Below are 86,928 nucleotides of genomic sequence, written 5' to 3'. Positions count from 1 at the left end.
AGGACGAGAAAAGATTAAGGATTACGATATTCTTAGTTTATTAAAATACTAATTAATAAGGGGGACTTCCCCTTGATATGGAGAGTTGGCAGAGCGGTAATGCATCGGACTCGAAATCCGACGACCCGGTAATACCGGCGGGCAGGTTCGACTCCTGTACTCTCCTTAAACTGAATTTCAAGAAAAAAACGTAGTTACAAATTAAACGTTCAAATAAGAACATAATTTGATAACTGCGTTTTTATATTAATTTAAGGTTCGAAATGCATTATTAACTTGTAACTATTTCATAATGATTACAAATGGTAAAAGCAATAGATTTTCTTTAATTTAATGCTATACTATCAATATAATAATCGCGAAGAAAAGAGTGGTGATTATGAGAAATAAACGATTTATAATCGTTGGAATGATATTGTTTTTAATCTTGATGTTTATTCAATTAGGAAGCCTAACTAAAAAAACTCTTGCTGATACCAGCAACGAGTCTAAGAGAATTGGTTTATCATTGGATTGTTCAAGAACATATTATTCTACTTCTACAATCAAAAAATATATAGATTTATTAAAGAAAGATCATGGTACATATCTTCAACTACACTTAAACGATAATGAAAGATATGGTGTTGAAAGTTCAACGTTAGGCCAAACAACAAAGAATGCAACACTTAAAAATGGTGTTTACTACAATAACAAAACACACCTAGCATTTTTAAGTAAAAATCAATTATTAGATGTAATTCAATACGGTTACACTCATGGAATTGAAGTAATTCCTGAAATCGACTTACCAGGTCACGCTAAATCTATTTTTAAACTTCTTTCATACACTTCTGAAGGAAAGAAATTAGTGAAAGAATTAGAAAATAAAGATGGCTACAATGAAATGTACTACAACAAACAAGCAACAATCGATTTTTCTAAGAGGTTATTAAGTGAATACGTAGGGATGCTTCCTAGCGGATACCACATTATTGTCGGTGCAGATGAAATAACTATTAGCGATAAAAGCGATCAAGAAGCTGTTGTGAAGTATATTAATGCAATTGATGATTATGTAAATGCCAATCATTTAAAACTTGAAATGTGGAATGATAGTTTTCACAAGGCTGTTTTGAACAAGTATCACAAAGATATTTTAATTAATTACTGGAGTTTAACCGGTGAAGTTAGTTCAAGCAAAGATAGAAAAGATAATATCAGAATGAGAGCAACGCTCCCAGAATTAAATAAAGCCGGTTTTAAGACGATTAATTACAATAGTTATTATTTATACATGATTACTGACCCAACATCATTTACCAGTGAATCTAAGAAGATTTGGACTTCTGAGTTCAAAAAATGGAAAATGAATATGTGGAACGATGAATCAACAAAGGATATTACAAAGAGTGCTAACAATATTGGTGCTGCTATCTCTATCTGGGGTGAATATCCTAACCAATATACTGGTGATCAAACATACAATAAGACTTATTATTATGTCGATACGTTTTTAAAAGCCCAAGATAAATTTACTAAGTAAGTTCCTTATATCGATAAAATATGGTATATTTTAAATAACATCTATTTTATGGAGAGTTAATAATGCTTAAATTAAAGATTAATGCAAAACAAGGTAATCAACAAATTAAATTATCTGATGGAACATATGGTCAACTAACGGGGGTTAGAATTCCTACTGGTGGTTTTGGACAAGAAGTTATCCAATGGACATTCTTATCAGTTGATCAAATCCACGAAGGGTTTGTTTATGCTGGCCCATTCTATGATGGACTAGTAATTAACTCCTTGAATGCAAAGGATCAATATGAAGTAAAAATGGTTAATAAGTAAAGCGTACTTTTGAAGTGCGCTTTTTTTACTATAATCTTTGAGCAGTGAAAAGTTTCATAGTACAATTATAATAATATATATTTTGAAAGAGTGGATTATGATTATGAATGTTGGAATTGATAAGATGAGCTTTTATTCATCAGACATGTATCTTGATATGGTGGATTTAGCACATGCTAGAAATGAAGACCCTAATAAATTTTTAATTGGAATTGGTCAAAAGAAAATGGCGGTTATTCCTAAAACACAAGATGTAGTTACCATGGCTGCAAATGCTTGTTTGAAAATAATTGATGATAATGATCGAGAAAAAATCGATTTAATTATTTTCGGGACTGAAACTGGAATTGATAATTCAAAATCTGCAGCAATTTATTTGCAAAATATGTTGGGGTTAAGCAGAAGTGGTAGAGCGTTTGAAATTAAGCAAGCTTGTTATGGGGCTACTGCAGGATTACAAATGGCCAAAGAATATGTAGAAAATAATCCTGAGAAAAAAGCACTAGTTATCGGTGCAGATATTGCAAGATACGGCATTAATACTCCAGGTGAAGTAACCCAAGGTGGTGGTGCAATTGCGATGGTTATATCTGCTAATCCTTCAATTGCTGAATTTGAAGGATCAAGTACATTTTATTCTGATGATGTAATGGATTTTTGGAGACCATTATATAGAACTGAAGCAGTTGTGGATGGTCATTATTCAAATGATGTTTATGTGGACTTCTTTAAAAAGACATGGGATGAATACAAGCAAATCACTGGCAAAACTATAGAAGATTTTGCTGCAATGACTTTCCATTTACCATATGTAAAAATGGGGATTAAAGCATTAAGAGCGATTATTGATGAAGCTAGTGAAGAACATCAAGATAAACTAAAAACAGAATTTGGTTTTGGAAAAGTATATAATGAAAACATCGGGAACCTTTATACTGGTTCATTGTATTTAAACTTCTTGTCATTAATAAATAATTCTGATCAGTTAAATGTTGGAGATAGAATTGGATTATTCAGTTACGGTTCTGGAGCTCAAGGTGAATTCTTTGCGATGAAATTATGTAAAGAATTTAAAAACAATGAATTGATAAGTCAAATTGATTCTGATATCGCAAACAGAAAACAAGTATCCGTTTCTGAATATGAAAGTATCTTTAATGATTGGGTACCAATTAAGGACCAAGAACTTAGTTTTGATACAAGCAATGATGATGCAACATTTACACTTAAGGGTGTTAAGAACCATCAAAGAATTTATGATAGAAAGTAGGAATAAACATGAGATTATATTTGGCAGGTCCATTTTTTGATGACGAACAGATTGAAAGAATCGAAAGAGTTGAAAAAGCACTAGATGCAAACAAAACAGTAACAGATTACTTTAGTCCAAGAAATTCAAATGTGAATGATGGTGCCGAAATTGGTAGTAGTCAATGGTCTAAAGATGTATTTCAACTAGATGTCGATGAAATAAAAAAAGCTGATGCCGTCATCGCAATTATCGACTTTGTAGACGATAATGTTGATAGCGGTACAGCTTTTGAAATTGGATATGCTTATGCAATTGGTAAACCGGTTGTTTTATTCCACGAAAAGGATGCAATTGTTAATTTAATGCTTTCAAATGGTTCTAAGTCATACTTAACAAAGGTTAGTGATGTTGAATCCTTTGACTTTGAAAAGATGCCAGAATATCACTATGAAGGCGAAGTATTTTAAAATACACTATCTCTGAATAAACCAACGACCTTACCAATGATATAAACTTGATCTAAAATGATAGGATCTAAATTATCATTTTCTGGTTGAAGACGATAGTGATCTGATTCTTTAAAGAATCTTTTACAAGTTGCTTCATTTTCTGATGTCATGGCGATAACAATGTCACCGTTGTTAGCAGTTGATTGTTTTCTAACGATGACCTTATCACCATTTAAAATTCCAATGTTTATCATACTTTCACCTTGAATGGTAAGCATGAAGATTTCATCAGAATTGTCGTATTGTTCAGGCATAGAGAAAAATTCGGAAGTATCTTCCACGGCTAAAATTGGTTCCCCGGCAGCAACAGTTCCTAAAACTGGGATTTGTCCAGGATGAGTATTTACTCCCAATTTTTTTAGTCCGTCTTCAGTAATTTCTAGTGCTCTAGGTTTAGCAGGATTTTTAACAATAAATCCTTTCTTTTCCAGACGGCTTAAATGTCCATGCACAGTAGAAGTTGAAGAAAGATCAACGGCTTCTCCAATTTCTCTAACGGTTGGAGGATAACCTTGACTATTGATTCTTTTCCAGATAAATTCTAAAATAGCTAATTGTTTAGAAGATTTTTCTTCTTTTGAAAAAGTCAAATCGATACCCCGTTTCTTATATGTATTTTCAATGTTTTAAATATAGCATATTAAACAAATAAAAACAAATGTTCGTAAAGGAGAGGATAAAATGTCAGAAGCAGAAGATCCAATTTTAAAGAAACTTATTCCTAGAATTAACGAATTAGCTCATAAAGCTAAAAATGAAGGATTAAGTAAAGAAGAAGAGGCCGAAAGAGCCGATCTTAGAAAACAATATCTAAAAAGATTTAAAGAAAACATGAGAAGCCAAATTGAAATGGTTCAAATCTTTAATAAAGAGGGTAAAGAAGTTACCCCAGAAAAAGTTAAAGAAGTTCAAAGAAAGAAAGGGCTTCGTGACGACTAAAAAACTTTTGAATTTAATTATTAATTTGTGTAAAATTAATAATAGAAATAAATGGAGGGAGGAAGAATTATGTCACCATTCTTTTGGATTATTCTAATTATTTTAGCTTTAATCGTAGGTCTATTTGGTGGATTCTTCATGGCACGTAAGTACATGGAAAAATATCTTAAAGATAATCCCCCAATTAACAAGGATCAATTAAGAGCAATGATGTTGCAAATGGGTCAAAAGCCATCAGCTAAGAAATTAAATCAAATGATGAATAGTATGAAGGCTAACGCCAAGTAATAAAAAAAGACATAATCAAATGATTATGTCTTTTTTATTACTTTTTAGAAGGGTCAACGTATTTGAATTCGGGATCAATTTCTTGATCTAACTTATCAAAGGCTTGTTGCATTTGATCTTCAATTGCTTTTTGACCTTCTTCATTTAGCTTAATACCTTTATCTAGATAGATTGGATCACCAAAATTAATGATAGCTCTCTTTCTAGAAAATAGACTCTTAAATGTAAGTGGACCTTGATATACGGCTGGCAACAATGGCTTCTTAGATAATTTAGCGATTAATGTTGCGCCACCTTTTAAGTCTTGTGAATGTCTTGTTCCAGAAGGGAAGATAATTAGAGACTTATTTGAATTTTGTAGAATTTTAACTGGTTCTTTAATTACAGATGGTCCTGGGTTTTCACGATCAACACTTAAAACGTTTGCGTGTACTAATACAAATTTAAGAATTGGATTTTTAAATAATTCCTTTTTAGCCATAAAGGCAAATTCTTTTGGACTAGCAGCTAATGCAAAATACAACGGATCAAACCAGGTACGATGAGGTGCAACTAGTATGTAGTTTCCCTCAGGGATACGTTGTTTGTTTTTGAATGTTGGTGTTCCATTTATTGGGTATAAAATTATTCTAGATAAAATCTTTAAGAAAGAATACATTATTTAACTCCTCTCGTACTTTATTATTTAATAGTATTCTATTATTATAAGTGTATGCAAGGAAAAAATGGGGGATGAATATAAATGAACAACCTTTTGAAAGAAAATGAAAGAATTGATCAGTTATACAGTAATGACATTAAAGTCATTCAAAACCCCGAAGTGTTCTCATTTTCACTTGATGCGGTATTATTATCTGATTTTGCTAAACTACCTAAAAAGGATTCTTCCGTTACTGTTGATTTATGTAGCGGAAACGGTGCAGTTGGATTATTTATGTCACATAAGACCCGTGGAAAGATTTGGGAAATTGAACTGCAACCAAGATTGGCTGACATGGCAAAGAGAAGTGTTGAGCTTAATAATCTAGAGAGTAAAATAGAAGTTATTAATGATGATTTAGATAATTCTACGGATTATCTAGCAAAGGATTCAGTTGATGTGATTACATGTAATCCACCATATTTTCCTAATTTAGATAATAGCAAGAAAAATCCTAATAAATATTTAGCAATCGCAAGACACGAAATTACTACCAATTTAGACAAAATTAACACTGTGTGTTCTGATTTATTGAAAACAAACGGAAAAGTATTTTTCGTATATAGGCCAGACAGGTTATTAGAGTTACTAGATTCAATGAAGTCGCATGACATAATGCCAAAAGTAATTCAATTTATTCATCCTAGAAAGCAAAAAGATGCTAACATGGTTTTGATTGAAGGAATAAAATCTGGTAAAAATGGTGGCACCAAAATTCTTCCACCAATAACTGTTTATCAAGATGAGTCTAACGAGTATACAGAATATGTTAGGAATGTTTTATATGGAAAATAGATATTTTATGTATGTTCTCAAGTGTGGAGACAATTCTTTGTATGGTGGATATACTAATGATTTAAAGCATCGTCTTGAGCAACATCAATCAGGTAAAGGTGCTAAGTATACTAAAAATCACTTGCCTGTTGAGATGATTTATCATGAAGAATTTGATAATAAACATGATGCGTTAAGTGCTGAATATCACTTTAAGCATCAAAGTAGAAAAAAGAAGATAGACTATTTAAAAAGTCATGGTGTCGATATTAATAAAGAACACCTGTTATAGTTTTTATGACTAAGTAAATATAAATAGGAGGTTTCATAATGAAAATAATTGCATATGGTATTAGAAACGACGAGTTACCTTTTCTAAAGGAATGGGAAAACAACAATCCAGATGTTGAAGTTAAAGTTGAAACTGAATTGCTTGATTCAACTACAGTTTTAAAAGCTGAAGGTTTTGATGGGGTTGTCGCATATCAACAAAAACCATACACAAAGGAAATTCTAGATAAACTGGGTGAATTTAATATCCACTATTTATCTCTTAGAAATGTTGGAACTGATAACATTGATGTTGAGGCAGTATCAAAAAATGACATTACAGTCACTAATGTTCCTGCTTATTCACCAAATGCTATTGCGGAGTTAGCAATTACACAAATTATGAGATTACTTCGAAACACCAAAAGATTTGAAAGCAAACAAAGATCTGGTGATTTAAGATGGGCTCCTGAAATTGGGGAAGAACTTCATACAAAGACTGTTGGGATTTTTGGAACAGGTAGAATTGGTAGAGTTCTTTTAGATATTTGTAGAGGGTTTGGTGCCAAGGTAATTGCTTATGACCCATTTAGAAATCCAGAACTAGAAAAGCAAGGAGTTTATGTTGATACTCCAGATGATCTGTTTAAGAAATCTGATATCATTTCTCTTCATGTTCCGGCCGTTAAAGAAAACGAACACATGGTAAATGAAAAAACTTTATCGGAAATGAAAGATGGTTCATACATTATTAACGCGGCAAGAGGGACTTTGATTGATACAGATGCATTAATCAAAGCTCTAGATTCAGGTAAAATTGCAGGGGTAGCATTAGACACATACGAAGGTGAAGTGGGAGTGTTTAATGAAGACTTTAAAGATTTTTCAGCTGTTCCTGACGAAAGATTAAAGAATCTGATGGGAAGAGACAATGTTTTAGTTAGTCCACATATTGCATTTTATACAAAGACAGCTGTTCAAAATATGGTTGAATTTGCTATGGATGCAAATAGAGATTTAATTAAAACTGGAAATTCTGACAAAGTAGTCAAATTTTAGCTTGATTATTTACCGGTGCTGATATACAATAATATTCGGTGTTTATCACCAATTCACACTCAATATGACTGCTTAGTAAGTGCCATTATTATGGTTTCTAAGTGGGATGATTATTGGGGAGGAAAAAAACTTTTTTTGGAGGGCTATTATAATGGCTGTTATTTCTATGAAACAATTACTAGAAGCTGGTGTTCATTTCGGACACCAAACTCGTCGTTGGAACCCTAAGATGAAGAAATTTATCTTTACCCAACGTAACGGAATTTACATTATCGACTTACAAAAGACTGTTAAGATGATCGATAATGCTTACAACTTCATGAAGGATGAAGCTGCTAAAGGTGCTACTGTTCTTTTTGTTGGTACTAAGAAGCAAGCTCAAGATTCAATCCAAGAAGAAGCTGTTCGTTCAGGTCAATACTACGTTAACCACCGTTGGTTAGGTGGAACTTTAACTAACTGGGACACTATCCAAAGTCGTATTAAGTACCTAAAGGATCTTAAGAAGATGGCTGAAGATGGTACTTTCGAACGTCTACCTAAGAAAGAAGTTGCTCTTCTAAAGAAGAAGACTGACAAGCTTGAAAAATTCCTTGGTGGTATCGAAGATATGCCTAAGGTTCCAGATGTTATGTTTATCGTTGACCCTCGTAAAGAACAAATCGCTGTTCATGAAGCTCACAAATTAAACATTCCTATCGTTGCTATGGTTGATACTAACTCAGATCCTGATGATGTTGATGTTATCATTCCATCAAACGATGATGCTATCCGTGCCGTTCGTCTAATTACTGCAAAAATGGCTGACGCTATTATTGAAGGTAACCAAGGTGAAGAAAATGTTAGCGAAAGCACATTTGAAGACACTAAAGATGAAAACGAAAGTGAAGACAAGTAATATTTTAAATATTAATATTGTTTAAACACTTAGGCTGACTCATGTTTGGACCGATAAGGCCTGGGAATGAGTCGGCCTTTTTTAATGATATAAATTAAGGAGGCCATAACAATGGCAAAGATTACTGCTGCTCAAGTAAAAGAACTACGTGAAAAAACAAGTGTAGGTATGATGGATGCTAAGAAAGCTTTAGTTGCTTCTGATGGTGACGAAAAGAAAGCTATCGAATACTTACGTGAAAAGGGTATTGCTAAAGCTGAAAAGAAGAGTGACCGTGTTGCTGCTGCCGGTTTAACTCGTGTTGTTACACACGGAAACGATGCTGCTATCGTTGAAGTTAATGCTGAAACTGATTTCGTTTCAGGTAACGATGACTTTAAGAATCTTATTGATTTAATCTCAGCTAAAATTGTTGAAGCAAAACCTGCTGATGTAGAAGCTGCTTTAGCTCTTGATGTTGATGGTGAAACAATCAACGATAAGATTATTAACACTACTCAAATTACTGGTGAAAAGATCACTCTTCGTCGTTTTGTTGTTCTAAGCAAAGCTGATGACGAAAGCTTTGGTCACTACCTACACAACCAAGGTCTAATTGGTGCACTTGTTCAAATCCAAGGTGTAGATGAAACTGTTGCTAAGCATGTTGCTATGCACATTGCTGCTACAAAACCAGAATACCTAGACAGAAACGAAGTTCCTCAAGACAGACTAGAAGCTGAAAGAGAAAACTTGAAGAAGGAAGCTCTACAAGAAGGCAAGCCTGAAAATATCGTTGAAAAAATGGTTGAAGGTCGTCTAAACAAGTTCCTTTCAGAAATCAGTTTAGCTGATCAAGAATTCGTTATGGACTCAGACAAGACTGTTGGCGAATTTGTTAAAGAAAACGGTGGTTCACTAAAAGCTTTCGTACGTTACGAAGTTGGTGAAGGTATCGAAAAACAAGAAACAAACTTTGTTGACGAAGTTAATAGTCAAATTAAATAATAAATATGAAGAAGGACACTATTTTGTGTCCTTTTTTTATGTGTTTTTATCCAAATATTTATTGCAATAATCTGTTTTTAGGGTGCATATTATGCTAAAATTAAGTTAATGAACTTGTAATGGAGGAAATTCGATGTCTGATTTAAAATATAAACGTATCGTCCTAAAGCTTAGTGGTGAAGCCCTAGCTGGTGACGAAGGGTTCGGAATCAACCCACCTGTGATAAAGAAAATCGCTCAAGAAATAAAAAATGTTTATGAATTAGGAATTCAAATCGCTATCGTTGTCGGTGGTGGTAACATGTGGCGTGGAGTTGCTGGTTCAAAAATGGGCATGGAACGAACTCAAGCAGATTACATTGGAATGCTAGCCACAGTTATGAATGGATTAGCATTGCAAGAAAACCTTGAATCATTGGGGGTTCCAACAAGAGTACAAACTTCAATCGAAATGAGACAAATTGCTGAACCATACATTAGAAGAAAAGCAGTAAGACACTTAGAAAAGAATAGAGTTGTTATTTTCTCTGGTGGAACTGGTAACCCATTCTTCTCAACAGATACAACTGCTGCATTAAGAGCTGCTGAAGTTCATGCTGACGCAATCTTGATGGCTAAGAATGGTGTAGATGGAATCTACTCAGCTGATCCTAATCAAGATCCAGATGCTGTTAAATTTGATGAATTAACTCAAATGGATATTATTAATAAGAATCTTAAAGTTATGGATACAACAGCTAGTTCATTATCTATGGATAATGATATTCCACTTGTTGTCTTTAACTTAAATGAATCCGGCAACATTGAAAAAGTTGTTAAGGGTGAAAAAATCGGTACTACAGTTAAGGGGAAATAAACATGGCTACTCAAAACGAAATTCTTGATAATGCAAAAGAAAAAATGCAAAAATCAATTGCATCTTTAAAACACGAATTATCTTCAATTAGAGCCGGTAGAGCAAATGCCAGTCTATTGAATGGTGTTAATGTTGAATACTATGGAGCACCAACTCCATTAAACCAAATCGCTTCAATCACAGTTCCTGAAGCAAGAGTTATTATGGTTAGTCCTTATGATAAATCTGCTTTAGATGATATCGAAAAGGGAATTCTAGAAGCTGATATTGGTATTAACCCAGCTAATGATGGAGACAACATTCGTTTGATTGTTCCACAATTAACTGAAGAAAGAAGAAAAGAAGTTTCAAAGAAGGTTAAAGCCGTCGGAGAACAAGGTAAAGTTGCTATTAGAAATGTGCGAAGAGAAGCAATGGATGCCGTTAAAAAAGGTAATAAGAATGATGAGTTCACGGACGATGAAGCTCATGATTTAGAAGAAAAAGTACAAAAGCTTACTAATGATCAAATTAAAGACTTAGAAGCTGTTGTTGATAACAAAGAAAAAGAAGTTATGAACGGTTAAGAGATAGGACAGGGGGAATCACCGTGGAAGAAATGGAAGTCACACCAGGTACCGAACAATTTACAAAAATGGTATTTAAATTAAATGGAGATTTAGACGATTCAACTATTAAATCTTTGGAATATAATGGCAATACAGTTGAAGAAATTCAAGACGGAATTTTTGTTATGCCAGTTTATGTTGAAGAACAATTCAACATTTTCTTAGTTGTTTCTAAATTAATTGAAGATGACTGGATCGTCGCATTTACACAGGCTACCATTGAGAACGGTTCTGAAATAACAGATTTAAGTGATCCTATTCCAACCGGAGAAGGACTAAATATGTTAGGTGACCAAAACGCGGATGAAGCCAACCAACTATTAAAGTATTTTGAAACTTTAGTTGAAGCTAAACGTGGAGAATGGAGATTAATCCAATAAAATAACTTAACTAATTTGGGATGAGGATTTATTCTCATCCTTTATTTGTATGAATTAGGTGAAAATGATGTTTAATTTTAAAAAGAAAAGCAAGGTTATCGAATTTGATTATGAAAACATTCCTAATCACATTGCGATAATCATGGATGGTAATGGTAGATGGGCTCAAGAAAGACACCTACCTAGAATTGCTGGACATAAGCAAGGAATGAACGTAGTAAAAAAAATCACACAATCAGCTAGTGCTTTAGGCGTTAAGGTATTAACTTTATATGCTTTCTCTACTGAAAATTGGAAAAGACCAGAAAAAGAAGTTAACTATTTGATGGATCTTCCAGAAAGATTTTTTAGTACTTTTGTTCCTGATTTGGTAAAGAATAATGTAAAAGTTAACGTTATGGGATACGTTGATCAATTGCCTAAACAAACACAAACTGCTATAAAAAATGCCATTGAGGATACAAAGGACTGTACAGGAATGGTTTTAAACTTTGCTTTGAATTACGGTAGTCAAGATGAAATCGTAACCGCTGTTAAATCCATTGCAGAAAAAGTTTCTAATAACGAAATATCAATTGATAGCATCAATAAAGAAACTGTTTCAGATAATCTAATGACTGCTGATTTAGGCGAATATGCCAATCCTGACTTACTTATTCGTACCAGTGGAGAAGAAAGATTATCTAACTTTTTATTATGGCAATTAGCATATAGTGAATTCGTTTTTGACGATACTAAGTGGCCCGATTATACTGAAGATAATTTGAAAAATTGTATTTTAACTTTCCAATCTAGACATCGTCGTTTTGGTGGTTTAACAAATAAATAATTTAGGAGATAAATATGAAAACAAGAGTAATAACAGCAATCATCGCTTTAGCTTTCTTTGTGCCAATTGTATTGATTGGTGGAATTCTAATCGAAGTTGGCGCAATTGCATTGGGAATTGTAGCAATGTCAGAAGTTTTAATTATGAAGAAGAAACTATTAGTTTCTCCAGAAGCATTACTATCATTTTTAGGGGTTAGTATTCTAATAGCTCCTTCAAATTGGTTTAGTGCATTACCACATTTTTTAAGTGTTAATTTTATTTTTTACATTATCGTTATGTTATTAATGTTAAGAAACGTTATTACAAAAAATATTTTTTCATTTGATGATGCTGGAGTATTAACTATTGCAATGTTATACATTGGAATGGGATTCCATTACTTTATTGAAGCAAGAGGTGCAGGGATTGCTGTTTTATTCTATGCTTTATTTATTGTTTGGATTACCGATTCTGGAGCATACGTATTTGGTAGAAAATTAGGTAAAAACAAATTAGCTCCACATGTAAGTCCCAACAAAACTTGGGAAGGATCTATTTGTGGATCTGTACTAGCGATTATCGTTGCTACTGTTTGGATGCAATCATTTGAAATTGGTAACGTATCAATGTTGGTAGCAATAATTATCACTGCCGTGTTATCAATTGCAGGACAATTTGGTGATTTAGTAGAATCAGCATTGAAGAGATATTATCAAGTTAAGGATTCTGGTAAAATCTTGCCAGGTCATGGTGGAATCTTAGATAGATTTGATAGTTTGCTATTTGTACTACCACTTCTTCATTTGTTCGGCATTATCTAGCCTAAAGGAGTTTTAAAATGATTACGACAATACTCGCATTCATCGTTGTCTTTGGAATATTAGTTTTTGTTCATGAGTTTGGTCACTTTATTGCAGCCAAAAAATCAGGAATAATGGTAAGAGAATTTTCCATTGGAATGGGTCCTAAAATTTTCTTTTATCGTCATAACCATACAACATATACCATCAGAATTTTACCATTAGGTGGATACGTTAGAATGGCTGGATTAGCTGATAATGAAACGCAACAACTGGAACCTGGAACACCAGTTACTCTTGAATTTAATGATAAAGATGAAGTTACATTAATTAACACTAGCCAAAAGAAAAGAAATATTAACGGACTACCATTAGAAGTTTCAGACATTGATCTTCAAAAGGGTTTATGGATTGAAGGGTATCAAGACAATAATGAAGATGTAAAACGCTTTAATGTTAATCATGATGCACTAATGATTGAATCTGATGGGACAACAGTTCAAATTGCTCCTGAAGACGTTCAATTTCAAAATGCACCTGTATTAAAAAAGATGATTACTAATTTTGCAGGTATTTTTAATAATGTTTTACTTGCGATTGTAGCATTTTCATTGCTATCTTTCCTACAAGGTGGGGTTGTTAGCACACAAAATAAAGTAAACACAGCTTCTGGACACTCTGTAGCTAGAGATGCTGGAATCAAAAACGGTGATAAGATTATCAAGGTCGATAATGTTAAAACTGATAACTGGAACGAATTAAGTTCAGCTATTCAAAGCAAGCCAAATACTAACGTTGTTTTAACAGTTGAAAGAAATAATCAAACCCATATCATTAAACTAAAAACAGATTCACAAGAATCAAATGGGAAGAAATATGGTTTAATCGGGATTGAAAACACACTAGATACATCGTTTGGAGCTAAGTTATTATCTGGCTTTACTAGAACTTGGTATATGACGAAGTCACTATATTCTCAATTGGCTTATATGGTTAGCGGTCACTTTAGTTTAAATGATTTAGGTGGACCAGTTGCAATTTATGCTAATACATCTAAGGCAACTAAACTTGGGATGGCAGGGGTTGTATACTTCATTGCTTTCTTATCTATTAATTTAGCAATTATGAATTTAATACCAATTCCGGTCTTAGATGGTGGTAAAATATTAATGAACATAATTGAAGCAATTAGAAGAAAACCAACTTCTGAAAAAGTAGAAACAGTTGTTACTCTAATAGGGTTTGCAATCATTGTTGTATTAATGCTATTAGTGACAATTAATGATATCCAAAGATATTTTCTACACTAATAATGTATAAGGAGATTTTTTATGAAACAATCAAAAATGTTAATCCCAACGCTTAAAGAAGCACCTAAGGGTGCAGAAGCTATTAGTCATCAACTAATGCTTAGAGCGGGATATATCAAGCAAGTATCAGCGGGGATGTATGCATATTTACCACTTGCATACAAAGTTATTTCAAAGATTGAAAACATCATTAGAAAAGAAATGGATGCAATTGACGCAAATGAAACACTTATGCCAGCTGTATTACCTGCAAACTTATGGGAAAAATCTGGTCGATTAGCAACATATGGACCAACATTATTTCAATTAAAAAATCGTCATGACACAGACTTTATTTTAGGTCCAACTCATGAAGAAACTTATACTGAAATTATTCGTGACTCAATTAAGTCATACAAAAAGTTACCTTTGGTACTTTACCAAATTCAACCAAAATATCGTGATGAAGAAAGACCTCGTAATGGATTATTACGTGGCCGTGAATTTATTATGGAAGATGGATATTCATTCTCAATTAACGATGAAGATTTAGACCGTATCTACAATCAAATGGAAGATGCATATCGTAAAATCTTTGATCAAGTAGGTCTTGATTATCGTACTATTATTGGTGATGGTGGAGCTATGGGTGGATCAGATTCAATTGAATTCTCTGCTCCTGCAGCTGTTGGTGAAGATACAATTGTATATTCAGATGATAGTGAATACGCTGCTAACTTAGAAATGGCTAAGAGTATGTACGTACCTGATCAATCAACTGAAACTCAAAAAGATCTTGAAAAGATTAGTACTCCAAATGTTAAGTCAATTGAAGATGATGTTGAATTACTAGATACAATAGCAAGTAATGTAATCAAGAGTGTGTTATTTATTGCTGATGAAAAACCTGTTTTAGTATTAGTTCGTGGAGACCATGAAGTTAACGATGTTAAGGTTAAATCAGAATTAGGTGCTTCATTCTTTGATTTAGCAAATGATGATCAAATTAAGGAATTTACTAACACATCTCGTGGATATGTTGGACCTTTCAATTTAGATGAATCAGTTACTATTTTGGCTGACAACTATGTACAAGATATGGTTAATGCATACGCTGGTGCTAACGAAGATGGCTACCATTTTGCTAATGTAAATCCTAAGAGAGATATTGAAAATGCTAAATATGGTGATTTTAGAGAAGTTCAAGAAGGTGAAATTTCACCAGACGGTTCAGGCGTTCTTAAGTTCACTAAGGGAATCGAAATTGCTCATATTTTCAAGTTAGGAACAAGATACTCAAAAGATTTAGAAGCAAATGTTCTTGACGAAAATGGACGTCAAACACCTGTAGTTATGGGATGTTATGGAATTGGTATTAGTAGATTACTAACAGCAATTGCTGAACAACAAGCGGATGAAAATGGACTAAGCTGGCCTAAGTCAATTTCTCCTTTTGATATTCACTTAATTCCTGTAAATACAAAAGACGAAACACAAGTTAGTGTTGCTGACGAATTAGAAACAGCTCTTAAAGATGCTGGATTTGATGTGTTAACTGATGATAGAAAAGAAAGAGCAGGAGTTAAATTTGCTGATTCTGATCTAATCGGTTTACCAATCAGAGTTACTGTCGGTAAAAAAGCTAGCGAAGGTATCGTAGAAATCAAGATTAGAAAAACAGGTGAAACTGTAGAAGTAAAACAAGAAGAAGTTGTTAATACAGTTGAAATCCTACTAAAAGATTTGAAATAGAAAAGAGGTCAGTGTCCAGTACTGACCTTTTTTAGCTGATTAAGATTGGAGGGATGACGTTGGCTAATAACGAAGAATTGTTTAAAAAGTTACTAAATCAACTTCAACTGGGTGATAAGGTTGATTCTGAAGACTTTAAAGATGGACAAATTGAATCGATTGATATTCATAAAAAATCTAAAGTATGGCAATTTAATTTAATGTTACCTAAGATTCTAAATTACGATGTTTTTATCGATTTTTATAATCGTATGCAAGCAACATTTGATGAGATTGCTGAAACTAAGATTAGTTTAAAGGTAAATGATAATAGTTTTGACAATAAGACCCTAGGTCAATATTGGGAATGGGTTGTAAAGCATGCGGATTTATCAGATTCAATTAGAAATGAACTATTGAGAAATAGCGAACCTAATTTGAATGGAAATAAGGTAGAACTAGCTGCAGATAATGAAATTGTCAAAAACTTGATTGTTGACCAAGCTTTAGGAGCAATTGAAGCAAACTACCAAAACTTAGGTTTTCCCGAATTTCATATTAATGTCTTTATTGATGAAACAGCTTCTCAAGAAAGAATCAAACAATTTAAAATCGAACGTGAGAAAAAAGATGCTGAATTAGCACAACGTGCTATGAAGGCTATTCAAGAATCTTCTAGCAAACGTGAGAAGAAAGCTGCTAACGCTGTTCCTAAGGGAAAAGTTCAAATCGGTAAGAAAATTAAAGAAGATTTAGATGTAACTAAAATGATCGATATAGTGCAAGAAGAAAAAATGGTCATTGTTAACGGTCATATCTTCAAAAAGGAAATCCGCTCACTTCGTTCTGGAAGACAATTAATGATGTTAGAAATCACCGATTATTCATCATCAATTGAAGTTAAAAAGTTCTCCAATAATGAAACTGATGAAGCCAATTTTGCTGCATTACAAGAAGGAGATTGGATAAAAGTTCGTGGTGGAATTCAAGAAGATAATTATAGTCATGAACTAACCTTGAATGCATACGACATTAATCCACTTCATCATGAAGACAGAATGGATACATCTGAAGATAAGCGTGTTGAATTACATTTGCATACCAAAATGAGTCAAATGGATGCAACTAACAGTATTGAAGAATATGTAAGTAGAGCAAGCAAGTGGGGTCATCCTGCGTTAGCAATTACCGATCATACGGCTGCACAAGGTTTCCCATTTGCATATACAGCAGCGCAAAAAAATGACATTAAGATGTTGTATGGTGTTGAAGCAAACATTGTTGACGATGGGGTGCCAATTACTTTTAATGAAGATGATAGGGAATTAGCGGATGCTACATATGTTGTTTTTGATATTGAAACAACTGGATTATCAGCAATTTACGATAAAGTCATCGAAGTTTCAGCCGTTAGAATGCAACATAATAACGTATTAGATCAATTTGAAGAATTCATTGATCCTGGTTTTCATTTATCTGACTTCACTACAGAATTAACTTCTATTACTGATGATATGGTTAAAGGTTCTAAATCAGAAGAAGAAGTATTTAAGTTATTTAGAGAATTTTGTGGTGATTCAATTATCGTTGGACATAACGTTACTTTTGATGTCGGCTTTATGAATGTTGGATATCAAAGATACGGAATGGAAGAAATCCAAAATCCGATTATTGATACTTTGCCATTAGCAAGATTTTTGTATCCAAACTACAAGAGCTATCGTTTAAATACTTTAGCTAAGAAGTTTGACGTAGCATTGGAACACCATCACCGTGCGGTATATGATGCTGAAACTACTGGACATTTAAACTATATTTTCATCAAAGACGCAGAAGAAAATTATGGCATTACCAGAGTTTCACAATTAAATGAACATATGTCTGATAATGATTCCTATAAGCATGCCAGACCTTTCCATGCTATTCTAATGGCGCAAACGCAATCTGGATTGAAGAATTTATATAAGTTAATTTCAATTTCTAATGTTGAATACTTCTATCGTGTTCCACGAATCCCACGAAGTGTCTTAGAAAAATACAGAGAAGGTATTTTAATCGGTTCCGCTTGTGCTAATGGTGAAGTGTTCACTGCAATGCTGCAAAAAGGGAAAGAAGAAGCTAAGAAAAAAGCTAAGTTTTATGATTACTTGGAAGTTCAACCTAGTGCGGCATATAAGCCAATGATTGATTCTGAACTTATTCATAGCAAACAGCATCTAAGAGAATTGATGCAAAATATGATCGATATGGGACATGAAATGGATATACCAGTTGTCGCAACTGGGGATGTTCATTATCTAGATCCTGAAGATTTTATTTACAGAAAAATATTAATTCATTCTCAAGGTGGAGCAAACCCATTAAACAGAAATGAGTTACCTAAGGTACCGTTTTTAACCACAAACGAAATGTTAGATGACTTCAGTTACTTAGGTGATGATTTAAGTAAGGAGATCGTTGTAGATAATACACAAAAAATTGCCAATATGGTTGATGATGGAATTCATCCAGTGTTGGATAAACTATATCCACCTCACATGAAGGGTGCGGATGATGAAATTCGTAACTCGACAATGGATAAAGCACATGAACTATACGGAGATGATTTACCTGATTTCCTTCAAGCAAGATTAGACAGGGAATTAGATAGTATCATTGGTAACGGTTATGCAGTTATTTATCTGATTGCCAAAAGATTGGTAGATAAGAGTAATAAAGATGGATATTTAGTTGGATCTCGTGGTTCGGTTGGATCTAGTTTGGTTGCCACAATGTCTGGTATTACTGAAGTTAATCCACTGCCACCACATTATCGTTGTCCTAACTGTAAGTACTCACATTTCTTTATGAAAGGTGAATATGGTTCAGGATATGATTTACCACGCAAGGAATGTCCTGAATGTGGCACATTGATGATTGGTGATGGTCATAATATTCCGTTCGAAACTTTCTTAGGTTTTAGTGGAAATAAGGTTCCTGATATTGATTTAAACTTCTCTGGTGATTATCAACCAATTGCACATAACTACTTAAAAGTCTTGTTCGGTGAAAATAACGTATATCGTGCTGGAACCATTGGTACGGTTGCAGATAAGACGGCTTATGGTTATGTTAAAGCGTATGAAAGAGATACTCAGCAAACCATCAGATCCGCTGAAATTGATAGATTGGCCCAGGGTGATACTGGTGTTAAGAGAACAACGGGACAACATCCAGCTGGGATTATTATCGTTCCAGATGACATGGATATTTTTGACTTTACACCAATTCAATATCCTGCTGATGATCAAAATTCAGCCTGGGAAACAACCCACTTTGATTTCCATTCAATTCACGATAATATTTTGAAAATGGATGTTTTAGGGCATGATGATCCAACCATGATTAGAATGCTACAAGATTTATCAGGTATTGATCCACAATCAATACCAATGGATGATCCGGGTGTAATGGGGCTATTCTCAGGAACTGAAACAATTGGTGTAACTGAAGAACAAATTCAATCAAAAACAGGTACGCTAGGTGTTCCTGAATTTGGAACTAAGTTTGTTAGAGGGATGCTTGAACAAACTAAGCCACAGAACTATTCTCAATTACTACAAATTTCAGGATTGTCCCATGGTACCGACGTGTGGTTAGGAAATGCGGATGAGTTGATTAAAGAAGGTAAAGCAACCATCGCCAACGTTATTGGATGTCGTGATAATATCATGACCGATTTAATTAATTGGGGATTAGACTCAGAAACATCATTCCAAATTATGGAATTTGTCCGTAAGGGTAAAGGTATCAAAGACGAATGGCAAGAAAAAATGCATGAGGTTAATATTCCACAATGGTATATTGATTCATGTTTAAAGATTAAGTACATGTTCCCTAGAGCCCATGCTGCTGCGTACGTATTAATGGCGTTACGAGTTGCATATTTTAAGGTGTACTTCCCATTAGTATATTACTGTGCATATTTCTCAGTTAGAGCTGATGATTTTGATCTAGTTTCAATGTGTCGAGGTAAAGACGCTGTGAAAACTAGAATGAAAGAAATTAACGATTTAGGTAATGATGCTTCTGCAAAAGATAAGAATTTATTAACTGTTTTGGAATTAGCTAATGAAATGTTAGAAAGAGGTTTTGATTTCGAAATGGTTGATTTGAATAAATCTGATGCTGAACAATGGTTAATTGAAGACAATAAATTGATTGCTCCATTTAACGCTATTCCAGGTCTTGGATTAAACGTCGCTAAGCAAATTGTTGCTGCTAGAGCTGATAAAGAGTTTATTTCAAAGGAAGATTTGGCCAAGCGTGGAAAAGTATCTAAGAAGTTAATTGAGTTCATGACTGAAAATCATGTAATTGATAATTTACCTGATGAAAATCAATTGAGCCTATTCGATATGATGTAGTATGTATTGATTAAAATAACTATCCATGGTAAAATAACGATAGTTTATATCTGAGAAGAAAGGAGTGAGCAGAAATGCTCGCTCTTTTTATTGGATTTTTTAGGAGGCGTATCATTGAGCGAAGTTACACAAACAGTAAAAGAATTAGTAACACCAATTCTAGATAGTCATGGTTTTTATTTATATGACATCGAATTCGTACATGAAGGTAAGAGTTGGTATTTAAGAGTTTATGTTGATAAAGATGGTGGTATTAACATTGAAGACTGTGCCTTGGTATCAGATGAATTAAGTGAAAAACTAGATACCATTGAACCGGATCCAATTCCACAAGCATACTTTTTAGAAGTATCATCACCTGGAGCTGAAAGACCTCTTAAGAAACCTCAAGATTATGAAAACGCAGTTGGTGAATACATTCATGTATCACTTTATGCACCTATCAATGGTGAAAAAGTATACGAAGGTACATTGAAAGAGTTAAGTGATGAAGAACTTATTTTGACTGTTAATTTAAAGGGTCGAATTAAAGATTTAAATATACCAAGAAAATCTATTGCCAAAGCAAGACTAGCAATTAAATTTTAGCTAAGGGAGATATTAAAATGAGTAAAGAACTTTTAGGCGCATTAGATGCCCTAGAAAATGATAAGGGAATTTCTAAGGGAACTGTTATTGATGCCCTAGAAGCTGCATTAATGTCAGCTTACAAACGAAACTACAACCAAGCACAAAACGTGGAAGTAGTTTTTGATGAAAAGAAGGGTAACATTCACGTATATGCTGTAAAGACAGTCGTTGAAGAAGTAGTTGACCCACGTCTAGAATGCAGCATTGCAGATGCACTACAATTAAACCGTGGTTATGAATTAGGCGATGAAATCAAGTTTGAAGTTACACCTAAGAATTTTGGTAGAATTGCTGCTCAAACTGCTAAGCAAGTTATTATGCAAAGAGTTCGTGAAGCAGAAAGAACTATTGTTTATAACAAATACAGTAAGTACCAAGATGAATTAATCACTGGTGAAATTGAACGCCAAGATGATCGATTTGTATATGTTGACTTAGGCAAGGTTGAAGCTGTAATGCCAAAGAATGATCAAATGCCAAACGAACAATACAGACCACAAGATAGAATTAAGGTCTATGTTAACCGTGTTGAAGATGCTACCAAAGGGCCACAAATCTTTGTTAGTAGAACAGCACCTGGTTTACTAAAACGATTATTTGAAGAAGAAGTTCCTGAAATTTATGATGGCACTGTTGAAATTGTTTCAATTGCCAGAGAAGCTGGAGATCGTGCTAAAGTAGCTGTTAGATCAAACAGTGAAGATATCGATCCAGTTGGAACTACTGTTGGTCCAAGAGGTCAACGTGTACAAACAATCGTTAATGAACTTGGCGGAGAAAACATGGACATCGTTCAATGGACAGAAGATCCTGCCGAATTCATTGCTAACTCATTAAATCCATCTGAAGTAGTTGACGTTATTTTTGATGAAGAAAATGAAAGAGCATGTACAGTAATTGTTCCAGATTATCAATTATCATTAGCCATTGGTAAACGTGGTCAAAACGCTAGATTAGCTGCTAAGTTAACTGGATACAAGATTGATATTAAATCAGAATCTGAAGCAGATGGTGTAGAAGAATATGCTACAGATGATGATGAAGGAATTGATAACGACTAATTATCAGCTTAAGGAGTGATGGTTCAATGAGAACAAGAAAAATTCCAATGAGAAAAGATGTTGTCACCGGTGAAATGGCTCCCAAAAAAGATTTAGTTAGAATCGTTAAAGATAAAGAAGATAACGTTTCTATTGATGAAACTGGTAAAAAATCAGGTAGAGGAGCATATGTATCAATTGATGTAAAAGTAGCTGAAAAGGCTAAGGCTTCTAAGAAACTAAACGAAGTTTTCTCAGTTAATCTAAGCGATGACTTTTACGATGAATTAATTGCATACGTTGATCATAAACAAGCCAGAAAAGAACTTTTTGAAAATGACAAATAAAGAGCAAATTTTAAACTTTATTGGTATCGCAAAACGTGCTGGTAAGATTACCACTGGTGAAGACATATTGCTTAACGCAATAAAAAAGAATAAAATTAAATTTCTGATTATCGCTACTGACTCTGGAAAAGCCAGCTTGAAGAAATTTACAGATAAGGCTAATTCATATAACATTCCAACCAATCAAATGTTTACTAAGGTAGACATAAGCGATGCAATTGGAATTCCTCGAACCATAATCGGAATTGCGGATAATGGATTTGCCAAACGTTTGAAGGAAATGACAAATAATTGTAAAGGAACGTGATGGTATGGGTAAGAAAAGAATTTACGAATTATCTAAAGAGATAAATGTAGCTAGTAAGACAATAATTGATGAAGCAAAAAAGAAGGGATATGATGTTAAAAATCATATGTCCGGATTAACAGCGGATGAAGAAAAAGCTATTCGTGATCATTTTGCTTCAAAAAATAAGCCGGCTAAGAGTGACAAAGCCACAAACACTAAACATGCTAACAATAATTCTAAGAAACCTGCCGAAAAGCCACGTAAGACTTTAAATCAAAATAATAATGATAAGGCAAGACAATCTATGAACAATAACAATACAAATAGTACAAGAAACACTAGTAACACAAACAACACAAACAATAATTCATCTTCCGACTTTAAAAAAGGTAAGAAGAATAAGAAGAAGTTTAATAAGAAGAACAACCGTGGAAACAACAAGTTTGCAGGGATGTACACTAAGAACCAACGTATTAGACAAAACAACAAGAATAAGAAAGCTCCAGAAAGAAAAGAACGTCCATTACCAGAAACTTTAGTTTACAGTGTTGGTATGAATGCTCAAGAAATTGGAAAGCTTATTCATAGAGAACCTGCTGAAATTGTTAAGAAATTATTCCTATTAGGAATTATGGTTAACCAAAATGTATCTCTAGATAAGGATACAATTGAACTATTAGCTGAAGACTACGGTATGAAAGCTGAAGAAAAAGTTGAAGTTAACGTTTCTGATATCGATAAAATTTTTGATGAAGAAGCAGAAAATACTGATTACTTAGAAGATCGTGCACCAGTAGTTACTATCATGGGTCACGTTGACCATGGTAAGACTACGTTGCTTGATTACTTGAGAAACTCACACATCACAGCTGGTGAAGCTGGTGGAATTACACAAGCTATTGGTGCCTACCAATTAAAGAGAAATGGTAAAACTATTACATTCTTAGATACACCAGGACATGCTGCATTTACTGCAATGCGTGCTCGTGGTGCTGATATCACTGATATTACCATTTTAGTTGTTGCTGCTGATGATGGTGTTATGCCACAAACAATCGAAGCTATCGATCATGCTAAGGCTGCCAAGACACCAATTATTGTTGCAATTAACAAGATTGATAAACCGGGTGCTAACCCTAACCATGTTATTGAACAATTAGCTAGTTATGAACTTATCCCAGAAGACTGGGGTGGTGACACTATCTTCGTTCAACTATCTGCTAAGATGGGAACTAACGTGGACGAATTACTAGATATGATTCTTCTAGAATCAGACGTTATGGAACTAAAGGCTAACCCTAAGCAACATGCTGCAGGTTCTGTAATTGAAGCTAGACTTGACCGTGGTCGTGGACCAGTTGCTACTTTATTAGTTCAACAAGGAACAATGCACGTTGGTGATCCAATTGTTGTTGGTGACACTTTCGGTAGAGTTAGAACTATGACTAATGAATTAGGTGAAGACCTTGAAGTTGCAACTCCATCTACACCAATTGAAATTACTGGTTTAAATGATGTTCCTGAAGCCGGAGACCGTTTTGTTGTCTTTGATGATGAAAAAACAGCTCGTGCTGCCGGTGAAGAAAGAGCTAAAGAAGCTCAAATGGAAGAACGTAAGAAGAACAATAGTGTTACTCTAGATAACTTATTCGAATCTCTAAAAGAAGGAGAAATGAAAGAAGTAGAAGTTATCATTAAAGCTGATGTTCAAGGTTCAGTTGAAGCTTTAGCATCAAGTTTACAAAAGATTGATGTTGAAGGCGTTAGAGTTAACATCGTTCACAGTTCTGTTGGTGCGATTAATGAAAGTGATATTGCGTTAGCTCAGGCAAGTAATGCGATTATCGTTGGATTTAACGTTCGTGCAACTCCACAAGCAAAGGCACAAGCTGAAACTGATAATGTTGATATTCGTTTACATCAAGTTATCTATGATGCAATTGACGAAGTTGAATCAGCAATGAAGGGTATGCTTGCTCCTAAGTTTGAAGAACACATTACTGGTGAAGTTGAAATTAGACAACTATACAAAGCTTCTAAAGTTGGTACTATTGCCGGTGGAATGGTTACCAGTGGTGTAATCAAACGTGATAGTAAGATTAGATTGATTCGTGATAACGTTGTTATCTACAACGGTGAACTTAATAGTTTGAAGCGTTTCAAGGATGATGCTAAAGAAGTTAAACAAGGTTTCGAATGTGGATTTACAATTGAAAACTACAATGATCTTAAAGAAGGAGACGTTGTAGAAGCATACGAAATGAAGGAAGTTCCTGCTAAGTAAAGGAGTGAATGAATATGGCTCAATACAGAGTTGGAAGACTTGAACAAGAAATTCAAAAAGAAGTAAATGATATTTTACTAAAACGAGTTAGAGATCCACGTGTTCAAGGGGTAACTATTACTGGGGTAGATGTTACTGGTGATTTACAACAAGCAACCATCTATTACAGCACATTATCAGATAATGGTGATGAAGAAGAAGTTACTCAAAAAGGACTAGATAAAGCTACATCTTTAATTAGAGGTGAACTTGGTTCTCGCTTGAGTATTTATCGTACTCCTGAATTAGTTTTCAAATTAGATAGCTCCATTCAATATGGAAGTAAGATTGATCAATTAATCAATCAACTAAAGAAACAATAAAAATAATAAAAAGGCCTGCAATTGTTTGCAGGCTTTTTTTGATGGAAAAATAAAGTGTTCAATTATGCTATAATTTACGTTAAATAGTAATCAAGGAGCGAATAATTATGGATGGAATTATCCCATTATATAAAGAAAAAGGAATGACTAGTTTTGCATGTGTTAGTCAATTACGTGGCATTCTTAAAATGAAAAGAATTGGTCATAGTGGGACCTTAGATCCTAATGTTGAAGGAGTCTTACCCATTTGTTTGGGAAAAGCAACTAAATTAGTTGATTACTTAATGAATTCTGGAAAAATATATCAAGGCAGTATTACTTTAGGATTTGATACCACTACAGAAGACTTAGATGGCGAAGTGGTTAGCACTAAAGATGTTGAAAAACCGTTATCCAATGATCAGATTGATGAATTGTTGAAAAGTTTCGTATCAGAAGACTTAATACAAATTCCGCCAATGTATTCAGCCGTTAAAGTGAACGGGAAAAGACTTTATGAATACGCAAGAAATGGTGAAACGGTTGAACGACCAGAGAGACATGTTCAAATTCACTACTTTAAACAAACTAAAGCAAGCGTATATGACGAAGAAAAAAAGCAACAAACTATTTTCTTTGAAGTTGGCTGTGGAAAAGGAACATATGTAAGAACATTAGCCGTTGATTTTGGTAAGAAAATAAACATGCCTGCCGTAATGTCTAGTTTAACTAGAATTAAAAGCGGTGGCTTCAATATCGATGAGACTTTCAAACTGGACGATATTAGAGCTGCCGTAGAAAATGATAAAATTGATGAAATTGTGAAATCAATTGATTCTGCTTTATCTGATTTTAAACATTTGGAATTAAATGATACACAATGGGAAACCGTTAAAAATGGGGGCTTTTTATCACTGAATGTTATTGATACAAAAGATGATAAATGTGTGTTAACTTATAAACATGCCGTTAAGGCTATTTATTATTATGACGAAAACAAACAGGTATATAAGCCTGAAAAAATGTTTAGTAATCAATAAGTTTAGAAGGTTTAAAATATGAAAATTATCAATATACATCACCCGATAAAAGCATCATTTGAACAAAAAGAAAAAATCATACTAGCAATGGGATACTTTGATGGTATTCATAAGGGACACCAAAAGGTAATAAATCAAGCTAAAACAATTGCTGATGAAAAGGGGATGCCCTTAGGGGTTCTGACATATGACCATAAACCAGCAGTTGTATATGATCAATTATCACCACATGATAAAAGAGACATCATTCTACAAAAAAATAAATTTAAAGAGTTAGAAAAGTTAGGCGTTGATATTGTTTTTGAAGTGAACTATAGTTTTAACTTTCAAAACCAATCACCACAAGAATTCGTTGATAATTATCTAATTAGATTTAACGTTGACACAGTTGTTGCAGGAACAGACCATACATATGGTGCTAAAGACGCAACAATGGACCTATTACCTAAGTACTCATCTGGAAGATTCGATGTCGTATCAGTTGACCTAGCAGATTACCATCTGGCTAAAATTAGTTCCACTAGAATCAGAAGAAATTTAGATCAAGGACACATTGATACTGTTAATATGCTACTGGGAAGACCTTTTAGAACCAACGGAACCGTTGTCCATGGATTCGCCAGGGGGAGAGAATTAGGTTATCCAACAGCTAACATCGACCATGATGAATTACAATGGTTGCCCATAATTGGTGTTTATATTGTTGATGTTTGGATTGGTGATGAAAAACATCACGGAATGGCATCAATTGGAAGAAATGTTACTTTTGGAGACAAAAATCCAATTACAGTTGAAATAAACATTTTAGACTTTAATGACAACATTTATGGTGAAGTCTTAGAGATTGATTGGTTACATCGTCTTCGTGGCGAAGTTAAATTTGAAGGTGTTGAAAAGCTGATAGAACAGCTTAAATCCGACGAACAAATGACGAGAGAATATTTTAAAAAGTAGTGGCCGTTTTTCTTGACCAATTTTGATGTATCTGATATATTATAAATTGTGGTTAGCACTTAAAGTATTTGACTGCTAAAGGTGCTAATCGATAAGGAGTGATCTGGTATGCTAACTGAAAGAGAAAAAATGATTTTAAAAGTAATCGTTAATGATTACACTAAGTCAGGAGTTCCAGTAGGTTCGAAGGCATTATCCAGTCAACTACCAATTCATGTTAGTTCTGCGACCGTCAGAAATGAAATGGCTTTTTTAGAAGAGATTGGATTAATTACTAAAAACCATTCATCATCTGGTAGAATTCCATCAATTGAAGGTTATCGCTATTATGTTGATAATCTTTTGAATCCTAATCCCATTGATAATAACGATATGATGCTAATTCAAAATTCGTTATCAGGAAGCTTTAGGCAAATTGATGAAATCGTTAAGCAATCTGCTGACATACTATCAAACTTAACGAATTATACGGCGTTAACCTTGAAGCCGGAACAAGAAACAGTTCCTATTTTGGGCAGTTTTAGACTTGTTCCACTAGGGAATCATCAAGTAATGGCAATTTTGATTACTAGTAATGAGGAAGTCGTTAATCAAGTTTTCCATATTTCTGGAGATATTAGCGGAGATAGATTGGAAGCAATTGTGAGAATGATTAATGATAAATTAGCTGGAAACCCACTTGATGAAGTGGTTATCAAACTAAAAGAGGAAATCGTTCCAGAAATCCTTAAGTATGTTAGTGATCCAGATAATTTAGTTAAAACACTAGACGATGTTTTAGCTGAAGCTTCTACTAACCAATTTTACATTGGCGGAGAACTGAACTTATTGAGTTTTACTGATAATAATGACGTCAGTTATTTGAAGCCAATTTATTCTTTACTTAATGATAAAGATGATGCATCCAAGTTCATTAAGAGCTCTGACAATTCTGTATCAGTTAAAATTGGTCCGGAATTGAGTAATGAGTTGTTGAAGGATTACAGTATCATCACTGGTTCTTATGATGTAGGACCATATGGTAAAGGTGTTATAGCTGTTTTAGGTCCTACCAGGATGCCATATTCAAGAGTGATTGGTATTGTGGATGGATTTAGAAATGAGTTATCAAAAAAACTGAGAAATTATTATGATAAATATAATCAGTAAAAGGAGGCATTCACTTGGCAAGTAAGAAGGATGATGAAAAAGACCTAAAAGAAGCTACTGATAAAAAAGAAAAAGTAGCTAATGATAAGGGCACTAAGAAAGAAAAAGCGAAAAAGGACGCTAAAAATCCTTTAGAAGAAAAAGTTAAAGAACTTCAAGCACAAGTTGATGATTTCTCTGACAAGTACCTTCGCGCTGAAGCAGAAATGCAAAATATGCAAACACGCTTTAAAAGGGAAAGAGCAGATATTTATAAATATGATGGTCAAAAATTAGCCACTAGTGTTTTACCAGTAATGGATAATTTAGATCGAGCTCTTCAAGTTGAAGTTTCAGATGAAAACGGAAAACAATTAAAGCAAGGTGTTGAACTTGTTTTAAAACATTTTAATAAGGCTTTATCCGAAAACGGAATTGAAGAAATTGATGTTTTAAATAAGAAGTTTGATCCAAATGAATGTCAAGCTGTACAAACTGTTCCAGCAGATGATGAACATCCTGCTGACACAGTTGTTGAAATTTTACAAAAAGGCTACAAATTAGCTGATAGAGTTATCAGACCATGTATGGTTGTTGTAGCACAATAATAAATTTGATAATAAGGGGATAATAAATTATGGCAAGTAATAAAATTATCGGTATCGATTTAGGTACCACTAACTCAGCTGTTGCTGTACTAGAAGGTAAAGAACCAAAAATCATTACTAATCCTGAAGGTGCAAGAACTACACCATCTGTAGTTGCATTTAAAGATGGCGAACCACAAGTTGGTGAAGTAGCTAAGCGCCAAATGATCACTAATCCAAACACAATCGCTTCAATTAAGAGTCACATGGGTGAAGAAGGTTACACTGTTGATGTTGATGGTAAGAAATATACACCACAACAAATTTCAGCTATGATCCTACAATACATCAAGGGATTTGCTGAAGATTATCTTGGAGATACAGTTAGTGAAGCAGTTATTACTGTTCCTGCATACTTCAATGATTCACAAAGACAAGCTACTAAAGATGCTGGTAAGATTGCCGGTCTTGATGTAAAACGTATCATTAACGAACCAACTGCTGCTGCATTAGCATATGGTCTAGACAAACAAGACAAAGACGAAAAGGTTTTAGTATATGACCTTGGTGGTGGTACTTTTGATGTTTCTGTTCTTGAATTAGGTGATGGTGTATTCCAAGTACTTTCAACTAATGGTGATACTCACCTTGGTGGTGATGATTTCGATAAGAGAATCATGGACTACTTAGTTGAACAATTTAAGAACGAAAACGGAATTGACTTATCACAAGACAAGATGGCTTTACAACGTCTAAAGGACGCTGCTGAAAAAGCTAAGAAAGACCTATCAGGTGTTTCAGAAACTGAAATCAGTCTTCCATTTATCGCTTCTGGTGACAATGGTCCACTTCACTTAGAAACAAGCCTATCACGTGCTAAGTTTAATGAATTAACTTCTGACTTAGTTGATAAGACTAAAGTTGCTTTTGACAATGCCCTAAAAGATGCCGGATTAAGCACTTCAGACATTGATGAAGTTATCCTAAATGGTGGTTCAACTCGTATTCCAGCTGTTCAAGAAGCTGTTAAGAACTGGACTGGAAAAGAACCAAACCACTCAATCAATCCTGATGAAGCCGTTGCACTTGGTGCTGCCGTTCAAGGTGGTGTGCTAACTGGTGATGTTAAGGATGTTGTTCTATTGGATGTTACTCCACTATCATTAGGTATTGAAACTATGGGTGGTGTATTCACTAAGTTAATCGATAGAAATACAACTATTCCAACTTCAAAATCACAAGTATTCTCAACTGCTGCTGATAACCAACCAGCTGTTGACATCCATGTTCTTCAAGGTGAACGTCCAATGGCTGCTGATAACAAGACATTAGGTCAATTCCAATTGACTGATATTCCTGCAGCACCTCGTGGAATTCCTCAAATCGAAGTTAAGTTTGATATTGATAAGAATGGTATCGTAAATGTTTCTGCTAAGGATAAAGGTACTGGTAAGGAACAAAAGATTACCATCAAAGATTCAAACGGTCTTTCAGATGATGAAATCCAACGTATGATGGATGAAGCAAAGAAGAATGAAGAAGAAGACAAGAAACGTAAAGAAGAAGTAGATCTAAAGAACGAAGTAGATCAATTAATCTTCCAAACTGATAAGACTCTAAAGGATGTTGAAGGTAAGGTTTCTGAAGATGAAATCAAGAAGGCTAAAGAAGCTGAAGATGCATTGAAGAAAGCTAAAGACGACAACAACTTAGAAGAAATGAAGGCTAAGAAAGACGACTTGAGCCAACAAGTACAAGCACTTGCTGTTAAGTTATACCAACAAGAACAAGCTCAAGGCGGCGACCAAGCTGCATCAGCTGACTCATCAGATGCTAAGGGTAAAGACGACAACACAGTTGACGGCGATTTCCATGAAGTTAACGATGACGACAAAAAATAATAAATAATTATTCAATAAAAGGTCAAAGTCTGACTGATGGGCTTTGGCCTTTTATTGCAAAAATATTAATGGGGGATAACAATGGCTGATAAAGATTATTATTCAATATTAGGAATATCAAAAGATGCCAGTCAAGACGAAATCAAACGAGCATATCGTAAAATGTCTAAAAAGTATCATCCCGACATCAATAAAGAACCTGGTGCCGAAAAAAAATTTAAAGAAATAAACGAAGCATATGAAGTGCTAAGTGATGATCAAAAACGTCAAAACTACGACCAATTCGGTTCAGCAGAAGGTCCTGCTGGAGGATTTGGTGGCGGTGCTGGTGGTTTCGGTGGCGCCGGTGGATTCTCAGGATTTGGTGGCGGTGGATTCGATGATATCTTTAGTCAATTCTTCGGTGGTGGCGCCGGTGGAAGAGCACAAAGAGATCCTAATGCACCTGTAAAGGGAAGAGACTTACAATACCAAATGACGATTAATTTCGAAGATGCAGTATTTGGTAAGACTACTACTATCACATATGATAGAGAAGCTAAATGTGATAAGTGTGAAGGTTCTGGGGCTAAACCAGGAACCCATCCAGAAACTTGTCATGAATGTAACGGTAGTGGATATGTAACTGGTGTTCAAGATACTCCATTTGGAAGAATGCAAACTCAACATCCATGTCCTACTTGTGGCGGAACTGGTAAAGAAATTAAAGAAAAATGTGACAAGTGTCATGGTTCAGGTCACATGCACGAAAGCCACAAGGTAGAAGTTAAAATTCCTGCTGGTGTGGATGACGGACAACAAATGAGATTACAAGGACAAGGTGAAGCTGGTGAAAACGGTGGACCTTACGGTGATTTATTCATTGTCTTTAGGGTAAAAGAAAGTCGTGAATTCGAACGTCAAGGTGATGATTTATACTATGACCAAGACATTTCATTTACTCAAGCTACACTAGGAAGTACGATTAAGGTAAAAACAGTCTATGGCGATGTTGAAATGAAGGTTCCGGCTGGAACTCAATCTAATACAACATTTAGACTTAGAGGAAAAGGGATGCCTAGAATTAACAGTGGTTCAAAGGGAGATCAATTAGTTACTGTTAAGGTAGTTACACCTAAGAACCTTAATAAACAACAAAAGATAGCGCTTAAAGCATTTGCTGAAGCTTCTGGAGAAAAAGACTACAAAGATGGTGGTTTTTTCGAAAAAATGAAGGACGCTATGAACGGTAAGAAGTAAATAAAAAGAGTCGTTAAAGCGACTCTTTTTTTGTTTGCTATTAATATTATTTAGTTTGTACAAACCGTGTGCGGTTGTTATAATTATATTAATATATTACGTTGAAAGTAGGAATAAACATGGATTTAGAAAAAATGAAGGAACATCAAAAATACATTCGTAACTTTTCGATTGTTGCTCATATTGATCATGGTAAATCTACTTTAGCTGATCGAATTTTGGAAATGACAGATACTGTCGCTAAAAGAGACATGCAAAATCAATTGTTGGATGATATGGAACTTGAAAGAGAACGTGGAATCACAATCAAATTAAATGCAGTTGAACTAAAATATCATGCTAAAGACGGTCATGATTATGAATTTCACTTAATCGATACACCTGGACATGTCGATTTTTCATATGAAGTTTCAAGAAGTTTGGCAGCTTGTGAGGGTGCTGTATTAGTTGTTGATGCAGCCCAAGGTGTTGAAGCTCAAACCTTAGCTAATGTTTACTTAGCAATTGATGACGATTTGGAAATTGTTCCAGTAATTAATAAGATTGATCTACCTTCTGCTAGACCAGATATGGTTAAAAAAGAAGTAGAAGACATCATTGGAATTGATGCAGATAACGCTGTGCTAGCTAGTGCTAAAAAGGGAATTGGAATTGAAGATTTATTAGAAAGAATTGTCGAAGAAGTTCCAGCACCTACTGGTGATTTAGATGCGCCACTAAAGGCATTAGTATTTGACTCAGTCTATGATGACTATCGTGGAGTTGTTCTTAGTGTTCGCTTAGAAGATGGGGTCGTTAAGCCCGGCGATAAAATCAGATTAATGAACAGTGGAAGTGAATATGAAGTAACCGAAGTCGGTGTTAACTCTCCACATCCAGTTCAAAGAGAATATTTAATGGCAGGGGATGTTGGATACATTACCGCAAGTATCAAGGATATTAACCAAACTAGGGTTGGGGATACTGTAACTAATGCTAATAATCCTGCAGAAGAAGCTTTGCCTGGTTATCGTGAAATGGAACCAATGGTCTATTCTGGATTGTATCCTACTGATAACGCCAAATTCACAGATTTAAGAGAATCTCTAGAAAAACTAAAGCTTAATGATGCAGCGTTAGAATTTGAACCAGAATCTTCACAAGCGCTAGGATTTGGATTTAGATGTGGATTCTTAGGAATGTTGCACATGGATGTTGTTCAAGAAAGATTAGAAAGAGAATTTAATCTAGATCTTATTACAACAGCTCCATCAGTTACTTACCATGTGTTCACAACAGATGGTAATCGTAAAGATGTGGAAAACCCATCAGAAATGCCTGATGCATCCGAAATTAAGTCAGTTGAAGAACCATATGTTAATGCAACCGTAATGGTGCCAAATGACTATGTTGGAGCGGTAATGGAACTTTGCCAATCAAGACGTGGTCAGTTTGATACAATGGAATATATTGATGATTATAGAGTTAATATCATGTATTCAATTCCACTATCAGAAATCATTTTTGATTTCTTTGATAAGTTGAAATCAACTACCAGAGGGTATGCGTCACTTGATTATGAATTAGGTGACTACAAGCCATCTGATTTAGTTAAGATTGATATCTTGTTAAATGGTGAAAAGGTTGATGCATTGAGTTTTATTTCACATCGACAATTCTCAGCAAGTCGTGCCAGAATTATTGTTGAAAAGCTTAAAAAGATTATCCCTAGACAAAACTTTGAAATTCCAGTTCAAGCTGCTATTGGAGCTAAAGTTATTGCTAGAACTAATATTAAAGCTTATCGAAAAGATGTTACTGCGCACCTATATGGTGGGGATAGAACTAGAAGAATGAAACTACTTGAAAAGCAAAAGGCTGGTAAGAAGCGTATGAAGGCAGTTGGTAAAGTTGATATTCCACAAGCTGCATTTATGGCGGTTCTACAAACAGATGAAGAAGAAACTGATAAAAAGTAGTTGACATTTCTTATTAATCTAAGTATTATTTAATAAAAATATAGAGTCTTTAATTTAGTCCCGTGAGGCTGAAAAGATTGAACGAATTTAATTAAAATTTGTAAAGGTCTATTTATCTCGGGATAAATAGACCTTTTTTGCTAAATTAAAGCTCTTAAGTTTTTGGGAGGAAGAATTATGGATAAAAAGCAAGATGTTATTTTAGATGTTAATGACAAACCGGGATTCTGGCTATGGATTGGTTTATCATTACAACACATGTTCTCAATGTTTGGGAGTACAGTAATTGTGCCATTACTAGTTGGATTGAGTCCAAGTATTGCACTATTTACATCAGGTGTAGGAACATTAATTCATATCTTAGTGACACAAAAGAAAATTCCCGCATACATGGGATCTAGTTTTGCTTTCATTGTTCCAATGAAATATTTGATGCAAGTGACAGGTTATCCTGGAATCGCTCAAGGAGTGATCGCTGTTGGGGTTATTTACCTAATTGTCGCTCTATTGATCAGCATGATTGGTTCAGAATGGATTGATAAGTTATTGCCAGCCGTAGTGGTAGGACCAGTTGTTATTGTAATTGGTTTATCATTAGCAGGAAGTGCTGCCAACGATGCAATGTTAAATAATGGTAACTATGACTACAAATACGTTATCGTTTCGCTTGTAACATTATTATTAGCAATATTCTTTAATATGTATGTAAAAGGCTTCCTTGGCTTTATGCCAATCTTATTAGCAATCATCTGCGGTTATGTAATTTCAATCGCAATGGGACTAGTAAATCTATCTACTATTGCAAATGCACCATGGTTTGCAATGCCTAAATTTGAAATTCCATTTGTTTCATACAACGTTAAGTTTGAATGGGGAGCAATTATTGCAATCGCACCAATTGCCTTTGTGACAATTACTGAACATTTGGGTCACTTAATGGTCTTAGATGAATTAACTGGTAGAAATTATTTTAAAAACCCTGGTCTAAACAGAACTTTAACAGGGGACGGATTAGCATCAGTCTTCGCTGGATTATTTGGTGGACCAGCCGTTACAAGTTATGGTGAAAACATTGGAGTTATGGCGATTACAAAGATTCATAGTGTTTATGTTTTAATCGGAGCTGCAATCTTCGCCGTATTATTCTCATTTATTAATAAGTTAAACGTACTAATAATGCAAATGCCACTACCTGTAATTGGTGGTATTAGTTTCTTGCTATTCGGTACTATTGCTTCTAGTGGGATTAAGATCATGATTGAAAACCAAATTGATTTAGCTAAGAAGAGAAACTTAATGATCATATCAACTATCTTAGTAATCGGTGTTGGTGGATTCATGTTAAAAATCGGAACATTACCTTTAAACGGATTAGCTGTTTCAGTAATCTTAGGAGTAATATTGAATTTAGTATTACCTAAAAATGAATAAATATTAATAAAATACCAATTAAAAATGAAGTTATTAATGATATAATTTAGCTATATCATTCAAAGTAATCGCTATATTACTTTGCACCAATTGACCGAATTTTTAATCGGTATTTTTTTATTTTCAATATTTATAACAAACAAAAAGATAAGTGAGATGTAATAACAATGAGAGAACCATATTTATCTGTGATTGTAGCCTGTTATAACGTCGAAGATTATATCAGAAGATGTTTAGACTCAATTGCAAATACAACTTTTCCCAAGGATAACCTTGAAGTATTGATGATTGATGATGAGTCAACAGATAAAACAAAAGATATTATTGATGAATATGCTGAAAAATATGATTTCTTTAGAGCATTACATAAGACTAACGGTGGAATTAGTACCACTAGAAATTATGGGATGAAGCATGCTAGAGGGCAATATATCGCATTTGTTGATGGTGACGATATTGTCCCAGAAGATGCATATTCCAATTTAACTTATAAAGCACGTCAAAACGATTCTGATGTTGTTGTTGGATTCGTAGAACGTTTTGATAAATATCGTTTAACTAATTCATATCTGCACTCATTTGCTGTGCATGATGACTATAATTCTACTGATATTAGAAATAATCATGATTTGCTATATGATACTACTGTATGGAATAAGTTATACAAGCGTTCTTTTATAGTGGAAAATAATATTCAATTCATTGAAGGGATGATTTACGAAGATATTCCCTTCACTTTAGATGTGCACTTGAAATCAAAAAAGACATCCATTATTGAAGATGTTGTCTACAAATGGAGATGGCGAGAAAGTTCAGATTCAATTACTCAAACAAGAAGTGCGCTTTCTAACTTCCAAAACCGTTTGGATGCTTTAAATATTGCATATAAAATGTTATTGGATGCTGGTTTTACTAAGGACGATAGTATCATCAGCGATTTTATGTATAAGGTTTTATTCTTGGACATATACATTTTTATCCAAAACCTTGGTGATAATGAAGAAGACTATATATACAAAGTCCAAGAAATGGTTTATGTTTTCCTAAGAGATTGGGAATTATGGAATGCAGATATATTTAAGCAACTGCCAATTAAGCACCAAATAATGTATCATGCTCTTCAAATAAATGACATCTCTTTGATTAATTCATTTACTTACAATGAAGTGATAGGTGAATTTAAAGATAGTTTCCATGGTAAAAAGTACCAACTAAGATTGCCAGAAATTAGTGATGATAAAGAACTAATTAAAGAGCTAATTTTAGATAACAATAATTGTAAAATTGATCAAAAAATTCGTAAGGCTGAATATAGAGATATTAAGAAGGGTACTTTTGAAATCAGTGGTGCTTTTAAATTCAATCGAATTAAATTAATAAAAAAATGGTTCAAGAAATCCAATTCAAGTGAATCCATTACAGCCAAATTAATTAATATAAAAAATAATAAGTCCTTTAGCGTAAATATTATTAGAAAGCCAACAGTATTATTAAAACGTATTATGAAGCCTAAGGGTAAGTACAATAATGCTGGATACGAAGTTGTCTTTAGTATTCCAAAAGCAATTAAACATCTAGGTGTTGGGACATGGAAATTACAAATTAGTAATTCAATCAGCAATAAGTATTTTATTAACGATGTAGCAACTAATCCAACCGCTAAGTTAGCTGATAAGAAATTAATGCCGTTTGAAAGAGACGGGTTTAAGGTTATTACTAGATACAACAGTGTTGGAACATTAGTATTTGATGTTGATAGTATTGAAGCTAAAAAAGGCCATGATCCAATAATTAGTGTTCCAACCGTTAAGGATGAAGAACACGTTATTTTCAATATGGCTAATGCAACTGCCAGTGATTACAATATGGTTATGTCAGATGGACACAATCAAGTTATTGCGAAGCAAGATCATGAGGGTGGCTTTATTTTTGCATTGGGTGATTTCAATAAGCTATTTGTAAATAAAAAAGTCGGCTTATTTATTCGTGATACAGTTACTAACGCATTAGTCGGATATTCATTCTTCTCTGAAAAGATGCATAAACAAATTAATTTATCTAATGATTATTCATTATCAATGTATTATGGTGACCCCAATCATATGGAAATGACATATGAAAGAACTCCTTTTGTCATCAATAAAATGACGATTAATAATTCCAACGTCTTAAAGGTAGAAGCTAAGTTAAAAAACTATAGTGATTTAAAGAACGTTAATATTAATAATAGTCGTGTTGAAATGATTAGTAAGGATAAGCAAACCAGAGTTGTTCTTAATAAAGATAATAACGATTTGAAATTTAATGAAGGTATTTTATCTTTCAATTACGAGTTAACCAACGATCAAAAAACGCAGCTAAATCTTTTAAGCGGAGATTATCAATTTAAGGCGTACATCTATAATGAAAATCGAGTAGATATTTATCGAATTAAGTATGCGAAAAAAGCCAAGATTGGGTTAACTGATTTACCTTTCAAAGGCAAAACAGTTGTTAAATATGAAGTGAAAAAAGATGCTGATAAAAACATCTTATTATGTATTAACCAGCCATTCTTTAAACTAATTGATTCTAAAAAATCACTTAGATCACTATCATACTCATTGCTATATCCTTTAATGAGATTTCTACCGCTAAGAAAAATTATGATTTTCGATTCATATTGGTCTTCTAAATTCGATAGCAATGAAAGATTGATGTATGAATATGTAGTTAAAGAGCATCCTGAAATAAAAACTGTTTGGATTTTCAATAACGTTGAAACAAAAATCAGTGGGAATGCTGATAAAGTAAAGGTTAATAGCTTTAAATATTGGTATTACTTAGCGGTTGCTAAATATATTATTCAGAATACAAATATGCCAAATAGATATGCTAAGCGAAAGGGACAAATTGAAGTAGAAACTCTTCATGGAACATTTTTAAAGCACATGGGTTATGATGAACCACACTTTAAATTTGGAACAAAGAAGATTCAAAACCTTTTTGCTAGCCGTAATCGTCGTTGGGACTATTTAGTTGTTCCATCAGACTATATGGCAAGAACTGCAAGCAAGGCATTTAATTATAGTCAAAAGATTATTAAATCTGGTTTTCCTAGAAATGATGAATTGTATACCAACAACAATGTTGATTATTGTAATCAAATTAAGAATAAAATTGGTATTCCGTTAGATAAAAAAGTTATCTTATATGCTCCAACCTATAGAGCGGATGCTGGATTTGACTTTAAATTGGACCTAGATAAACTACAAGAAAAACTTTCTGATGATTATGTATTATTAGTTAGATTGCATTATTTTGTAGCACACTCAAATAGTTTTTATTCTAATCCTGGATTTGTCTATGATGTTAGTGACTATGACAACATTAATGACTTATATCTAATTGCTGATACGTTGGTAACCGATTATTCATCAGTTATGTTTGATTTTGCTCATTTAAAACGACCTATGATTTTTTATGCATATGATAAAGACTGGTATTTAGATGAAGAAAATCGTGGTGTTTATCTAGATTATGATAAACAAATGCCTGGTCCAATTGTTTATGATGAAAATAAATTAATTGATAGCTTAGCTAATTTAAATAGTGTTCATGACCAATATAAAGAACAATTAGATCAGTTCTATACAGAGTTCGCACAATATGGGGATGGAGGAACAGCAACAAAGCAAGTTGTTGAAACCGTCTTAAATACTAACGATACTGAATTAGATCAAGAGCCTGATGATAAGTTGATTACTAGAAAAATTGGTCATTTCTTTAATACTAATTATTTACAAGCGGAAATTTTAAATTGGTTATCCAAGAAATTATCAAAGAAGAACATTGTTATTTTTGAAAGTTTCTTTGGAACTCAATATTCAGATAACCCTAAAGCTATCTATGAATACATGAGGGATAATTATCCACAATATAAACTATATTGGAATGTTAATAATGAAGATAAGCAATACTTCATTGATAATAAAATTCCATATATTCTTCGCTTTGGGTTTAGTAGTATTTGGAAACAAGCTAGAGCTAAATATTGGGTAACCAATGTTAGAAGACCATTTAGATGGCAACCTAGTGAAGATACTATTGTTTTACAAACTTGGCATGGAACACCGTTAAAAACACTGGCAGCTGATGTTATGAAAGTAACAATGCCAGGAATGAATGCACAAAAGTATCATAAAGATGTTTTTAAAGATGATAACAGATGGTCAAGATTGATTGCTCCTAATATGTATTCAGTTAAGATTATGCAACGAGCATTTAGAATGAAAGCAAATCAAATGCAATTAGATGGATACCCAAGAAATGATGTATTAATTAATCATACAACTGATGATATTGAAAGAATTAAACAATCACTAAATATCAATAGCAATAAAAAGGTTGTATTGTACGCACCAACATGGCGCGATAATGAGTACGTTAAAAATGATGAGTTTACAGCTAAATTACATCTTGATTTAGATCAAATTAAGAATACTTTTGGTAGTGATGTTTTAGTTTTAGTTAGAACACATTACTTAATTTCAAACAATCTAGACTTATCAAGTTATACTGATATCGCTTTGGATGTAAGTCAATACCCAGATATTGCAGATTTATATTTAATTAGTGACGTTTTAATTACTGATTATTCTTCTGTAATGTTCGATTATGCAACATTGAAACGACCAATGATTTTCTTCACGTATGATTTAGATGCATATGCGAATGAAATTCGTGGATTCTATTTTGACTTCGTTAAAGAAGCTCCTGGACCAATGGTTAAAACAACTCAAGATGTTGTATCCAATCTAAAAGAGATTTTAGATGATTGGCAACCAAACGAAAAGTACATGGCATTCTTTGATAAATATGCATCATGGATGGATGGAAATGCATCTAAACGAGCAGTAGAAAAGATGTTAAGCAAGCATAGTTTGGAACCAGTTGAGAATGATAATCTTTCAGATTACAATTTAGAAAAGACAATGATTGTAAAAGATGGTTCAGCATTATGGGAGCCTGAAAAAGACTTCGCAGACTTTAAGGATATAAAATTTGCAAAGAATGTTGATGGCGATCAAAAAGTGCAAGTGCTTAAGGAAATGCATTTAATCGATTCTCACTTTAATGAACAAGTGGGTGACTCATTTGCATTGATTAGATTAAACAGTAACTCTTATTGGGTAAACATATTTGATTTAACAAAATAGGAAAAAGCATTGAATAATATTCAATGCTTTTTTGTTTGAAAAAATATTAAAAAGGGGTTTATTTTATATAGAAAATGGTTTATAATTTATTTTGTTATAAAGTTCACAAACTAAATATAAGTTATTTTATGTACAAACTAAGTAATATCAGATTATGATATTTATAAATATTAGTTTAAATATCTTATGAAAACTTACTTTTAAAGAGGGTTTAAGCAACTTTTAAAAGTTTGTGCTAAATTTAACTAAGTTATAGGTGGACATTATATATATTAATAATAGATAAAAGTTTCACAAATTAAAACTATTTAGGGATAAAGGGGTATTGTTATCATGCAAATTAATGGAAGTGCTAACAAAACTAAAAGAACTATTTCATGGACTAGTGCTATCATCTACTTTTTAGTATCTTTGGTTATTAATTCAATGGGGAATGTTTTAACATTAGTAACTAGTGCTAAGATTCACCCATCATTCTTAGGATCAGCATATTGGACTGCTGCTGAAAATAACCTAGGATTTGCGGTTTTAGGTAATGGTAAATGGGTATTATTCTGGGCATTCTTTGGATTAGGAATGTTGATTACTGTATTAAACTCTATTTTAGTTGGTAAATGGAGCTGGAGTAGAGTTCTTGGAAATGCTGCGTTTTTAGGACCATTCTCATTGCTAATTAATTACTTTAACGGAATCGTTACTAATTGGTTACCTGATGCACACGGTTGGTTAATGACTGTTTTATATGTTCTATTAAACTTCGTTGGTGTTTCATTTATTGCAATCGCAATTTCAATTTACCAACGTGTTAACATTGCTTTACATCCTGCAGATGATTTAATGCAAATTTTAAGATTTAAATACTGCAATGGAAATGCTTCAAAGGCAATGTGGTTCTCATACATTCCACCAACATTAATGGCAATCATTGCTATTATTATTACTCATCAATTTAATAACTTTGGATTAGGAACAATCTTTGCATTCTTCTTCCAAGGTGGAATTACTGGAATTGCTGATAAACATATCTTTAAAAACTTAAAACACCAAGCAATTGATGTTGGTGACGTAAAATAAAATCGTAAAGCGCTGAGTTCTTTCTAAATATTGAAATTTCAGCGCTTTTCTTTATGCTTTTATAGGTAGACAATTGGTCAAACTTAATATAAAATTTATATAGAATGATTTATGGACAGATTTATGCTTTATTAAATAAATAATACGAAAATGGAGGTGTTAATAATGCTTAATCGTACAAAAAAGTTTTTGAGAGATAATGGATACTATTACAAAAAGACTTATATTAGACCATTGCTTACTCCTGATAATGTTTATGTGTTTAGATTTGGAAAGAAAAACTTGGATAATCGACTAATCATTAGATACGGTCATAAATGGACTGGTAGACAAAAAATTAATGAAATTGACTTAAGACTTCATAAACAAAAACATCCTCGTATTTTCAAAGACGAAAATTCACTAATGTTGTACTTAGAATCACACTTACAACAACATGAGGAAAAATTGAAACAACTTAAGCTGCAAAAGGCACAAGCTGAGTCTAAGTAATAAGTTAAATTAACGGAGTGTGTCCATATGGATGCACTTTTTTTGTAAAAAGTTAACAGGGGAGTATGGCAATGGAATGGACAGAAATTTCAGTATTAACTAATGATGAATCACAAGATGCAGTAATCAATATCTTAATGGAGTTTGGATCACTTGGAGTTGAACTTGATACTATTGATGAAGATACTTTAAGTATTAATTCTTATTTTCCAGAGGATTTTGATATTGAATCAAAGGTTCCAGCAATCCAATCAAGAGTTTCACAATTGGCAGAATTTGGCTTGAACCCAGGTGAAGCCAAGGTGATTACTAAGAATTTGAATGATGATAAATGGAGTTCAGAATGGGAAAAGTATTATCATGCTAAGAGAATTACTAAATTCTTAACTATCTCACCAGTTTGGGAAAACTATGTGAAAGAGTTTGATGGTGAATTAGTAATAAAATTAGATCCTAAAAAAGCTTTTGGAACCGGTGTGCATCCAACCACTGTATTATGTTTACAAGCGATTGAATCAGCAATTCGTGAAAATGAAAGTATCCTAGATGTCGGTACTGGTTCTGGGGTCTTAAGTATTGCTGCTAAATTACTTGGTGCTGGAGAAATTAGTGCTTATGATTATGATGACGATGCTGTCGATTCTGCAAAGAAAAACGTCGCTTTAAATGGATTTGAAAATGACATCTTTGTTGATAAAAACAGTTTATTAGATGGTATATCTAAGAAAGCAGATATCATTCTAGCAAATATGCTACCAGAAGCGGTTTTACCATTAATTCCACAGGCTGCTAACAACCTTAATGAAGGCGGGAAGATCATTATTTCTGGTATTATTAAAGATAAATTATCAATTACATTAGAAACTTTAGAAAACAATCAATACGTAATAGACCAAGTAACTACTCTAGGTGATTGGCGAGGAATTATTGCTCATTTAAGAAGGGATGACGAATAAGTTATGCAACACTATTTCACTAATGAAAATTTAAACGTTGATCAAACTTTTCAAGTGAGTGATGATATTGCACATCATTTTATGTCAGTTCTAAGATCTGGCGAGGGCAATCAATTTGAGATTGTAGATGATAGTCACAAACTTTATATTGCTGAAATTGTTGATCAAGAAAATAATATTGCGAATGTAATTAGTCAAATTGACAGTGATGTTGAGCTACCAATTCAAGCAACAATTGTTTGTGGATTACCTAAAAAAGAAAAGGCAGAGTTGATTGTTCAAAAAGCAACAGAGTTAGGGGTTAGCAAAGTTATTTTTGTTCCTACGGAATGGGCTATTGCAAAGTGGAAAAATAAAGCTGACAAAAAGATTCAAAGATTAGCTAAGATTGCCAAAAGTGCTGCAGAACAATCACATCGAAATGTGATTCCGGTTGTTGAATACATTAATTCGTTAAAAGAATTAAGTGAGATTGAATTCGACCATAAATTAATTGCATATGAAGAATCAGCTAAGCAAGGAGAAAAATCTGATTTAATTAAAACTCTTGAAAATACTGAGGATGGAGAATCTATCGCGATGTTTTTTGGACCCGAAGGTGGAATTTCTCCTAAAGAAGTTAGTTTTCTAAGTGAAAAGGGTTATCAAACTTGTGGTCTAGGTCCTCGAATTTTAAGAACTGAAACCGCACCATTTTATTTTCTATCAGCATTATCAGTTTGTAAGGAACTAAATTTATATAATTAGTGATAAAATAAATGAAATAAACGATTGGAAGAAGGTTTTGGAAATGTCTGAACATAAGATTTGGTCTAAGGAAGATCTATTTAATGAAATTTCCAGCTACATGAATAAAAAGCATGTAGCGATTGTAAAAAAAGCATATGAATTTGCGTCAATCTGTCATAAAGACCAGTTTAGACAATCCGGTGAACCTTATATTGTCCACCCAATTCAAGTAGCAAGCATTCTTGCAACATTGAGAATGGATCCAGAAACCGTTAGTGCTGGATTACTACATGATGTCGTTGAAGACACGGGCGCATCACTAGAAGATATTGGTGAATTATTTGGCAATGATATTGAACTAATAGTTGATGGAGTCACAAAGTTAGGTAAAATTAAGTACAAATCAAATCAAGAACAGCTAGCAGAAAATCATCGTAAATTATTGTTAGCAATGTGTAAGGATATTCGTGTCATGATTGTTAAGCTTGCTGACAGATTACACAATATGCGTACGCTAAAACATTTGAGACCAGAAAAACAACGTCGTATTTCCAATGAAACCCTAGAAATCTATGCACCATTAGCTGATCGTTTAGGGATAGGTACAATTAAGTGGGAACTAGAAGATATCTCACTAAGATATTTGAACCCACAACAATACTATCGAATTGTCCATTTAATGAATTCAAAGAGAAATGAAAGAGTTTCATACATCACTGAGGCAATTGATGAAGTCAACTCACAAGTAAAGCAAATGGGATTAAAGAATGTCCAAGTATATGGAAGACCCAAGCATCTTTACTCTGTTTACAGAAAAATGGTTACCAAGAAAAAGCAATTTGAACAAATTTATGACCTATTAGCTGTTAGATGCATCGTGGATTCTATTAGGGATTGTTATGCTGTCTTAGGAGCAATTCATACTAAATGGTCTCCAATGCCAGGGAGATTTAAAGATTATATTGCAATGCCTAAGGCTAATATGTATCAATCTCTTCATACTACAGTTGTGGGACCAGGTGGTAGACCTTTAGAAGTTCAAATTAGAACTAAAGAAATGCACCAAATTGCTGAATATGGGGTTGCCGCTCATTGGGCTTACAAAGAAGGTATGACTGATGAAGTTAAGGAATCTACTGATAATAACCGTTTGAATTGGTTTAAACGAATTATCGAACTTCAAGAAGACACCGATAACGCTTCTGAATTCATGGATAGTGTTAAGGGAGACCTATTTGGAGATCATGTTTATGCATTTACCCCACAAGGGGATGTCTTGGAACTACCTAAGGGTGCTGGACCATTAGATATGGCTTACTTAATTCATACCGATGTTGGTAACCATACAGTGGGTTCTCGTGTTAATGGGAAAATTGAACCACTTGATTATCAGATTCAAACAGGAGATATTGTCGAAATTATGACATCCACAAGTTCTGCTGGTCCTAGCCAAGATTGGATTAATTTGGTTTCTACCAGCCGTGCTAAACATAAGATTAAACAATATTTTAAATCTCGTGATCGCGAGAAAAACGTTAACGCTGGAAAAGAAATATTGATGAAAGCAATCCGTGACGCTGGATTCGATGTTAACAGCGTTTTAACTAAAGAGAACTTAGATCGAGTATTGAAAAATACTTACTACAATCAAGTTAATGATATGTATGCGGAAGTTGGTTTTGGCAACAAACAACCTAATGGAATCGTTAATGTCTTAACATCTGATATTAGGGATGAAAAAGAACGTCAACGAATCGAACAACAACAAAAAGACATTCTAGAAAATCATCAAACTATTGATAATTCAACTGATGATAGTAACAAAACGAGTAAAAACAAAAAGCCTTCGGATGGAATCGTAATTGAAGGAGTAGACAACTTACTGGTAAGACTAAGTCATTGTTGCTCACCTGTGCCAGGAGATAAAGTGGTTGGGTATATTACTAAGGGACGCGGAGTATCAGTTCATAGAAGTGAATGTCCGAATATTCATGATGATGATGAAAGATTAGTTAGCGTTACTTGGAATATTTCACCAGATAACCATGCCTTCTTTAATGCTAACGTTGAGGTTCAAGGATACAACAGAAGCAATATCTTAAATGATGTTATTAAAAAGGTAAGTACAGTTTGCAAGCAACTTAATTCCGTTGAAGGAAAAGTTGATCATGATAAAACAGCTACTATTTCTTTGAAATTAGGGGTAAAAAACTTAGAACAGCTTGATATGATTATTGATCACTTGAAAAATGTTGCGGATGTGTACGTTGTAAAAAGACCATTTATGTAAGGAGTAGTTTAGATGAGAGTTTTACTACAAAGAGTTGCGAATGCAAGCGTTTCAGTCGACGAAGAATGTATAGGTGAAATAAACCAAGGATATTTATTATTAGTGGGTGTTAAAGACACTGATACCGAAGATGATATTGATTACTTGGTTAGAAAGATTACTAATCTAAGAATATTCGCTGATGATGAAGGTAAAACTAATCTAAGCCTTAAGGATATTAATGGAGATATCTTATCTGTATCGCAATTCACATTGTATGCAGATACTAAGAAAGGAAATCGTCCATCTTTTGTAAAGGCAGGTAAACCAGATTTTGCGTCAGACATGTATGATAAATTTAATGAAGAATTAAGACAAGCTGGTAACCACGTTGAAACTGGTAGCTTTGGTGCTGATATGCAAGTTCAGCTACTTAATGATGGACCATTTACAATCTTTTTTGACACTGAAAACAAATAAAAAGAGCTTATTAAAGCTCTTTTTTAATTAGGAGATTATTTTATATGAATATGATTTTTGATTTTGATGGAACCATAATGGATACATATCCAATCATGGTTGACGCGTTTGTAGATTCATTAGTTCAACTCAAGGTCGATGATTTTGAAATTGACGACTATGAAATTAATCAAATTATGAGAAGACATTCCCTTGCTACTTGTTTACAAAAATATTCAGCTCACTTTAACCTAAGTGAATCAATTTTATCTGAATATTATCGTAAAAATGAGAGCGAGAATATAGTGGATGCTAATCTATTTTTAAACATAAAACAGGTGTTAACTAAGAATATCGAAGACGGTGGGAAGAATTTTATTCTTACACATCGTGATGATACAGCAATTAAATTATTGCAAAAACATTCTATCGATACGTTGTTTGCTGAGATAGTTACTAAGAATCATAATTTTAAGCGTAAACCAGATCCTGAATCTTTAAATTACCTTATTAACAATAACAACTTAAATCGAGAAAATACGATTATGGTTGGAGACCGTAAATTAGATATAGATGCGGCACATAATGCTGGAATCAAGGGATGTTTATTTGATCCTGATGCAATGATTAATTCAACAGGGGACCCAGAATTTAACTTTAATAACTACTATGATTTATTAAATTCAGAATTGATCTAGTATTGAAATTACAGATGGAAGATACATTTGGCCAAACATAACTAAATGAGCAGTTAAATAGTATAGTTGATAATACTTAATTCTATGTTGCCAACCTTCATCTAGTGGAAAGTTTTGATTATATGATTCATAAAATTCTGAATTAAATCCACCGAAAACTGTACTAACCCCGATGTCAAATTCTCTGTCGCCATAGAAAACATCAGGGTCAATTAAAATTGGTTCACCATTAACAAAAGAAAAATTACCACTCCAAAGGTCACCGTGTAAGAGGGATGGAACACTTTTGTGACTTTTCATGTCAATTTTAAAAGAGTTGATAACATTGTTAAATTTATCCAGCTCATTATTATTAATTAATCCTTGATCGATTGCCCTTTGAATAAGAGGAGCTAATCTTTGGTCAATGAAAAATGATGACCAGCTATCTTGCCAATGATTATTTTTAGGAATCTTACCTAAATCAAAATTATGATTCAAACCAAAATTCGGACCAATTTCATGGTGGACATTTGCAAGCAGTTTACCTAGTTTATTTTGATCACCAATGTGGGATAAATCTAACCAATTTTGAATTAGATAACCATCACCATCAATTTCACCATAAGTAACGATTTGAGGTGTTAAACATCTCTCGCTAAGTTTATTAATTCCTTCAACTTCATGTTCAAAGAATTGTTTTCCTTTATTTGGTTGAACTTTCATAAAATATTCTTTGTTATCAGCTACTATTGAATAAGCTTCGTTTATATCACCGCCACTAACCGAAGAAATTTCAGAAACGTTTTGAAATGGTAAATTTTTCAACCATTCACTTGATAATCTACTCATTAATATCACCTCGAGGGCATTGTACAATTTATTTTTTGCTTCGTAAACATTTGAGTTCTTGACTTTTTTATTAAATTACATTAATCTGAAACATGAATAGAATAGTTGCTGATGAAGAAAAGAAAAGTACGGATTTATTTCGAAAAAAGAGAGCGTTAGTTTTGGTGAAATAACGACGAATTGAGTTCGGAAAGACACTTTTTAGGCTAATGGTCTTATACCATTCGTTATTATACGTTACATAAGAGTTAAAAAAAGGTGGTACCGTGCTTTTGCGCCCTTGTCTAAATATTTTTTTAGACAAGGGCTTTTTTTATCAGTTTATAAATACGTTATCGGAGGGATTAACATGCGATATCAACGTCCAAAAGGAACCGCAGATATTTTGCCAGGTGAATCAGAACAATGGCAATTTGTTGAAGAAACAGCAAGAATGCTTTTTTCAGATTACAGATATCAAGAAATAAGAACACCAATGTTTGAAAGCTTCGATGTTTTTTCTAGAACATCAGGTGAAACTTCTGATATTGTTACAAAAGAAATGTATGATTTTTATGATAAAGGTGATCGTCATATTACCTTAAGACCTGAAGGGACTGCAGGGGTCGTAAGATCATTTGTCGAAAATAAATTATTCGGTCCAGACACACCAAAACCAGTTAAGATGTTCTACATGGGACCAATGTTTAGATACGAACGTCCACAATCTGGAAGACTAAGAGAATTTCATCAAATTGGAGTGGAAGCTTTTGGAAGCGAATCACCACAATTAGATGTTGAAGTTATTTCAATGGCTGTTGATTACTTACAACACTTAGGAATCGATGATTTGAGAATTGCAATTAATACCCTAGGTGATAAAGAAACTAGAGCAAACTATCGTCAAGCGCTAATCGACTACTTAGAACCTCATTTTGAAGAATTAAGTGATGATTCAAAGGAAAGATTACACAAAAATCCATTAAGAGTTTTAGATAGTAAAGCTCCAGAAGATCAACTAATTGTTGATGGTGCTCCATCAATTTTGGATTATTTAACTGATGATGCTCAAAATCATTTTGATAAGGTAACCAGAATGCTGGATGGTTTAGGAATCAAATATGACGTTGACCATACAATGGTACGTGGACTAGATTACTATAACCACACTATCTTCGAAATTATGGCTAATGCTAAAGAATTAGGTGAAGGATACACAACAATTTGTGCTGGTGGTCGTTACGATGGACTAGTGGAAGAATTGGGTGGACCACAAATGCCAGGAGTTGGATTTGGATTAGGAGTTGAAAGACTACTATTACTAATGAATTCCAAAGAATTTGTATTTCCAAACTTTAATGCTTTAGATGCGTATGTAGTTGGTATTGGTGAAGAAGCTAGTTTAGAAGCATTTAAGGTTGTGCAAGCACTAAGAGATAATGGTTTCGCTGCAGATAAAGACTATCTAGATAGAAAGCCAAAAGCGCAATTTAAGAGTGCTGACAAGTTAAATGCCAAATTCACCTTAACTTTAGGTGAAAAAGAATTAGAAAATAATACCATTCATTTAAAGAATATGGCAGATGGAAAAGAAATAACTGTTGGAATTAATGATGTTAAAACTCGATTTGCAGAATTATTAAATGAATTTGATTCTGATAATTTATAAAATAAGGAGAGATATGATATGAACCGAACAACTTATTGTGGTTTAGTAGATGAAAGCTTCTTGAACCAAGAAGTGTGTTTAGATGGATGGGTTGCTAAACGCCGTGATTTAGGAAAATTAATTTTCGTTGATTTAAGAGATACAAAAGGAATCGTGCAATTGGTTTTCAGTGACAAAAATAGCGCTAAAGCACTAGAAATCGCTGATCAATTAAGAAACGAATATGTTATCGAAGTTAAGGGAACTGTAGTTGCCAGAAATGAAAAAGAAATTAATACCGAAATCAACACTGGAAAAATTGAAATTGCAGTTTCTGATGTTAAAATTCTAAACAAGTCAGAAAACCCTCCATTTGATATTAAGGATGATATTACTGCGTCTGAAGAAACCAAGTTAAAATATAGATATCTTGATTTAAGAAGACCAGAAGTACAAAAGGGTATTATTTTAAGAAGTAAGATTACCCAAGCGGTTCATCAATACTTCAATGAAAATGGATTTGTGGATATTGAAACACCAAACTTAACTGTTTCAACACCTGAAGGTGCACGTGATTACTTAGTACCATCACGTTTATACCATGGTTCATTCTACGCATTACCTCAATCACCTCAATTATTTAAACAACTATTAATGGGTTCTGGTTTCGACCGTTACTACCAAATTGCTCGTTGTTTTAGAGATGAAGATTTACGTGGTGACCGTCAACCAGAATTTACTCAAATTGATATGGAAACTTCATTCTTAAACGCTGAAGACATTCAAAAGTTAACTGAAGGTCTAATTGTGAAGGTAATGAAAGATACATTAAATATCGATATTAAAGCGCCATTTAAGCGTATTACTTGGCAAGAATCAATGGACCGTTTTGGTACCGACCAACCAGATGTTAGATTTGGTATGGAATTAAAAGACTTGTCAGATGTTGTTAAAGATGTTGACTTTAAGGTCTTTAGCAGTGCAATTGAAAATGGTGGCAAGGTTAAAGCAATCGCAGTACCTGGTGGTGCAGATAAATATTCTAGAAAAGATATTGATAAGTATGCTGCATACATTGAAAGATTTGGTGCTAAGGGATTAGCATGGATGAAGGTTACTGACGAAGGTTTAACTGGTCCAATTTCTAAATTCTTTACTGATGATCAAGTTGTTGCTCAATTATTAGAAGTTACTGAAGCAAAATCTGGTGATTTACTATTATTCGCTGCTGATCGTGAAAAAGTTGTCGCAGATACACTTGGTTACTTAAGATGTGATATCGCAAAAGAACTAGACATGATTCCTGAAAACGAATTCGACTTCCTATGGGTTGTTGATTGGCCATTGTTTGAATATGATGAAGGAATTGACAGATGGGTTCCAGCTCACCATCCATTCACAATGCCAAATGAAGGTGATGAACATTACCTAAATGATGGCGAAGATCCACATAAAGCTCACGCACAAAGCTACGATATTATTCTAAATGGTCTAGAACTTGGTGGTGGATCAATCCGTATCCATACTAAAGAACTACAATTGAAGATGTTGAAAGCTTTAGGCTTTACAAGAGAAAGTGCTCAAGAACAATTTGGTTACTTCTTAGATGCATTAGATTACGGTTTCCCACCTCATGGAGGACTAGCTATTGGTCTTGACCGTTTTGCTAGATTATTGGCACAAACTGAAAACATTAGAGATGTTATCGCATTCCCTAAGAATTCTAAAGCAACTGAACCAATGACAAATGCTCCTGCACCTGTATCTAAGAAACAATTAGATGATCTTGGTTTAGAAAGCGAAGACGAAATTTAATATCAAAAAGGCTTCCCAATAGGGAAGCCTTTTTTTAATCACTATTTGTGTTATACTATTTTCATATTAAATGAGAGGTAATGAGACATATGGACGATGTTCAAAGGATTTGGAGAAGACATCAATATTTAGCAAAAGCTTCAACAGCCTTCATGTATGGAATTATGATTTCCATTGCCATGAACTTTTTTTGGACACCTGGAAAAATTTATTCATCTGGTTTTACCGGGTTATCACAATTAATTAATACACTTTCAGAAAGATTTTTACCATTTGCGATATCGCCATCAATTGGTTTGTTCTGCTTAAACATTCCATTCTTTATACTAGCATGGAAGCAAATTGGACATCAGTTTACCTGCTTTACCATTTTAACTGTTTTTCTAGCCAGTTTTATGATCAAAGCACTTCATCCAGTTTATTTAACCAATGATCCTATGATATGTGCAATTTTTGGGGGAGTGGTTAATGGTTTTGGTACCGGTATGAGTCTGAAAAATGAGATTTCAACCGGTGGTTTAGATATTTTAGGAATTGTTATTCGAAGAAAAACAGGTCGAAGTATTGGAACAATTAACATTGCTTTCAATATCTTTATTATTACCGCGGCAGGATTCACTTATGGTTGGCCATATGCTTTCTACTCAGCGATTGGGATTGTAGTTAACGCTAAAGCAATCGATTTTGCATATACTAGACAGCAAAGAATGCAAGTGTTAATTGTTACAGATCATCCTAAAACGGTTATTGATAGTGTACAAAATCATATTCCTAGAGGAATTACTATCATTCATGGTGCAGAAGGTGCTTACCAACATGACACCAAGACCATTTTATTTACAACAATTTCTAGATATGAAATGTCCGAATTGCAAGAAGCACTGGATGAATCTGATGAACATGCATTTGCTAGTGTGACAGAGGCTTCTACTATATTGGGTCACTTTTATGAGCATAAACTTGAATAATAAAATAAATTTTAATTATTAATTATGTTATAATACTGGATTGTGTGATAGTTTTATTAAAATTTTGGTGGGATATGTTTTGAAAGTCATATATATATGTTTAATTAGATTGGTTTCGTTAATTTGCTTTTTTAAGAAAAAGCAAAATGTAATTTACATAATGAGTTTTGATAATAATTTAGGATTAATTAAATCAATGGCAAGAAAAATGCCAAAAGATAAGACCCTTTATGTTTATTATGAAGCTTCAAATGAAGCAGCTGCTACTGACTTAGCAGCATATGGTATTAAAACAGTACAATTTCAAGAAGGCCTTAAGCTAATAATGGATTTAATTCCAAAAATAATGGCAAGTAATGTTGTTTTTTGTGATAATTACTTTCCATTTATGGGAGGAATTGTTAAATCTAAAAAACTAAAGGTTGTTCAGTTGTGGCATGCAAATGGTGCCATTAAGAAATTTGGCTGGCAAGACCCATCAACTAAAGATAGAAGTAATTCTGATAAGAGAAGGTTCCAAAAAGTATATAATAGCTTTGACGAATACGTTGTTGCATCTGAAACCATGGGACACGTATTTGAAGAAAGTTATCATGTTTCATTTGATAAGATGCAAATGATGGGATATCCACGATCAGACAGACTTTTTAAAGATAAATGGCTTCAAATTGCCAGAAGAAGAGTTTACAGTTTCGCACCACAATTAAAGGATAAACGTGTTATTTTATATGCACCAACGTATCGAGATGATGGACAATCTTTTAATCCTCCTAAGGGATTAATCAAGGCATTATCTAACGATGAAAATGCAATGGTGGTAATAAAATTACATCCATTATTGCGTGACATTGAAAGTAAGTTACAGGAAGAAACCAAATGTCCAAACGTTTTATTCTGTAACCAACTTTCAACAACTGATTTGCTAGCAGTAACAGACACGTTAGTTACTGATTATTCTTCTGTGGCTTTTGATTACTCATTGCTACCTAATGCACATTCATTGTTATTCTTTATGTTTGATATTGAACAATACAAACAAAAGCCAGGATTGCAAGAGAACTTGTTAAATTGGTTACCAACAAATCCAATTAAAACATTGGATGAATTGAAAACAGCAATTAGTGAAAATAAAAAAACAGATTTTACTAATTTTAATAATCATTGGAACAAATATAATGACGGTTTTGCTACAACCAGAGTTATTGATAAATATATAAAAACTTTAAAGTAAAGGAAGTGTGATCGACTTGAAGGAAGTCATTACATTAATTAAAGAACAAATTGAAAATTTACCAATCATGTTTAGAGTATCTAAATATGAAGACAAATCTGACTACCAAAGTCATTATTTAGGAATTATTTGGGCATACCTATACCCAATTATCCAAATCATGATTTATTGGTTAGTTTTCGGGGTTGGATTGAAAAAGGGAACATCTGGAAGTGTTGATTACCTAACTTGGATGGTTATCGGTATCACTCCATGGTTCTACATGAACAGTGTAACTTTAGACGCTTCTAAGAGTATCTATCAACAAGTGGGAATGGTATCAAAAATGAAATTCCCTGTAAGTGTATTACCTTCAATTAAGATTCTTACTAACCTAAGTTCTTTCTGGGCAATGCTTGCTTGTTCAATTATTCTTGGATACTTAAAGGGTGGAGTATTACCTAACATATACTGGATTCAATGGATTTACTACTTCTTTGCAATGATTTGCTGGTTATTGGCATTTGGAATCTTTAACTCTACGGTAACTATTTTGGTTCGTGATTACAGAATTTTCTTACAATCAATCATGAGAGTTCTATTCTACATGTCTGGTGTGCTATTTAACTTTGAAACTAATGCTTTCCCAGCATTCTTTGTTAGATTCTTACAATTAAACCCATTCTTCTACATTGTTTCAGGATTTAGAGAATCAATGTTAGGTGAAGATTGGTTCTGGCAAAAACCTATGTTAATGCTTATTTTCTGGTTAATGGTATTATTCTTCCTATTAATTGGATCACATTTACATTACAAGTTTAGAGCAAGATTCGTTGATTATATTTAATATAAAAGGATTGAACGTTTTTTATGATGAAACTTAAAAAGAAAATAGTTAAATTAATAAAAAAATCAATCAGAAGATGTTTGATTCTTATTAATAATTTCTTGATTATTTTCCCCGTTAAGAAAAACTCTGTAGTTTTTGAGAGTTTTCAAGGCAAAGATATAAATGATAATCCAGCGGCAATTTATCAAAAATGGGTTGAATTATATCCTGAATACAAAAATATCGCATATTTTACAGTTAGAAAGTCTGAATATAAGACTTTTAGTAAATTGTACCCTGATGTAAAAATCGTAAAAAGATTTATGCCAAGATGGGTTTGGGCGATGGCTAGAGCTAATTTCTGGGTGTTTAACTCAAGAACACCTAAATGGTGGAATAAAAACAAGGGAACTGTTTACATGCAAACTTGGCATGGAACACCTTTGAAAAAGTTAGGAACAGACATTGAAAATGTGATGATGCCTGGAACTGATACAGAAAGATATAAAAAGAATTTTACTGAAGAAGCTAATCGTTGGGATTATTTAATCGCTCCAAATCAATACTCTAAGGATATATTTAAACGAGCTTTTGGTTTTAACAACAAGTTCTTAGATATTGGTTATCCTCGTAATGATGTTCTTTATTATGATAATAATGAGTTACAAATCAGTAAGTTAAAAAAGCAATATTTAGGTAGAGATGACGTAAGAGTTATTACCTATGCTCCAACTTGGAGAGATGATAACTATAAGCGTAAAGGAGTTTATAATTTTGAATTACCTTTCAGCTTGGAAGAATTCTTCAACAATGTTGATGAAAATACATTCCTAATTCTGCGTCCACATTATCTAGTAAAAGACTTTATTGACATTACTGGTTATGAAGATCGTGCATTTATCATGGTAGAAGAAGATATGAGTGATATTTATCTAATGACTGATTTATTAATCACTGACTATTCTTCTGTAATGTTTGATTATGCAAACTTAAAGAGACCAATGTTATTTTATGCTTATGATTTAAATCACTATGAAGATGACATAAGAGGTTTTTACTTCGATTACAGAAGTGAATTACCTGGCCCTGTTGTAGAAAAAGAAAATGATTTCTATAATCAAATTCATGTTTTTACTGAAAATAATGAATACGAAGATTATGTAGAAAAATACAATAAATTTTATGATAAATTCTGTGGATGGGAATCCGAAAATTCTTCAGCAGAATTTGTTAAAATCATGAGGGGGATTAATAATGGAAAGTAAGTTTTTAATTGGTTCACATGTAGGTATGAGCGGATCAACTATGTTTTTAGGATCTGCTAAAGAGGCTGATAGCTATGGCGAAAATGTATTTATGGTCTACACTGGTGCACCACAAAATACTAGAAGAAAGCCAATCGAAGAACTACGTGCTGACGATGGAAAACAATACATGAAAGAACATGACATCTTAGAAACAGTTGTTCATGCTCCATACATTATTAATCTAGGAAATATTACTAAGCCCCAAAATTTTGAATTTGGAATTCAATTTTTACACGATGAAGTAAAAAGAGCTGAAGCTATTGGTGCATCTCAAATTGTATTGCATCCGGGAGCTCATGTTGGTGAAGGTGCCGATAAAGCAATTGCGCAAATTGCTAAAGGACTAAATGAAGTAATTGAACCCGATCAAAAAGTTCAAATTGCATTAGAAACCATGGCTGGCAAAGGGACAGAAGTTGGTAGAACATTTGAAGAAATTGCTCAGATTATGGATGGAGTTACTTTAAATGATAAACTATCAGTTACTTTTGATACCTGTCATACTAATGATGCAGGATATGATGTCAAAAATGATTTTGATGGAGTATTAAATGAATTTGATCATGTTATTGGTTTAGACAAAATCAAAGTAATTCATTTGAATGATTCAAAAAATGATTTTGGTAGTCATAAAGATAGACATGAGATTATCGGATTAGGAACAATCGGTTTCGATGCGCTTAATTACATTGCTCATCACGAAGCTCTTGTGGATGTTCCTAAAGTAATGGAAACACCAGCTGTTGCCATCGAAGGAACTAAGAAAAAAGTATCTCCACATTATTTCGAAGTTAAAATGTTAAAAGAACAAAAATTCAATGATTCATTAATGAATGATATCTTAAACCAATAAAAAAAGAGCGTAAGCTCTTTTTTTATTTATATGAATCAATGTTAAGACTTTCCATGATAATTGTAGCTGTTTCTTCGATAGATTTATCATGAACGTTTATAATTAAACATCCAAGTTGTTTATATAGCTTATCAGCATAATCTAATTCAGCATTGATATTATCGGTACTTGAATAAGGTGTTTCTTCTTCGATTCCATATGATTCCATTCTGGTTTTTCTGATCTTTTGAATATCTGCTGTATCACTAGTTAATCCAAATATCTTATTTGAATCAACATCGAAAACTTCTTTTGGTAATTGAAGGGTTGGACCAATTGGAACATTTGATACCTTTAATTTTTTATTTGCAAGATATAAAGATAAGGGTGTCTTGGAAGTTCTGGAAATACCAAGAATCACGACATCTGCCTTGGTTAAATTTTGTGGGTTACTTCCATCGTCATTTTCAACAGAAAACTCCATTGCTTCAATTCTTTTGAAATATTCATCGTTTAGGTCATGGACAAGACCTGATACTCTTTCTGGATTACTGCCCAGTTGACTACTAATTGCTTTCATTGGTCTTTGTACACAATCAACATTTTGAAGATTATTTTCAGAAGCGAAGTCTTCTATTAGTAAGCTTAGATTAGCATTAACTAGAGTATGGAAAATAACAGCATTTTTTTCTTTTGCAATTTTTAAGATTCCAGCTAGCATAGATTCAGTTGTTATAAATGGATATCTTTCATAAGATATATCAGCAGAATCAAATTGCGCTCCAGCAGTTTTTGCAACCTGCATTGCAGTTTCGCCACTAGAATCAGAAATAGCAAAAATATTAATATGCTTCATTTTTAATCACTCCTTCATAATTCAAATATATTATATCAAGATTATATGATAAAAGTATGCTAGAAATTAAAATGTAATATTGACGTTAATAATATTGTTTTGTATAATTATTAAGAACAGTTTTAATAACTAAAAAATAAAAGATAACTGTTGTATTTCGAGCTCGGAGGGAGGGAATTTTCATATGTCAAAAACAGTCGTTCGTAAAAACGAATCTCTTGATGATGCTCTTCGTCGATTTAAACGTACAGTTTCTAAGAACGGTACTTTACGTGAATACCGTAAACGAGAATTCTACGAAAAACCAAGTGTTAAACGTAAATTAAAATCTGAAGCAGCAAGAAAGCGCAACAACAAGAAAAAAAGCCGTCGCTTTTAATTACTAAAAACGTTCCTGTTATTTCAGGAGCGTTTTTTTTGCTAAAAAATCGAAAGAAGGAATTTATAATGAGTATTGCTAATAATTTAACTGAAGATTTGAAGACTGCAATGAAGGAACACAACAAGGTTTCTCTAAACGTAATTAGATCATTGAAAACAGCTTTAACTAACGAAAAGGTTTCTGTAGGTCATGATTTAACTGACGAAGAAGAACTTACTGTTATTACTCGAGAAGTTAAGCAAGTTAAAGAATCAATCGCTGAATTTAAAAACGGTGGTAGAGACGATTTAGTTGCTGAACAAGAACAACAATTAGAAGTTCTAAGCAAATACGCTCCAGAACAAATGTCAAAAGAAGAAATTGATAAAGTGGTTGAAGAAACTATCAACGAAGTTGGCGCAAGTGCAATGTCTGATTTCGGAAAAGTAATGGGTGCTATTATGCCTAAGGTTAAGGGTAAAGCTGATGGAAACGAAGTAAATCAATCAGTTAAAGCTCATTTAAGCTAGAAATAACTAAAAGTATGATTTAATCATGCTTTTTTATACATATTAATAACTTTTTTAAACTAAAAAGTTGTGCTAATATTTGATTATAAAAATGATAAAAAGGAGTCGCTATATTGACAGAAAATACTGAAGTAACCAAAGAATTCATCATTCATAATTTAGATTTTGAACCTAAGCTATTAGGCGCACAAAATAAATACGTTACAATTCTTGAAGAGGGTATGGATGTTTCTATTAATGCTTTTGGGACAAATGTTAAAGTGTCCGGAAGCGAGGACGATGTTAATAAAGTTATCTCAATTTTTAAAAACTTAATGGATTTAATTCAAAATGGAGTTACTTTAAATAGTAGCGATATCGTATCAGCTATGAATATGGCGAAAAATGATACGCTAAGCTATTTTAAGGATCTATACAATCAAATATTAATCAAAGACTTTAAAGGTAAACCAGTAAGGGTTAAAAACTTTGGACAACGTCAATATGTTCAGTCAGTAAAAAGAAATGACATAACATTTGGGGTTGGTCCAGCCGGAACTGGTAAAACATATTTAGCTGTTGTTATGGCCATTGCTGCGTTAAAACACGGTGATGTAGAAAAAATTATCTTAACTAGACCGGCTGTTGAAGCTGGAGAAAGTTTAGGATTTTTGCCAGGTGATTTAAAAGAAAAGGTTGATCCATATTTAAGACCTATATATGATGCTCTTCACTCCATTTTGGGTAGAGAACATACTGCTAGATTGATGGAAAGAGGAGTAATTGAAATTGCTCCGTTAGCATATATGCGTGGAAGAACATTAGAAACAGCGTTTGTTATCCTAGATGAAGCTCAAAATACTACTACGGCACAAATGAAGATGTTCTTAACACGTCTTGGATTCGGTTCTAAAATGATTGTTAATGGTGATATATCTCAAATTGATTTGCCTAAGCATGCAAGTAGCGGTCTAGTGCAAGCACAAACTATTTTACAAAACGTTGATAAAATTAGATTTGTAACATTTGATTCAAAAGATGTTGTTAGACATCCGGTAGTTGCTAGAATTATCGATGCATATTCTGAATATCAAAAAAATTAATCAAACAGGAGTAATTAGATGGACTTAGAAATTTACGATAAGACTAAAGATGGTGTGGACGAAAAACACGTCGAGTTGGTACAAAATGTTCTTCAGTTTGCAAGCAAGCAATTGAACTTAAAGGATAATACTGAAATGTCAGTAACATTTGTTAATAATGATGAGATTAAGGAAATTAATAGTAAGTACAGGGGCGTAGATCGTGCCACTGATGTTATTAGTTTTGCAATCGAAGATGGAGAAGATGAATTCCCATTAATTATGGATGAAGAAATGGCAGCAGAAATACCCGAAAATATTGGAGACATTTTTGTTTCAATTGACAAGGTATCCGAACAAGCAGAATTTCTAAATCACTCTTATGAAAGAGAATTAGGATTTTTAGTTGTGCATGGCTTCTTGCACTTAAACGGGTACGACCATATGAAACAAGAAGATGAGGATGTTATGTTCCCACTTCAAAGAAAGATAATGGATGATTATGGCCTTGAAAGATAAAAAAGTGCCTAGTAAAAATCGTAATTTTATCGAGTCGCTTAAGCATGCAATTGATGGCTTAATCACTTTATGCAAAACAGAACGTAACTTTCGAATTCATCTTTTGATATCAGTAGTCGTAATTATTTTATCAATTATTTTAAAGATTAAATTAGAGCAATGGATATGGATTTTATTAGCAATCTTTATTGTTTTAATTTCAGAAGTAATTAACACGTTATGTGAATCAATAGTTAATTTAATTGTTGGGCAAGAGTATAATAAGATAGCTAAAAAAACAAAGGATGTTGCAGCTGCAGGAGTTGTGATTGCATCAATCTTTGCAATTATTATAGGATGTATAGTTTATATCCCAATAATATTGGAATTGTAATTTATGGAGGAATATTATGGAATTTGATCCAAACTTTCACTCAGGATTTGTCGCAATCGTTGGTCGACCAAACGTTGGAAAATCAACATTTTTAAACCGAATTATCGGACAAAAAATTGCCATCATGAGTGACAAAGCACAAACTACTAGAAATAAAATTCAAGGTGTTTATACAGATGATGATTCACAAATTGTTTTCTTAGATACACCAGGAATTCATAAACCAATTAATAAACTAGATGATTTTATGGAAAAATCAGCTTTCTCTGCATTAAAGGAAGTTGACGCCGTTTTATTCATGGTTAGTGCTACAGAAACAAGGGGAGCGGGGGATAACTTTATTATCAATCGCTTAAAAGAAATTGATAAGCCCGTTTACTTAATCATTAATAAGATTGATGAAATTAATCCTAATAAATTACTAAGTATTATGGATATTTATAAAAAGGCATTAGATTGGAAAGAAGTATTTCCAATCTCTGCTCTTCAAGGAAACAATGTGGATGAACTAATGGCTAATTTAAAGGCGCTATTACCAGCAGGGCCACAATACTATCCTGAAGATGAAGTGACTGATCATCCGGAACGTTTTATTGTTGCTGAATTAATTAGAGAAAAAATATTAATGTTAGCTAGAGATGAAATTCCATATTCAATCGCTATTGATATTTTAAGCATGAAGACAAATGAACATGGTAATGTTGACATTCAAGCTGATATTTTAGTTGATAGACCTGGACAAAAAGGTATTTTAATCGGTAAGCAAGGTTCAATGTTGAAAAAGATTGGAACATTAGCTAGACAAGATATCGAAGATTTATTAGGCAGTAAAGTCTACTTAAAGCTTTGGGTTAAAGTTCATCCAGGATGGAGAAATGAATCTTCAGTTCTTAAGTCATTAGGATACAAGAAAGATAACTACTAAGAAATTGGTTGGTGAACAGAATGGATTCACAAACTTACATGAATTTTCATGGCATTTTATTATATAGGCGTGATTATAAAGAGAATGACATGCTTGTTAAATTTCTAACAGCAGAAGCTGGTAAGAAGATGTTTTTCATTAGAGGAGCCCGTAAAAGAGGCTTCAAAATGATGGCAGATATTTTACCATTCACTTATGGGACATATTCTGGAAAAATTAATAACGATAATCTCTCATATATATACAGCGGGTTAGATACCAGCCACTATGAAAATATAAGTGAAGACATTTTTCTTAATGCGTATGCTACTTATATTATGTCTTTAATTGATACAGCTTTTGATGATTCTGTACCGATTCCATTTTGGTTTAATCAGTTGTTCGCAGCATTAAGGTTTATCGATAATGGAGTAGATCCTGAAGTAATCACTAACATCATGGAAATCCAATTGTTAGATGTATTTGGTGTTAAACCAGAATTAAGAGGATGTAGCGTTTGCGGTAGAACGAATTTGAATTTTGATTATTCTGAAGCATATGGTGGATTAATATGTCAGAATCATTTTCATTTAGACGAAAACAGGCTCCATTTAGATCAAAAAACAATTTATTACTTAAGAAGATTTTCAATTGTTGATTTAAATCGTTTAGGAAACGTTAATGTCAATGAAACCACTAAGGTTAATTTACGTAAATTACTAGATAAAATATATTCTGACGCAGTTGGAATTCATTTAAAGAGTAAAAAGTTTCTGGATCAAATTAATGATTTGAAATTATAGAATTGATTTTTTGGATTTACTAAACTATAATTAAATTAATTAAATACGAATGGTAATGACAGAAGAATGTTACTAAGATTTTTTCAGCGAGAATAGATTGGTGGAAGCTATTCAATACTTTAGTAATTGGCACTTTTGGAACCAAACAAATCAAGCTGCTGATTAATTTCAGAAGTAGGGTGGAACCGCGAATAATCGTCCCTATGTAATTGGTATTTTATATACTTTTTACATAGGGATTTTTTATGCCATTCGTTTTACTAGGAGGAAATAAAATGACAGATAAGTTGTCAATGCAAGATATTATTTTAAAACTACAACAATACTGGTCATCACAGGGTTGTATGCTAATGCAAGCTTACGACACTGAAAAAGGTGCCGGAACTATGAGTCCATACACATTTTTAAGAGCTATTGGTCCTGAACCATGGAATGCTGCTTATGTAGAACCATCAAGAAGACCTGCTGATGGTAGATATGGTGAAAACCCTAACCGTTTATACCAACATCATCAATTCCAAGTAATTATGAAACCATCTCCTGAAAACATTCAAGAATTATACTTAGATAGTTTAAAGGAATTAGGAATTAATCCGGAAGAACATGACATTAGATTCGTTGAAGATAACTGGGAAAATCCTTCAATGGGTTGTGCCGGTGTTGGTTGGGAAATTTGGCTTGACGGAATGGAAGTTACTCAATTTACTTACTTCCAAATCGTAGGTGGTCAAGAAATGAATCCGGTAGCTTCAGAAATCACATACGGTCTTGAAAGACTAGCTTCATATGTTCAAGATGTTAACAATGTTTTCGAACTTGAATGGAGTGATGGTGTTAAATACGGTGATATTTTCAAAGAACCAGAATTTGAACACTCAAAATACAGTTTCGAAGAAAGTAATCAAGACATGCTTTTGAAGATGTTTGATGATTTTGAAGAAGAAGCTAAAAAGCAAATTGCTAACGGATTAGTTCATCCAGCGTATGATTATGTTCTAAAATGTAGTCACACTTTTAACCTTTTAGATGCCCGTGGTGCAGTATCTGTAACAGAACGTGCCGGTTATCTTTCAAGAATTAGAAGAATGGCTAGAGAAATTGCTAAAGCATTTATTGCTGAAAGAAAGAAGCTTGGCTTCCCATTAATTAAAGATGAAAAATTAAGACAATCACTGCTACAAGATGATGAAAACAAGGAGGAAAAATAATGGATCATACATTTTTATTTGAAATTGGTCTAGAAGAAATGCCTGCACATGTTGTAACACCAAGTATTGACCAATTAGTTAAAAAGACACAAGAATACTTGAAAGAACAAAGAATCGACTTTGAAAGTATCAAGCCTTATTCAACTCCTAGAAGATTAACAATTCAAATTACTGGATTGGCTGATAAGCAAGAAGATATTAACGAAACAGTTAAAGGTCCTGCTAAGAAAATTGCTTTAGATGATCAAGGTAATTGGTCTAAGGCAGCAATTGGTTTTACCAAGGGACAAGGTGTAAGTACCGATGACATTACCTTTAAGGAAATTAAAGGAACAGAATATGTATTTGTTGAAAAGCATATTGCTGGAAAAGATGTTAAAGAAGTTTTAATGGGATTAAAAGATGTTGTTACAAGCATGAACTTCCCAACTTTAATGAAATGGAACGTTTATCGTTTAGACTTTATTCGTCCAATTCGTTGGATGGTTGCATTACTTGATGATGAAGTACTACCAATTAAGATTTTGGATGTTGCAGCTTCAAACGTAAGTCGTGGACACCGTTTCTTAGGTAGTGACACTACAATTAATTCTGCTGATGAATATGAAGATAAATTAAGAGAACAATTTGTCATCGTTGATGCTAATAAGAGAAAAGAAACAATTGTTGAACAAATTAAGCAAATTCAAGATGAAAACAATTGGGTAATTAACATTAACAAAGGACTACTAGAAGAAGTTAATAACTTAGTAGAATGGCCAACTGCATTCTTTGGTAAGTTTGAAGAAAAGTATCTTCAATTACCATCAGAAGTATTAATTACTTCAATGAAAGATAACCAAAGATTCTTCTACGTTACTGATAAAGAAAATCAAATTTTACCTTACTTCATTTCAGTTAGAAACGGTAATAAAGATTTTATCGAAAACGTTATTGCTGGAAATGAAAAAGTTCTTACAGCTCGACTAGAAGATGCAATGTTCTTCTACCAAGAAGATCAAGCTAAAGATATTGACTTTTATGTTAACAAACTTAAGAAGGTTAGCTTCCATGATAAAATTTCAACTATTTTTGAAAAGATGCAACGTGTAGAACAAATCGCATCAATCATTGGTAAAAAGGCAAACCTATCTGATCAAGAATTGACAGATGTGAAACGCGCTGCACAAATTTACAAATTCGATTTAGTTACTGGAATGGTTGGAGAATTCTCTGAACTACAAGGTGTTATGGGTGAAAAATACGCTTTAATTAAAGGCGAAAATGCATCTGTTGCAACTGCAATTAGAGAACACTACATGCCAATTTCGGCTAGTGGTGACCTCCCAGAAACTAAGGTTGGGGCTGTCCTATCATTAGCTGATAAGTTTGACAGTATTTTAACTTTCTTTGCTGCAGGTATGATTCCTAGTGGTTCAAATGACCCATACGCACTTAGAAGACAAGCTAACGGAATTGTTAGAATCGTTAAAAACGAAAAATTAAACTTTAATCTTGCTGAATTAATGAATGAATTAATTAGTGCAGAAAAAGATGCTAATGTTGCTCCGGAATTAGACCAAGCCAAGGAAATTCCAGAAATTGTATCATTTATTAAAGATAGAATTGTCAAACAAATGAAATCAGAAAATATCAGACATGATATTATTGATGCTGCTGGAAATTCACAAAATTACAATATTGAATTTATCTTTGATGTGGCAGCTGTGTTAGAACAACATAAAGATGATGCAGAATTTAAAGAATCAGTTGAAGCATTAACTCGTGTTCTTAGAATTTCTGAAAAGAGTGATTTTGCAGAAGATGATTTAAACATTGATGAATCACTTTTCGAAAATGACTCTGAAAAGTCATTACATGCTGCTGTAGAATCAATTAAAAATGATTTCTACACTTTAGGTGCTAATGATGAATACACTAAGCTATTTGACCTTAAGAATGATATCGAAGGATACTTTGATCAAACAATGGTTATGTCAGATAACGAAGCTGTTAAGAATAACCATTTACGTGAATTAACTAAGCTATCTAATATGATTAAATGGTTCGCTGACTTTAATCAACTTATCGTTAAATAAAATTGATAGACAATGCTATTATGCGTTGCTAAAATGTTGTATAATAGTTTTCCATGTTTAAAATAAAAGTCGCACTAAGTGGTGCGACTTTTATGGGTGAAAAGGAGATATGATGCCAATGATTCCTGAAGAAGTAATTGAACAAGTTAGGAACGAAACCAATATTGCTGATATTATTGGTCAATTTGTTGCTCTTAGAAAATCAGGTAGTAATTTAATGGGATTATGTCCATTTCACGATGAAAACAGTCCATCATTTTCTGTGAATGAAGATAGACAATTATTTAAGTGCTTTGGTTGTGGAAAAGGTGGAAATGTTTTCACTTTTATGATGGAACTAGAAAATCTAACATATCCAGAAGCGATTTTGAAGGTCGCTGACATGAGTGGAATTGAAATATCTGATCAATATAAACAAAGCAATAGTCAAAAGCCTAAAATGAATTCAACTGAAACTAAGTTGATTGAGATGCATGAAAAGTCGACTGAAGTATATCATCATATTTTAATGAATACTGAATTAGGCCAAAAAGCGTTGGACTATTTGCATGATCGAGGTTTAACCGACGAGACAATTAAGTACTATCAAATTGGTTTTGCACCTAACAATAATGTTATCAATCGTTTTTTAGTTGAACAAAAGTTTGAATATCAAGACATGCGGAAGTCTGGATTGTTTCTTGAAGATGACGAAGGTAAATTGCGAGATAGATTTTTCAATCGAATCATGTTTCCAATTAAAAATGAATTTGGATCTATAATTGGTTTTTCTGGAAGAGTTCTAAACAAGGAAGACTCAACAGCAAAATATTTAAATAGTCCAGAAACAGACATTTTTAATAAAAGGGATGTTTTGTTTAACTTATCAAACGCAAAAGCGGCAATTAGAAAAAATGATGCTGTTATTCTGTTTGAAGGTTTTATGGATGTTATTTCTGCTTATCAATCAGGCATTGAAAATGGAATTGCTTCGATGGGAACTAGTTTAACTAATGACCAAATCAAAGTAATTAATAGACATTGTAGCAGCGTATATGTTTGTTATGACGGTGATGCTGCTGGTCAAAATGCGATTAATAGGGCACTCTCATTGTTAGGAAATTCAAACCTAACGTTAAGAGTTATCCAAATGCCAGAGGGTATTGATCCTGATGAATATCGTAAGCAGTTTGGCGAAGAAAAATTTGCTGATTATATGAGTAAGTCAATAGAATCTCCTATAGCATTTAAGATGAGATACTATAAGTTAAATCGTAATTTAGATAACGAAACCGATAAATTTAGTTACATCCAAGATGTATTAAAAGAAGTTGCCAAGGTTGACCAACCAATTGAAAGAGATCTTTATATAAATCAATTAGCGGATCAATTTAATCTAAATAAAAACGATTTAACGATGACAATGAATTCGTTCATTCAAAAAAATGACGCGGTCAACCGAGTTAATTATTCTCGAAATGGTAAGAATGATAATAATGCTCAGATGATTGCGCCTATTCAATCAGTTAGATATAGATCTAAAGTTGAAATGGCTGAATTATACTTGTTAAATCGAATATTAATGTCACAAGAACTATGGCAACGATTAATGAGTGTCGATGGATTCGCATTTGTTGATGTTGATTATCAATTGTTATATAACTTGGCACAAGAATATATGGCCACACATGATGAGTATAATTCGGCAGAATTTCAAGATTTTATTAAAGAAGAAAAGCTTAGAAAATTATTGATTGATATTGAAATGTTACAAATAAATGATTCACCATCTGTTGATGAAGTGGATGACTATGTTAATATAATAATGAACGAAGCTCCGATTGATTCACAATTGAAACAAAAGCAAATCGAATTAAATGAAGCTAAACAGCTTGGCGATATAGACAGACAAACTGAAATAGCGATGGAGATTATCCAGTTACAAAAACAAAAGAACCTAGGCGGTCGTGCTTAATCATAGGAGGCATATAAATGGCTGAAAAGAAATTAACCAAAAAAGAACTAAAGGAATCAACTGATGCTTTAATCAAAAAGCAAAAAAAGATTGGTCATGTAACATATGATGATGTTAATGACACAATTGCCGTTCCTTTTAAATTATCTAAGACTGATATGTATGAGTTATTAGAAAAAATTGAAGATGCAGGGATTAGTGTCGTAGACGAAAATGGTGAACCAGATCCAAGAGCGCTAGAAGCTGCAAAGAAAGTTACTCAAACAGAACTAAAGAATACAGCTTCTGCTCCTACAGGGGTAAAGATTAATGACCCTGTTAGAATGTATCTTAAAGAAATCGGTCGAGTACCTCTTTTAACCGCTGAACAAGAAGTTAACTTAGCCCTTAGAATTGAAGAAGGCGATGAAGAAGCTAAACAAGAATTAGCTGAAGCCAACCTTAGATTAGTAGTTTCAATTGCTAAGCGTTATGTTGGAAGAGGGATGCAATTCCTTGATTTAATCCAAGAAGGTAATATGGGATTAATGAAAGCGGTAGAAAAGTTTGATTACCGTAAAGGATTCAAGTTCTCAACTTATGCAACTTGGTGGATTAGACAAGCGATTACTCGTGCAATTGCCGATCAAGCTAGAACAATCAGAATCCCTGTTCACATGGTTGAAACCATTAACAAGTTAATTCGTATCCAACGTCAATTACTTCAAGATTTAGGTCGTGAACCTACACCTGAAGAAATTGGTGCCGAAATGGATATGCCAACTCAAAAGGTTAGAAGCATTCTAAAGATTTCTCAAGAACCAGTTTCTTTAGAAACACCAATTGGTGAAGAAGATGACTCACATTTAGGTGATTTTATCGAAGACCAAGATGCAACTAGTCCTGCTGACCATGCTGCATATGAATTGCTTAAAGAACAACTAGAAGGCGTATTAGATACATTAACTGATAGAGAAGAAAATGTTCTAAGATTACGTTTTGGTTTAGACGATGGACGTACTAGAACCCTTGAAGAAGTAGGTAAGGTGTTTGGTGTTACTCGTGAAAGAATTAGACAAATCGAAGCGAAAGCACTAAGAAAGCTACGCCACCCATCTAGAAGTAAACAATTAAAAGATTTTCTTGAATAATCAAAAAACAGATAGCGATGCTATCTGTTTTTTATTTATAATTCCAGTTATAATATAAGTAATTATATAAGTAGAAAAGGTGCTTTTATGGACGCAAATAATTTATCACAAAGACTAAAAACTGTAGCTGACTTTGTTCCAAAAAATAGTAGAGTAGCTGATATTGGTTCTGATCATGCTTATTTACCAGTTTACTTAATGAAACAAAATCAAATCGAATTTGGTATCGCTAGTGAAGTAGCGAAAGGTCCGCTTGAAAATGCCAAACAAGAAATTTTATCAGAAGGGCTTTCAGATAAAATAGATACAAGACTAGCTGATGGACTGCTATCAATTAATAAAGAAGATAATATAAATTGTGTTACCATTGCAGGAATGGGTGGAACATTAATTCGTCAAATTCTTGAAAATGGAAAAAATCATCTAAGTGGTAATGAAGTATTAGTGTTACAACCTAATGTTGGTGAAAATCGACTAAGAACATGGCTGATGAATAATCATTATGAAATTAAAGATGAAACTATTTTAAGAGAAGATGGTCATACTTACGAAATAATTGTGGCTGAAAAAGTAAACCATGATGTTGAATATTCTGAACAAGAATTGCAATTTGGACCATTCTTATTAAAACAACATTCTGAAGTTTTTGTAGAAAAGTGGCAGAATGAAATTAACCGTATTGAAATGGTAATTGATCAAATGAATCAAGCTAAAAAAGAGAAACCAATTGAAAAAATTCAAAAAATGAAGGATGACATTAACTCAATTAAAGAGGTGTTATAAATATGAACGCTAGTAAATTGATTGAACAATTTGAAAAGTTTGCTCCGAAAGATATCGCGGTTGACCATGATCCAATCGGATTACAAATCGGTGATATCAACCAGGATATTCATAAGGTTTTAGTGACTTTGGATGTTAGACCTGAAGTAGTTGACGAAGCCATTGAAAATAATTGTGATATGATTTTTTCACATCATCCAGCGATGTTTCGTCCGGTAAAAAACATGGATTTATCAGTTCCTCAAAATGCAATGTATGCTAAATTAATTAAAAATAATATTTTAGTTTATTCCGCTCATACTAATTTGGATAATGCTGAAGGTGGAATGAATGACTGGTTATCTGAAGCAATGGATTTAAGAAACGTTGAAGGCTTAGTTAGTCAAGGAATTTATAATGATAACGAATACTTTATGGGTAGAATTGGTGATTTAAAGGAAGAAACCACCGTTTATGAGTTTGCCCAAAAATGTAAAGAATTTTTCAATGTTGATGGATTAAGATTAATTAGTCATCAAGATAATCATAAAGTAAAAAGAGTAGCTGTTTTAGGCGGTGATGGAGGCAAGTTTTATTCCATCGCACAACAAAAAGGCGCTGATGTTTATGTAACAGGAGATGTGTATTATCATGTTGGACATGATATGATTGCAGATAACATGTCTGTAGTAGATCCGGGACATCATATTGAAAGTATTTGTAAGCCATATTTATGCGAAATGCTCAAAGAGTGGTCAAAAGAGTTTGATTGGCCAATAGATGTGATAAAATCTAATATAAACACTGATCCATATCAATTTATTTAAGGAGTGTACATTATTATGTCTAAGTACGAAGATTTAGTACCACGTTTTATAAATTATGTTAAACAAAATACCAGATCGGATGAAAGTAGTGCCACAATCCCATCATCTAGTCGCCAAATTGATTTTTTAAATAAATTAAAAGATGAATTAAAAGAAATTGGACTAGAAAACGTTAGAACCAACGAAGAAAGTGCATATGTATTTGCAACTTTACCTTCTAATGTTGATGAAGATGTAAAGAAAATTGGTTTTATTTCACACATTGATACAGCAGATTTTAATTCTGAAAATGTAAATCCTCAATTTGTCGAAAATTACGATGGAAAATCAAACATTGCGTTAGGCAATGGTGAATACAACCTAGATCCAAATGTTTTTGAAAGCTTACATAAATATGAAGGCAATACTTTAATTACTACAGACGGTAATACTTTATTAGGTGCAGATGATAAAGCAGGAGTTGCTGAAATTGTATCTTCAATGAAGTACCTAATTGATCACCCAGAAATTAAACATGGTGAAATTGAAGTTGGATTTGGTCCCGATGAAGAAATTGGAACAGGTTCACTTAAATTTGACGTTCAAGATTTCGGTGCTGACATGGCTTACACTGTCGATGGTGGAGCTAAGGGTCAATTACAATACGAAACATTCAATGCTGCGTCAGCAACTGTTGAAATTAAAGGAACCGACGTTCACCCAGGTGAAGCTAAGAACGTAATGGTGAACGCTGCAATTTTAGGGATGGATTTCAATGCTAAATTACCAGCATATGAAAGACCTGAATATACTGACGGTAAGGAAGGCTTCTATTTCTTAATTGAAATGAATGGAACTGCTGACTTTACTAAATTGTCATACATTATCAGAGACCATGATAGAGCTAGATTCGAATCTAGAAAACAATACTTTGCAAAAATCGCTGAAGAAATGAATAAATCATTTGGAGAAGATAGAGTTAAAGTAACCGTAAAAGATCAATACTACAACATGGCAGAAGTAATCGAAAAGAACATGGAAGTTGTTGACTTAGCAAAAGAAGCAATGAACAGCGTTGATGTTACTCCTGATATTTTCCCAGTTCGTGGTGGAACAGATGGTTCAACAATTTCATTTAAGGGCTTACCAACACCTAACTTGTTTGCCGGTGGAGAAAACATGCACGGTCGTTTTGAATATGTTTCTGTTGAAACAATGGAAAAGGCTTGTGATGTTATTATCGCTATCGCTAATTTAAATGTTGAAAAATAATAGTCAATAAAGGTCAAATTATTTGAAAATAAAAGACCTTTTGGTAAAATTTACCTATGAGAAGTATTCTCATAGGTATTTTTTTATTAAGCAGGTGAAAAAATGAATCCAGAAGAATTAACCGAAGCTGTTACCCAATCGTTTTCAGAAGCGCAAAAGGTAGCAACTAATAGAAAACATCAAGAAATCACAATCGCACATTTATTTAAAGTGTTAGTTCAACCAGGAGAATTAGCTAGACAAATTTTCTCAGAAGTTGGATTAGATGTTGATGATTTAGAACAAGAGTTAGATAAAGAATTAGATGAAATATCTATAGTTGAAGGAAGTAACGTTAGCTACGGACAAAACATTTCTTCTAACATGTTGTCATTAATTCAATTTTCTCAAAAAGAAAAGGATAAGTTGGGCGATCAATATATTGCTGTTGATACTTTAGTATTAGCGCTAATGGATACTAGTGGCAATAAATTAGTTGATTATTTAAAAGAAAATCATGTTTCAAAAGATATGGTCGAAAAGGCAATTGATAAAATTAGAGGAGGAGAAAAGGTGACTTCAAAGAATCAAGAAGATAATTTTCAAGCTTTAAAGAAGTACGGAGTTGATTTAGTTGCAGAAGCACGTGCTGGAAAGCTAGGACCTATTATTGGTAGGGATGAAGAAATAATTGATGTCATTAGAATCCTTTCTAGAATGACAAAAAACAATCCTGTCCTCATTGGTGATCCAGGTGTAGGTAAGACCGCAATTGTTGAAGGTTTAGCCAAAAGAATTGCTGTGAATGATGTTCCTGAAAATCTAAAAAACAAGTCATTATTTGAATTAGATATGAGTTCATTAATCGCTGGGGCTAAATATCGTGGTGAATTTGAAGAAAGACTAAAGGCAGTCTTAAAAGCTGTTAAAAAATCTGATGGACAAGTTATTATGTTCATTGATGAAATTCACAATATTGTTGGTGCTGGTAAGACAGAAGGAAGCATGGACGCTGGTAATATCTTAAAGCCTATGTTAGCTAGAGGTGAACTTCATCTAATTGGTGCCACTACCGTCGATGAATATCGTAAATACATGCAAAAGGATAAAGCGTTAGAAAGAAGATTCCAAAAAGTGAATGTTGAAGAACCTTCTGTGGATGATACAATTACGATTTTGCGTGGAATTAAAGAACGTTTGGAAATTCATCATGGGGTCAGAATTCATGACAACGCTTTAGTTGCAGCTGCTAAACTGGCTGATAGATATATTCCAGAAAGATTTTTACCAGATAAGGCAATTGATTTAGTTGATGAAGCGTCATCAACAATTGAAGTTGAAATGAATTCAAATCCGACTGAGTTAGATCAAGCTAATCGTAAATTAATGCGTGCTGAAGTTGAAGAGGCATCGTTAAAGAAAGAAGACGACGATGAATCTAAGCAACGTTTAGCTAAGTTAGAACCAGAATTGGCTAACTTGAAAGAAACAGTTAATAAACTAAACGCTAGATGGCAACAGGAAAAGACTTCAATCAAAGCATTAAGCGATAAAAAAGCGGAATTAGATCAAGCTAAGAATGAACTACAACAAGCCGAAAGTAACTATGATTTAGATAAGGTGGCAGTTTTACAACATGGTACAATTCCAGAATTAGAAAAAGAATTAGCTAAGATGGAAAATCAAGATCATGATGATGACTGGTTAGTAAGTGAGTCAGTAACTGAAGATGGAATTGCTGAAGTACTAAGTCGTGAAACTAGAATTCCAGTAGCTCGTCTAATGGAAGGCGAAAAAGAAAAAATACTTCACTTGGATGACAATCTTCATAAGAGAGTGATTGGACAAGATGAAGCTGTTGAATCTGTTGCCGATGCCGTTCTTCGTTCAAGAGCGGGTTTACAAGATCCAAGTAAACCATTGGGATCATTTTTATTCTTGGGTCCAACAGGTGTTGGTAAGACAGAATTAGCCAAGTCTTTAGCTGAAAACTTATTTGATTCTGAAGAACATATGGTAAGAATCGATATGTCTGAGTATATGGAAAAAGAATCGGTATCTAGATTAGTTGGTGCTGCACCGGGATATGTAGGATATGAAGAAGGTGGACAGCTAACTGAAGCAGTTAGAAGAGATCCATATACAATTGTATTATTTGATGAAATCGAAAAAGCTCATCCAGATGTCTTTAATGTCTTATTACAAGTTTTAGATGATGGACGTTTAACAGATGGACAAGGTCATACTGTAGATTTTAAAAACACCTTGTTAATAATGACTTCTAATTTAGGTTCTGACATCTTATTGGATGGTTTAGATAAGGATGGAAATATCTCTGAAAAAGCAAGAAAACAAGTTTCAGAATTGTTGAAGAAGAGTTTTAAACCGGAATTCTTAAACAGAATTGATGAAATCATCACTTTTAAACCATTATCAAAATCAGATGTGAGAGAAATTGTTAAGCAATTAATTCAAAAATTAGGCAATAGATTAAACGACAAACAAATTACAATTAACATCTCTGATGATGCAATAGACTGGATCACAGATAATGGATATGATCCACAATATGGTGGTCGTCCATTACAAAGATTTGTTACCAGAAATGTCGAAACACCGTTAGCAAGATTACTAATTGCAGGTGATATTAAACCTAAAGATACCATCAACATTGGATTAAATAATGACAAACTAACATTTAAATAAAATAAAAAAGCTCAAGTAATTTACTTGAGCTTTTGTTATTTAACTGAATGTTTTGAAATTAGTGATACACAGTTGACTGTAATTACAACAACCACTGCAGAAACGATACCAATTTCAGTTGTGTTATATGTTAGCTGAGTTAATTGGCTAGCAATGTATCCGATGATTTCACCGAAAATAAATGCCCAAAAGATCACCAATAGATTTGAAATAATGAATTTCATCATATCCACCTCACATTTCATAGAAATTTTACCACAGTTAAGATTGAAAAAACAGTTATAAATAATTCAGTTCATATGTATTTTTGTTATAATTGGTTTAAGGAAAGGGATGATTTAATGGATTATACACCACTTAACTTAATGAGTTCATACAGTTTATTGAATAGTACGATTTCAATAGATGAATTAATTTCAACAGCAAAAAAAAGAGGATACAAGTCACTAGCCTTAACTGATGAAAATAATATGTATGGTGCTATTGAGTTTTATGACGCATGTATAAAAGAAGATATTCATCCCATCATCGGACTAACGATTGATTTAGCAGCTATCACAACTAATGACAGTAGAAATCAATTGGTATTGATCGCTAGAGATAACGACGGATATAAAAACTTGATGAAATTATCAACTTTGATAATGACAAGTGAATCTGAAAAAATTGAATTAGACAATCTTTACTCATACTTAGCCCATAATATTGTAATCATCCCTGATTATGGTGAATGGATAGATTTGTTTAATAACGGAGATTTACAAACATTAGAAGAAACTATTCAAAAAATAGCTGATCATAAAGATGATCAAGCGATATTTATGGGATTAAGTGAAGATAATATCAACAACGTTGAATATAGAAACTACTTAACTAATATCAATCAATCCATGAATATTCAATTAGTCGCTTCTTCTAAAGTACAACTGATTAATCAGGATGATTATTTTGCGTTACAAGTTATGAAAAAGATTGACCAAAACGAAAAATTTCCGAATCCACTAAATGCTAGTCATGAAAAGACTAACAAATGGCTAGACCATCGTTATGAAGTGATCAAGCGTTACATAGATGCTGGATTAGAAGATTCATTGCTAAATAATCAAAAAATAGCTGATAGTACAGATGTTGTCATTGATAAAAAGCAACCGGTCTTACCACATTATGTGAATGATTTAGGATTATCTTCAAAGGAATTTTTAAAGAAACTTTGTGTGCAAGGATTACGACAAAGGGTCGCAAAATTAAAAATAGACAAAAATAATTGGCAAACATACATTGATAGGCTGGGATATGAATTATCAGTAATTGATAAAATGGGCTTTAACGATTACTTTTTAATTGTGTGGGATGTGATTAACTATGCTCATTCTCAAAATATTATGACAGGACCTGGGAGAGGTTCTGCGGCAGGTTCATTAGTATCATTTTGTTTATTTATAACAGATGTTGATCCTATCCAATATGATTTGTTGTTTGAACGATTTTTGAATGAAGAACGTCGCCAAATGCCGGATATTGATTTAGATATTCCGGATAATAAGAGGGATGTCATTTTGAATTATGTTCATGATAAATATGGTGATGAACATGTTAGTCAAATTGTGACGTTCGATACGATGTCTGCTAAACAAGTTATTCGAGATATTGGACGAACTTTTGGCTTAAGTCGAGTGCAACAAAGTGACTGGAGTCGAGCCATTCCTAGTAATCAATTAAGAATAAAATTAACCAACGCTTATAAAGAATCTAAAAGACTACAAAATTTAGTTAACGACAATCCATTGAATAAGTTGATGTTTGATACCGCTATTAAATTGGAAGGAAGACCTAGACATAGCGGAACACATGCCGCTGGAGTTATCTTAAGTGATACACCAATAGTCGAAACATCACCATTAAAGAGTGGGAATGAAGCGCTATTATTGACACAATATTCGAAAGACTATGTTGAACAAATCGGTTTGCTTAAAATGGATTTCTTGGGATTAAGAAACCTATCAATATTAGCAGAAGTTGTAGCGTTAGTTCGTCAAAATGTGGATGCAGATTTTGATATTGAAAAAATTGATTTATCAGATGCCAAAACTTTAAAGTTATTCCAAGACGGAGATACAAATGGGGTTTTCCAATTTGAATCCAACGGAATAAAACGAGTGCTAAAGGCAATGCATCCTGACAACTTTGGACAAATTTCAGCTGTAAACGCATTATATCGTCCAGGCCCAATGCAAAATATTGATTCATTTATTCGCAGAAAAGAAGGAAAAGAACCTGTTGATAGATTCGATCCTAATCTAGATTCAATCTTGTTGCCAACTTATGGAATCATCGTTTATCAAGAACAAGTTATGCAAGTCGCTTCCGTAATGGGTGGCTTTACACTAGGAGAAGCTGATAATTTAAGACGTGCAATGAGTAAGAAAAAACAGAGCACAATGGATGCATTAAAGAACAAATTTGTATCTGGAGCGATTAATAAGGGCTATAGTGAGGCATTAGCTGTTCAAATATTTGATTATATTGAAAAGTTTGCAGGATATGGTTTCAATAAATCTCATGCGGTGGCATACAGTAAGATGGCATTTGAATTAGCATATTTAAAAACTAATTACAGTTTGCAATTCTTTGTAGCAATCTTAAATTCAGTGTTAAATAATAATGACAAAACGAACACATATGTCGTTGAAGCTAAAAAAAGAAACATTGTAATAGAACATCCTAATATTAATAAGTCTGAGACTTATTTTACTGAAAGGGATGGAAGGATTTTATTTGGCTTAGCTGCTGTTAAAGGACTAAGAAAAGATTTTATCCAAGCGATTATTGAAGAACGTAATCTTAATGGTGAATATAAGGGGCTAGAAGAATTCATATATAGAATGCCTAAAAAGTTCCGTGATGTTGATTTGTTAAAATCACTTACTTTTGTGGGTGCTTTTGATGAATTTGGATATAACCGAGCTGAACTAGCAGATTCAATTGAAGAATTTATATCATCGATTAATTTAAGTGGAGCCTCGCAGGAATTATTTAGTACATTAAAACCGAAAATAAAGCGTCGTGATGATATGACCCTACAAGAGAAGTTAAGCTTGGAAATGGAATACACAGGGGTTTATCTTTCTGGACATCCGGTTGAAGATTATGACGTTTTAAAACAAGAAATGAAAATCACTACTTCTGATCAAATGATCAGCAAGGATGAAAATATAAATACATTGGTATATGTTGAAAACGTTAAGGAAATAAAAACCAAAAAGGGCGAACAGATGGCCTTTATTAACGGAACCGATATAGTGGGAAACATCAGTGTCACAGTTTTCCCTTCAACATTTAAGAAATTTGCTAATTTACTTAAACGAGGAATCGTTTTGTTAGTTACCGGTAAAACGGATTTTAGAAATAATGAAGTCCAAGTAATTGCTAATCAAATTCTGCCAGCTGCAAACGTCAAAAGCGCTTTTAATAAGAAAAGACAATTAAAAAAATGGTACCTAAAGATTGATGCAGCTCATAACGATAAAGAAACATCAATCAAGTTGTATGAACTAATGAAGACTAACCATGGTGAGAATAAAGTTGTTATTTATAATTCAACTAATAATTCTAAAAAAGAATTAGCAAGTAAATACAGTATGGATAGTAGCAAAGAATTATACGGTAAACTTATTCAATTGTTAGGTAATGGTAATGTAGTATATAAATAATTTTTTATTGTGAAAAAAACTATAAAAATAAAAGACATAAATTTTAAAAAGTGATACACTATAGTGTGAAACCTAGTTATGTATGGAACATCAAAATAATGATTTACCATACAAAATAAAAGGAGAGATTTTTACTTATGAAGAAAACAAAAATCGTAAGTACATTAGGACCTGCAAGTACTGATGTTGACATTATTGTTAACTTAATCGAATCAGGCGCTAATGTTTTCAGATTTAACTTCTCACACGGTGACCATGAAGAACACTTTGATCGTTTGAACAAAGTTCATGAAGCTGAAAAGAGAACCGGTAAGACAGTTGGTCTTATGCTTGATACTAAGGGTGCTGAAATCCGTACTACTAAGCAAAAAGAAGGTAAGATTGAATTCCACACTGGTGACCAGTTTAGAATTTCAATGGACGATACTTTAGAAGGTACTAAAGAAAAAATCGCCGTTACTTACCCAGGCCTATTAGCTGATGTTCATGTTGGTGGCCACATCTTATATGATGATGGTATCCTAGACTCAGTTATTGATGAAATTGACCAAGAAAACAAAGAACTAGTTGTTACTGCCCAAAACAATGCTGTTTTAGGTTCACGTAAGACTGTTACTGCTCCTGGTGTATCAATTAACTTACCAGGTATCACTGAAAAAGATTCAAGCGATATTCGTTTCGGTCTTTCAGAAATGCACATTAACTTTATTGCCGCTTCATTTGTAAGAAAACCAGAAGATGTTTTAGACATCCGTAAATTACTTGAAGACGAACACAAAGAAGACGTTCAAATCTTCCCTAAGATTGAATCACAAGAAGGTATCGACAACTTCGAAGAAATTATGAAGGTTTCTGATGGTTTAATGATTGCTCGTGGTGACATGGCTGTTGAAATTCCAGCAGAAAATGTTCCAATCGTTCAAAAACACTTAATCCACAGATGTAACGAAATGGGTAAACCTGTTATTACTGCAACTCAAATGTTGGACTCAATGCAAGAAAACCCACGTCCTACACGTGCTGAAGCATCAGACGTTGAATACGCTGTATTAAGCGGTACTGACGCTACTATGCTTTCAGGTGAAAGTGCTAACGGTGACTACCCTGCTGAAGCTGTTGCTACTATGGCTAAGCTTGATGAAATGGCAGAAAGCCACTACGATGAATACGGTGACCCACGTCCTGAATTCAAGAACGGTGACGTTACTGAAGCATTCGGTAAGCAAGTTGCTGACATGGTTAGAGATCTTGACATTAAGACTGTTGTAACTACTACTTCAACTGGTTACTCAGCTCGTATGATTTCAAAATACCATCCAAATGCTGACATCTTAGCTTTAACTTTCGATGATCGCGTACGTCGTGGTTTAATGGTTAACTGGGGTGTTCACCCAATCGTTGTAGACAAGCCTGAAAACAGTGATGGCATGTTTGATTTCGCAGCTAAGAAAGCTGTTGAAACTGGCCTAGCTAAAGAAGGCGACTTAATCCTTGTAGTTGCAGGTTTACCTGTTGGCGAAAAAGGTACTACTAACGTAATGAGCGTTAAATTAATTGGTTCAGAACTTGCTCAAGGCCAAGGTGTTGGTGACAAGACTGTTATCGGTAAGGCTTTTTTAGCAAGTAACGCTGCCGACGCAAACAGCAAAGCTGTTGACGGTGGCGTGTTGGTAGCAAAGAATACCAACAAAGACTTCTTGCCAGCTATTAAGAAGGCAAGTGCTGTTATTGTAGAAGATGGTGGAATGACTTCACACGCTGCAGTTCTAGGTATTTCATTAGGAATTCCTGTTATTGTTGGTGCTAAGGGAGCTACTGAAAACATCTCTGATGGTCAAACTATTACAGTTGATTCACGTAGAGGTATTGTTTACAGTGGTGCCGCTAACTCACTATAATAAATAGTTTTAAAGAGGATGCATTTAATGCATCCTCTTTTTTTATCGAAATATTATGTAAAGTAGTGTAGAATTAAGGTATACAGATTCGAAATGAGGAATATTAATGAACGAATATTTAGGCCGAGTTGTCTCCGGAAAAGTGACAGATGAAAATGATAAGAGTTATTTTGTACAAATTGAAGGTACAACTTTTTCATTAGATAAATCAGAAATTGAAAAACCTTTAAAAATTGGAAGTAATTTCAAGGGATTTACCTATGAAAACGAAGACCATAAAATGCAAATTACTAGAAATATTCCGGATGTTCAAGTAGATCACTACGGTTTTGGTACTGTAGTCCAAAGCAAATTTGGACTAGGTGTTTTTGTCGACATTGGTTTACCAAACAAAGATATCGCGGTATCTATCGATGATTTACCTGAACTAACAAAGTTATGGCCTCAACATGGTGATCGATTAATGATTGCTTTGAAAATTGATAAAAAAGGTCGTATTTGGGGAGAGTTAGCGGACGAAGAAATTTTCCAAAGTTTGTCAGTTCCTGCCAATGAAAAAATGAAAAACCGTAATTTAAAGGCGACTACTTATCGTCTTAAATTAGCTGGAACTAGAGTTATTACTGATGACTATCGAATTGGATTTATTCATCCTAGTGAACGTGAATTAGAACCAAGATTAGGTCAACATGTTGATGTAAGAGTAATTGGAATTTTAAGGGACAAAACACTTAATTTATCAATGAAACCACGTGGATATGAAGCGATTAGCGATGACTCTCAAATGATTTTTACAGTTTTAAAGAAATCTGAATCTGGTTCAATTCCATATACAGATAAGAGCACACCAGAATCAATTAAAGAGTTCTTTGGAATTAGTAAGGGTCAATTTAAAAGAGCCGTTGGTAATTTATTAAAGAATAGATTAATCGAGCAAACCGATGGTCAAATGAAGTTAACTGAAAAAGGTAATGAAACAGAACTAGAGTAAGTTTGGTGAATTAAATGGACGAACAAGTTAAAGATTATCTACACTACCTTGTGATCGAAAGAGGTTTATCTGACAATACAATTAAAAGTTACCGTCAAGATATTGTGGGATTTGTTAATTTCTTGAGAGATATACAAGTCGATTCATTTAAGCAAGTGGATTCTAAAACTATTCTAGAATACATGAAGCAAATGAAGGACGAGGGCAAAGCCAGAAATTCTGTAATTCGCTTTGTTTCTAGTATGAAAAAGTTCTTTTCTTATTTGCATAAATATCATTACATTATGGAAAATCCAATGGTTAATGTTGATACGCCTAAAAGCGCTAGTCATTTTCCAGATGTCTTAACTGTTAATGAAGTCGATAAATTATTAACAATGCCAGATGTTAGTGATAAATATGGAATAAGGGACAGAACGATATTAGAAGTTATGTATGCGACCGGGTTACGAGTGAGTGAAGTAGTTAACCTTAAAATGGATAATTTACATTTGGAAATGGGAATTATTCAAACAATCGGTAAAGGTGATAAAGAAAGAATTATTCCCATTGGGACTGAAGCGATTAAGTGGATATACGAATATATGGAAAATAGTCGTCCTTTATTACTAAAAAAAAGAAGATCTGAATATTTGTTTTTAAACGCACATGGTGGTGGCATTAGTAGACAAAGTATTTGGCAAAAATTAAAACACTATGTTGCTTTAGCTGGCATCAAAAAGAATGTCACTCCCCATACTCTTAGACACTCATTTGCTACACATATCTTAGAGAATGGTGCTGATTTAAGAATTGTCCAAGAACTTTTAGGTCATTCTGATATTTCAACAACACAAATCTATACACATGTATCACATGAACATCTTAATAAGGCTTTTGATGAATTTCATCCACATGCCTAATAAATTTAGGAGGAATTAATATGCTACTTAAATATCGTCTAGAATATAAAAAAATTGCAATGGACATGTTATCGTTACTACCCGGTATGAACCAAGGACACCATCTAGAAGATGAAATGAATTGGTACGAAGATAATGACAACCGCATTATTTATTTATGGAAAAATGAAGATGATAATTGGGCCGGATTAATTGCCGTTGAAGATAAAGGTAGCATGTTAGTTCTTAGAAGAATTGTTTTGACTCCTGATTCTTGGAGTATGAATAATTGTTGCAGCATGTTAGATGATTTATCTAATTTATTTATGGATCAAAAAATCGTTGGAACAATGGATACAACATCAATCTGTGAACTGTGGGAGAAACGTAATGGAACCAGAATTCAATAATTCAAATAATATTAATATTCATATTGATGATTTTGATGGTCCCTTAGAATTACTTTTACATTTAATAAAGCAATCAGAAATGGATATCTATGATATTCAGATTGAAAAAATAACTGAGCAATATCTAGGTTATCTAACTGAAATGGAAAACCTAAACGTTAATATTGCTGGGGAATATTTTGTGATGGCTTCAAATCTAATGGCAATTAAGTCTAAGCTATTGTTACCTAGAAACGATGAGATTGATGAAAATGATGATTATGAAGATCCACGTGATGAATTAGTTAATCAATTGTTAATTTATCAAGAATATAAAGAAGTTTCTAAAGTTTTAAAACAGATGGAAACTAAAAGTGCAAAGTATCATAGTGTTGATCCAACTTTACCAACCGTTGATGAAATGATTGATTTTAATGGCAATCATAAATTCAATGTTAGACTTATTCAACAAGCTTTTGATAGAGTTATTGATAAAATTAAAGCAAATGAACCATATGTGCATTCAGTGATAGAATGGCAATTTACAGTTAAGGAACAATCTGAATTTGTCATGGAAAAATTATCACAGCAAAAACATGTCGAATTTGATCAATTGTTTGAGAATACTAATAATATTGAGATGGTGGTAACTACATTCTTATCGTTATTAGAGTTGGTTAAAGAACATAAAATTAGTGTTGGTCAAGTCGATGATAAAATTTATTTAGAACAAGTTGAAGTAGGTGATGAGTAAGTGGTTAATAAGTTAGCCAAATTAGAAGGATTAATATATATTTCCGGAGAAGATGGAATTAGTGAAGATCAACTAATTGAAATGCTAAAGCTAGATGCTGATAATTTGCACGAACTCATCAATCAACTATCTGATAAGTTTAATCGTGATGAATCAGCATTTACAATTATTCAATATGCTAATAAATATCGATTAGCAACCAAGGAAGAATTAGACGATTTGATGAAGGAATATTTGAAGAGTGATGAAAGTATTTCTTTAACCCAAACTGCATTAGAAGCTTTGACAATTATTGCGTATAACCAACCAATTACAAGAGTTGAAGTCGATGATATTAGAGGAGTTAACAGTAGCAAGACAGTTCAAAGATTATTGAGACAAGGATTGATTGAAACTTCGGGATACAAAAAAGTTCCAGGACATCCCAAATTGTATAAAACAACTGATAACTTTTTAAAACTATTTGGAATTAAATCGTTAGACGAATTGCCAAAAATAGAAAATGAGATTTTAATCAAGGAGGAAGATTATGGCGGAGAGACTTCAGAAAATAATGGCTAAGGCCGGAGTTGCTTCTAGAAGAAAGTCAGAAGAAATTATTTTAGCAGGACGAGTAAAAGTAAATGGTCAAGTAGTAACTGAACTAGGTACAAAGGTAAAGGTGTCAGATGAAGTGCAAGTTGATGGTTTACCAATCAATAAAGAAGCACCTGTTTACTACTTATTTTATAAACCTCGTCGTATTATTACTTCAGTTTCTGATGAAAAGTCACGTAAAACAGTATTAGATTTCTTTGAAGATGTTGAACAAAGAATTTATCCAGTAGGTAGACTTGATTATGACACTTCAGGTCTATTATTAATGACCAATGATGGTGATTTAGACAATCGTCTTACTCATCCGAAATATGAAGTAGAAAAAACTTATGTTGCTAAAGTGGAAGGAATTCCTACTAATGACGAATTAAAACAACTTCGCATTGGGGTTGTAGTAAATGGTCATAAGACTAGTCCAGCTAAAACTAATGTGTTAGAAACTGATACAAGTAAGAAAACTGCAGTGGTACAACTAACTATTCATGAAGGAAAAAACCATGAGGTTAAGAACATGTTTAAGGCTGTTGGACACCCAGTTAAAAAGCTTAAGCGAGAATCTTTTGCGTTCTTGAATTTAAGAGGGTTACAACCAGGTGATTATCGACCACTTAAAAAGTTCGAGGTTGAAAAGTTATACGAAATTACAGAAAAAAGATAAAAAGACTTGTGTTTTGTTTGGTAATTTTATATTATTATTTTTGAAAATTAATAAATTGGTTTATCTTCAGGGCAGGGTGTGATTCCCGACCGGCGGTTATAGCCCGCTACCTATCTAAATGATAGTTGATTTGGTGAAATTCCAAAGCCGACAGTATAGTCTGGTATAAAGAAGATCTCTTTTTGAGTATGCACAAATGCCCGTTGATCTGTAAAAGGTTAACGGGATTTTTTTTGAAGATATTCCTCATTGGAGGATTTATTATGGAAAGAAGAAGTAGTAGTAGTTTTAGTTTAAGAAACTTAGTTCAAGTTTCAGTTTTAGGTGGTTTAGCATACTTGCTAACTTATTTATCGGTACCTTTAATTCCGATTGCACCTTACATGAAGTTAGATTTTGGTGACATTCCAATATTATTAGCCACAGTTTTAATTTCAACAAGAAGTGGATTAATCGTAGCCGTATTAAGAGCATTATTGTACTTTATTTTTACGGGTCCATCTTTAATTAGTTTGATTGGGGTTATGGCACTATTAATCGCAAGTATTACGATTGTTTTATCAGTTACAGTTGCTGATAAAATGTTCGAAGGCAAGAAAAAATATATTGCGATGATTTTGATTGAAACATTGATGTTAACGATTGTCATGAGTTTGTTAAACTATTTGATTATTACACCACTATATATAAGTTTGGCAGGTTTCAAATTGAGCTTTAGTTTATTAGATTCAATTATATATACAGTTGCACCATTTAATTTACTAAAAGGTTTATTTGTAGGGATTGTTTTTGTTATCATTTATAACAGAAGCAATGCTTGGTCAAAATATAAAGAAAAGAGATAATCTAATGAATATAAAGTTCTTAATATTGTGTCTATCAAATAAGCAACCAAGAAGACAAAAGTTAATTCAAAATCTATTGGTTGGGAAGAGAACCGTTTCTACTCTTTTTTGGGGAATGAGATACGGATTATTAGAATATTCAGCAATTTTAAAGAACTTTAATTTAGATAAAATGCCTGCTCAATTAAATCAGCTGATACAAAAGGGCTATGTTGAACAGGTTGATGAATATAAATATATATTGACTACAAAAGGTCAAAAAGAAAAGGATTCTATTTTAGAATCCTTTTACATATTAAAGACAAAATTGAACTATTATGATTATGATGTCATAGCTTTCAAATCAAGGTTATTATTAGCAATTCAAGTAGCTTCTGAATACAGTTATAAAAATAGCAATTATTATCCTGTAACAACAGATTTCAAAAGTGCATCATTAGTAAAAAAATGGTTTAAAACACATAAAAATGCATTGCCAGATCGAATGAAAGAATACTTAACTAATTATCTGGCCTCAATCGATGAAAATCGCGCTAACATATTTGCGCATATGTTTGTCGGATATCAGCGATATGGGATGACCAATCAACAGATAGCCAATGAGATGAACCTCAGCGCTTTGGAAGAATATTTCTTTCAATATGATTTATTAGTCGATTTGATTGAATATATCGAAAATGATGATGATGACCTATTAAAAGAATTATTAGTTGATATAAAAGTTCTGCGTACTAATAAACATGCATTAAAAACATATAATGAATTTAAACATGGTAAAACCATTCGAGAAATTGCCGAAAATAATAAATTAAGAAATTCTACTATTAGAGAGCATCTGTTAGAATGTGCAATTTGGATGCCCAAAAAAGAATTTCCATATAAAATGATTATTAGTGAAGAAAAAGAAAATGTTTTAGATCAATATTATCAAGCTAATAATATTGATGATTGGCAATATAATGAAAATATTAGCAATCAAGAGTTTTCTTTTTTTGAATTCAGAATCTATCAAATTATGAGGAGTAAGCCAAATGATTGATGATATTAGTTTAAAAAGCAATTTAAAGAAATGGTTTGGTTATGATTCTTTTAGAACCGGACAATTAGATGTGATTAAAGCGCTGATTCAAAAAGAAGACACTCTAGCGGTATTACCGACAGGAACCGGAAAGACGCTGATATACCAATACATGGGAAAGTTCAGTGAAGGTACAGTGATAATTGTTTCTCCGTTAATATCTTTGATGCAAGATCAAGTTGATAGAATGCGATTTTTAGGAGAAAAGAGAACAATCGCCTTAAATTCTAGTTTGAATTGGTATGAAAAGAAAAAAATCACTCAAAATTTAGCAAATTATAAATATATTTATGTATCTCCAGAAATGTTATCAAATGATGAAATTTTGGCTAATTTAAAAAAGATAAACATTGGTTTATTTGTTGTCGATGAAGCGCATTGTATTAATCAATGGGGACCAGATTTTAGACCGGAATATCTAAATTTGAAAAGAATCATATCATTTTTAGATTCACCTCTAACGCTATTATTAACAGCCACGGCATCGAATGAAGTTATTGACGATATAAAGAATAAAATCGGAATTGTGAATTTAAACGTGATTAAATATTCTGCCAATAGGCCAAATATTGCATTAGATGTTGAAATTATTGATGATCAAAATGAAAAAAATGAACGCTTATTATCTCTAGTTAATAAAGTTAAAAAACCAGGAATTATATATTTCTCTAGTAAAAAAGTAGCCAATTCAGTTTGTAGATGGTTGAATGAGCAAACTAATTTATCTGTGGAGGCATATCATGCTGATATAGATAATGATAGTAGATATAAAATTCAACATCAGTTCATCAATGATAAAATTGATGTAATTTGCGCCACAAGTGCCTTTGGCATGGGAATTGATAAAGATAATATTAGATTTGTTATTCATTATCATATGCCATCAAACCTAGAATCTTATGTCCAGGAAATGGGAAGAGCAGGTAGGGATGGTCAACAAAGCATATCTTATATTCTTTATCGAGAAAA

General features: G+C 33.2%; 79 protein-coding genes, 1 tRNA gene and 1 riboswitch (1 of these 81 running past the window's edge). Of the genes, 75 read left to right on the top strand and 5 right to left on the bottom strand.

Annotation, left to right across the window (positions count from 1 at the left end):
- Nucleotides 1–79 precede the first annotated feature (79 nt).
- From M3005_RS01305 to M3005_RS01285, 5 genes are all read left to right on the top strand, one after another.
- Nucleotides 80–166 (top strand) — tRNA-Ser (locus M3005_RS01305).
- Nucleotides 167–379: 213 nt separating this feature from the next.
- Entirely contained in the window at nt 380–1,525 is a 1,146-nt protein-coding gene (locus tag M3005_RS01300) for a family 20 glycosylhydrolase (protein ID WP_293792957.1), read from the top strand.
- 62 nt (nt 1,526–1,587) lie between these two features.
- Nucleotides 1,588–1,836 carry a hypothetical protein gene (locus M3005_RS01295; RefSeq protein WP_293792956.1) on the top strand — a complete coding sequence of 83 codons (249 nt, stop codon included), beginning with the start codon at nt 1,588–1,590 and terminating at the stop codon, nt 1,834–1,836.
- Between the two features lie 103 nt (nt 1,837–1,939).
- Nucleotides 1,940–3,106: a hydroxymethylglutaryl-CoA synthase gene (locus tag M3005_RS01290; protein ID WP_293792954.1), complete on the top strand. Its 1,167-nt coding sequence runs from the start codon at nt 1,940–1,942 to the stop codon at nt 3,104–3,106.
- A gap of 8 nt (nt 3,107–3,114) precedes the next feature.
- A complete protein-coding gene (locus M3005_RS01285) occupies nt 3,115–3,555 on the top strand; it encodes a nucleoside 2-deoxyribosyltransferase (RefSeq protein ID WP_293792951.1) in 441 nt (146 codons plus the stop codon).
- On the opposite strand, the gene lexA is transcribed toward M3005_RS01285, so the two are convergent.
- Nucleotides 3,552–4,187, bottom strand: a complete 636-nt coding sequence (lexA, locus tag M3005_RS01280; protein ID WP_293792949.1) for a transcriptional repressor LexA — start codon at nt 4,185–4,187, stop codon at nt 3,552–3,554. The genes M3005_RS01285 and lexA overlap by 4 nt on opposite strands.
- 91 nt (nt 4,188–4,278) lie before the next feature.
- On the opposite strand from lexA, the gene M3005_RS01275 reads away from it, so the two are divergent.
- The gene (locus tag M3005_RS01275; RefSeq protein ID WP_053950162.1) at nt 4,279–4,536 is read left to right on the top strand and encodes a DUF896 domain-containing protein; all 258 of its coding nucleotides are present in this window, start codon (nt 4,279–4,281) and stop codon (nt 4,534–4,536) included.
- Nucleotides 4,537–4,605: 69 nt separating this feature from the next.
- On the top strand, nt 4,606–4,824 hold the full coding sequence (locus tag M3005_RS01270; RefSeq protein WP_053950161.1) for a YneF family protein: 219 nt from the start codon (nt 4,606–4,608) through the stop codon (nt 4,822–4,824).
- Nucleotides 4,825–4,861: 37 nt separating this feature from the next.
- Here M3005_RS01270 and M3005_RS01265 read toward each other — a convergent pair whose 3' ends face one another.
- Nucleotides 4,862–5,485: a lysophospholipid acyltransferase family protein gene (locus tag M3005_RS01265; RefSeq protein WP_293792970.1), complete on the bottom strand. Its 624-nt coding sequence runs from the start codon at nt 5,483–5,485 to the stop codon at nt 4,862–4,864.
- Between the two features lie 81 nt (nt 5,486–5,566).
- Here M3005_RS01265 and M3005_RS01260 point away from each other — a divergent pair, with 81 nt between their 5' ends.
- The 35 genes from M3005_RS01260 (at nt 5,567) to M3005_RS01090 (ending at nt 47,437) form a co-directional block, all read left to right on the top strand.
- Nucleotides 5,567–6,319 carry a tRNA1(Val) (adenine(37)-N6)-methyltransferase gene (locus M3005_RS01260; protein WP_293792945.1) on the top strand — a complete coding sequence of 251 codons (753 nt, stop codon included), beginning with the start codon at nt 5,567–5,569 and terminating at the stop codon, nt 6,317–6,319.
- A complete protein-coding gene (locus M3005_RS01255; protein ID WP_463670940.1) occupies nt 6,267–6,590 on the top strand; it encodes a GIY-YIG nuclease family protein in 324 nt (107 codons plus the stop codon). Before M3005_RS01260 ends, M3005_RS01255 begins: the two co-directional genes overlap by 53 nt.
- Before the next feature lie 38 nt (nt 6,591–6,628).
- Nucleotides 6,629–7,627, top strand: coding sequence for a D-2-hydroxyacid dehydrogenase (locus tag M3005_RS01250; RefSeq protein ID WP_293792941.1), 999 nt, complete (start codon nt 6,629–6,631; stop codon nt 7,625–7,627).
- 151 nt (nt 7,628–7,778) lie between these two features.
- A complete protein-coding gene (gene rpsB / locus M3005_RS01245) occupies nt 7,779–8,525 on the top strand; it encodes a 30S ribosomal protein S2 (protein ID WP_053950156.1) in 747 nt (248 codons plus the stop codon).
- A 111-nt stretch (nt 8,526–8,636) separates the two neighbouring features.
- Nucleotides 8,637–9,512 carry a translation elongation factor Ts gene (gene tsf, locus M3005_RS01240; protein ID WP_053950155.1) on the top strand — a complete coding sequence of 292 codons (876 nt, stop codon included), beginning with the start codon at nt 8,637–8,639 and terminating at the stop codon, nt 9,510–9,512.
- Between the two features lie 133 nt (nt 9,513–9,645).
- Nucleotides 9,646–10,368 (top strand): UMP kinase, encoded by a 723-nt coding sequence (gene pyrH / locus M3005_RS01235; protein WP_053950154.1) that lies wholly within the window; start codon nt 9,646–9,648, stop codon nt 10,366–10,368.
- Between the two features lie 2 nt (nt 10,369–10,370).
- Entirely contained in the window at nt 10,371–10,934 is a 564-nt protein-coding gene (gene frr / locus M3005_RS01230) for a ribosome recycling factor (protein ID WP_053950153.1), read from the top strand.
- Nucleotides 10,935–10,966: 32 nt separating this feature from the next.
- Nucleotides 10,967–11,356, top strand: a complete 390-nt coding sequence (locus M3005_RS01225; RefSeq protein ID WP_293792968.1) for a hypothetical protein — start codon at nt 10,967–10,969, stop codon at nt 11,354–11,356.
- Between the two features lie 64 nt (nt 11,357–11,420).
- A complete protein-coding gene (locus M3005_RS01220; protein ID WP_463670939.1) occupies nt 11,421–12,185 on the top strand; it encodes an isoprenyl transferase in 765 nt (254 codons plus the stop codon).
- A 14-nt stretch (nt 12,186–12,199) separates the two neighbouring features.
- Nucleotides 12,200–12,988: a phosphatidate cytidylyltransferase gene (locus M3005_RS01215; protein WP_293792936.1), complete on the top strand. Its 789-nt coding sequence runs from the start codon at nt 12,200–12,202 to the stop codon at nt 12,986–12,988.
- A gap of 17 nt (nt 12,989–13,005) precedes the next feature.
- Entirely contained in the window at nt 13,006–14,277 is a 1,272-nt protein-coding gene (gene rseP / locus M3005_RS01210; RefSeq protein ID WP_293792934.1) for an RIP metalloprotease RseP, read from the top strand.
- 21 nt (nt 14,278–14,298) lie between these two features.
- Entirely contained in the window at nt 14,299–16,008 is a 1,710-nt protein-coding gene (locus M3005_RS01205; protein WP_293792932.1) for a proline--tRNA ligase, read from the top strand.
- Between the two features lie 53 nt (nt 16,009–16,061).
- Nucleotides 16,062–20,393, top strand: a complete 4,332-nt coding sequence (locus M3005_RS01200) for a PolC-type DNA polymerase III (protein WP_293792931.1) — start codon at nt 16,062–16,064, stop codon at nt 20,391–20,393.
- Nucleotides 20,394–20,507: 114 nt separating this feature from the next.
- Entirely contained in the window at nt 20,508–20,981 is a 474-nt protein-coding gene (gene rimP / locus M3005_RS01195) for a ribosome maturation factor RimP (protein ID WP_053950147.1), read from the top strand.
- Nucleotides 20,982–20,998: 17 nt separating this feature from the next.
- A complete protein-coding gene (gene nusA, locus M3005_RS01190) occupies nt 20,999–22,084 on the top strand; it encodes a transcription termination factor NusA (protein ID WP_293792930.1) in 1,086 nt (361 codons plus the stop codon).
- A 26-nt stretch (nt 22,085–22,110) separates the two neighbouring features.
- The gene (gene rnpM, locus M3005_RS01185; RefSeq protein ID WP_293792929.1) at nt 22,111–22,410 is read left to right on the top strand and encodes an RNase P modulator RnpM; all 300 of its coding nucleotides are present in this window, start codon (nt 22,111–22,113) and stop codon (nt 22,408–22,410) included.
- Nucleotides 22,400–22,717 carry a L7Ae/L30e/S12e/Gadd45 family ribosomal protein gene (locus M3005_RS01180; RefSeq protein ID WP_053950144.1) on the top strand — a complete coding sequence of 106 codons (318 nt, stop codon included), beginning with the start codon at nt 22,400–22,402 and terminating at the stop codon, nt 22,715–22,717. The genes rnpM and M3005_RS01180 overlap by 11 nt, the downstream gene beginning before the upstream one ends.
- Before the next feature lie 4 nt (nt 22,718–22,721).
- Complete coding sequence (gene infB, locus M3005_RS01175; protein WP_293792928.1) at nt 22,722–24,983, top strand: translation initiation factor IF-2; 2,262 nt, start codon at nt 22,722–22,724, stop codon at nt 24,981–24,983.
- 14 nt (nt 24,984–24,997) lie between these two features.
- Entirely contained in the window at nt 24,998–25,345 is a 348-nt protein-coding gene (gene rbfA, locus M3005_RS01170; protein WP_293792927.1) for a 30S ribosome-binding factor RbfA, read from the top strand.
- A 107-nt stretch (nt 25,346–25,452) separates the two neighbouring features.
- Entirely contained in the window at nt 25,453–26,364 is a 912-nt protein-coding gene (truB, locus tag M3005_RS01165; protein WP_293792926.1) for a tRNA pseudouridine(55) synthase TruB, read from the top strand.
- 18 nt (nt 26,365–26,382) lie between these two features.
- Complete coding sequence (ribF, locus tag M3005_RS01160) at nt 26,383–27,318, top strand: riboflavin biosynthesis protein RibF (RefSeq protein ID WP_293792925.1); 936 nt, start codon at nt 26,383–26,385, stop codon at nt 27,316–27,318.
- A gap of 108 nt (nt 27,319–27,426) precedes the next feature.
- Complete coding sequence (hrcA, locus tag M3005_RS01155) at nt 27,427–28,467, top strand: heat-inducible transcriptional repressor HrcA (protein ID WP_293792924.1); 1,041 nt, start codon at nt 27,427–27,429, stop codon at nt 28,465–28,467.
- Nucleotides 28,468–28,481: 14 nt separating this feature from the next.
- Nucleotides 28,482–29,054, top strand: coding sequence for a nucleotide exchange factor GrpE (gene grpE / locus M3005_RS01150; protein WP_293792923.1), 573 nt, complete (start codon nt 28,482–28,484; stop codon nt 29,052–29,054).
- Nucleotides 29,055–29,083: 29 nt separating this feature from the next.
- Nucleotides 29,084–30,934, top strand: coding sequence for a molecular chaperone DnaK (gene dnaK, locus M3005_RS01145; RefSeq protein ID WP_293792922.1), 1,851 nt, complete (start codon nt 29,084–29,086; stop codon nt 30,932–30,934).
- An 81-nt stretch (nt 30,935–31,015) separates the two neighbouring features.
- Entirely contained in the window at nt 31,016–32,173 is a 1,158-nt protein-coding gene (gene dnaJ / locus M3005_RS01140) for a molecular chaperone DnaJ (protein WP_293792920.1), read from the top strand.
- A gap of 119 nt (nt 32,174–32,292) precedes the next feature.
- Entirely contained in the window at nt 32,293–34,131 is a 1,839-nt protein-coding gene (gene lepA, locus M3005_RS01135; RefSeq protein WP_293792919.1) for a translation elongation factor 4, read from the top strand.
- Nucleotides 34,132–34,308: 177 nt separating this feature from the next.
- Entirely contained in the window at nt 34,309–35,562 is a 1,254-nt protein-coding gene (locus tag M3005_RS01130) for a solute carrier family 23 protein (protein ID WP_293792917.1), read from the top strand.
- A gap of 167 nt (nt 35,563–35,729) precedes the next feature.
- Nucleotides 35,730–40,760: a bifunctional glycosyltransferase/CDP-glycerol:glycerophosphate glycerophosphotransferase gene (locus tag M3005_RS01125; protein ID WP_293792916.1), complete on the top strand. Its 5,031-nt coding sequence runs from the start codon at nt 35,730–35,732 to the stop codon at nt 40,758–40,760.
- 333 nt (nt 40,761–41,093) lie between these two features.
- The gene (locus M3005_RS01120) at nt 41,094–41,834 is read left to right on the top strand and encodes a fructose permease (RefSeq protein WP_293792915.1); all 741 of its coding nucleotides are present in this window, start codon (nt 41,094–41,096) and stop codon (nt 41,832–41,834) included.
- A gap of 165 nt (nt 41,835–41,999) precedes the next feature.
- The gene (locus M3005_RS01115) at nt 42,000–42,326 is read left to right on the top strand and encodes a hypothetical protein (RefSeq protein ID WP_187291394.1); all 327 of its coding nucleotides are present in this window, start codon (nt 42,000–42,002) and stop codon (nt 42,324–42,326) included.
- Between the two features lie 71 nt (nt 42,327–42,397).
- Nucleotides 42,398–43,282: a 50S ribosomal protein L11 methyltransferase gene (gene prmA, locus M3005_RS01110; protein ID WP_293792911.1), complete on the top strand. Its 885-nt coding sequence runs from the start codon at nt 42,398–42,400 to the stop codon at nt 43,280–43,282.
- Between the two features lie 3 nt (nt 43,283–43,285).
- Nucleotides 43,286–44,029: a 16S rRNA (uracil(1498)-N(3))-methyltransferase gene (locus M3005_RS01105; protein ID WP_293792910.1), complete on the top strand. Its 744-nt coding sequence runs from the start codon at nt 43,286–43,288 to the stop codon at nt 44,027–44,029.
- Nucleotides 44,030–44,072: 43 nt separating this feature from the next.
- A complete protein-coding gene (locus M3005_RS01100; RefSeq protein WP_293792908.1) occupies nt 44,073–46,301 on the top strand; it encodes a RelA/SpoT family protein in 2,229 nt (742 codons plus the stop codon).
- Between the two features lie 12 nt (nt 46,302–46,313).
- Nucleotides 46,314–46,760: a D-aminoacyl-tRNA deacylase gene (gene dtd, locus M3005_RS01095; protein WP_293792907.1), complete on the top strand. Its 447-nt coding sequence runs from the start codon at nt 46,314–46,316 to the stop codon at nt 46,758–46,760.
- Nucleotides 46,761–46,804: 44 nt separating this feature from the next.
- On the top strand, nt 46,805–47,437 hold the full coding sequence (locus M3005_RS01090; protein ID WP_293792906.1) for an HAD-IA family hydrolase: 633 nt from the start codon (nt 46,805–46,807) through the stop codon (nt 47,435–47,437).
- On the opposite strand, the gene M3005_RS01085 is transcribed toward M3005_RS01090, so the two are convergent.
- Entirely contained in the window at nt 47,423–48,268 is an 846-nt protein-coding gene (locus M3005_RS01085) for a fructosamine kinase family protein (protein ID WP_293792905.1), read from the bottom strand. The genes M3005_RS01090 and M3005_RS01085 overlap by 15 nt on opposite strands.
- 349 nt (nt 48,269–48,617) lie before the next feature.
- Between M3005_RS01085 and hisS the strand changes: the two genes are divergently transcribed.
- From hisS to M3005_RS01050, 7 genes are all read left to right on the top strand, one after another.
- Nucleotides 48,618–49,916 carry a histidine--tRNA ligase gene (gene hisS, locus M3005_RS01080; protein WP_293792904.1) on the top strand — a complete coding sequence of 433 codons (1,299 nt, stop codon included), beginning with the start codon at nt 48,618–48,620 and terminating at the stop codon, nt 49,914–49,916.
- Between the two features lie 18 nt (nt 49,917–49,934).
- Entirely contained in the window at nt 49,935–51,710 is a 1,776-nt protein-coding gene (gene aspS / locus M3005_RS01075; protein ID WP_293792903.1) for an aspartate--tRNA ligase, read from the top strand.
- Nucleotides 51,711–51,799: 89 nt separating this feature from the next.
- Nucleotides 51,800–52,678, top strand: coding sequence for a YitT family protein (locus M3005_RS01070; protein WP_293792901.1), 879 nt, complete (start codon nt 51,800–51,802; stop codon nt 52,676–52,678).
- A 79-nt stretch (nt 52,679–52,757) separates the two neighbouring features.
- A complete protein-coding gene (locus M3005_RS01065; protein ID WP_293792900.1) occupies nt 52,758–53,909 on the top strand; it encodes a CDP-glycerol glycerophosphotransferase family protein in 1,152 nt (383 codons plus the stop codon).
- Between the two features lie 16 nt (nt 53,910–53,925).
- A complete protein-coding gene (locus M3005_RS01060; protein WP_053950121.1) occupies nt 53,926–54,735 on the top strand; it encodes an ABC transporter permease in 810 nt (269 codons plus the stop codon).
- Between the two features lie 23 nt (nt 54,736–54,758).
- Nucleotides 54,759–55,982, top strand: coding sequence for a CDP-glycerol glycerophosphotransferase family protein (locus tag M3005_RS01055; protein ID WP_353321532.1), 1,224 nt, complete (start codon nt 54,759–54,761; stop codon nt 55,980–55,982).
- Nucleotides 55,972–56,877 carry a deoxyribonuclease IV gene (locus M3005_RS01050; protein ID WP_293792898.1) on the top strand — a complete coding sequence of 302 codons (906 nt, stop codon included), beginning with the start codon at nt 55,972–55,974 and terminating at the stop codon, nt 56,875–56,877. The genes M3005_RS01055 and M3005_RS01050 overlap by 11 nt, the downstream gene beginning before the upstream one ends.
- A 22-nt stretch (nt 56,878–56,899) precedes the next feature.
- Here the strand turns inward: M3005_RS01050 and M3005_RS01045 are convergent, their stop codons facing one another.
- Complete coding sequence (locus tag M3005_RS01045; RefSeq protein ID WP_293792896.1) at nt 56,900–57,712, bottom strand: pyruvate, water dikinase regulatory protein; 813 nt, start codon at nt 57,710–57,712, stop codon at nt 56,900–56,902.
- A gap of 184 nt (nt 57,713–57,896) precedes the next feature.
- Between M3005_RS01045 and rpsU the strand changes: the two genes are divergently transcribed.
- From rpsU to clpB, 15 genes are all read left to right on the top strand, one after another.
- On the top strand, nt 57,897–58,091 hold the full coding sequence (gene rpsU / locus M3005_RS01040) for a 30S ribosomal protein S21 (RefSeq protein WP_034530758.1): 195 nt from the start codon (nt 57,897–57,899) through the stop codon (nt 58,089–58,091).
- Between the two features lie 68 nt (nt 58,092–58,159).
- Nucleotides 58,160–58,603 carry a GatB/YqeY domain-containing protein gene (locus M3005_RS01035; RefSeq protein WP_293792887.1) on the top strand — a complete coding sequence of 148 codons (444 nt, stop codon included), beginning with the start codon at nt 58,160–58,162 and terminating at the stop codon, nt 58,601–58,603.
- Between the two features lie 113 nt (nt 58,604–58,716).
- A complete protein-coding gene (locus M3005_RS01030; protein ID WP_293792885.1) occupies nt 58,717–59,685 on the top strand; it encodes a PhoH family protein in 969 nt (322 codons plus the stop codon).
- 18 nt (nt 59,686–59,703) lie between these two features.
- The gene (gene ybeY, locus M3005_RS01025) at nt 59,704–60,183 is read left to right on the top strand and encodes an rRNA maturation RNase YbeY (RefSeq protein ID WP_293792884.1); all 480 of its coding nucleotides are present in this window, start codon (nt 59,704–59,706) and stop codon (nt 60,181–60,183) included.
- Nucleotides 60,167–60,556: a diacylglycerol kinase family protein gene (locus M3005_RS01020; protein ID WP_293792881.1), complete on the top strand. Its 390-nt coding sequence runs from the start codon at nt 60,167–60,169 to the stop codon at nt 60,554–60,556. Before ybeY ends, M3005_RS01020 begins: the two co-directional genes overlap by 17 nt.
- 16 nt (nt 60,557–60,572) lie before the next feature.
- Complete coding sequence (era, locus tag M3005_RS01015; protein ID WP_293792880.1) at nt 60,573–61,481, top strand: GTPase Era; 909 nt, start codon at nt 60,573–60,575, stop codon at nt 61,479–61,481.
- Between the two features lie 20 nt (nt 61,482–61,501).
- Nucleotides 61,502–62,263, top strand: a complete 762-nt coding sequence (gene recO / locus M3005_RS01010) for a DNA repair protein RecO (protein ID WP_293792879.1) — start codon at nt 61,502–61,504, stop codon at nt 62,261–62,263.
- A gap of 275 nt (nt 62,264–62,538) precedes the next feature.
- Nucleotides 62,539–63,471 (top strand): glycine--tRNA ligase subunit alpha, encoded by a 933-nt coding sequence (gene glyQ / locus M3005_RS01005; protein ID WP_053950112.1) that lies wholly within the window; start codon nt 62,539–62,541, stop codon nt 63,469–63,471.
- Nucleotides 63,471–65,549 carry a glycine--tRNA ligase subunit beta gene (glyS, locus tag M3005_RS01000; protein WP_293792878.1) on the top strand — a complete coding sequence of 693 codons (2,079 nt, stop codon included), beginning with the start codon at nt 63,471–63,473 and terminating at the stop codon, nt 65,547–65,549. Before glyQ ends, glyS begins: the two co-directional genes overlap by 1 nt.
- Nucleotides 65,550–65,658: 109 nt before the next feature.
- Entirely contained in the window at nt 65,659–67,503 is a 1,845-nt protein-coding gene (gene dnaG / locus M3005_RS00995) for a DNA primase (protein WP_293792877.1), read from the top strand.
- 17 nt (nt 67,504–67,520) lie between these two features.
- Entirely contained in the window at nt 67,521–68,633 is a 1,113-nt protein-coding gene (gene rpoD / locus M3005_RS00990) for an RNA polymerase sigma factor RpoD (protein ID WP_293792875.1), read from the top strand.
- Between the two features lie 87 nt (nt 68,634–68,720).
- Nucleotides 68,721–69,416 (top strand): tRNA (adenine(22)-N(1))-methyltransferase, encoded by a 696-nt coding sequence (locus M3005_RS00985; RefSeq protein ID WP_293792874.1) that lies wholly within the window; start codon nt 68,721–68,723, stop codon nt 69,414–69,416.
- A gap of 2 nt (nt 69,417–69,418) precedes the next feature.
- Nucleotides 69,419–70,222: a Nif3-like dinuclear metal center hexameric protein gene (locus M3005_RS00980; protein ID WP_293792873.1), complete on the top strand. Its 804-nt coding sequence runs from the start codon at nt 69,419–69,421 to the stop codon at nt 70,220–70,222.
- A 15-nt stretch (nt 70,223–70,237) separates the two neighbouring features.
- Nucleotides 70,238–71,473 (top strand): peptidase T, encoded by a 1,236-nt coding sequence (gene pepT, locus M3005_RS00975; RefSeq protein WP_293792871.1) that lies wholly within the window; start codon nt 70,238–70,240, stop codon nt 71,471–71,473.
- Nucleotides 71,474–71,575: 102 nt separating this feature from the next.
- Complete coding sequence (clpB, locus tag M3005_RS00970) at nt 71,576–74,158, top strand: ATP-dependent chaperone ClpB (RefSeq protein WP_293792870.1); 2,583 nt, start codon at nt 71,576–71,578, stop codon at nt 74,156–74,158.
- Nucleotides 74,159–74,193: 35 nt separating this feature from the next.
- Here the strand turns inward: clpB and M3005_RS00965 are convergent, their stop codons facing one another.
- Entirely contained in the window at nt 74,194–74,385 is a 192-nt protein-coding gene (locus tag M3005_RS00965) for a DUF2929 family protein (RefSeq protein ID WP_330376116.1), read from the bottom strand.
- A gap of 114 nt (nt 74,386–74,499) precedes the next feature.
- On the opposite strand from M3005_RS00965, the gene dnaE reads away from it, so the two are divergent.
- From dnaE to M3005_RS00910, 11 genes are all read left to right on the top strand, one after another.
- Nucleotides 74,500–77,868: a DNA polymerase III subunit alpha gene (gene dnaE / locus M3005_RS00960; protein WP_293792867.1), complete on the top strand. Its 3,369-nt coding sequence runs from the start codon at nt 74,500–74,502 to the stop codon at nt 77,866–77,868.
- 137 nt (nt 77,869–78,005) lie between these two features.
- Nucleotides 78,006–79,766 carry a pyruvate kinase gene (gene pyk, locus M3005_RS00955; protein WP_293792866.1) on the top strand — a complete coding sequence of 587 codons (1,761 nt, stop codon included), beginning with the start codon at nt 78,006–78,008 and terminating at the stop codon, nt 79,764–79,766.
- A gap of 106 nt (nt 79,767–79,872) precedes the next feature.
- Entirely contained in the window at nt 79,873–80,757 is an 885-nt protein-coding gene (locus M3005_RS00950; RefSeq protein ID WP_293792865.1) for a CvfB family protein, read from the top strand.
- Nucleotides 80,758–80,771: 14 nt separating this feature from the next.
- On the top strand, nt 80,772–81,659 hold the full coding sequence (xerD, locus tag M3005_RS00945) for a site-specific tyrosine recombinase XerD (RefSeq protein WP_293792863.1): 888 nt from the start codon (nt 80,772–80,774) through the stop codon (nt 81,657–81,659).
- A 20-nt stretch (nt 81,660–81,679) separates the two neighbouring features.
- Nucleotides 81,680–82,048, top strand: coding sequence for a hypothetical protein (locus M3005_RS00940; protein WP_293792862.1), 369 nt, complete (start codon nt 81,680–81,682; stop codon nt 82,046–82,048).
- Nucleotides 82,029–82,781, top strand: coding sequence for a segregation and condensation protein A (locus M3005_RS00935; RefSeq protein ID WP_293792861.1), 753 nt, complete (start codon nt 82,029–82,031; stop codon nt 82,779–82,781). The genes M3005_RS00940 and M3005_RS00935 overlap by 20 nt, the downstream gene beginning before the upstream one ends.
- Nucleotides 82,782–83,342 carry an SMC-Scp complex subunit ScpB gene (scpB, locus tag M3005_RS00930; protein ID WP_293792859.1) on the top strand — a complete coding sequence of 187 codons (561 nt, stop codon included), beginning with the start codon at nt 82,782–82,784 and terminating at the stop codon, nt 83,340–83,342.
- Nucleotides 83,311–84,036 (top strand): pseudouridine synthase, encoded by a 726-nt coding sequence (locus tag M3005_RS00925; RefSeq protein ID WP_053950096.1) that lies wholly within the window; start codon nt 83,311–83,313, stop codon nt 84,034–84,036. The genes scpB and M3005_RS00925 overlap by 32 nt, the downstream gene beginning before the upstream one ends.
- 58 nt (nt 84,037–84,094) lie before the next feature.
- A riboswitch (FMN riboswitch) is annotated at nt 84,095–84,216 on the top strand.
- Between the two features lie 83 nt (nt 84,217–84,299).
- On the top strand, nt 84,300–84,881 hold the full coding sequence (locus tag M3005_RS00920) for an ECF transporter S component (protein ID WP_293792858.1): 582 nt from the start codon (nt 84,300–84,302) through the stop codon (nt 84,879–84,881).
- 4 nt (nt 84,882–84,885) lie between these two features.
- A complete protein-coding gene (locus M3005_RS00915) occupies nt 84,886–85,920 on the top strand; it encodes a helix-turn-helix domain-containing protein (protein ID WP_293792856.1) in 1,035 nt (344 codons plus the stop codon).
- On the top strand, nt 85,913–86,928 hold the 5' portion of the coding sequence (locus M3005_RS00910; RefSeq protein ID WP_293792854.1) for a RecQ family ATP-dependent DNA helicase. It continues 430 nt past the right edge of the window; the window shows 1,016 of its 1,446 coding nt (coding positions 1–1,016); its start codon is at nt 85,913–85,915; the stop codon falls past the right edge of the window. The genes M3005_RS00915 and M3005_RS00910 overlap by 8 nt, the downstream gene beginning before the upstream one ends.

Source organism: Apilactobacillus sp., from assembly GCF_025290035.1.
Taxonomy (GTDB): domain Bacteria; phylum Bacillota; class Bacilli; order Lactobacillales; family Lactobacillaceae; genus Apilactobacillus.
The sequence above is the reverse complement of the archived record's forward strand: the minus strand, read 5'-3'. Positions and strand labels throughout refer to the sequence as shown.

What these genes read in the sequence shown, in the direction of transcription:
- rpsB (WP_053950156.1), top strand. Translation starts at nt 7,779, where the DNA reads ATGGCTGTTATTTCTATGAAACAATTACTAGAAGCTGGTGTTCATTTC.
- hrcA (WP_293792924.1), top strand. Translation starts at nt 27,427, where the DNA reads ATGCTAACTGAAAGAGAAAAAATGATTTTAAAAGTAATCGTTAATGAT.
- dnaK (WP_293792922.1), top strand. Translation starts at nt 29,084, where the DNA reads ATGGCAAGTAATAAAATTATCGGTATCGATTTAGGTACCACTAACTCA.
- M3005_RS01180 (WP_053950144.1), top strand. Translation starts at nt 22,400, where the DNA reads ATGACAAATAAAGAGCAAATTTTAAACTTTATTGGTATCGCAAAACGT.
- ribF (WP_293792925.1), top strand. Translation starts at nt 26,383, where the DNA reads ATGAAAATTATCAATATACATCACCCGATAAAAGCATCATTTGAACAA.
- recO (WP_293792879.1), top strand. Translation starts at nt 61,502, where the DNA reads ATGGATTCACAAACTTACATGAATTTTCATGGCATTTTATTATATAGG.
- M3005_RS01055 (WP_353321532.1), top strand. Translation starts at nt 54,759, where the DNA reads ATGATGAAACTTAAAAAGAAAATAGTTAAATTAATAAAAAAATCAATC.
- M3005_RS01300 (WP_293792957.1), top strand. Translation starts at nt 380, where the DNA reads ATGAGAAATAAACGATTTATAATCGTTGGAATGATATTGTTTTTAATC.
- M3005_RS01295 (WP_293792956.1), top strand. Translation starts at nt 1,588, where the DNA reads ATGCTTAAATTAAAGATTAATGCAAAACAAGGTAATCAACAAATTAAA.
- M3005_RS01250 (WP_293792941.1), top strand. Translation starts at nt 6,629, where the DNA reads ATGAAAATAATTGCATATGGTATTAGAAACGACGAGTTACCTTTTCTA.
- rpsU (WP_034530758.1), top strand. Translation starts at nt 57,897, where the DNA reads ATGTCAAAAACAGTCGTTCGTAAAAACGAATCTCTTGATGATGCTCTT.
- M3005_RS00965 (WP_330376116.1), bottom strand. Translation starts at nt 74,385, where the DNA reads ATGATGAAATTCATTATTTCAAATCTATTGGTGATCTTTTGGGCATTT.
- M3005_RS01120 (WP_293792915.1), top strand. Translation starts at nt 41,094, where the DNA reads ATGCAAATTAATGGAAGTGCTAACAAAACTAAAAGAACTATTTCATGG.
- rseP (WP_293792934.1), top strand. Translation starts at nt 13,006, where the DNA reads ATGATTACGACAATACTCGCATTCATCGTTGTCTTTGGAATATTAGTT.
- M3005_RS01205 (WP_293792932.1), top strand. Translation starts at nt 14,299, where the DNA reads ATGAAACAATCAAAAATGTTAATCCCAACGCTTAAAGAAGCACCTAAG.
- pyk (WP_293792866.1), top strand. Translation starts at nt 78,006, where the DNA reads ATGAAGAAAACAAAAATCGTAAGTACATTAGGACCTGCAAGTACTGAT.
- M3005_RS01270 (WP_053950161.1), top strand. Translation starts at nt 4,606, where the DNA reads ATGTCACCATTCTTTTGGATTATTCTAATTATTTTAGCTTTAATCGTA.
- dnaG (WP_293792877.1), top strand. Translation starts at nt 65,659, where the DNA reads ATGATGCCAATGATTCCTGAAGAAGTAATTGAACAAGTTAGGAACGAA.
- hisS (WP_293792904.1), top strand. Translation starts at nt 48,618, where the DNA reads ATGCGATATCAACGTCCAAAAGGAACCGCAGATATTTTGCCAGGTGAA.
- M3005_RS00950 (WP_293792865.1), top strand. Translation starts at nt 79,873, where the DNA reads ATGAACGAATATTTAGGCCGAGTTGTCTCCGGAAAAGTGACAGATGAA.
- M3005_RS01045 (WP_293792896.1), bottom strand. Translation starts at nt 57,712, where the DNA reads ATGAAGCATATTAATATTTTTGCTATTTCTGATTCTAGTGGCGAAACT.
- M3005_RS01070 (WP_293792901.1), top strand. Translation starts at nt 51,800, where the DNA reads ATGGACGATGTTCAAAGGATTTGGAGAAGACATCAATATTTAGCAAAA.
- pyrH (WP_053950154.1), top strand. Translation starts at nt 9,646, where the DNA reads ATGTCTGATTTAAAATATAAACGTATCGTCCTAAAGCTTAGTGGTGAA.
- M3005_RS00920 (WP_293792858.1), top strand. Translation starts at nt 84,300, where the DNA reads ATGGAAAGAAGAAGTAGTAGTAGTTTTAGTTTAAGAAACTTAGTTCAA.
- rnpM (WP_293792929.1), top strand. Translation starts at nt 22,111, where the DNA reads ATGAGAACAAGAAAAATTCCAATGAGAAAAGATGTTGTCACCGGTGAA.
- M3005_RS01090 (WP_293792906.1), top strand. Translation starts at nt 46,805, where the DNA reads ATGAATATGATTTTTGATTTTGATGGAACCATAATGGATACATATCCA.
- dnaE (WP_293792867.1), top strand. Translation starts at nt 74,500, where the DNA reads ATGGATTATACACCACTTAACTTAATGAGTTCATACAGTTTATTGAAT.
- M3005_RS01100 (WP_293792908.1), top strand. Translation starts at nt 44,073, where the DNA reads ATGTCTGAACATAAGATTTGGTCTAAGGAAGATCTATTTAATGAAATT.
- M3005_RS01125 (WP_293792916.1), top strand. Translation starts at nt 35,730, where the DNA reads ATGAGAGAACCATATTTATCTGTGATTGTAGCCTGTTATAACGTCGAA.
- M3005_RS01285 (WP_293792951.1), top strand. Translation starts at nt 3,115, where the DNA reads ATGAGATTATATTTGGCAGGTCCATTTTTTGATGACGAACAGATTGAA.
- M3005_RS01260 (WP_293792945.1), top strand. Translation starts at nt 5,567, where the DNA reads ATGAACAACCTTTTGAAAGAAAATGAAAGAATTGATCAGTTATACAGT.
- era (WP_293792880.1), top strand. Translation starts at nt 60,573, where the DNA reads ATGGAATTTGATCCAAACTTTCACTCAGGATTTGTCGCAATCGTTGGT.
- tsf (WP_053950155.1), top strand. Translation starts at nt 8,637, where the DNA reads ATGGCAAAGATTACTGCTGCTCAAGTAAAAGAACTACGTGAAAAAACA.
- M3005_RS01215 (WP_293792936.1), top strand. Translation starts at nt 12,200, where the DNA reads ATGAAAACAAGAGTAATAACAGCAATCATCGCTTTAGCTTTCTTTGTG.
- dnaJ (WP_293792920.1), top strand. Translation starts at nt 31,016, where the DNA reads ATGGCTGATAAAGATTATTATTCAATATTAGGAATATCAAAAGATGCC.
- M3005_RS01225 (WP_293792968.1), top strand. Translation starts at nt 10,967, where the DNA reads ATGGAAGTCACACCAGGTACCGAACAATTTACAAAAATGGTATTTAAA.
- M3005_RS00915 (WP_293792856.1), top strand. Translation starts at nt 84,886, where the DNA reads ATGAATATAAAGTTCTTAATATTGTGTCTATCAAATAAGCAACCAAGA.
- truB (WP_293792926.1), top strand. Translation starts at nt 25,453, where the DNA reads ATGGATGGAATTATCCCATTATATAAAGAAAAAGGAATGACTAGTTTT.
- M3005_RS00935 (WP_293792861.1), top strand. Translation starts at nt 82,029, where the DNA reads ATGGAACCAGAATTCAATAATTCAAATAATATTAATATTCATATTGAT.
- M3005_RS01220 (WP_463670939.1), top strand. Translation starts at nt 11,421, where the DNA reads ATGATGTTTAATTTTAAAAAGAAAAGCAAGGTTATCGAATTTGATTAT.
- dtd (WP_293792907.1), top strand. Translation starts at nt 46,314, where the DNA reads ATGAGAGTTTTACTACAAAGAGTTGCGAATGCAAGCGTTTCAGTCGAC.
- clpB (WP_293792870.1), top strand. Translation starts at nt 71,576, where the DNA reads ATGAATCCAGAAGAATTAACCGAAGCTGTTACCCAATCGTTTTCAGAA.
- rpoD (WP_293792875.1), top strand. Translation starts at nt 67,521, where the DNA reads ATGGCTGAAAAGAAATTAACCAAAAAAGAACTAAAGGAATCAACTGAT.
- M3005_RS00925 (WP_053950096.1), top strand. Translation starts at nt 83,311, where the DNA reads ATGGCGGAGAGACTTCAGAAAATAATGGCTAAGGCCGGAGTTGCTTCT.
- lepA (WP_293792919.1), top strand. Translation starts at nt 32,293, where the DNA reads ATGGATTTAGAAAAAATGAAGGAACATCAAAAATACATTCGTAACTTT.
- M3005_RS01020 (WP_293792881.1), top strand. Translation starts at nt 60,167, where the DNA reads ATGGCCTTGAAAGATAAAAAAGTGCCTAGTAAAAATCGTAATTTTATC.
- ybeY (WP_293792884.1), top strand. Translation starts at nt 59,704, where the DNA reads ATGGACTTAGAAATTTACGATAAGACTAAAGATGGTGTGGACGAAAAA.
- M3005_RS01200 (WP_293792931.1), top strand. Translation starts at nt 16,062, where the DNA reads ATGACGTTGGCTAATAACGAAGAATTGTTTAAAAAGTTACTAAATCAA.
- M3005_RS01050 (WP_293792898.1), top strand. Translation starts at nt 55,972, where the DNA reads ATGGAAAGTAAGTTTTTAATTGGTTCACATGTAGGTATGAGCGGATCA.
- xerD (WP_293792863.1), top strand. Translation starts at nt 80,772, where the DNA reads ATGGACGAACAAGTTAAAGATTATCTACACTACCTTGTGATCGAAAGA.
- frr (WP_053950153.1), top strand. Translation starts at nt 10,371, where the DNA reads ATGGCTACTCAAAACGAAATTCTTGATAATGCAAAAGAAAAAATGCAA.
- aspS (WP_293792903.1), top strand. Translation starts at nt 49,935, where the DNA reads ATGAACCGAACAACTTATTGTGGTTTAGTAGATGAAAGCTTCTTGAAC.
- M3005_RS01085 (WP_293792905.1), bottom strand. Translation starts at nt 48,268, where the DNA reads ATGAGTAGATTATCAAGTGAATGGTTGAAAAATTTACCATTTCAAAAC.
- M3005_RS01115 (WP_187291394.1), top strand. Translation starts at nt 42,000, where the DNA reads ATGCTTAATCGTACAAAAAAGTTTTTGAGAGATAATGGATACTATTAC.
- infB (WP_293792928.1), top strand. Translation starts at nt 22,722, where the DNA reads ATGGGTAAGAAAAGAATTTACGAATTATCTAAAGAGATAAATGTAGCT.
- M3005_RS01130 (WP_293792917.1), top strand. Translation starts at nt 34,309, where the DNA reads ATGGATAAAAAGCAAGATGTTATTTTAGATGTTAATGACAAACCGGGA.
- M3005_RS00940 (WP_293792862.1), top strand. Translation starts at nt 81,680, where the DNA reads ATGCTACTTAAATATCGTCTAGAATATAAAAAAATTGCAATGGACATG.
- M3005_RS00985 (WP_293792874.1), top strand. Translation starts at nt 68,721, where the DNA reads ATGGACGCAAATAATTTATCACAAAGACTAAAAACTGTAGCTGACTTT.
- M3005_RS01105 (WP_293792910.1), top strand. Translation starts at nt 43,286, where the DNA reads ATGCAACACTATTTCACTAATGAAAATTTAAACGTTGATCAAACTTTT.
- glyS (WP_293792878.1), top strand. Translation starts at nt 63,471, where the DNA reads ATGGATCATACATTTTTATTTGAAATTGGTCTAGAAGAAATGCCTGCA.
- M3005_RS01290 (WP_293792954.1), top strand. Translation starts at nt 1,940, where the DNA reads ATGAATGTTGGAATTGATAAGATGAGCTTTTATTCATCAGACATGTAT.
- M3005_RS00980 (WP_293792873.1), top strand. Translation starts at nt 69,419, where the DNA reads ATGAACGCTAGTAAATTGATTGAACAATTTGAAAAGTTTGCTCCGAAA.
- M3005_RS01275 (WP_053950162.1), top strand. Translation starts at nt 4,279, where the DNA reads ATGTCAGAAGCAGAAGATCCAATTTTAAAGAAACTTATTCCTAGAATT.
- M3005_RS01035 (WP_293792887.1), top strand. Translation starts at nt 58,160, where the DNA reads ATGAGTATTGCTAATAATTTAACTGAAGATTTGAAGACTGCAATGAAG.
- rbfA (WP_293792927.1), top strand. Translation starts at nt 24,998, where the DNA reads ATGGCTCAATACAGAGTTGGAAGACTTGAACAAGAAATTCAAAAAGAA.
- pepT (WP_293792871.1), top strand. Translation starts at nt 70,238, where the DNA reads ATGTCTAAGTACGAAGATTTAGTACCACGTTTTATAAATTATGTTAAA.
- nusA (WP_293792930.1), top strand. Translation starts at nt 20,999, where the DNA reads ATGAGTAAAGAACTTTTAGGCGCATTAGATGCCCTAGAAAATGATAAG.
- prmA (WP_293792911.1), top strand. Translation starts at nt 42,398, where the DNA reads ATGGAATGGACAGAAATTTCAGTATTAACTAATGATGAATCACAAGAT.
- glyQ (WP_053950112.1), top strand. Translation starts at nt 62,539, where the DNA reads ATGACAGATAAGTTGTCAATGCAAGATATTATTTTAAAACTACAACAA.
- M3005_RS01255 (WP_463670940.1), top strand. Translation starts at nt 6,267, where the DNA reads ATGAGTCTAACGAGTATACAGAATATGTTAGGAATGTTTTATATGGAA.